General features: G+C 64.7%; 110 protein-coding genes (2 of these 110 cut by a window edge). 51 read left to right on the forward strand and 59 right to left on the reverse strand.

Annotation, left to right across the window (positions count from 1 at the left end; genetic code table 11):
* Both M2342_RS13900 and M2342_RS13905 read left to right on the forward strand, forming a co-directional pair.
* A protein-coding gene (locus M2342_RS13900; RefSeq protein ID WP_264579525.1) for an ABC-F family ATP-binding cassette domain-containing protein crosses the window boundary here: on the forward strand, window positions 1-13 show its 3' end. Its footprint begins 1,865 nt before the window's first position; 13 of the gene's 1,878 nt are visible here — the last part of the coding sequence; the start codon falls outside the window, past its left edge; the stop codon is at window positions 11-13.
* A gap of 16 nt (window positions 14-29) precedes the next feature.
* On the forward strand, window positions 30-911 hold the full coding sequence (locus M2342_RS13905; RefSeq protein ID WP_264579526.1) for an arylamine N-acetyltransferase family protein: 882 nt from the start codon (window positions 30-32) through the stop codon (window positions 909-911).
* Between the two features lie 130 nt (window positions 912-1,041).
* Here the strand turns inward: M2342_RS13905 and M2342_RS13910 are convergent, their stop codons facing one another.
* Window positions 1,042-1,287, reverse strand: a complete 246-nt coding sequence (locus M2342_RS13910; protein ID WP_181560320.1) for a GlsB/YeaQ/YmgE family stress response membrane protein — start codon at window positions 1,285-1,287, stop codon at window positions 1,042-1,044.
* Between the two features lie 172 nt (window positions 1,288-1,459).
* Here M2342_RS13910 and M2342_RS13915 point away from each other — a divergent pair, with 172 nt between their 5' ends.
* The 3 genes from M2342_RS13915 to M2342_RS13925 all read left to right on the forward strand — a co-directional run bounded on the left by M2342_RS13915 (window position 1,460) and on the right by M2342_RS13925 (window position 5,436).
* A complete protein-coding gene (locus tag M2342_RS13915; protein WP_264579527.1) occupies window positions 1,460-2,983 on the forward strand; it encodes a fumarate hydratase in 1,524 nt (507 codons plus the stop codon).
* Between the two features lie 25 nt (window positions 2,984-3,008).
* Window positions 3,009-3,932, forward strand: a complete 924-nt coding sequence (locus tag M2342_RS13920; RefSeq protein WP_264579528.1) for a DMT family transporter — start codon at window positions 3,009-3,011, stop codon at window positions 3,930-3,932.
* 91 nt (window positions 3,933-4,023) lie between these two features.
* The gene (locus M2342_RS13925; RefSeq protein ID WP_264580049.1) at window positions 4,024-5,436 is read left to right on the forward strand and encodes a methyl-accepting chemotaxis protein; all 1,413 of its coding nucleotides are present in this window, start codon (window positions 4,024-4,026) and stop codon (window positions 5,434-5,436) included.
* Between the two features lie 4 nt (window positions 5,437-5,440).
* Here M2342_RS13925 and M2342_RS13930 read toward each other — a convergent pair whose 3' ends face one another.
* Together M2342_RS13930 and M2342_RS13935 are read right to left on the reverse strand one after the other, a co-directional pair.
* Window positions 5,441-6,682 carry a multidrug effflux MFS transporter gene (locus M2342_RS13930; RefSeq protein WP_264579529.1) on the reverse strand — a complete coding sequence of 414 codons (1,242 nt, stop codon included), beginning with the start codon at window positions 6,680-6,682 and terminating at the stop codon, window positions 5,441-5,443.
* A gap of 13 nt (window positions 6,683-6,695) precedes the next feature.
* Entirely contained in the window at window positions 6,696-7,262 is a 567-nt protein-coding gene (locus M2342_RS13935) for a hypothetical protein (RefSeq protein ID WP_264579530.1), read from the reverse strand.
* Window positions 7,263-7,795: 533 nt separating this feature from the next.
* On the opposite strand from M2342_RS13935, the gene M2342_RS13940 reads away from it, so the two are divergent.
* The 4 genes from M2342_RS13940 (at window position 7,796) to M2342_RS13955 (ending at window position 11,159) form a co-directional block, all read left to right on the forward strand.
* Window positions 7,796-9,664: a ribonucleoside-diphosphate reductase subunit alpha gene (locus tag M2342_RS13940; RefSeq protein ID WP_181561483.1), complete on the forward strand. Its 1,869-nt coding sequence runs from the start codon at window positions 7,796-7,798 to the stop codon at window positions 9,662-9,664.
* 261 nt (window positions 9,665-9,925) lie between these two features.
* Window positions 9,926-10,351: an OsmC family protein gene (locus M2342_RS13945; RefSeq protein WP_264571026.1), complete on the forward strand. Its 426-nt coding sequence runs from the start codon at window positions 9,926-9,928 to the stop codon at window positions 10,349-10,351.
* A 109-nt stretch (window positions 10,352-10,460) separates the two neighbouring features.
* Window positions 10,461-10,805: a glycine zipper 2TM domain-containing protein gene (locus tag M2342_RS13950; protein WP_181560327.1), complete on the forward strand. Its 345-nt coding sequence runs from the start codon at window positions 10,461-10,463 to the stop codon at window positions 10,803-10,805.
* Between the two features lie 57 nt (window positions 10,806-10,862).
* Complete coding sequence (locus tag M2342_RS13955; protein ID WP_264579531.1) at window positions 10,863-11,159, forward strand: hypothetical protein; 297 nt, start codon at window positions 10,863-10,865, stop codon at window positions 11,157-11,159.
* A gap of 53 nt (window positions 11,160-11,212) precedes the next feature.
* Here the strand turns inward: M2342_RS13955 and M2342_RS13960 are convergent, their stop codons facing one another.
* A complete protein-coding gene (locus M2342_RS13960) occupies window positions 11,213-11,623 on the reverse strand; it encodes a low affinity iron permease family protein (protein ID WP_264580050.1) in 411 nt (136 codons plus the stop codon).
* Window positions 11,624-11,795: 172 nt separating this feature from the next.
* Between M2342_RS13960 and M2342_RS13965 the strand changes: the two genes are divergently transcribed.
* From M2342_RS13965 to M2342_RS13985, 5 genes are all read left to right on the forward strand, one after another.
* The gene (locus M2342_RS13965) at window positions 11,796-12,119 is read left to right on the forward strand and encodes a hypothetical protein (RefSeq protein WP_264571028.1); all 324 of its coding nucleotides are present in this window, start codon (window positions 11,796-11,798) and stop codon (window positions 12,117-12,119) included.
* A 176-nt stretch (window positions 12,120-12,295) separates the two neighbouring features.
* The gene (gene sucC, locus M2342_RS13970; RefSeq protein WP_181560330.1) at window positions 12,296-13,492 is read left to right on the forward strand and encodes an ADP-forming succinate--CoA ligase subunit beta; all 1,197 of its coding nucleotides are present in this window, start codon (window positions 12,296-12,298) and stop codon (window positions 13,490-13,492) included.
* Window positions 13,492-13,941: a GFA family protein gene (locus M2342_RS13975; protein WP_264579532.1), complete on the forward strand. Its 450-nt coding sequence runs from the start codon at window positions 13,492-13,494 to the stop codon at window positions 13,939-13,941. Before sucC ends, M2342_RS13975 begins: the two co-directional genes overlap by 1 nt.
* A 49-nt stretch (window positions 13,942-13,990) precedes the next feature.
* Window positions 13,991-14,737, forward strand: coding sequence for an electron transfer flavoprotein subunit beta/FixA family protein (locus M2342_RS13980; protein ID WP_264579533.1), 747 nt, complete (start codon window positions 13,991-13,993; stop codon window positions 14,735-14,737).
* Between the two features lie 107 nt (window positions 14,738-14,844).
* Complete coding sequence (locus M2342_RS13985) at window positions 14,845-15,774, forward strand: electron transfer flavoprotein subunit alpha/FixB family protein (RefSeq protein WP_264579534.1); 930 nt, start codon at window positions 14,845-14,847, stop codon at window positions 15,772-15,774.
* Between the two features lie 424 nt (window positions 15,775-16,198).
* Here M2342_RS13985 and surE read toward each other — a convergent pair whose 3' ends face one another.
* Together surE and serS are read right to left on the reverse strand one after the other, a co-directional pair.
* Entirely contained in the window at window positions 16,199-16,972 is a 774-nt protein-coding gene (surE, locus tag M2342_RS13990) for a 5'/3'-nucleotidase SurE (RefSeq protein ID WP_264579535.1), read from the reverse strand.
* Window positions 16,972-18,249: a serine--tRNA ligase gene (gene serS, locus M2342_RS13995; RefSeq protein WP_264579536.1), complete on the reverse strand. Its 1,278-nt coding sequence runs from the start codon at window positions 18,247-18,249 to the stop codon at window positions 16,972-16,974. Before serS ends, surE begins: the two co-directional genes overlap by 1 nt.
* A 262-nt stretch (window positions 18,250-18,511) precedes the next feature.
* On the opposite strand from serS, the gene dksA reads away from it, so the two are divergent.
* Window positions 18,512-18,973 (forward strand): RNA polymerase-binding protein DksA, encoded by a 462-nt coding sequence (dksA, locus tag M2342_RS14000; protein WP_181560338.1) that lies wholly within the window; start codon window positions 18,512-18,514, stop codon window positions 18,971-18,973.
* 833 nt (window positions 18,974-19,806) lie between these two features.
* Here dksA and M2342_RS14005 read toward each other — a convergent pair.
* Window positions 19,807-20,691, reverse strand: a complete 885-nt coding sequence (locus M2342_RS14005) for a neutral zinc metallopeptidase (protein ID WP_264579537.1) — start codon at window positions 20,689-20,691, stop codon at window positions 19,807-19,809.
* 188 nt (window positions 20,692-20,879) lie between these two features.
* Here M2342_RS14005 and M2342_RS14010 point away from each other — a divergent pair, with 188 nt between their 5' ends.
* Complete coding sequence (locus M2342_RS14010; protein WP_264579538.1) at window positions 20,880-22,058, forward strand: patatin-like phospholipase family protein; 1,179 nt, start codon at window positions 20,880-20,882, stop codon at window positions 22,056-22,058.
* Window positions 22,055-22,840, forward strand: coding sequence for a 3-hydroxybutyrate dehydrogenase (locus M2342_RS14015; protein ID WP_181560335.1), 786 nt, complete (start codon window positions 22,055-22,057; stop codon window positions 22,838-22,840). The genes M2342_RS14010 and M2342_RS14015 overlap by 4 nt, the downstream gene beginning before the upstream one ends.
* A gap of 331 nt (window positions 22,841-23,171) precedes the next feature.
* On the opposite strand, the gene M2342_RS14020 is transcribed toward M2342_RS14015, so the two are convergent.
* Complete coding sequence (locus M2342_RS14020; RefSeq protein WP_264579539.1) at window positions 23,172-23,837, reverse strand: DUF1345 domain-containing protein; 666 nt, start codon at window positions 23,835-23,837, stop codon at window positions 23,172-23,174.
* 162 nt (window positions 23,838-23,999) lie between these two features.
* On the opposite strand from M2342_RS14020, the gene M2342_RS14025 reads away from it, so the two are divergent.
* Entirely contained in the window at window positions 24,000-25,058 is a 1,059-nt protein-coding gene (locus M2342_RS14025; RefSeq protein ID WP_264573368.1) for a potassium channel family protein, read from the forward strand.
* A 67-nt stretch (window positions 25,059-25,125) separates the two neighbouring features.
* Window positions 25,126-26,496: a 30S ribosomal protein S12 methylthiotransferase RimO gene (gene rimO, locus M2342_RS14030; protein WP_264579540.1), complete on the forward strand. Its 1,371-nt coding sequence runs from the start codon at window positions 25,126-25,128 to the stop codon at window positions 26,494-26,496.
* 160 nt (window positions 26,497-26,656) lie between these two features.
* On the opposite strand, the gene M2342_RS14035 is transcribed toward rimO, so the two are convergent.
* Window positions 26,657-27,484: a DUF3298 and DUF4163 domain-containing protein gene (locus M2342_RS14035; protein ID WP_264579541.1), complete on the reverse strand. Its 828-nt coding sequence runs from the start codon at window positions 27,482-27,484 to the stop codon at window positions 26,657-26,659.
* Window positions 27,485-27,567: 83 nt separating this feature from the next.
* Between M2342_RS14035 and M2342_RS14040 the strand changes: the two genes are divergently transcribed.
* From M2342_RS14040 to M2342_RS14060, 5 genes are all read left to right on the forward strand, one after another.
* On the forward strand, window positions 27,568-28,968 hold the full coding sequence (locus M2342_RS14040) for a leucyl aminopeptidase family protein (RefSeq protein WP_264579542.1): 1,401 nt from the start codon (window positions 27,568-27,570) through the stop codon (window positions 28,966-28,968).
* A 92-nt stretch (window positions 28,969-29,060) separates the two neighbouring features.
* Window positions 29,061-29,966: a C40 family peptidase gene (locus M2342_RS14045; RefSeq protein WP_264579543.1), complete on the forward strand. Its 906-nt coding sequence runs from the start codon at window positions 29,061-29,063 to the stop codon at window positions 29,964-29,966.
* Window positions 29,963-30,889, forward strand: coding sequence for an N-acetyl-gamma-glutamyl-phosphate reductase (gene argC / locus M2342_RS14050; protein WP_264579544.1), 927 nt, complete (start codon window positions 29,963-29,965; stop codon window positions 30,887-30,889). The genes M2342_RS14045 and argC overlap by 4 nt, the downstream gene beginning before the upstream one ends.
* A 235-nt stretch (window positions 30,890-31,124) precedes the next feature.
* Window positions 31,125-31,655, forward strand: coding sequence for a peptide-methionine (S)-S-oxide reductase MsrA (gene msrA, locus M2342_RS14055; RefSeq protein ID WP_264579545.1), 531 nt, complete (start codon window positions 31,125-31,127; stop codon window positions 31,653-31,655).
* A gap of 98 nt (window positions 31,656-31,753) precedes the next feature.
* On the forward strand, window positions 31,754-31,975 hold the full coding sequence (locus tag M2342_RS14060) for a hypothetical protein (RefSeq protein WP_181560348.1): 222 nt from the start codon (window positions 31,754-31,756) through the stop codon (window positions 31,973-31,975).
* A gap of 47 nt (window positions 31,976-32,022) precedes the next feature.
* On the opposite strand, the gene M2342_RS14065 is transcribed toward M2342_RS14060, so the two are convergent.
* Together M2342_RS14065 and M2342_RS14070 are read right to left on the reverse strand one after the other, a co-directional pair.
* Window positions 32,023-33,813: a glycosyltransferase gene (locus tag M2342_RS14065; RefSeq protein WP_264579546.1), complete on the reverse strand. Its 1,791-nt coding sequence runs from the start codon at window positions 33,811-33,813 to the stop codon at window positions 32,023-32,025.
* Between the two features lie 369 nt (window positions 33,814-34,182).
* On the reverse strand, window positions 34,183-35,139 hold the full coding sequence (locus M2342_RS14070) for an L-threonylcarbamoyladenylate synthase (RefSeq protein WP_264579547.1): 957 nt from the start codon (window positions 35,137-35,139) through the stop codon (window positions 34,183-34,185).
* Between the two features lie 164 nt (window positions 35,140-35,303).
* Between M2342_RS14070 and M2342_RS14075 the strand changes: the two genes are divergently transcribed.
* Entirely contained in the window at window positions 35,304-36,125 is an 822-nt protein-coding gene (locus M2342_RS14075; protein WP_264580051.1) for an ATP-binding protein, read from the forward strand.
* Between the two features lie 132 nt (window positions 36,126-36,257).
* On the opposite strand, the gene M2342_RS14080 is transcribed toward M2342_RS14075, so the two are convergent.
* Window positions 36,258-37,625 (reverse strand): PQQ-dependent sugar dehydrogenase, encoded by a 1,368-nt coding sequence (locus M2342_RS14080; protein ID WP_264573377.1) that lies wholly within the window; start codon window positions 37,623-37,625, stop codon window positions 36,258-36,260.
* 73 nt (window positions 37,626-37,698) lie between these two features.
* Window positions 37,699-37,881: a hypothetical protein gene (locus M2342_RS14085; protein ID WP_264573378.1), complete on the reverse strand. Its 183-nt coding sequence runs from the start codon at window positions 37,879-37,881 to the stop codon at window positions 37,699-37,701.
* A gap of 240 nt (window positions 37,882-38,121) precedes the next feature.
* Here M2342_RS14085 and M2342_RS14090 point away from each other — a divergent pair, with 240 nt between their 5' ends.
* On the forward strand, window positions 38,122-38,316 hold the full coding sequence (locus tag M2342_RS14090) for a hypothetical protein (RefSeq protein WP_264573379.1): 195 nt from the start codon (window positions 38,122-38,124) through the stop codon (window positions 38,314-38,316).
* 101 nt (window positions 38,317-38,417) lie between these two features.
* Here M2342_RS14090 and M2342_RS14095 read toward each other — a convergent pair whose 3' ends face one another.
* The 5 genes from M2342_RS14095 to M2342_RS14115 all read right to left on the reverse strand — a co-directional run bounded on the left by M2342_RS14095 (window position 38,418) and on the right by M2342_RS14115 (window position 44,031).
* Window positions 38,418-40,103 carry a long-chain-fatty-acid--CoA ligase gene (locus M2342_RS14095; protein ID WP_264579548.1) on the reverse strand — a complete coding sequence of 562 codons (1,686 nt, stop codon included), beginning with the start codon at window positions 40,101-40,103 and terminating at the stop codon, window positions 38,418-38,420.
* Window positions 40,104-40,228: 125 nt separating this feature from the next.
* Complete coding sequence (locus M2342_RS14100) at window positions 40,229-40,885, reverse strand: DUF1013 domain-containing protein (protein WP_181561486.1); 657 nt, start codon at window positions 40,883-40,885, stop codon at window positions 40,229-40,231.
* Window positions 40,886-41,052: 167 nt separating this feature from the next.
* On the reverse strand, window positions 41,053-42,111 hold the full coding sequence (locus M2342_RS14105) for a glycosyltransferase family 4 protein (protein ID WP_264579549.1): 1,059 nt from the start codon (window positions 42,109-42,111) through the stop codon (window positions 41,053-41,055).
* Window positions 42,108-42,947, reverse strand: a complete 840-nt coding sequence (locus tag M2342_RS14110) for a UDP-2,3-diacylglucosamine diphosphatase (RefSeq protein WP_264579550.1) — start codon at window positions 42,945-42,947, stop codon at window positions 42,108-42,110. The genes M2342_RS14105 and M2342_RS14110 overlap by 4 nt, the downstream gene beginning before the upstream one ends.
* 103 nt (window positions 42,948-43,050) lie before the next feature.
* On the reverse strand, window positions 43,051-44,031 hold the full coding sequence (locus M2342_RS14115) for an NAD(P)H-quinone oxidoreductase (RefSeq protein ID WP_264580052.1): 981 nt from the start codon (window positions 44,029-44,031) through the stop codon (window positions 43,051-43,053).
* A gap of 190 nt (window positions 44,032-44,221) precedes the next feature.
* On the opposite strand from M2342_RS14115, the gene M2342_RS14120 reads away from it, so the two are divergent.
* The 4 genes from M2342_RS14120 (at window position 44,222) to M2342_RS14135 (ending at window position 48,379) form a co-directional block, all read left to right on the forward strand.
* Window positions 44,222-44,422: a DUF1192 domain-containing protein gene (locus M2342_RS14120; protein ID WP_181560355.1), complete on the forward strand. Its 201-nt coding sequence runs from the start codon at window positions 44,222-44,224 to the stop codon at window positions 44,420-44,422.
* A 143-nt stretch (window positions 44,423-44,565) separates the two neighbouring features.
* Window positions 44,566-46,896 carry an ATP-dependent Clp protease ATP-binding subunit ClpA gene (clpA, locus tag M2342_RS14125; protein ID WP_181560356.1) on the forward strand — a complete coding sequence of 777 codons (2,331 nt, stop codon included), beginning with the start codon at window positions 44,566-44,568 and terminating at the stop codon, window positions 46,894-46,896.
* Window positions 46,897-47,032: 136 nt separating this feature from the next.
* Entirely contained in the window at window positions 47,033-47,698 is a 666-nt protein-coding gene (locus M2342_RS14130; protein ID WP_264579551.1) for an alpha/beta fold hydrolase, read from the forward strand.
* Between the two features lie 51 nt (window positions 47,699-47,749).
* Window positions 47,750-48,379, forward strand: a complete 630-nt coding sequence (locus tag M2342_RS14135) for a glutathione S-transferase family protein (protein ID WP_264579552.1) — start codon at window positions 47,750-47,752, stop codon at window positions 48,377-48,379.
* Between the two features lie 102 nt (window positions 48,380-48,481).
* On the opposite strand, the gene M2342_RS14140 is transcribed toward M2342_RS14135, so the two are convergent.
* The 24 genes from M2342_RS14140 to ubiA form a co-directional block, all read right to left on the reverse strand.
* Window positions 48,482-49,213, reverse strand: coding sequence for a Bax inhibitor-1/YccA family protein (locus M2342_RS14140; RefSeq protein ID WP_264575197.1), 732 nt, complete (start codon window positions 49,211-49,213; stop codon window positions 48,482-48,484).
* Window positions 49,214-49,443: 230 nt separating this feature from the next.
* Window positions 49,444-50,532 carry an OmpA family protein gene (locus tag M2342_RS14145; RefSeq protein ID WP_264573383.1) on the reverse strand — a complete coding sequence of 363 codons (1,089 nt, stop codon included), beginning with the start codon at window positions 50,530-50,532 and terminating at the stop codon, window positions 49,444-49,446.
* A gap of 194 nt (window positions 50,533-50,726) precedes the next feature.
* On the reverse strand, window positions 50,727-51,224 hold the full coding sequence (locus tag M2342_RS14150; protein ID WP_264579553.1) for a DUF2793 domain-containing protein: 498 nt from the start codon (window positions 51,222-51,224) through the stop codon (window positions 50,727-50,729).
* A 50-nt stretch (window positions 51,225-51,274) separates the two neighbouring features.
* Window positions 51,275-53,497, reverse strand: a complete 2,223-nt coding sequence (locus M2342_RS14155; RefSeq protein WP_264579554.1) for a phage tail protein — start codon at window positions 53,495-53,497, stop codon at window positions 51,275-51,277.
* A 3-nt stretch (window positions 53,498-53,500) separates the two neighbouring features.
* The gene (locus tag M2342_RS14160; RefSeq protein WP_264571058.1) at window positions 53,501-53,899 is read right to left on the reverse strand and encodes a peptidoglycan endopeptidase; all 399 of its coding nucleotides are present in this window, start codon (window positions 53,897-53,899) and stop codon (window positions 53,501-53,503) included.
* A 3-nt stretch (window positions 53,900-53,902) separates the two neighbouring features.
* Window positions 53,903-54,718: a DUF2163 domain-containing protein gene (locus tag M2342_RS14165; RefSeq protein WP_264579555.1), complete on the reverse strand. Its 816-nt coding sequence runs from the start codon at window positions 54,716-54,718 to the stop codon at window positions 53,903-53,905.
* Window positions 54,715-57,042, reverse strand: coding sequence for a DUF2460 domain-containing protein (locus M2342_RS14170; protein ID WP_264579556.1), 2,328 nt, complete (start codon window positions 57,040-57,042; stop codon window positions 54,715-54,717). Before M2342_RS14170 ends, M2342_RS14165 begins: the two co-directional genes overlap by 4 nt.
* Before the next feature lie 163 nt (window positions 57,043-57,205).
* Window positions 57,206-57,769 carry a tail tape measure protein gene (locus M2342_RS14175; RefSeq protein ID WP_264579557.1) on the reverse strand — a complete coding sequence of 188 codons (564 nt, stop codon included), beginning with the start codon at window positions 57,767-57,769 and terminating at the stop codon, window positions 57,206-57,208.
* The gene (locus M2342_RS14180) at window positions 57,762-57,971 is read right to left on the reverse strand and encodes a phage tail assembly chaperone (protein WP_264579558.1); all 210 of its coding nucleotides are present in this window, start codon (window positions 57,969-57,971) and stop codon (window positions 57,762-57,764) included. Before M2342_RS14180 ends, M2342_RS14175 begins: the two co-directional genes overlap by 8 nt.
* Window positions 57,968-58,288 (reverse strand): gene transfer agent family protein, encoded by a 321-nt coding sequence (locus M2342_RS14185; protein WP_264579559.1) that lies wholly within the window; start codon window positions 58,286-58,288, stop codon window positions 57,968-57,970. Before M2342_RS14185 ends, M2342_RS14180 begins: the two co-directional genes overlap by 4 nt.
* The gene (locus M2342_RS14190; RefSeq protein ID WP_264579560.1) at window positions 58,285-58,692 is read right to left on the reverse strand and encodes a phage major tail protein, TP901-1 family; all 408 of its coding nucleotides are present in this window, start codon (window positions 58,690-58,692) and stop codon (window positions 58,285-58,287) included. Before M2342_RS14190 ends, M2342_RS14185 begins: the two co-directional genes overlap by 4 nt.
* Before the next feature lie 60 nt (window positions 58,693-58,752).
* A complete protein-coding gene (locus M2342_RS14195) occupies window positions 58,753-59,136 on the reverse strand; it encodes a DUF3168 domain-containing protein (protein ID WP_264579561.1) in 384 nt (127 codons plus the stop codon).
* An 8-nt stretch (window positions 59,137-59,144) separates the two neighbouring features.
* Window positions 59,145-59,684: a head-tail connector protein gene (locus M2342_RS14200; protein WP_264579562.1), complete on the reverse strand. Its 540-nt coding sequence runs from the start codon at window positions 59,682-59,684 to the stop codon at window positions 59,145-59,147.
* 95 nt (window positions 59,685-59,779) lie between these two features.
* A complete protein-coding gene (locus M2342_RS14205; RefSeq protein ID WP_181560371.1) occupies window positions 59,780-60,931 on the reverse strand; it encodes a phage major capsid protein in 1,152 nt (383 codons plus the stop codon).
* A gap of 80 nt (window positions 60,932-61,011) precedes the next feature.
* Window positions 61,012-61,431 carry an HK97 family phage prohead protease gene (locus tag M2342_RS14210; RefSeq protein WP_264579563.1) on the reverse strand — a complete coding sequence of 140 codons (420 nt, stop codon included), beginning with the start codon at window positions 61,429-61,431 and terminating at the stop codon, window positions 61,012-61,014.
* A complete protein-coding gene (locus tag M2342_RS14215) occupies window positions 61,428-62,573 on the reverse strand; it encodes a phage portal protein (protein WP_264579564.1) in 1,146 nt (381 codons plus the stop codon). Before M2342_RS14215 ends, M2342_RS14210 begins: the two co-directional genes overlap by 4 nt.
* 117 nt (window positions 62,574-62,690) lie before the next feature.
* Window positions 62,691-63,398 carry a helix-turn-helix transcriptional regulator gene (locus M2342_RS14220; RefSeq protein WP_264579565.1) on the reverse strand — a complete coding sequence of 236 codons (708 nt, stop codon included), beginning with the start codon at window positions 63,396-63,398 and terminating at the stop codon, window positions 62,691-62,693.
* Window positions 63,399-63,504: 106 nt separating this feature from the next.
* Entirely contained in the window at window positions 63,505-64,848 is a 1,344-nt protein-coding gene (locus tag M2342_RS14225) for a DNA-packaging protein (RefSeq protein ID WP_264579566.1), read from the reverse strand.
* The gene (locus M2342_RS14230) at window positions 64,823-65,362 is read right to left on the reverse strand and encodes a hypothetical protein (RefSeq protein WP_264579567.1); all 540 of its coding nucleotides are present in this window, start codon (window positions 65,360-65,362) and stop codon (window positions 64,823-64,825) included. Before M2342_RS14230 ends, M2342_RS14225 begins: the two co-directional genes overlap by 26 nt.
* Window positions 65,363-65,520: 158 nt before the next feature.
* Entirely contained in the window at window positions 65,521-66,228 is a 708-nt protein-coding gene (gene trmB, locus M2342_RS14235; protein WP_181560376.1) for a tRNA (guanine(46)-N(7))-methyltransferase TrmB, read from the reverse strand.
* Between the two features lie 153 nt (window positions 66,229-66,381).
* Window positions 66,382-67,590, reverse strand: coding sequence for a methionine adenosyltransferase (gene metK / locus M2342_RS14240; protein WP_181560377.1), 1,209 nt, complete (start codon window positions 67,588-67,590; stop codon window positions 66,382-66,384).
* A gap of 88 nt (window positions 67,591-67,678) precedes the next feature.
* Complete coding sequence (lnt, locus tag M2342_RS14245) at window positions 67,679-69,268, reverse strand: apolipoprotein N-acyltransferase (RefSeq protein WP_264579568.1); 1,590 nt, start codon at window positions 69,266-69,268, stop codon at window positions 67,679-67,681.
* Window positions 69,269-69,272: 4 nt separating this feature from the next.
* Complete coding sequence (locus M2342_RS14250; protein ID WP_264579569.1) at window positions 69,273-69,854, reverse strand: YqaA family protein; 582 nt, start codon at window positions 69,852-69,854, stop codon at window positions 69,273-69,275.
* A 55-nt stretch (window positions 69,855-69,909) separates the two neighbouring features.
* Window positions 69,910-70,821, reverse strand: coding sequence for a 4-hydroxybenzoate octaprenyltransferase (gene ubiA / locus M2342_RS14255; RefSeq protein ID WP_264579570.1), 912 nt, complete (start codon window positions 70,819-70,821; stop codon window positions 69,910-69,912).
* 267 nt (window positions 70,822-71,088) lie between these two features.
* On the opposite strand from ubiA, the gene M2342_RS14260 reads away from it, so the two are divergent.
* Together M2342_RS14260 and M2342_RS14265 are read left to right on the forward strand one after the other, a co-directional pair.
* Window positions 71,089-71,850: a 16S rRNA (uracil(1498)-N(3))-methyltransferase gene (locus tag M2342_RS14260; RefSeq protein WP_264579571.1), complete on the forward strand. Its 762-nt coding sequence runs from the start codon at window positions 71,089-71,091 to the stop codon at window positions 71,848-71,850.
* Between the two features lie 64 nt (window positions 71,851-71,914).
* Window positions 71,915-73,288 (forward strand): glutamate--cysteine ligase, encoded by a 1,374-nt coding sequence (locus M2342_RS14265; protein WP_264579572.1) that lies wholly within the window; start codon window positions 71,915-71,917, stop codon window positions 73,286-73,288.
* A gap of 144 nt (window positions 73,289-73,432) precedes the next feature.
* Here the strand turns inward: M2342_RS14265 and sthA are convergent, their stop codons facing one another.
* On the reverse strand, window positions 73,433-74,830 hold the full coding sequence (gene sthA / locus M2342_RS14270) for a Si-specific NAD(P)(+) transhydrogenase (protein ID WP_264571076.1): 1,398 nt from the start codon (window positions 74,828-74,830) through the stop codon (window positions 73,433-73,435).
* A 319-nt stretch (window positions 74,831-75,149) separates the two neighbouring features.
* Here sthA and M2342_RS14275 point away from each other — a divergent pair, with 319 nt between their 5' ends.
* From M2342_RS14275 to M2342_RS14285, 3 genes are all read left to right on the forward strand, one after another.
* A complete protein-coding gene (locus M2342_RS14275; RefSeq protein ID WP_264579573.1) occupies window positions 75,150-76,355 on the forward strand; it encodes a toxic anion resistance protein in 1,206 nt (401 codons plus the stop codon).
* 10 nt (window positions 76,356-76,365) lie between these two features.
* Complete coding sequence (locus M2342_RS14280; protein ID WP_264573406.1) at window positions 76,366-77,079, forward strand: hypothetical protein; 714 nt, start codon at window positions 76,366-76,368, stop codon at window positions 77,077-77,079.
* Window positions 77,080-77,339: 260 nt separating this feature from the next.
* Entirely contained in the window at window positions 77,340-77,522 is a 183-nt protein-coding gene (locus M2342_RS14285; protein WP_181560385.1) for a DUF465 domain-containing protein, read from the forward strand.
* Between the two features lie 38 nt (window positions 77,523-77,560).
* Here M2342_RS14285 and M2342_RS14290 read toward each other — a convergent pair whose 3' ends face one another.
* Window positions 77,561-78,532, reverse strand: a complete 972-nt coding sequence (locus M2342_RS14290) for an ArsR/SmtB family transcription factor (protein WP_264579574.1) — start codon at window positions 78,530-78,532, stop codon at window positions 77,561-77,563.
* A 183-nt stretch (window positions 78,533-78,715) separates the two neighbouring features.
* On the opposite strand from M2342_RS14290, the gene M2342_RS14295 reads away from it, so the two are divergent.
* Window positions 78,716-78,925 carry a circumsporozoite protein gene (locus M2342_RS14295; RefSeq protein ID WP_181560387.1) on the forward strand — a complete coding sequence of 70 codons (210 nt, stop codon included), beginning with the start codon at window positions 78,716-78,718 and terminating at the stop codon, window positions 78,923-78,925.
* A 72-nt stretch (window positions 78,926-78,997) separates the two neighbouring features.
* On the opposite strand, the gene M2342_RS14300 is transcribed toward M2342_RS14295, so the two are convergent.
* A complete protein-coding gene (locus M2342_RS14300; RefSeq protein ID WP_264579575.1) occupies window positions 78,998-79,378 on the reverse strand; it encodes a GtrA family protein in 381 nt (126 codons plus the stop codon).
* 208 nt (window positions 79,379-79,586) lie between these two features.
* Between M2342_RS14300 and M2342_RS14305 the strand changes: the two genes are divergently transcribed.
* On the forward strand, window positions 79,587-81,635 hold the full coding sequence (locus tag M2342_RS14305) for a hypothetical protein (RefSeq protein WP_264579576.1): 2,049 nt from the start codon (window positions 79,587-79,589) through the stop codon (window positions 81,633-81,635).
* On the opposite strand, the gene M2342_RS14310 is transcribed toward M2342_RS14305, so the two are convergent.
* On the reverse strand, window positions 81,594-82,052 hold the full coding sequence (locus tag M2342_RS14310; RefSeq protein ID WP_264579577.1) for a nucleoside deaminase: 459 nt from the start codon (window positions 82,050-82,052) through the stop codon (window positions 81,594-81,596). The two genes, M2342_RS14305 and M2342_RS14310, sit on opposite strands and share 42 nt — an antisense overlap.
* A gap of 159 nt (window positions 82,053-82,211) precedes the next feature.
* Between M2342_RS14310 and rpmB the strand changes: the two genes are divergently transcribed.
* A complete protein-coding gene (gene rpmB / locus M2342_RS14315) occupies window positions 82,212-82,505 on the forward strand; it encodes a 50S ribosomal protein L28 (RefSeq protein WP_181560391.1) in 294 nt (97 codons plus the stop codon).
* 81 nt (window positions 82,506-82,586) lie between these two features.
* Here the strand turns inward: rpmB and M2342_RS14320 are convergent, their stop codons facing one another.
* A complete protein-coding gene (locus M2342_RS14320) occupies window positions 82,587-83,591 on the reverse strand; it encodes an esterase-like activity of phytase family protein (RefSeq protein ID WP_264579578.1) in 1,005 nt (334 codons plus the stop codon).
* Between the two features lie 188 nt (window positions 83,592-83,779).
* Between M2342_RS14320 and M2342_RS14325 the strand changes: the two genes are divergently transcribed.
* Window positions 83,780-84,154 carry a glycine zipper 2TM domain-containing protein gene (locus M2342_RS14325; RefSeq protein ID WP_181560393.1) on the forward strand — a complete coding sequence of 125 codons (375 nt, stop codon included), beginning with the start codon at window positions 83,780-83,782 and terminating at the stop codon, window positions 84,152-84,154.
* Window positions 84,155-84,256: 102 nt separating this feature from the next.
* On the opposite strand, the gene M2342_RS14330 is transcribed toward M2342_RS14325, so the two are convergent.
* Genes M2342_RS14330 through M2342_RS14340 form a run of 3 tightly spaced genes read right to left on the reverse strand, consistent with a single transcriptional unit; the run spans window position 84,257 to window position 86,672 of the window.
* On the reverse strand, window positions 84,257-85,057 hold the full coding sequence (locus tag M2342_RS14330) for a LytR/AlgR family response regulator transcription factor (protein WP_181560394.1): 801 nt from the start codon (window positions 85,055-85,057) through the stop codon (window positions 84,257-84,259).
* Window positions 85,054-86,154, reverse strand: a complete 1,101-nt coding sequence (locus M2342_RS14335; protein WP_264579579.1) for a sensor histidine kinase — start codon at window positions 86,152-86,154, stop codon at window positions 85,054-85,056. The genes M2342_RS14330 and M2342_RS14335 overlap by 4 nt, the downstream gene beginning before the upstream one ends.
* 8 nt (window positions 86,155-86,162) lie before the next feature.
* Window positions 86,163-86,672 carry a winged helix-turn-helix transcriptional regulator gene (locus tag M2342_RS14340; RefSeq protein WP_264579580.1) on the reverse strand — a complete coding sequence of 170 codons (510 nt, stop codon included), beginning with the start codon at window positions 86,670-86,672 and terminating at the stop codon, window positions 86,163-86,165.
* 178 nt (window positions 86,673-86,850) lie between these two features.
* Between M2342_RS14340 and M2342_RS14345 the strand changes: the two genes are divergently transcribed.
* Window positions 86,851-88,947, forward strand: coding sequence for a RelA/SpoT family protein (locus M2342_RS14345; protein WP_181560397.1), 2,097 nt, complete (start codon window positions 86,851-86,853; stop codon window positions 88,945-88,947).
* Between the two features lie 238 nt (window positions 88,948-89,185).
* Window positions 89,186-89,785, forward strand: a complete 600-nt coding sequence (locus tag M2342_RS14350; RefSeq protein WP_264579581.1) for a PEPxxWA-CTERM sorting domain-containing protein — start codon at window positions 89,186-89,188, stop codon at window positions 89,783-89,785.
* 64 nt (window positions 89,786-89,849) lie between these two features.
* Here M2342_RS14350 and M2342_RS14355 read toward each other — a convergent pair whose 3' ends face one another.
* The 5 genes from M2342_RS14355 to M2342_RS14375 all read right to left on the reverse strand — a co-directional run bounded on the left by M2342_RS14355 (window position 89,850) and on the right by M2342_RS14375 (window position 95,417).
* Entirely contained in the window at window positions 89,850-90,578 is a 729-nt protein-coding gene (locus M2342_RS14355; RefSeq protein ID WP_264579582.1) for a DUF2807 domain-containing protein, read from the reverse strand.
* Between the two features lie 183 nt (window positions 90,579-90,761).
* Window positions 90,762-91,292 carry a CarD family transcriptional regulator gene (locus M2342_RS14360; RefSeq protein WP_181560400.1) on the reverse strand — a complete coding sequence of 177 codons (531 nt, stop codon included), beginning with the start codon at window positions 91,290-91,292 and terminating at the stop codon, window positions 90,762-90,764.
* A gap of 391 nt (window positions 91,293-91,683) precedes the next feature.
* Entirely contained in the window at window positions 91,684-92,022 is a 339-nt protein-coding gene (gene fdxA / locus M2342_RS14365; RefSeq protein WP_181560401.1) for a ferredoxin FdxA, read from the reverse strand.
* Window positions 92,023-92,116: 94 nt separating this feature from the next.
* Entirely contained in the window at window positions 92,117-92,401 is a 285-nt protein-coding gene (locus M2342_RS14370) for an RNA-binding S4 domain-containing protein (protein ID WP_264571088.1), read from the reverse strand.
* 52 nt (window positions 92,402-92,453) lie between these two features.
* The gene (locus M2342_RS14375; protein WP_264579583.1) at window positions 92,454-95,417 is read right to left on the reverse strand and encodes a helicase-related protein; all 2,964 of its coding nucleotides are present in this window, start codon (window positions 95,415-95,417) and stop codon (window positions 92,454-92,456) included.
* Window positions 95,418-95,643: 226 nt separating this feature from the next.
* Here M2342_RS14375 and M2342_RS14380 point away from each other — a divergent pair, with 226 nt between their 5' ends.
* The 6 genes from M2342_RS14380 (at window position 95,644) to M2342_RS14405 (ending at window position 103,594) form a co-directional block, all read left to right on the forward strand.
* A complete protein-coding gene (locus M2342_RS14380) occupies window positions 95,644-97,230 on the forward strand; it encodes a M23 family metallopeptidase (RefSeq protein WP_264579584.1) in 1,587 nt (528 codons plus the stop codon).
* A gap of 160 nt (window positions 97,231-97,390) precedes the next feature.
* On the forward strand, window positions 97,391-99,580 hold the full coding sequence (locus M2342_RS14385) for a TonB-dependent receptor (RefSeq protein WP_264579585.1): 2,190 nt from the start codon (window positions 97,391-97,393) through the stop codon (window positions 99,578-99,580).
* Between the two features lie 111 nt (window positions 99,581-99,691).
* Window positions 99,692-100,780, forward strand: a complete 1,089-nt coding sequence (locus tag M2342_RS14390) for a YjgN family protein (RefSeq protein ID WP_264579586.1) — start codon at window positions 99,692-99,694, stop codon at window positions 100,778-100,780.
* A 15-nt stretch (window positions 100,781-100,795) separates the two neighbouring features.
* Entirely contained in the window at window positions 100,796-101,878 is a 1,083-nt protein-coding gene (locus M2342_RS14395; protein WP_264579587.1) for a M48 family metallopeptidase, read from the forward strand.
* A gap of 13 nt (window positions 101,879-101,891) precedes the next feature.
* Entirely contained in the window at window positions 101,892-102,650 is a 759-nt protein-coding gene (locus M2342_RS14400) for an alpha/beta fold hydrolase (RefSeq protein WP_264579588.1), read from the forward strand.
* Between the two features lie 8 nt (window positions 102,651-102,658).
* Window positions 102,659-103,594 (forward strand): hypothetical protein, encoded by a 936-nt coding sequence (locus M2342_RS14405; RefSeq protein WP_264579589.1) that lies wholly within the window; start codon window positions 102,659-102,661, stop codon window positions 103,592-103,594.
* 19 nt (window positions 103,595-103,613) lie between these two features.
* Here M2342_RS14405 and M2342_RS14410 read toward each other — a convergent pair whose 3' ends face one another.
* Entirely contained in the window at window positions 103,614-104,330 is a 717-nt protein-coding gene (locus tag M2342_RS14410) for an SIMPL domain-containing protein (RefSeq protein WP_264580053.1), read from the reverse strand.
* 112 nt (window positions 104,331-104,442) lie between these two features.
* Between M2342_RS14410 and M2342_RS14415 the strand changes: the two genes are divergently transcribed.
* From M2342_RS14415 to M2342_RS14425, 3 genes are all read left to right on the forward strand, one after another.
* A complete protein-coding gene (locus tag M2342_RS14415; RefSeq protein WP_264571096.1) occupies window positions 104,443-104,877 on the forward strand; it encodes a VOC family protein in 435 nt (144 codons plus the stop codon).
* Window positions 104,871-105,602 (forward strand): hydroxyacylglutathione hydrolase, encoded by a 732-nt coding sequence (gene gloB, locus M2342_RS14420; protein ID WP_264579590.1) that lies wholly within the window; start codon window positions 104,871-104,873, stop codon window positions 105,600-105,602. Before M2342_RS14415 ends, gloB begins: the two co-directional genes overlap by 7 nt.
* A gap of 132 nt (window positions 105,603-105,734) precedes the next feature.
* Complete coding sequence (locus M2342_RS14425) at window positions 105,735-106,151, forward strand: DUF6491 family protein (protein WP_264575159.1); 417 nt, start codon at window positions 105,735-105,737, stop codon at window positions 106,149-106,151.
* A 15-nt stretch (window positions 106,152-106,166) separates the two neighbouring features.
* Here M2342_RS14425 and M2342_RS14430 read toward each other — a convergent pair whose 3' ends face one another.
* Window positions 106,167-107,960, reverse strand: a complete 1,794-nt coding sequence (locus M2342_RS14430) for an AMP-dependent synthetase/ligase (protein WP_264579591.1) — start codon at window positions 107,958-107,960, stop codon at window positions 106,167-106,169.
* 219 nt (window positions 107,961-108,179) lie between these two features.
* On the opposite strand from M2342_RS14430, the gene ggt reads away from it, so the two are divergent.
* Window positions 108,180-109,907 (forward strand): gamma-glutamyltransferase, encoded by a 1,728-nt coding sequence (gene ggt / locus M2342_RS14435; RefSeq protein WP_264579592.1) that lies wholly within the window; start codon window positions 108,180-108,182, stop codon window positions 109,905-109,907.
* Window positions 109,908-110,005: 98 nt separating this feature from the next.
* On the opposite strand, the gene M2342_RS14440 is transcribed toward ggt, so the two are convergent.
* Together M2342_RS14440 and M2342_RS14445 are read right to left on the reverse strand one after the other, a co-directional pair.
* Window positions 110,006-111,733 carry a hypothetical protein gene (locus M2342_RS14440; RefSeq protein ID WP_264579593.1) on the reverse strand — a complete coding sequence of 576 codons (1,728 nt, stop codon included), beginning with the start codon at window positions 111,731-111,733 and terminating at the stop codon, window positions 110,006-110,008.
* A gap of 262 nt (window positions 111,734-111,995) precedes the next feature.
* Window positions 111,996-113,364 carry the 3' portion of a hypothetical protein gene (locus M2342_RS14445; RefSeq protein ID WP_264579594.1) on the reverse strand. The gene runs 53 nt beyond the window's last position, so 1,369 of the gene's 1,422 nt are visible here — the last part of the coding sequence; its start codon lies off the right edge, out of view — the gene reads right to left on this strand; it ends in the stop codon at window positions 111,996-111,998.

The following is a 113,364-nucleotide window of genomic DNA, read 5'->3' on the forward strand; positions in this document are numbered from 1 at the left end:
CGACGCGGCCTGACGGGGGCGAGCCTGCCATGACCACCGCCGACCGCCTCGACGCCTATCTGGCCCGCCTCGGCCTTGAGTCGGCGCCGGCGCCCGATGCGGAGGGCCTCGCCGTTCTTCAGGCGGCGCAGCGCCGGCGCATCGCGTTCGAGAATCTGGATGTGCGCCTGGGCCGGCCGATCCTGATCGATGGGGACAGCGTGTTCGACAAGCTCGTCACCCGGCGGCGCGGCGGCTATTGCTTCGAGCAGAACCGGCTGTTTGCCGACATGCTGGGCACGCTTGGCCTGCCGGCCAGACCGCTGCTCGCGCGGGTGTTGCTCGGCGCGGCGCCCGGCGACATCCCGCCGCGCACGCATACGCTGTTGCTGCTTGAGATCGAAGGCCAGCCTTGGGTGGCCGATGCCGGATTTGGCGGCAGTTTCGTGCCGCCCCTGCCCTTGCAGGACGGCGCGGAGGCCACGACGCCGGACGGGGCCAGCCATCGCCTGCGCCGGACCGGCCAGCCCGGCGACGTCCTCGGCGAATGGCTGCTGGAGCGCGCCGGCCCGACGGCCTCCACCGACGGGCGCAGCGCTGAGACCGACGACTGGCAACCGCAATATGCGTTTCACCTCGATCCGGTGGCACGCATCGATCTGGAGCAGTGCAACCACTGGACCTCCACGCGGGCGGCCTCGCGCTTTACGACCCTGCACATTGTCAGCATCGTCCTGCCCGACGGCTTTGCCGCGCTGACCGAGCGGAGTTTCTCGATCGCGCGGGGGTCTAACCGCGAAATCCGAGATATTGCCGCTCCGGAAGAGTATCGGGCAACGCTGGCGGAGGTTTTCGGCCTCACCCTTGCGCCGGATGACGTGGCCGCGCTGCCCCTGTTTGCGCCACTTAACAGTTCGAGCGCGGCCGAATAATCGGCGTTACCTCTTACCGATGACGCGGTGCTCCTGCGGAAGCAGGAGCCCAGGGCCTCGAGGAACAGCGGTTGCGCCCTGGGTTCCTGTTTTCACAGGAACGCAAGGCGGTTCCTAGGCTTGACCGCGCCTAGCTCAATGATCGCACGATGAAGATCAGCAGCATCCCACCGAGCACCGAGCCGATGAAGCCGACCGGACGGAAGTTGCCGCTTTTGCCATCCATCAGCCCCGCGACGAAGCCGCCGATGATGCCACCGCCGATGCCGAGCAGGATCGTGGCGATCCAGCCGAGGTCCACGGCGCCGGGATAGAAGAAGCGCGCGAAGACGCCAACGATGAGGCCGACGACGATATAGCCGATGATCCGGAACATAGATGCATCCTTCCTGCCTGCGGCGTCATGAGCGCGCGCCGCTGAGCGGTTATTGCGCGGATCGGCGCGCGCCGCAACGGCGTCGAGCGCTTGCCTGCGCAGGCCAAAGGCGTATAGCGCCCGGCATCCAAACCGCCTGTCCTTGCCATTTGCCGGGAGTCTCACGCGCGCCATGACCGTGACCATCAAGACCGCCGACCTGATCGAAAGCGTCGCCGATGCGCTTCAGTTCATCAGCTATTATCACCCGATGGATTATATCCGCGCGCTGGGCACCGCCTATGAAGCCGAGCAAGGCCCGGCCGCCAAGGACGCCATTGCGCAGATCCTGACCAACAGCCGCATGTGCGCCGAGGGCCATCGCCCGATCTGCCAGGATACCGGCATCGTCAACGTGTTCGTGAAGTGGGGCATGGATTGCCGCCTCGACGACACCAGCAAGTCGCTGCAGGAGGTCGTCGACGAGGGCGTGCGTCGCGCTTATCTCAACCCCGAGAACAAGCTGCGCGCATCCGTGCTGGCCGACCCCGCCTTCACGCGGCGGAATACCAAGGACAACACGCCCTGCGTGCTGCATGTCGAGATGGTGCCGGGCCATCATGTCCATGTCGATGTCGCGGCCAAGGGCGGCGGCAGCGAGAACAAGTCCAAGTTCAAGATGATGAACCCGGCTGACAATATCGTCGACTGGGTGCTTGAAATGCTGCCGCAAATGGGCGCCGGCTGGTGCCCGCCGGGGATGCTCGGCATCGGCATCGGCGGCACGGCCGAGCATTGCGTCCACCTCGCCAAGAAGGCGCTGATGGAGCAGATCGACATGGCCAGCCTCAAGGCGCGCGGGCCGCAGACGGACATCGAGGCGCTACGCATCGAGATTTTCGACAAGGTGAATGCGCTCGGCATCGGCGCGCAGGGTCTGGGCGGGCTTGCTACGATCCTCGACGTCAAAATCCTCGATGCGCCCTGCCATGCGGCAGGCAAGCCGGTGGCGATGATCCCCAATTGCGCCGCGACCCGCCATGCGCATTTCTCGCTGGATGGCTCCGGCCCCGCCTATCTGGAAGCGCCCAAGCTCGATGAGTGGCCCAAGGTGGACTGGAAGCCGAGCGCGGAAGCGATCCGCGTCGATCTCGATGCGCTCACGCCCGAGATGGTGCAGAGCTGGAAGCAGGGCGACCGCCTGCTGCTCAATGGCAAGATGCTCACCGGCAGGGATGCCGCCCACAAGCGCATTCAGGACATGCTGGCGCGGGGCGAGCAACTGCCGGTCGAGTTCAAGGGCCGCGTGATCTATTATGTCGGCCCGGTCGATCCGGTCGGCGAGGAAGTGGTCGGCCCGGCTGGCCCGACGACCGCGACCCGCATGGACAAGTTCATGCGGATGATGCTCGACCAGGGCCTGCTTGCCTGCGTCGGCAAGGCCGAGCGCGGCCCGGCGGCGACAGACGCGATCCGCGATGCCAAGAGCGCCTATCTGATGGCGGTCGGCGGCGCGGCCTATCTCGTCGCGCGGGCGATCAAGGGCAGCAAGGTGGTCGGCTTCGAGGATCTAGGCATGGAAGCGATCTACGAGTTCGAGGTGCAGGACTTTCCCGTCACCGTCGCGGTGGACAGCGAAGGCAACAACGTCCACCAGCTCGCGCCGCTCGTTTGGCAGGAGAAGATCGCCCGGGAAGGCCTGCTGGAGAAAGCATGAACCTGACCCGGCATAGGGCGCAGCGTTGATTTCTTCGCCGATCTGGCTGCCGGCGACGCTGCTGGCCGGCCTGCTTCAGGCGTGGCGGACGGCCGTGCAGCGGCGCGTCGGGCAGATGATGTCCGTGAATGCCGCTGGCCTTGTGCGCTATCTCTACGGCCTGCCCTTCGCGGCAGCGCTGATGCTGGGCTATCACGCCCTACTGCGGGACGGGCTGTTCCCGGCCTTCTCCAGCGCCACCGTCATCTACAGCGCATTGGGGGGACTGGCGCAGATACTGGCCACCAACCTGCTGCTGATGGCCTTCCATCATCGCAATTTCGTCGTCGGCACCGCATACTCGAAGACGGAAGCTGCGCAGGGCGCCCTGCTCTCCATCCTGCTGCTCGGTGAAACGCTGAGCCTGCTGGCCTGGATCGGCATCGCCATTGGCGTGGTGGGCGTCATGCTGCTCTCCACCGGCGGCAAGCGAATGAGCGCGGGCGATTTTCTGCGCGCCCTCGGCCAGCCCGCCGCGCGCTACGGCATCGCATCCGGCTTCTTCTTCGCCCTCACGGCGATCGCCATTCGGCGCGCGACGATGGATGTGGCCACGCTCGATCCCATCTCCGCAGCGCTCACGGTGCTGGTCATCACCGTTGCCCTGCAGACGGTGATGCAGGGCGGCTACCTGCTGTGGCGCGAGCCGGAACAGGTGCGCAGGGTGTTCGAGACATGGCGCGTCTCGGGTCAGGTCGGCTTTCTCTCCGCACTCGGCTCGGCCTGCTGGTTCACCGGCTTTGCGACGGCACCGGTAGCGCTGGTGCGGATCGTCGGCCAGAGCGAGGTCGTCTTCACGCTCAGCTTTGCGCATTTCTATCTGCGCGAGCGCCTGCGCCGGAGCGAAGTGATCGGCCTGCTGCTGGTGGTGAGCGCGGTGGTGCTGGCGCTGCTCGGCGCCCGAGGTTAGGGCGACGCGCCACTAATACCGCACTGCACAACGTCATTTTAACCGCTTGTTCCTAAACCGCCCGTCGAGCGGGAGACAAAAGCGCGTGAACATGACGAACCGGCTGGAAACGACGATCTTGCATGTCGCCGAGCATACCGGCGCGCTCGGCCTGCGCACGCTCGACCTGCAGGTGGACATTGCCGAGCTGGCCGACCGCGTCACCGATCAGGCATCCATGCTCGAAACGCTCGAAGATGCCGCGATCGCGCTCGGCCATATGGGCGATGACGTAGGCGACAATGCCGATCAGGCCCGCGCGCAGGCCAGCACCGCGCGCAAGGTGGTCGATGATTCGAGCACGCAGCTTGCCTCCGCCTCGCAGAATGTGCTGGATCTGATCGATCAGGTCTCCCGCATTCACGAGCGGCTGGACGGGTTCAATCTCGCCCTTGCCAGCGTGAGCGACACCAGCAAGGTGATCAGCGGCATTGCCGGCCAGACCAACCTGCTCGCGCTCAATGCGGCCATCGAGGCCGCCCGCGCCGGCGACGCCGGACGGGGTTTTGCGGTGGTGGCGGCGGAAGTGAAGAAGCTGGCGCAGGAGACGGCCCTCGCCACGCAGCAGATCGAAGGATCGATCCGCGAATTGCGCAGCGAAGCACAGACCATGCTCGATCGAATCGCTCAGGGCGCGGAAAAGGCCAATGGTGCCCACGCCGCCTCGGGCGAGATCGCCGCGCTGGTCGCGCGGTTGCGGGATCTGATCCTCGGCCTCTCCGGCAATAGCGAGGCGGTGTCGGCCAACATCCACGCGATCCTCGGCTCGGTCGGCGAAATCCGCACCGGCCTCTCCGACCTTGCCGATGCCTCCATCGACAATGCCATCGGGCTTCAGCGGCTGTCCACGCGCGTGATCGACGTGAGCGAGGACACCAACCAGCTGCTCCAGTATCTCGCCGAAAGCGGCGTCGACATCCCGGATTCGCCTTATATCCGCTTTGCGTCCGAAGCGGCGGCGGCCATGGCCTCTGCCGTCGAGGAGGCCATCGCAGCCGGCGAGATCACGGCCGATCTGATCTTCACGGACGATTATGAGCCGCTGGCGGGCAGCAATCCGCCGCTGTTCAGCCATCCTGCCCAGACCCTGATCGCGCGGATCGCGGCAGGCTGGCGGGAGGGTGCGCGGCAGCTGCCGGGCCCGGTTGGCTTCAACTGCCTCGACCGCAACGCCTTTTGCGCGCTTGCTCTGTCCATACAGGGCATGGAGCAACCCTCCGCAGCCCTGGAGCCAGCGAGCGATCAGGGCCAGCAGGGGCAGATGCTCAATGCGCCGCACATGCGCGCGCTGGCGCGGAACACGCGACCGTTCACCGTGCGGACGAGTCGCCGCCCGCTGGCGCAGGGCAGAAGCGGGCTGTTCAAGCAGGTGGTGGCGCCGCTCTCCATTGCGGGCCAGCATTGGGGCGTCATCGAACTGATCTATCAGCCGCCGCTGGCTGCGCCGCTCACCATCGCAGCCTGAAGGCTCAGCCGCGTTGGCGCGGCACCAGATGCCAGGCGCACGCCGTCGCCATGCCGCCGCAAACCATCAGGGCCAGAGCGAGCGAAGCCGGCTCTCCCGCCGTCACGCGCGAAAAGATCGCCACGATCAGGCCGGCCAGCGCCAGTTGGACGAAACCCAGCAAGGCCGAGGCCTGACCGATGCTGTGCGGATGGGTGGACAAGGCGCCCGCCTGCGTCTGCGGCTGCACGATGCCCCAACCCATGGTGTAGAGCATCTGCGGGATGACCAGCGCGACCCATATGTGCGGCCAGGCAGAGACGGCGAGCAGCATGAGCAGCGGCCCAGTCGCCTGGAACAGCACGCCGACCCGCAAGGTGCTATCCACGCCAAGGCGACGAACGAGACGATAAGACAGGAAATTGCCCGCGATGAACCCGGCCGTCGCCAGCGAGAGCATCGCGGCATAGCCGGCGGCCGAGACGCCGAGATAGTCGATGATGACTTGCGGCGCGGCGGAAGAAAACAGCAGGATGCCGCTGTAAGCAAAGGCGTTCGCGATGATGTAGGCCATCAACGCGCGCGACCGGGCAAGGCCTGCGAGGGTGCGGAACAAGGCGCGCAGATCAAAGGGGAGCCGCTCTTCGCGCGCCAGCGTTTCCGGCAATCGCAGGGTCGTTACGATGACCAGCACACCGCCCATCACGGCCAGCGCGACCAACGGCGCACGCCAGCCGCCTGTCGCCACCAGCACGCCGCTGATGAGTGGTGCCAACGCGGGAGTGAACCCCATGATGATGCCGATCAGCGCCAGAGCGCGTGCGGCATCCTCCCGGCCAAGCTGATCGCGGACCATCGTGCGGGCCAACAGCACCGCTGCGGCCGCCCCGACGCCCTGCAGCGCACGGGCGGCAAGCAGCATCGGGAAGCTCTCCGCAAATGCCCCCAACAGGCCCGCCAGCGTAAATAGCAGCAACCCGCCGATAACCACCGGCCGGCGGCCCAGCGCATCCGCGCACATGCCGCCCAGCAGCTGCGCGATAGCGAAGCTGATCACGAACGCGCTCATCGCCGTCGGCATATGAGTGGGGTCCGCCCCGAGGCCGCTCGCAATGGCCGGCAGGGCGGGAGACACGCCCTCGATGGCGGCCGGCAAGGTCGCCGTCAGCGCCGCCAGCAGCAGGACGTGGCCGAGCGGGAGATGCGACGGTGCGGACGCGCCGGGCGCCGCGACCCCGGGCGCCGCCTTGGAAGGATGATCGGTCAAAATGGGGGTCCGTTCAACTGTTGCCGGGGCTGTCCAGCTTGCCGAACCGCGCCTCGAAGCCGGCAGTGTCGCCGCGCGCCAGGAAGCCGGCCTGCTCTACCCAATTGTCGCGCACGATGCGGCCTTTGAACGTGCCCAGATTGGCATCGACCGTTGCAATGTCCGCCGCGTTCCAGGCGGCGATCTGGTCGAAGCGGGTAATCCCGAGTTCTGTCAGCAAAGCGGCCAGCTTCGGCCCGACGCCCTTGAGGAGACGCAGATTGTCCGGCGCACCCACCGCTGCGGGGATGCCGATGGCGTTTGGGGCCGTGTTGACTTGAGCTTGAGCCGGAGCCGGAGCCGGAGCGACCGGAGCAGCAGCAACCGATACCGGGGCCTCTGCGGCAACCTGCGGCTCGTGCTTGCCCTCGAATTTATGCACGACTTCCTCGGCGATGTTGCGTGCCGCTTCCGTCACCGCGCCCACGGCGGTGGCCGAGGTATCGATATGGTCCGCCGCTCCGAATCGTGACCGGAAAACCCACACCAGCAGAATGATGAGCGCGATTGCGCCGATGATCATGATGATGCCTTGGGACATGCCGACAATCCTCTGTGCCTGACTCTTCGCCCGATCCATAAGGCGGCCTCGGCGGATTTGCCAGCATCACGAGGGCGCGCATTCGGTGCACGTCGCCAGGCCCGTCCCGATGGCCGGCCTTTTCCACATCTTTATTTTTCCGGCCCGCTTTCTGCGCTTGCTTTCCGGCAAGCCCGCGCAGGACCGCGCGTCGCTGCACTGCAGCATAAGCAGACATCGCCCAACCGAGTCATTTCGTCGATGAAATGCGGCCCCGCGATCGCCATTATACCTTGCATCCGCAATCATCTGTGGCACTATCAATAGTGTTAGGGGTCCGGGGGCTACGCTATAGATTGTGCTTCGTGATGTTCTGGATAGCGCGCCAAGGCGCGTAACCCGGCGGGAAATCCCGCCGACATCCGAATTTGAGGTCTCTCCGGCCAAGGCTTGACGAAACCGAACGAAGCAAGAACATTGGGGGTTGAATCATGGAGTTTCGGGATTTGCAGGCGGAAGGTTTGGCAGAAGCAACGCTGGCCAGCGAGGGCATCATGGAGACTGTGCGGACAGGCGATGCGCCTGAAAAGGCGCCCAAGAAGGCGGCAGCATCGAACACCATCGACGCCCGCCGCTTCGATGTGGTGACCGATTCCACGCGCGATGCCCTGCTGACGGAGTTCGGCAAGGAGACGCTCAAGGATCGCTATCTGCTGCCCGGCGAATCCTATCAGGATCTGTTCGCGCGCGTCGCGGCGGCTTATGCCGACGATGAGGCGCACGCCCAGCGCATCTACGATTATATCTCCAAGCTGTGGTTCATGCCCGCGACGCCCGTGCTCTCCAATGGCGGCACCGGTCGTGGCCTGCCCATTTCCTGCTATCTCAACAGCGTGGATGACAGCCTGGAGGGCATCGTCAACACCTGGAACGAGAATGTCTGGCTCGCCTCGCGCGGCGGCGGCATCGGCACCTATTGGGGCAGCGTGCGCGGCATCGGCGAGCCGGTCGGCCTCAATGGCAAGACCAGCGGCATCATTCCCTTCGTCCGCGTGATGGATTCGCTCACCCTCGCGATCAGCCAGGGCTCGCTGCGGCGCGGCTCGGCGGCCTGCTATCTGGACGTCTCGCACCCGGAGATCGAGGAGTTCCTCGAAATCCGCAAGCCATCGGGCGACTTCAACCGCAAGGCGCTCAACCTGCATCATGGCGTGCTCATCACCGATGAGTTCATGGAAGCGGTGCGCGAAGGCGCCGAGTTCCAGCTGCGGAGTCCCAAGGACGGCAGCGTGCGCGCCACCGTCGATGCCCGCTCGCTCTTCCAGAAGCTGGTCGAGACGCGGCTGGCGACCGGCGAGCCCTATATCGTCTTCTCGGACACGGTGAACCGCATGATGCCCAAGCATCATCGTGACGTGGGCCTGAAGGTCTCCACCTCCAACCTCTGCTCGGAAATCACCCTGCCGACCGGCAAGGACCAGTTCGGCGAGGATCGCACCGCCGTGTGCTGCCTCTCCTCGCTCAACCTCGAAACCTGGGACGAGTGGAACGGCGACAAGATGTTCATCGAGGACGTCATGCGCTTCCTCGACAATGTGCTGCAGGATTATATCGACCGCGCCCCGGACGAGATGGCCCGCGCCAAATATTCCGCCGGCCGCGAGCGGTCCGTTGGCCTCGGCGTCATGGGCTTCCACAGCTTCCTGCAGGCGCGCGGCATCTCCTTCGAAGGCGCCATGGCCAAGAGCTGGAACCTGCGCATCTTCAAGCATATCAATGCCAAGGCCAACGAGGCCTCGATGGTGCTGGCGCAAGAGCGCGGCCCCTGCCCCGACGCGGCCGATCAGGGCGTGATGGAGCGCTTCTCCTGCAAGATGGCGATCGCCCCCACCGCGTCGATCAGCATCATCTGCGGCGGCACCTCGGCGTGCATCGAGCCGATCCCGGCGAACATCTACACACACAAGACGCTCTCGGGCAGCTTCATCGTCAAGAATCCCTATCTCGAGAAAATCCTCGCGGCGAAGTCCAAGGATTCGACCAATGTCTGGAACTCGATCCTCGAGAAGGGCGGCAGCGTGCAGCATCTCGACTTCCTGACCCAGGAAGAGAAGGACACGTTCAAGACCAGCTTCGAGATCGACCAGCGCTGGCTGCTCGAGCTGGCCGCCGACCGCGCGCCGTTTATCGATCAGGCGCAGTCCTTGAACCTGTTCATCCCGGCCGACGTGGAGAAGTGGGATCTGCTGATGCTCCACTTCCGCGCCTGGGAGCTGGGCGTGAAGTCGCTCTATTATCTGCGCTCCAAGTCCATCCAGCGCGCCGGCTTCGCGGGCGGCGTGGAGGCGGACAACACAGCCGAGCTCAAGAAGATCGAGCTGGGCGAGTCCACCGATTATGACGAGTGCCTCGCCTGCCAATGATCCCCCGGATCATCGGCACGTTCCGGCTCGGCCCTCTCGCCTGCCAGTAAGGAGCGGGCAACGTCCACTCAATCGATCCCATATGGGCCGGAGCGCATGGCGTCTCCGGCCCATATCTTTGGCGGGCGACGCCCCGCCTCCATGCATTGTCGCCAAATCCTCCAGCAAAGATGGTACGATCTGGCACGCCGCCCTTCAGGCAACCGAGCGCGGGGGGCGTTCGTTCAACGATATTGCGCAACGCGTTCAAGGAGACAGCATATGACCACCCGGACAGCATCGGCTCAATATGAAGGCATGGGCAAGGCCGGCAAAGGCCGCCTCACCACCCAATCCGGCGTGCTCAAGGAGCAGCCCTATGGCTTTGGCACGCGGTTCGGCGATGAGCCCGGCACCAATCCCGAGGAGCTGATCGCGGCGGCCCATGCCGGTTGCTTCACCATGGCGCTCTCCTTCGCGCTGGAGCGCGCCGGCTATGCCGACGGGTCGCTCGACACCAAGGCGTCCGTCAAGCTCGAACAGGGCGATGGCGGCTTTACGATCACCCGCTCAGACCTAGTGCTGGAAGCCACCGTCCCCGGCATCGACCCCGATGAGTTTGCGCGGATCGCGGAAGAGGCGAAGAAGACCTGCCCGGTCTCGAAGCTGCTCAATGCCGAGGTGACGCTGGAACATCGCCTGAGCTGATCCGGCACGCGGGCGCACAGCAGGACAGGTTCTGCGAGCCCTCGGAACGACCTCGCCTTCCAGCCGTTATCTCTGCCAACAAGGGCAGGACGATCAGAAAGGCAAGGACATGACTTTCGCAGGATTTCGCACACCGGCCATCGCACTCGCGGCCGCGACCATGACCCTCGCAGGGTGCAGCGATATGGGACTTGGCGGCGGCCCCGGCTATGCCTCCAACAATGATGGCTATGTGCTGGGCGCCAATGACCCGATCTATCGCGACGACCGCGGCGGCTACTATTGCCGCAAGCCGGACGGTACGCGCGGCGCGATCATCGGCGGCCTTGCCGGTGGCGTTCTCGGCAACATCATCGCGCCCGGTGGCAGCAAGACGATCGGCACGATCATCGGCGCTGCGGGTGGCGCCGTGGCGGGCCGAGCGATCGAACGCGGCGAGGTGCGCTGCCGCTAAGGCCTCGCCGGCCAACGCAAACGTGCTTCGCAAAATTTTGCAAATCAGGAGAGCATCATGCTGAAAACATTTTTCTATGGAGCGGTCGCCGCCTTCATCGGCTCGAAGCTCAAGAAGATGAACGATGAGGGACGCCTCGAGCCGTATAAGGATCGCGCGCGCAAGCGCGCTCAGGAGCTCAAGGACAAGCTGGCGGAACATCGCCAGACGTCCGAGACGGATACGGCCCGGCAGGGGATCGGCAAATCGCTGTCGTCCGACAAGGCACAAGCTAGTGCTTCGGCGTCGCCGGACGTTTCGAAGCCCGCAAAGGCCCATCCCTGGCCGGTCGATCCACAGGCCATGCCGAGCTAAGCGCTCAGTCCTCCACATAAAACGGGCGCCCGAATGGCGCCCGTTTTGCTTTGTCAGCGCCGCTCGATCAGCCTGTTGAGCTCCACCTGGCGCTGGGCGATCAATTCCGGCACCGCGTCGATTTCCTTCTCCAAGGCATCCCGCAGGCTGCAAATCTGCGCATCCGTAAGATGCTCGATGCCGATATAGCCATTCTGCGCGGATTCCATGGCGCGTATGAGCTCGTCCAGCTTGACCTGCATGGCGCTCGCATCGCGGTTCTGGGCATTCTGGATCAGGAACACCATGAGGAAGGTCACGATCGTCGTACCGGTGTTGATGACCAGCTGCCACGTGTCCGACCACTGAAAGAGCGGCCCGCTGATCCCCCATATGACGATGATGCTCAAGGCGAGAACGAAGGTGAACGGCTGGCCCGTCCAGCTCGCCATGCGGCTGGCGAAACGGGTGAAAAACATCTCGATCATATTGCGCATTCCAGCAGGGAGGATGCGGCGGATGTGTAACCGGTCGGGGTCGGGCTGGCCAGCACGCAGGCACGCACGGCCAGGTTGCTGCGCCCGCCTGTGCGCCAAGACAGAGCAGCCGAAACGCAGGCTCTAGGCATGAGCCCTCTGGCCGGCTACTCTCCCGCGCATGAAGCTCACCTCCGCCCGCGCGCTTGCCGCCCTCGCCCTGCCCGCAGCCATTTTGTTGAGCAGCTGCGCGACGCCGGAAAGTCGCATTCGCGCAGGGCTCGTGCGCGCTGGCCTCAGCGAGCCGATGGCCGGCTGCATGGCGCGCACCCTCACGGATCGCCTGAGCAATGCGCAGCTTCGCCGGATCGCGACGCTGACCGACGGACGCGGCATCGACCCCAACCGGACGACGGTGAGCGAAATGGTTCGCCACCTTAGCACGCTAGGCGATCCAGAAATTCTGCGGGCGGCTACAGCATCTGCCATTAGCTGCGCGATCTGACGCACAGACCCGACGTCTTCGAGCCAATCCGCCTCGCGAGACCTTGACCGGCGCAGCGCTGGTCTACGCGTAAATATCGTATCCGAGCCGTCGATTTTGCAACTTTGCAAATTACGCGGGCGCCGGCTTGGGCTATGGCGCGGCCAACCTCTTCTCAGGCTCAGGATACTGCACCCATGAACATCCATGAATATCAGGCCAAGGAACTGCTCGCGAAATTCGGCGCCCCTGTCCCCGCCGGCCATGCCGCGCTGACTGTGGCGGAAGCCGTCGAGGCCGCCAAGTCGCTCCCCGGCCCGCTCTATGTGGTGAAGGCGCAGATCCATGCGGGCGGGCGCGGCAAGGGCAAGTTCAAGGAGCTCGGTCCGGATGCTAAGGGTGGCGTGCGGCTGGCCAAGACGATCGAGGAAGTCGAGGCGCATGCCAAGGACATGCTCGGCAACACGCTGGTGACGATCCAGACCGGTGAGGCCGGCAAGCAGGTCAACCGCCTGTACATCACCGATGGCGTCGACATCGAAAAGGAATTCTACCTCGCCCTCCTCGTGGACCGCGCGAGCGGCCGCATCGCAATGGTCGCTTCGACCGAGGGCGGCATGGACATCGAGGAAGTGGCGCACTCCACGCCCGAGAAGATCCACACGATCACCATCGACCCGGCGACCGGCTTCATGCCGCATCATGGCCGCCGCGTGGCTGCCGCGCTGGAGCTTTCCGGTGATCTCGCCAAGCAGGCCAGCAAGGTCGCCGGCGCGCTCTACAAGGCGTTCCTCGGCACCGATGCCAGCCAGATCGAGATCAACCCGCTCGCCATCGCCGGCGGCAAGATCCAGGTGCTCGATGCCAAGGTCGGCTTCGACGGCAATGCCCTGTTCCGCCACCCGGACCTGATGGAATTGCGCGACGAGACCGAGGAAGACCCCGCCGAGCTGGAAGCGAGCAAGTACGACCTCGCCTACATCAAGCTGGATGGCGACATCGGCTGCATGGTCAACGGCGCGGGCCTTGCCATGGCGACGATGGATATCATCAAGCTCAATGGCATGTTCCCGGCCAACTTCCTCGATGTGGGCGGCGGCGCCTCCAAGGAGAAGGTGACAGCGGCGTTCAAGATCATTCTGAGCGACCCGGCGGTGAAAGGCATTCTGGTCAACATCTTCGGCGGCATCATGCGCTGCGATATCATTGCCGAGGGCATCGTCGCGGCGGCCAAGGAAGTGAACCTCTCGGTTCCGCTGGTCGTGCGGCTTGAGGGCACCAACGTAGCGCAGGGCAAGGAAATCCTCGCCAATTCCGGCCTCGCCATCGTGCCGGCCGACGATCTGGGCGATGCTGCCAAGAAGATCGTGGCCGAGGTGAAGGCGCTGGCCTGATGCAGGGCGCGGCAGAGGGCGGTTGCCGCTGTGGCAAGCTGCGCTTCCGGGTGACCGGAGCGCCGCTGTTCACGGCGGCCTGCCACTGCCGCGGCTGCCAGCTGATGACGGCGAGCGCTTTCTCGCTGAGTAGCTGCTATCTCTCCACCGGTTTCGAGGTAATCGCCGGGGAGCCGGTGATCGGTGGATTGCACGGGGCAACCCGGCATTTCTTCTGCGACCATTGCCGGAGCTGGGTGTTCACGCGACCTGAAGGCATGGACGAGATCGTCAACGTGCGCACGACCTTGCTCGACGCGCCGTCGACGGACCCGCCCTTTCTCGAAACCTACACCTCGGAAGCGCTACCCTGGGCGATCACGAAAGCCAGACACAGCTTCGAGACCTTCCCGCCCATGGAGCAGTTCCAACCCCTCATGGCGGAATTCGCCAGTCTCGCGCACGGTTGACGTTAACGTGAACGTCAACTAACATTTGAATGTCTTAAGGAGAGCGCAGATGAAAATCCTCGTCCCCGTAAAACGGGTGCTCGATTACAATCTCAAGCCGCGCGTGAAGGCGGACGGGTCCGGTGTGGACCTCGCCAACGTCAAGCTGAGCATGAACCCCTTCGACGAGATTGCCGTCGAGGAAGCCATTCGCCTGAAGGAAAAGGGCGTCGCGACCGAGATCGTCGCGGTCTCCATCGGCGAGGCGAAGTCGCAGGAGACGCTGCGCACGGCACTGGCCATGGGCGCGGACCGCGCGATCCTGATCACGCATGAGGGCGTGGCCGAGCCGCTGGCGGTGGCCAAGCTCCTGAACGCGATTGTCGATGAGGAGCAGCCGGGGCTGGTGATTCTCGGCAAGCAGGCAATCGACGATGACAGCAACCAGACCGGCCAGATGCTCGCCGCGCTGCTCGGCTGGGCGCAGGGCACCTTCGCCAGCAAGGTCGAGGTCTCGGGCGATACGGCGAACGTGACGCGCGAAGTGGACGGCGGGCTGGAAACGGTGGCGCTCAAGCTGCCGGCCATCGTGACCACCGACCTGCGCTTGAACGAGCCGCGCTATGCCTCGCTGCCCAACATCATGAAGGCCAAGTCCAAGCCGCTCGCGCAGAAGACGCCGGCCGACTACGGTGTGGACATGACGCCGCGGCTGACGACGCTGACGGTGACCGAACCGGCCAAGCGGCAGGCGGGCGTGAAGGTGAACAGCGTGGATGAGCTGGTCGAGAAGCTGAAGGTGCTTGGGGTCGCCTGAGCGACCGATCACTTTTCCGTTCGTGTCGAGCGAAGTCGAGACACGCCACGCACAACGCTTCTCGACTTCGCTCGAAGCGAACGGGATGCGGATGAAGGGACAGGATAATGAAGACACTGGTTCTGGTCGAGCATGACAATGCCACCCTCAAGGATGCGACCCTGCCGGTCGTGACCGCCGCCGCCCAGCTTGGCGAGGTCCATCTGCTCGTCGCGGGCAAGGGCTGCGCCGGGGTGGCGGAGCAGGCCGCCAAGATTGCTGGCGTCGCCAAGGTGCATCTCGCCGATGATGCGGCGCTGGAGCACCATCTCCCCGAGAATGTCGCACCGTTGATCGTGGACCTCATGGGGCATCATGACGCCTTCCTCGCCCCGGCCACGACGACCGGCAAGAACATCGCGCCGCGCGTCGCCGCCTTGCTCGACGTGATGCAGATTTCGGACATCATCGCGGTGGATGGGCCGGACACGTTCACGCGCCCGATCTATGCCGGCAATGCCATCGCGCAGGTGAAGACGAGTGACGCCAAGCTGGTCATCACCGTGCGCGGCACCGCCTTCGACAAGGCGGCGTCCGAGGGCGGCTCGGCCCCGGTGGAGGCCGTGTCCGGCACCGGCGATGCTGGCACCGCGCGCTTCGTGTCCGCCGAGGTTGCGGCCTCGGAGCGGCCCGAGCTGACCAGCGCCAAGGTGATCGTTTCGGGCGGTCGTGGCGTGGGCAGCGGCGAAAATTACAAGGCGCTCATCGAGCCGCTGGCCGACAAGCTCGGCGCCGCCGTCGGCGCCTCGCGGGCGGCGGTGGACGCGGGCTTCGTGCCCAATGATTATCAGGTCGGCCAGACGGGCAAGATCGTGGCGCCGGACGTCTACATCGCCGTCGGCATTTCCGGCGCCATCCAGCACCTTGCCGGCATGAAAGACTCCAAGACAATCATCGCCATCAACAAGGACGAGGATGCGCCGATCTTCCAAGTGGCCGACGTCGGACTGGTGGGCGACCTGTTCCAGATCGTGCCGGAGTTGACGAGCAAGCTCTGAGGCGCGGATTGCATTCGGCGGAATGCGGGCGTCATTGGATGCGCCCGGATTCTGCGGAGCCAAGTCCGGCTGCAATAAACGTTCGTGACGCGGGCGCTCGGGACGTCCCCGGACTTTACTTGGCTTGAAGAACGGAAATTTAGACATCCGTGAGCCCGCGGGGCGCTACGGTAGCCACTCCAATTGCCGACCTGCCCAGCGCGCCTTGGCGCAGTTGAATAAGGGAACAGCGGATCACTGCTCGCGCTACCCTGAGGATGGCGGTCGCGCTTTTAGCTCCGGATAAGGCAGCACGCTGCCGAGCGTGCAATCCCTCCCACCCCCAGGGAGAGGGAAACGCCCGAGGCGAAATTTCTTGCGTTAGCGGATAGATATCGGCTCCGCCTCCTTGAGGCTGCGCCGCGAAGCAAATCCCGCCCCCCCCTTACGCCCCGGCCCCTGCCAGCCCCTCTTCCAGCGCCGTCAACAGATCGTAATGCGTCAGGTCGTAGTGCAGCGGCGTGACCGACACATAACCCTCCGCCACCGCCGCGAGGTCGCTTGCTTCCGGCGCTGAGTCGCTGTGGTGCAGGCCGAACCAGAAATAATCATAACCGCGCGGATCGGTGCCTGGCACGATGCGGGTGCGGTCGATGTCGTAGAAGCCCTGGCGCGCGACCTTGATGCCCTTGATCGCGCTGGCGGGCAGGGCCGGGAAGTTCACGTTAATGAGCGTGCGCTCCAGCGCATCCTGCTTGAGCAGCGCGCGCACCACCCGCTCGCCCCAGGCCTCGGCCGCCTCAAACGGGATGCTGTCGCCCAGCCCCTCGCGCGAGTAGACCTGGCTCAGCGCGATCGAGCGCACGCCGGAGATCGCGCCTTCCATCGCCGCCGAGACGGTGCCGGAATAGGTCACGTCCTCGCCCAGATTGGCGCCGCGATTGACGCCGGAGAGCAGCAGGTCGGGCTTCTGGTCCTTCATCAGATGCCCTACCGCCATCATCACCGCATCGGTGGGTGTGCCGGAGACGCTGTAATGCTTCTCACCATGCTGGCGCAGGCGCAGCGGGCGGGAGAGTGTCAGGCTGTGCCCGGCGCCCGATTGCTCCTCCATCGGCGCGACGATCCAGATGTCGTCGGAAAAGCAGCGGGCGATCTTCTCCAGCACCTTGAGGCCGGGCGCGTTCACGCCATCGTCATTGGTAAGCAGGATGCGCATCAGGCGGGCGCCAGCTTCGTGAGGCCACCGGTATAGGGTAGCAACGCCTCGGGCACGGTCACGCTGCCGTCGGCGTTCTGGTAATTCTCCAGCACCGCCACCAGTGTCCGCCCTACGGCGAGACCCGATCCGTTGAGCGTGTGCAGGAAGCGCGTGCCCTTCTCACCCTCATGCCGGTAGCGCGCATTCATGCGCCGCGCCTGGAAGTCGCCGCAGGTCGAGACGGAGCTGATCTCGCGATAGGTCTGCTGGCTCGGCAGCCAGACTTCCAGATCGAAGGTCTTGGTTGCGGAAAAGCCCATGTCTCCCGCGCAGAGGAGCATCCGGCGATAGGGCAGGCCCAGCGCTTCCAAGATGCCCTCGGCGGATTTGAGCATATGCTCATGCTCCGCCGCCGCCTGATCGGGCGTGCAGATCGCCACCAGCTCGACCTTCTCGAACTGATGCTGACGAATGAACCCACGCGTATCGCGCCCCGCCGATCCCGCCTCCGAGCGGAAGCAGGGCGTGAGCGCCGTGAACCGCATCGGCAGCGCGGCCTCGGTCAAAATCTGCTCGCGCACGAGGTTGGTTAGGCTCACCTCGGCGGTCGGGATCAGCCAGTGGCCGGTGGTGGTGCGGAAGAGGTCTTCGGCGAACTTGGGCAACTGCCCGGTGCCGAACACCGCCTCATCGCGTACCAGCAGCGGCGGATTGACCTCGGTATAGCCATTGGCCTCCGTCTGCCGGTCGAGCATGAACTGCGCCAGCCCCCGGTGGAGCCGCGCCATCTGCCCCCGCAGCGCCGCAAAGCGCGCGCCGGACATGGCAGCCGCGCCCTCGAAATCGAGGCCGAGCGCGGGACCGAAATCGGCATGGTCCTGCGGCGTAAAGTCGAAGCTGCGCGGCGTGCCCCAGCGATGCACTTCCACATTGCCAGTCTCGTCGATGCCATCGGGTACATCGGCGGCGGGGAGATTGGGGATGGCGGCAAGACGGCTCTGCACAGCCTCCGCCAGCGCCTTCTCCTGCGCCTCCAGCTCGGGCAGGCTGGTCTTGAGTGTCGCGACCTCCGCCTTCAGCGCCTCGGCTGTCTCCTTGTCGCCCTTCGCCATCGCCTGGCCGATGGCCTTGCTGGCCTCGTTGCGGCGCGCGAGGCCTTCCTGCACCTGCGTGGCGACGGCGCGCCAGCGCGTGTCCTCGTCGCCGATGGAGGCGGCGACCGGCTCCATACCACGGCGGGCGAGGGCGGCGTCGAAGGCGGCGGGATTGTCCCGAATGGCTTTGATATCATGCATGGCGCACCGCCTATGCCCCGCGCGCCATGGCCGATCAAGCGGCCAGCGATCTCCCAGTGGTGGGGACGCGACCGGCACCGCCGCCCAAGCCTGGCGAGGGCAGCGGTAATCGGCTCGTTCGGCCGCCGATTCACGGCGGATTCGGCCGTTGTTCAGTCATCGTTCAATGCGCGGGAAACAGTGCTTGTTTCACTCTCGGCTGCGCTCTATAGGCGCCGCGAGAGCGCCGGAAATCGGCGACTTGATCGACGCGGAGAAGTGAATGGCCTCGCTTGCAGATTCGTCGGATAAAAACGGCTCGAAAGGCTCGGGGATCGATCTTCCCGAGGGCTATCGGCCTTCCGCAGACGAAGAGTTTATGGGGCCGCTGCAGCTGGAATATTTCCGCCGCAGGTTGCTCGATTGGAAAAAGCAAATTCTCGCCGAGGCAGAGGGCACGCTCGCCACGCTGCAGAGCGAACCGCTGCGCGAGCCCGATCTCAACGATCGCGCCTCCAGCGAGACCGACTGGTCTATCGAACTGCGGACTCGCGATCGGCAGCGCAAGCTCATCTCGAAGATCGACGCCGCGTTGCGCCGCATCGACGATGGCGAGTATGGCTATTGCGAAGTGACCGGTGAGCCCATCTCGCTCGGTCGCCTCGAAGCCCGCCCCATCGCGACAATGACCGTCGAGGCGCAGGAGCGCCACGAACGGCAGGAAAAAGTCTCCCGCGACGATTGATCACACGACTGGCAGCTCTCCTCCCGATAGCTTGCATATCTGCGCGTGCGCGCCGCCGATGAGCGGCGTTCTGGCCGCTTGCCTTCCTGACTGATCAACTAGCGTGGATTGCGCGTGCGCGGTTCAGTGCTTGCGGGCTTGCTGTTCTCTCGCGAGGCTGTCAACGGTGCCGGGCTGCCGCCTTCGCTCGGGGAGGCATCCTTGTGCCCTAACCCGCGCGCTCACACCCGCCTACGGCAGTCAGCCCGCAATGACAGCAGGAGTCTGCTGCATCTATAATCGCGCCAATGTCCAGAAACGAAAAAGCGGAGGAGAGCTGCTTCTAAGCGCTCGATCCTCCGCTTTGTCCCGTCGCCCGTGCCGGTCTTCCCGGCGGCTCCCTCTCCGAAGTAATCTTGTAAGAGCGATGGAGACGGGCCTGCCTAATGCAGTTTTATACAAAAAAAAAGGGCCGACCTCGTGAGAGATCGGCCCCTTGAGTCTTAGGAGAGGATGCCTGAAAGGCAGTTTCTAAATAGCACATCCGTTTTTTGCTGCAAGTGCGAAAAACGAAACTCGCTGATGCAAAAATGTAATTTAGATATACGCCTTTGATTTAAAAGAGAAAAAATTTTCTCGGGAGGGGAAACCTTCTTCATCTCTCTCACCGCTGGGTTTTATCTCGCGCCCGCGAGAGGTGACGGAATCAACCAGGGATCGCCTCAAAGAAGCGAAAAAAATTCAAAGAAACCCGCCATTTTCTGATCATGGATGAGGGCGCCTTGCTCCTAGCTGAACATTGCAATCGAATGCAATGTCGCCCGTATTCGCGAATCACCTGCCCGCTTCGACGATCAGATGTCGCCGCTGAAGGTGTCGCACTGGGCAGGGTCGCCGGAGTCGTAGCCCCGACGCAGCCAAGCCACCCGCTGGGCGCTGGTGCCGTGGGTGAAGCTGTCCGGCACCGGCCGACGCCCGGCGTCCTTTTGGAGCGTGTCATCGCCGATCGCTGCGGCAGCGCGCAGGCCTTCCTCAAGGTCGCCGGTTTCCATCAGACCGGTACGGCGTCCCCACACCCCTGCGTAGCAATCGGCCTGCAGCTCGATGCGGACCTGCAGCGCATTGGCTTGTGCTTCGCCCAGCTGCTGCTGCCTTTTGTTCACATCATCCAGCCGGCCCTCCAGATGCTGGACATGATGCGCGACTTCATGGGCGATCACGTAAGCCTGCGCGAAGTCGCCGGGCGCGCCGAATCGCTGCTGCAGTTCACGGAAAAAATCCGTGTCGAGGTAAATCTTCTCGTCGAGCGGGCAGTAAAACGGTCCCATTGCCGATTGCGCCGCCCCGCAGCCAGATTTTCCGTTTTGGGCATAGAATGAGAGCACGGCGGGCTTGTACGTCTGGCCGCTTTGCCGGAAGAGATCGCCCCAGATGCGCTCGGTGGTGTTGAGCACCTTGAGCGAGAAGCTCTGCATCTGTGTCAGCTCTCCCTCCTGACCCGCAGGAGCGCCCTGCTCGGTCGCCGGCTGGGAGGTATCTCCGCCGGTCAGCAGCCCGCCGCCGCTGAAGCTGATGAAGGCAAACACGGCGAGCGCGATTACCACCCCGCCGCAGCCGAAGCGGCTGCCGATCATCGGCAGCAACATGCCGAGCAGATTGCCGCCTCCGCCGCCGAAACCGCCCCCGCCGCCACGCTGGATCTCGTAGTTGCTGCTTTCCCGTTCGTCGTCGAGCCGCATTCTCGTCCTTCCCCAGCGCCTGCCTGTCCAGACCTTGATGATCTGTTGCGGAAATTCTCCGCTGCGACGGTGAAATGCAGCAGCAAGCGGAACTATCCCAACGCCCCGGCAATTCTGTGGGAATCACGACATCCGGTCCCCCGCTCGGCGCTGGTGGACGGCCGGGGAATGGGATATTGCATCGCACCATGGATATGCCGACTCCGCGTCGCCGCGGCGGCCATGCGCCGCTTCCTTTGCCCGATCAGGTCGCGCTGGTCCTCCAGGGCGGAGGCGCGCTGGGGTCTTATCAGGCCGGCGTGATCGAGCGGCTGGCGGCGCTTGGCATCGGGATCGACTGGGTCGCGGGCATCTCCATCGGCGCCGTCAATGCCGCCATCATCGCCGGCAACACGGCCGATCAATGGGTGGCGCGTCTGACCGAGTTCTGGACTCTCGTCAGCAGCGGCCTGCCGAACATCTGCCTGCCCGAGGACGATCATCTGCGCGAGGGCGCGCATCTCGCCGCCGCCGGCGCCGTGCTGCTCGGGGGCGTACCAGGTTTCTTCCGCCCGCATTTCTTGCAGCCCCTATGGGCACCGCCCGGAACGACGGAAGCGATCAGCTATTACGACACGGCGCCCTTGGGCGAGACGCTGGACCGGCTGGTCGACTGGGACCGGGTCAATCACGGTCCCATGCGGTTTTCCATTGGCGCAGTGGATATCGAGAACGGCAATTTCGTCTATTTCGACAATCAGGACCCGCAATGGCGGGGCCGGATCGATGCCCGCCATGTCATGGCTTCCGGTGCCCTGCCGCCGGGACTCCCGCAGGTGGAGATTGACGGCCGCCATTATTGGGATGGGGGCCTGGTCTCCAATACCCCGCTCAGTCATGTCCTCGAGCACCAGTCCGGTGATCTGCTGATCTTCCAGGTCGATCTCTTCCCGGCAGAAGGGCCGCTGCCGCGCGAAATGAGCGATGTCTGGTCGCGGCAAAAGGATATTCAATATTCCAGCCGCACCCGGCAGGTGACGGACCGCTTCCTGCGTACCCGGCGGGAGCATGAGGCCATCCGCGCGCTGCTGGATCGCTTGCCGCAGGACGTCGCCCAAACATCCGAGGCGCGGCGGCTGGCGGGGATGATCGAGGAAGGATCGGTCAACATCATCCATCTCATCCACCGCCTGCGCGCCTGGCAGAGCGGCGCGCGCGATTTCGAGTTTTCGCGCCGCACGATGCTGGATCACTGGGCGCAGGGCGATGCCGCCGTCGCCGCCGTGCTCTCGCACGGGACCCAGCTTATCGCGGAAAACATCGTCAGTGGCCGCAGCGCAACCTTCGACCTCGCGCTGACCGGTCAGATCAAGGAGAAGCAGGCATGAGTTTGAAGGGCAAGACAGCGCTGATCACCGGCTCCACATCGGGCATCGGCCTTGCTTATGCCAAGTCGCTGGCGGCCGAGGGCGTCAACCTCGTCATCAACGGCTTTGGCGATGCCGATGCCATCGAGAAGGAGCGGCTAGCCCTGGAACAGGCGAGCGGCGCGAAGGCGATCTATTCCGGCCATGATCTCACCAAGCCGGAAGAGATCGAGGCGATGATGGCGCAGGCGGCGGAGGCCTTTGGCGGTGTCGATATTCTCATCAACAATGCCGGCACCCAGCATGTCGCGCCGGTGGAGGAATTCCCGCTCGACAAGTGGAGCCTCATCATCAAGCTCAATCTGGAATCCGCCTTCCACACCACTCGGCTTGCCGTGCCCTATATGAAGCAGCGTAAATGGGGCAGGATCATCCAGACCGCCTCCGCGCACAGCCTCGTCGCCTCGCCGTTCAAGTCGGCTTATGTGACGGCCAAGCACGGCCTTGCCGGCTTCACCAAAACGATCGCGCTGGAACTGGCGACCTTCGGCATCACTGCCAATTGCATCTCGCCCGGCTATGTCTGGACCCCGCTGGTCGAGGGCCAGATTCCGGACACGATGAAAGCGCGCAACATGACGCGCGAGCAGGTCATCAACGATGTGCTGCTCGCCGGCCAGCCGACCAAGGAGTTCGTGACGGTAGAACAGGTCGCCGCCATCGCGATGTTCCTCTGTTCGGATCCTGCGAGCAACATCACCGGTGCGAACATCAGCGTGGATGGCGGCTGGACCGCGGCCTGACAACGCGATCAAGCATAACTTCTAATAGCGTAACTTGTGCTCCTGCGCAGGCAAGAGCCTAGGGCGGCGAGGACATCCGGCTGCGCCCTGGGCTCCTGCCTGCGCAGGAGCACTAATCGCAATTTTAGTTGTGATGGGAGAGCGGGAGGCGCCTAACCCCAAACGTCCTTGGCCCCTCCCTGGGGGAGGGAGGGGCCGTCGGGGACTGTGGGAGAGTATCAGCGCCGTGGGAGAGTAACGCTGATGAGGACTGTATAGCCCCCACTTGTCACGAGACTTTGTCGCAATCGACGGAGTTTGTATCAATGTGTCGCAGCCGCGCGGGGCAGGCTCAGTTGCCGCTGCCGCCCAGCACGTTGATCGTGAAGGCCAGCACGCCCAGATTGAAGACAAAGGCGGCAAGGCAGTGGATCGTCGCCACGCGCCGGACCGAGGTGGAGGTGACCGCCACATCCGAGGTCTGGAACGTCATGCCCAGCGTGAAGCTGAAATAGACGAAATCCCAATAGGTCGGCTCCTTGGTGCCGGGAAAGTCGAAGCCGCGCGCATCCGCGCCGCCCTCGTCATCCGGGTCGCTGTCGCTCCGCACGTAGAACATATGGGCATAATGGAGGGCGTAGACCATGTTGGAGAAGATCCACGCCAGTGCCAGGGTCGCGATGACCAGGGCCATGGCCTCGACGCCGGGATCGTGCCTGTTCTCAAGTTCGGAGAAGATTGCGACGAGCACCACCAGCGAGACCGCGCCGGTTATCCCCAGCAGCAAGGTGCGATTGGCATCGTTCCGCGCAGCCGACTGGCGCATCTGATCCGGCCCGGCGCGCGCCAGCAAAGGCCAGACGGACAGCAGAAAGATGCCGGCCGCGACGTCGAATCCCGCCATCATGGCATGACGCCAGCCCAGAACCGGATGCAGCAGCGGCAGGCTGACAAGCAGGATCGCCGCAAAAGCGAGGAAGCGTATGGGCGCAAGGCGCCGTCCAAGGTCAAGAGCCATCGGTGCGACTATAGCGGGCGAAATTGCCTGCCCAACCTTGTTCTTATCTCCCGGCACCGGCCAGGCTGCGTATTTCGCTCCCTCCACGGGAAGGTGGAGCATCTGACGCCCGCCCCCCACCTCGCCTTGCACCCTGCCCTCCCCGCTGGCACAAGGCCGGAGATGTTCCAGCGCGACGATCCCCGCGTGCCGCCGCGCGCCTTTTTGCGACGGCGCTCGTCCCTGCCGGTCTGGGCGGACCTCGCGTGGCGGGTGGGTGCGATCCTGATCCTCGCGACCTTCGTTCTGATGGTTCACTGGTTCGAGCGGGACGGGCTGCGCGACAATCTCGACGGGGAGGTCAGCTTCGGCGATGTCGTCTACTTTACCGCCGTGACCGTCACCACCGTGGGCTATGGCGACATCGTGCCGGTCACGGACCGGACGCGATTGTTTGAGAGCATTTTCGTCACCCCGGCGCGCATCTTCGTCTGGCTGATCTTTCTTGGCACGGCCTATCAGTTCGTTTTCCGCAATGTTTGGCACAGGTGGCGCATGTCGCAGATCCAGAAGTCCCTCACCAACCACATCATCGTCGCCGGCTTCGGCACGAGCGGTTCCGAGGCGGTGCGGGAACTGGTGGCGCGCGGCACCGACCCACGCTGCATCGTCGTCATCGAGCGCAGCGACGAATCACTGGCGCTGGCCGAGGCGGCTGGTTGCAACATCCTGAAAGGGGATGCGACGCGCGACCAGACGTTGATGGACGTACGCGTGCAGGAAGCGCAGGCCATGATCGTCTCGGCCGGACGCGACGACACTTCGATCCTCGTGACGCTGACGGCTCGCCACCTCGCGCCGGATATCCCGCTGAGTGTCGTCGTGAGGGCGCCGGACAATGAGTCGCTCGCCCGCCAGGCCGGTGCGACGACGGTCATCAATCCGGTCAGTTTCGCCGGATTGCTGCTCGCCGGTTCCTGCCAGGGCGCTCATATCGCCGATTATATGGCCGATCTTGCGGCATCGGGCGGGCGCGTGCAGCTGCGCGAGCGCCGCGTCACGCAGGCCGAGGTGGGCGAACCGCTGAGCGCGATCCAGACCGGCCTGGGCGTGCGGCTCTACCGGGCCGGGCGCGCTTATGGTTTCTGGGAGCCAGAGGCCGCGATGCTCTATGCTGGTGACATGATCATCGAGATCATTCCCAACGACGGCGAAACACCGCCCAGCCCCAGCCCGGCGTAACGGCGCAGATGGACCGCGCGGGACGACTCGCCTTTTGCTTGCCGGCGCCCTATATGCGCGCGCAATCATGGCATTGAAAATTCCCGACGCGCCCAAGGTGGGCATGGTCTCGCTCGGCTGCCCCAAGGCGCTGGTCGATTCAGAACGTATCCTCACCAAGCTGAGGAGCGATGGTTACGCCCTGTCCCCAGACTATGATGGCGCGGACGTGGTGCTGGTGAACACCTGCGGCTTCCTCGACAGCGCCAAGGAGGAAAGCCTCGAGGCAATTGGCGAGGCCATTGCCGAGAACGGTCGCGTGATCGTGACCGGCTGCATGGGCAATGAGGCCGAGCTGATCCGCGCCCGCTTCCCGCAGGTGCTGGCGATCACCGGTGCGCATCAATATGAGGATGTGGTCAATGCGGTGCACGACGCCGCGCCGCCCGTCCCCAATGCTTTTGTCGATCTGGTGCCCGAAGGCGGCCTCAAGCTCACCCCGCGCCATTATGGCTATGTGAAGATCAGCGAGGGCTGCAACCACAGCTGCGCCTTCTGCATCATCCCCGACCTGCGCGGAAAGCTCGCCAGCCGGCGGATCGACGCGGTGCTGCGCGAGGCGGAGAAGCTGGTCGCGGCGGGGACGAAGGAACTGCTGATCATCAGCCAGGATACGTCCGCTTACGGCGTGGACGTGCGGCATGAGGAGCGGTTGTGGAAGGGCGAGCCCGTCCGCACCCATATGACCGACCTTGCCCGCGCACTCGGCGGCCTGCGCACGCCGCAGGGCGAGCAGCCCTGGGTGCGGCTGCATTATGTCTATCCCTATCCGCATGTCGACGCGGTCATCCCGCTGATGGCGGAAGGGTTGCTGACGCCCTATCTCGACATCCCCTTCCAGCACGCCGCGCCCAATGTGCTGCGCGCCATGAAGCGTCCCGCCAACGAGGCCAAGGTGCTGGAGCGCCTGCGCGGCTGGCGGGAAATCTGCCCGGATATCGCGATCCGCTCCAGCTTCGTCGTCGGCTTCCCCGGCGAGACGGAAGCGGACTTCCAGTATCTGCTCGACTGGCTGGAGGAAGCGCAGCTCGACCGCGTCGGCGCCTTCCGCTTCGAGCCGGTGGAAGGGGCGCAGGCCAATGCCCTGCCCGACCATGTGCCGGACGAGATCAAGGAAGAGCGCTTCCAGCGGATCATGGACGCCTGCGCGCGGATTTCAGCAGCGAAGCTGGCGGCCAAGATCGGCCGCACGCTGCCTGTGGTTATTGACGAGGTTGGCGAACCGGATGAGGACGGCAGTGTCGGGGCGACCGGCCGCAGCCAGGCTGACGCGCCGGAGATCGACGGGCACGTCTATTTGCGCGATGTCGATCCGGGGCTTGCGGCGGGTGATTTCGTCTCGGTCGAGATTGAGGATGCGGATGAGCACGACCTGTTTGGCGTGCCGATTTCGGTCTGACCAAGCTTTACAGCCTCTCGTCCGTGTCGAGCCCTTCGACTGCCCGCAGGCGGGCGCTCAGGATAAACTTCAGCCGTTAGGCTGAAGTCGAGACACGGGAAGAGCGGTGCTTGTGTGTCTCGACTTCGCGCGACACGAACGGGAGGTGGGGATTGCGGGCCTACTGCGCCGCCGCGAAGGCCCCCTTCCAGGCCGGTTTCACCGCGCCCAGCACTGCCGCATCCACCGGCACTTCGATCTCGTAGATCCCTTCCGCATAGGGCCCGGCCTCATAAGGCATGATCACGAAGTGGAGGCGGTTGAGCGCGCCACCACCTGACGTCGCGGCAATGATCGTCTGCTTGGTCGGATCGACACACTGATCGAATTCGGGGATTGGGCTGCCCTCCCCGCTGCCGACCGGCTCTCCGCGCCGCTTGGTGCGTTCGGCGTTCAGGGCCGTGCAGAAGCGGTCTTTAACGGCGCGGCCTAGCGCAGCGACGTCGAACAAGGCGCCGGCCTCCAGCGCCTTGTTCCCGGCCTTGTCCCAGTAGAGAACCTTGACCAGTGGCATGCCGTGCGCGCCGCCCGTATAGCTATAGCCTTCGCTGCGCAAAACGAGCAGCGCCGGCACGTCGGCTGCCACGGACCAGTCCTCGGTATAGCTATAGCCACGGAAGGGGTAGCCGGCCTCCTTTGCGGAGGCTTCTTCTCCCCGGATGCCGTCCTCCGTTTCCTTGCGCTGCTTCTCCGCGCTCTCCTGCAGCATGGCATTGAGCGGGGCGATGGCCGCCGCCGCGGCGGGCCAGCTGACGCGAAATTCGGATTCGCCCTTGGTGAACGCCACCGACTTGCCCGCCACCGCGTTGGCCTGCATCGCATTGGCGGGCTCTGCGACGTTCACCGCATTCTCGACCGGCACCTGCATATTGTTGGCGACGGTCTCATTGCCGCAGGCGGCCAGCGCGATGCAAAGGCTGAGCAGAGCGGCGGACTTGATGGGGGCCATGGGGCGATCCTTTCACGATTGGGGCGAGCCTAACGGATCAGCCGGCGCTTGCCGAGGCCCCTCGCGCACTCTAACCCTGCATTATGACGGACCCAGCCGATCTTGTGCGCCCGGACACGAGCCAGACCGCCCATCTCATCCATCTCATCGATGCCGCCAGCCATGAGCAATGGCTCGCCGGACGGACTGAGCGGGAACGCGCCGCGCTCGTGGCGCAGAATTACCAGCCAAAGGCCTATGCCCACGCCATCCTGCCCGGGGAAAAACCCGATGCATGGAGCGTGGTGACATATGTCGCCAATGTCGACTCGCTCTCCAGCTGGTGCCTTGCCAAATTGCCGGGCGTGCTGCCGGCTGGAACCTATCGCTTGGCGGATAGGGAGCCAGGTCCGGCGATATTCGGCTGGATGACGGCGCAATATCGCTTCGAGCGCTACAAGGCGAAGCCGGCGGCCAAGGGGCCGTGCGTGCTGCTCAGCAGCCAGCCCGGCGCCATTGACGGTTCGGCCGCGCAGGCCCGCGCGACCGCACTGGTGCGCGATATGGTCAATACGCCGACGGCCGAAATGGGGCCGGACGAGATCGAGGCGCAGGCGCGTGCGGTCGCCGATCGCCATGGCGCGACCATGACCGTGACGCGGGGCGATGCGCTCGAATCGGGCTATCCGATGATCCACGCCGTCGGTCGCGCGGCGGACCGGGCCAATGCGCCACGGCTGATCGAGCTGGTCTGGGGCCGCGAGGAGCATCCCCACGTCGCGCTGGTCGGCAAGGGCATTACCTTCGATACCGGTGGGCTCGATATCAAGCCGGCCTCCGGAATGCGGCTGATGAAGAAGGACATGGGCGGCGCGGCCCATGCGCTGGCCCTGGCGGATCTGGTGATGGGTGCGGGCCTGCCGGTGCGCTTGCACCTGCTACTGCCGGTCGCCGAGAACGCCATCGCAGGCAATGCCTTCCGCCCCGGCGATGTGCTGCGCAGCCGCAAGGGCCTGACCGTGGAGATCGGCAATACCGATGCGGAGGGACGGCTGGTGCTCGGCGACGCGCTGACGCGGGCCGGCGAAGACAAGCCCGAACTCATTATCGACTTCGCCACGCTGACCGGTGCGGCGCGGGTCGCGCTCGGCCCGGACCTGCCTGCCCTGTTCACCAATGACGATGCGCTGGCGGCCACGCTGGCCAGCTGTGGCAGCGACGTGGATGATCCGCTGTGGCGCCTGCCCCTTTGGGCGCCCTACAACGACCTGTTCAAGAGCGACATTGCGGACCTCTCCAACAGCGGCGAAACCCCGTTTGCGGGGGCCTCGACGGCGGCGCTGTTCCTCCAGCGCTTCGTGCCGGACAAGACCCCGTGGGTGCATTTCGACACCTTTGCATGGCGGCCGACCGCCAAACCGGGCCGCCCCAAGGGCGGCGAAGCGCTCGGTTTGCGCGCGACCTTTGCCATGCTGCAAAAGCGCTACGGACAGTCGGGGGATTGAGCGATCCGGGCGTCTGCGCCGGGGGGCCGGGATGCACCGTTGCGGTCGGGTATCCCTTGACCTTTCGGCCTGTTTTGCCGCAGGGGGCGCCGATGAAACAGACCATCGCCGGGACTAGCGTGGCGTCGTCGCCCGAACGCAAGAGCGTGAAGCTGGACGGGACATCCCGCAGCTACGATCCGCGCGTGCGCGCGATCCGGCCCGATCTGGCCGACGTCGCCCTCGCCGATCTGTATTTCGCGCCGCATTATGCCGCGCCGGTGCCGCGCAGCTGCGTGGTGGCCGCCACGATGCTGCGCGCCGCCCCAGACGCTGCCGCGAGCGCCGTGAGCGAGCTGCTCTATGGCGAGAGCTTTCACATGCTCGATGCCCGCGCCGGCTGGGCCTGGGGCTATTGCGGCCATGATCATTATGTCGGCTATGTGCCGCTGGATGCGCTGGGCGAACCTGTCGACTCCAGCCATCTCGCACACGGCATCACGCCGGTGTTCGCAGCGGCCGATATCAAATCCTCGGTGCAGATGCTGCTGCCCGCCGGTGCCAAACTGGCGGGCACGGCGCAGGGCGATTTTCTCGCCATCGATGCCGGGTTCGTTCATCAGCGGCACGTCCGCACTCTCGCGGATGTCGAGAGCGACTGGGTTGCCGTCGCGGAGCGCCATCTGGGCGCGCCCTATATATGGGGTGGCCGGGGCCTTGGGCTCGATTGCTCGGGGCTGGTGCAAACCGCTCTGGCTGCCTGTGGGATAAACGCGCCGCGCGACACCGACCAGCAGGCCGAGGCCGTCGGCGAGGCGCTGGGCGACAATGCGGCGCTCCGACGAGGCGACATCATCTTCTTCCCCGGTCATGTAGGGCTGATGGTGGATGGCGAGCGCCTGATCCATGCCAATGCCCACGCGATGGCCGTGACCATAGAGCCGCTGGACGATGTCGTCGCGCGGCTCCGCGACACGCATGAGCAGCCGGTGACAGGCCGGCGCAGGATTACGACATGACGAAGATTTTCATTGATGGCGCCGCCGGCACCACCGGCATCCAGATCCGGGACCGACTGGAGGGGCGCAGCGAATTCGATCTCATCACGCTGGGCGATGCCGCCCGCAAGGACGATGACGCGCGCGCCGAAGCGATCAACGCCGCCGATATCGTCATCCTCTGCCTGCCGGATGATGCTGCGCGCCAGTCCGTGCAGATGATCGCCAATGATCGCACGCGGGTGATCGACGCCTCGACGGCGCATCGCGTGGCCGATGGCTGGGTGTATGGCATGCCGGAAGTCTCCGGCCATGATGCGGTCGCGAAAGCCCGCTTTGTGAGCAATCCCGGCTGCTATTCGACCGGCTTCATCGCACTGGTGGCGCCGCTGGTGCAGGCCGGCATCATCCCCGCCGAGACGCAGCTCACATGCAACGCCGCCTCCGGCTATTCCGGCGGCGGCAAGGCTATGATCGCCGAATATGAGGGCGCAGAGGTCCCGCCGAGTGCCTTCCGCACCTATGCGCTCGGCCTTGGCCACAAGCATGTACCCGAAATGCAGGCCCGCTGCGGCTTGGCGCATCGCCCGCTGTTCGCGCCTGCTGTCGTGCCGGTCTATTCCGGCATGATCGTGGACGTGCCGCTGCATAGCGATCTGCTGACCAATGGCACGGATGCCCGCGCCATGCGCGCAGCACTGGCCGAGCATTATGCAGGCTCGCCGATCATCAGCGTGGCGGATGGCTATGAGGCTGCGACGCTCCCCATCGAGCTGCTGCGGGACAAGGACATCATGCGCCTGTTCGTCTTTGCGGACGAAAACAGCGCGCAGATCCGACTGGTCGCGGCGCTCGACAATCTCGGCAAGGGCGCGTCCGGTGCGGCCGTGCAGAACCTCAACCTGATGGCGGGCCTGCCGGAGACGACGGGGCTGCGCCTTTAGGCAACGGCCAGCGGATTTCCGCTCCCGTTCGTGTCGAGCGAAGTCGAGACACTTTGCCACTGTGCTTGACGTGTCTCGACTTCAGCTTGCAGCTGAAGTTTATCCTGAGCGCCCGCCTGCGGGCAGTCGAAGGGCTCGACACGAACGGCAGGTGGACTGGGCGCGCCCCTTTGCACCCCGCCACCGGCTTCCTATCTTTGAGGCAACACACCCCTCCTCGAAAGGACGCCCCCTCATGAGCGCGACTGCAACGCTGGCCGGCGGCTGCTTCTGGTGCACAGAAGCGGTCTATCAAAATCTCGCAGGCGTCGAGTCCGTCGAGAGCGGCTATATCGGTGGCAGCAAACCCAACCCGACTTATGAGGAGGTCTGCTCGGGTAGCACGGGCCACGCCGAGGCGATCCGCATCACTTATGATCCGGCCGTGATCGGTTATGGCGATCTGCTCGATATCTTTTTCGCCACGCATGACCCGACGACGCTGAACCGCCAGGGAAATGACATCGGCACCCAATATCGCTCGGCCATCTTCCCTCATGATGCCGAGCAGGAGGCCGAGGCACGCGCTGCCATGGAACGGGCACAGGCGGACTGGCCCAGCCCTATCGTCACGACGATCGAGCCGCTGGCTACCTGGTATCCGGCCGAGGATTATCACCAGCAATATTGGGATCGGGTCGGCGACCGGAACCCTTATTGCATGGCGGTGATCCCACCCAAGCTGCAGAAGCTGCGCAAGGGCTTCGCCGATCGCCTGAGGACCTGAGCAGCAAGCGGCTGCCATTCCGGCGCAGCAGGCTTGCGCGACGGCGGGAAGCCGCTCAGACAGTGCTCCTGTCCCTGATGGACATTGGAGAGGCTGCCATGGTTCGACCTGCCCTGCTGATCGCCGCGAGCGTGCTTGGACCGCTCGCCTTGCAGGGCTGCGTCGCCCGCACTGCCTACAAGGTAGCCAAGGCGCCGGTCGATGCCGGTGCGAAGATGGCTGACTGGGCAACGGTCAGCGGCGATGAAGCGGATCGGGAACGGGGTCGCGAACTCCGGCGCAAGTGCAAGGCGCGCTACGACCCTTATTATTGCGAATGAGGCAGGAGGGCGGGATTAGCCGCCCTCCCCTGCGATTTCCAAAAAACTCAGCTTTCCCAGACGCGGCTGACGGCCACGCGCGCATCCCGCGGAATGTAGCGCGGGCGAGACGGCCTGGGCGCCGGGCGGGAGGCACGAATGGCCGTCGCCGCCATCAACGGCGCACAGAAGAAGCGCAGGGCCAGCGACACGAAGCCGATAAAGCTGAGGAGCGCGACGCCCGTGCCAAGCAGCCCGATGGCAAACAGGCAGAGCACCGCCACGGCGAGCGACGCACATCCTGCGATCGTCTCGGGCCGGGTCGCTGCAAAGGGCGATTCGTCGGCCAGTCCGGCGAACTTGGGCGTGCGCCGCCAGGCGAGCGGGCGATTAGAGAGGCCGGCAATGCCTGCGACCAGCACGACATAGCTGAGCGATGCGCGGGCGATCTCGCCCCACACCATGGCGCCAGTGTCATAGCAGCCGGACAGGCGATAGCGATGCACGAGCCGCACCCACCATGTCGCCGCACCGATGAGCATCAGCAGACCGGCGATGGACGGCACCTTGACCGGCTCCATGGCGCCGATGGCCAGCCCAACGACCATGGCGAGCATGCCGCCTACGCTGACGACGAGCGCAGCCAGCGTCTGCAGCGGCGCGAGGCAGCGCACGACTTCCAGCAATTTTGTCCAGCCTGGCAGCGGCGCGGCGAAGGGCGCCGGCAGGAACAGGCGCCAGTGACGGCGCAGCTGCTGTACCGGACCCGCTGTCCACCGGAAGCGCTGCTTCTTGTAATCGTCGAAGGTTTCCGGGATCAGCCCGCGCCCGAAGGTCTCGCCGAAATACAGGCCCTCATAGCCGACCTTGCGCAGGCGCACGGAGACTTCCGAATCTTCCGTGAGGCACCATTCCGCCCAGCCGCCGGCTTTCACCAGCGCATCCTTGCGCATCAGGCACATCGTACCGATGGTGAAGGCACCGCCATATTCGCTCACGCCGGGGTAATCGACCTTGTTGACCGGCATATATTCCCAATAGCAGGCGCTCAGATAGTCATTGCCCTCATAGTCACGATAGTCGTGCGGCGTCTGGATATAGCCGAGCTTCGGATCGGCGAAGAACGGCAGCAAGCGCGAGAGGAAGTCGTTGCGGGAATAATAATCGGCGTCGATCACGCCGATGATCTGCGCATCTGAGGCGGTCTGCTCGAGCAGGAAATTGAGCGCGCCGGCCTTGGCGCCGGGCAGCGGATCGACGTGGAAAAAACGGAAGCACTCCTTGCCGAGCTTCGCGTTGAGGCGCGCGCAATGGGCTTCCAAGGGCCTCCAAAGAGCTTCGTCCTTCGTATTATTATCGCAGACCAGCACTTCGAAATTATCATAATCCTGCGCCGCGAGACGGTTCATCGTCTCGATCACGATCTCGGGCGGTTCGGCATAGCAGGCCAGGTGCAGCGAGACCTTGAGATGCGCGACTGCGGGATCGGATGAGGGAATCGCCACCGGCAGGCGCCAGCGCTCATGCGTCAGCACCGCTTCGCGCGCCACGCTGGCGATGAGATTGGCGAGGAAGGCGAACAGCGTCAGCCCGAGCGCGGCGAAGGCCAGCACCATCAGCAATGGCGGCAGGCCGGCTTCGAGAATGAACAGCGTGCCCCACAGGCTCGTCATCACGCTGCCAAGCCCGGCGCCAGTCAGCCAGAGGATGCCCGGCATGCTGAAGCGCACGAGATAATAGCGCGCGATTGCGACCAGCGTGATCGCGGCGAGGAAGATGGGGATGACCGAGCCGATCTGCCAGGTCACCAGCGCCGTGGCGAAAAGCGCGCCGAACGAGGCGCCCAAAAACTCGTGCACTTCCTCGGAAACCGGCCGAGAAATACGATGCGGCGCAGAAACGGCACGAAGTGTCAAAAGTGCAGCCGCAAGTGTAAAAAATGCAACGAAGATCAACGAAGAATCGAGATCAACTCTGGATAAGGCGATCAATTATTCAGTCCTCCGTTTACTGCCGACACACCAACTGGATCTGCCGCGTCCGTGCATAACGCATGGATTTGACAATCGAGCCTTCACGAACTCTTCAAAAACCGCAAACCAGCCAGCGGCAAACCGTGCATGAGCCGCCGCTGCCTGCCACATGTGGGAAATTCGCGAGGCTGGCCAGCGGTCGATCGCCCCTGCCCGCCCCGCATATTTTCGACCGACTCACTGCCTAGGCCGACCTCACGCAGCCGCGCGGCGCAGACGATCGTTGATGGCAAGGCCGAGCCCTTCAGACGGGATCGGTGCCACCGAAATGCGCGACGCCGCGCTTTCGTCTGCTTCGTGCAGGGCGGCGAATAGATGCGCGGCGGCTTCGATTAGATCACCGCTCGGGCTGAGGTTGCGCTGGGATGGTCCCGGACCGAAACCAATGTGGAAGCTGCCCGGCGCAGGGTCCGTGCAGTTGAGCATCAAGGGTTTGGATGGCGCATAATGGCTTTCGAGCTGGCCGGGTGCGGTAATCCCTGCACTGGCTGCCGGTGCGCGCACCGGTCGTCCGGTGATCGCTTCGAGGCGCTCCGGGGTCACGGGGCCGGGCCGCAGCAGGATGATCGCATCGTCGAGCGGCTCGACGATGGTCGATTCCACGCCATCGCTGGCTGGCCCGGCATCAAGGATGAACGGGATACGCCCTCCGAGGCTGGCCAGCACATGGCTGGCACGGGTCGGACTGATCGCGCCGGAGCGATTGGCCGAGGGGGCGGCCAGCGGCACGCCCGCCGCGCCGATGAGCGTGCGCATTGCCGGATGCGATGGCAGCCGCACCGCCAGCGTAGGAAGACCCGCGCTGGCAAGCCCGGCGACGGGACTATCGGGACGGCGCGGCAGGACCATCGTCAGCGCGCCGGGCCAGAATGCCTCGGCCAGCGCCTGCGCCATGGCGTTGAACGACACCAGCTGGCGCGCCATCGCGACATCGCTGACATGGACGATCAGGGGATTGAAGGACGGGCGGCCCTTGGCCTCATAGATGCGCGCCACGGCGAGATCGTTGGTCGCATCAGCAGCGAGACCGTAAACCGTCTCGGTGGGCACGGCGACCGGTTCGCCAGCCATGATCAGCGCGGCGGCTTCCGCCAGCCCGGCGCTGTCATAGGCGCGAATACGCGTTTCGAGGGACCGGGTGGCGCGGGACATGTGCGGCCTATAGCCGCGCCGCGCGACACATTGAAGCGGCATGATAGCGTGGCGGCGACAGGGCGGAGACCGGTGCCGCCGGCCTTCGCGTCTTGACCTCGCGGGAACGGCCCGCCACGGCTCAATCCATGATGACCGAGGGAAATGCCATGTCCACACCGTCCATGGACGATGCGCTCGCGCGGATCGCCGCCGCGCTCGAACGGCTTGCGCCAAATGCCGCCGCCACCCCGGACCTGGAAGCGCATCCGGCCTATCGATGGGATGGGAAGACGCTGGTGCCCATCGAGGGCTTCGAGCCGATCGACTATGCCCTGCTGACCGGCATCGACGCGCAGAAAGAGGCTTGCCTTGAGAATACCCGTCGCCTCGCGCGGGGCCATGCGGCGCACGACATTCTGCTGTGGGGTGCGCGGGGAACGGGCAAGTCGGCCACGGTGGCCGCCTGTGTCGGCCAGGTGCAGAAGGAAGGGCTGCCGCTCGCGATGGTCGAGATCGCCACGGACGATCTGCGCAGCCTCGCAACGCTGTTCTCGCTGCTGCGCGCCGCGCGCCGGCCGATCATCCTCTATATCGACGACCTTGGTTTCGACGGTGACTTCGGCGCCGATGCGCGAGCGCTGCGCTCGCTGCTGCAGGGTGGCGCCAGTGCGCGCGGGAGCCATGTGCGGCTCTATGCGACATCCAACCGGCGCCACATCGTGCCGCGCTCGATGGGCGAGCAGGATGACCCAATCAATCCGCGCGACGTCGTGGACGACCGGATGGCCCTTTCCGATCGGTTCGGCCTGTCGCTCGGCTTCCATGCGCTCGATCAGGATGCCTATGTCGCCATCGTGCGCCGCTACGCCGCCCGTTATGAGCTGGACGTCGATCCACTGGCCGCGATCCAGTGGGCGACCCAGCGCGGTAGCCGCTCAGGCCGGGTCGCCTGGCAATATGTCGTGGAACTGGCGGGGCGGGCGGGCATTACGCTCAACCGCTGAGGATGGTGCCGAGACCACGATGAAAACTGTGCTCCTGCGAAAGCAGGAGCCTAGGGCGGGGTTTTCTCTTCGGCTGCTCCCTGGGCTCCTGCTTTCGCAGGAGCACGAGGCACAATCAATTCTGCAAAAGGCTCAGGAGGCTGGCGCGCGCTCCGGCGTCGGCGCGGCGGCCGGTCTTGCGGAATTGCTCACGCGCCAGATGATCCCGCCGACATCGTCACTGACCAGCACCGATCCATCGGCGGCCACCAGCACGTCGACCGGGCGACCCTGCGCCTGCCCGTCCTTGTTGAGGAAGCCGGTGAGAAGATCGACAAGCTTGCCCTGCGGCCGGCCGCGATCGTCAAAGGCGACATAGGAAACCTTGTAGCCGCTAGGCGGCTTGCGGTTCCAACTGCCATGCAGGGCCACGAAGGCCCCCTGATTGAACGGCGCACCAAGCGCGGACCCCGGCGTGAAGGCCAGGCCCAGTGGCGCCGTGTGCGTGCCCAGACCAAAGGCCGGGCGGCGGGTATATTCGCGCAGATCATCGCGCTGCGGCTGCACGCGCCGGTCGACATAGCCGCCCCAGTAATTCCACGGCCAGCCGTAGAAGGCCGCGAATTCCACATCCGTCATGTAATCCGGCACCAGGTCCGAGCCCAGCATGTCCCGCTCGTTGACGACCGCCCAGAGCGAGCCCGTCCACGGGTTCCACGCCAGATCGGTGGGGTTGCGCAGGCCGCTGGCGAAGATATTCGCCTCGCCCTTGCGCGGATCGATCTCCAGAATGGCGGCGCGATAATCCTCCGCGTCCAACCCGTTCTCGGCGATATTGCTGTTCGAGCCGACGCCGACATAGAGCTTGCCGTCGGGGCTTGCTGCAAGGCTGCGCGTCCAGTGATTATTGGGCGCATTAGCGGGAAGATTGGCGACCTTGCGGCCTTCCACGCTGATCCGCGTTTCGCCCAGCTTGTAGGGGAAGGCCATCAGGCTGTCGGTATTCGCGACGTAGAGCGTCTCGTCGATCAGCGCCATGCCATAGGGCGAGTTCAACCCTTCCAGCAGAACATGCCGCTGCTCGGCAATGCCGTCGCCATTGGTATCGCGCAGCAGCGTGATGCGATTGGCGGACACGCCACCAGCGCCGGCAAAGCCGATCAGCTTGCCCATGATCCAATCCTGGATGCCGCCGGCTTTGCGGGGCGGGCTGTTGGTCTCCGCCACCAGAATGTCGCCATTGGGCAGGCGCAACATCTGGCGTGGGTGATCGAGACCGGCCGCAAAACGCTGCACGACGAGACCACGCGCGGCCACCGGCGCGGCGCCATCGGCCCAGCCGACTGGCTTGGCGATCATGACGGTGGGGAGGATCTGCTTGCGCGCCGGCGTGAACTCGGGCTCGCGCCCTTCGAGCGCGGTTTCCGGCAGGCGCGCGACATCGGGGCGCGACAGATAATAGAACACGCCACCCGCGATGAGGATCAGCGCGGCGAGTGTCAGCAGGATGATCTTTTTCATGGCGACGATCTTACGGCTGCGCCCGCCTTGACGCAACAAGCCGAGCGGCCATGCGCGCCCTTATCTGCGCGGATCAGCCCCGGCCCTTCAGCCAGATCGCGACAGCCACGATCACCCCCAGCGCAAGCCCGGCCAGAATGCCGATCGAGGGCTGCCCGGTCGCGATGCCGACGATCGTACCAAGGAGAATGAGGCCAGCCAGCGGCGCACCGCCGCCCATGGGTGATTTGTCGCCTGAAGAATTCGGATCGGTCATGTCACGCCCATGCCATGTCCCGCGCCGCGATGCCAGCCGAACAAGCCGGCGGTCTTCGTCGTGCCGTAACTGGACAGATTGCTCCCGCGCGGGACTTGGTTAAGCCGTGCTTAGGCAGCGTGGGGCGTCCGGCACGGATAGAGGGCGAAGCTGGCACGGTCCGTGAATGGATACAGCTGGACCAGAATGACTTGATTTTGCGGGGGCAAGGGATTCGAATTTTGAATGCATCTTCCGATCATGGTCGACCGTCGGAGTTACGACGACGCCACCGCATTGATGCGCATTTTCGGCGATCACGCGGGCGTTGAAGCGGCCCAGCGCGCAGATCGCAGCCGCGATGTCGGCAACCACATCCGCTTCTGCCACTGGAGAGAGGTGGAGCGCGTCCTGTTTCTTCTCCAGGTCCAACATTGCGTGGGAACCGTCCATTGACAGCCGCGTTGAGGGAATGATGCGGCTCCCCGCAATTGCCGCTATCATCTCTCCCGGCTCATCCCTCAGTCCCCCCCAACGATGAGCCGGGAGAGAAACCCTCAAACAAGTCCCGCCTTGGCCCGCTCTTCGGCGACCAGTTCCTTGCGCGAGAGCTTGCCGACCAATGTGCGCGGCAGGCTCTCACGAATTTCGACCGCGCAGACGCGCTCATGCTTGCCGAGCTGCGGGTTGAGCCAGTCCTTGAGACGCTCGCCGTCGATGTCGTCCTGCACCTCCGGCCGCAAGGTCACGAACGCCTTGGGCACCTCGCCGCGATAATCATCGGGAATGCCGATCACGAGCGCTTCCCGAACGGCAGGATGGCGATACAGCACGTCTTCCACCTGGCTGGGGAAAACCTTGAATCCGCCGACCGCGATCATGTCCTTGATACGGTCGACCACGCGGAAATAGCCGTCTTCATCGATGGTGCCGACGTCACCGGTGCGCAGGAAGCCATCGACGAAGACCTCCCGATCGGCATCCGGATTCTGCCAATAGCCTTGCATTCTTTGCGGGCCGTCAAAGGCGATCTCACCCGGTTCCCCCGGCGGGGCAAGCCGGGACGGGTCTTCCCGGTCAAGCAGGCGCACGCGCGTGCCGGGAATTGGCTGGCCGATCGAGCCGGTCTTGCCCGGCCCATCATAGGGATTGGCCGAGACGACCCCGCTGCTCTCCGTCAGCCCATAGCCTTCGACCAGCCGCGCGCCGGTGGTCGCCATGAACCGCTCCTTGAGTGGCAGTGGCAGCGGCGCGCCACCGGAAATGCAGACGCGCAGGGAAGAGAGGTCGGCTTTGGCGAGATAGGGACTGTCCAGCAGAGCCTGGAACATGGTCGGCACGCCCGGGAGCGAAGTGACACGAGTCCGCTGGATCGCCGCGATGACCTGAGGCGCATCGAACCGCGGAAGAATGACGATCTCGCCGCCGCGAACGACTGTGCGATTGAGCACCGCAGTGTTGGCGAACACATGGAAGAAGGGCAACGCACCCAAAATGCGGTCCTCAAGGGCATGCCAGGGATCGAGCAGGTCGATCTGCCGCGCATTGGCCGAAAGGTTCTGGTGGGTGAGCATCGCACCCTTGGGCCGCCCGGTGGTGCCACCAGTATATTGCAGCAAGGCAAGGTCACGCAGCGGATCGATCGACGGCAGGCTGGAGGGATCATCGCCCAGCAACGAGCCGAACGAGAGAATGCGCGGATCGGACGGGACATGGTCATCGGCCGACCGCTTGAACAGGCGGTAGAGCAAGGATTTGCCCAGCGGCAGGCCACCGGCGACGGAGCCGACCACCAGCCGGTCGATGCAGGAGCAATCCAGCACGGCGCAGGCATTGCCGAACAGGGGCTTGGCGGAGATGGTCACCAGCAGGGTCGTCCCGCTGTCCTCGGCCTGATGCGCCAGTTCCTCGATCGTATAGAGCGGCGAGAAATTGACCGCGATGGCGCCGGCCATCATCGCGCCATAATAAGCCACGACGTAATGCGGGACATTGGGGAGGTAGAGACCGACCCGGTCACCGGGCTGGACGCCAAGGCCGATCAGCCCGGCCGCGAAACGCCGTGCATTGCGGTAGCACTCGGCATAGCTGAACTTGCGCCCGTAAAAATCAAGCATCGGGCGGCTGCCGTCCTGCTCCACGGCAGATCGCAGCATCTCCGGCAGCGATAGCGGGGCAAAGTCCTGCGCCCACGCAACGGGGTGATCATAATGGTCCTGCCAGGCGGGTTTTTCGCTCTCCATACGGAGAGGCTATGCGATCCCGCGTGGCAAGGCAACGCCATGCCGGGCGACGCTACGTCGCCCGGATGAATGCTTTTGATCACAGTGTAAATTCGACCCCGAACGCCCCGAATCGGGGCGCGAAATCAGTCTTCGCGGGGGCGGCTCGCGAACAAAGCGGCTTCCTCCGCCAGCATCGTTTCAGACGCGCGGCGCTGTGCGTCCTCGCGCTCCTGGCGCAGTTCGGCGATCAGTGCCTCACGGTCGCCATCGAGACGGTTGTCGGTCGGCGCTTCGATGCCGGCCTTCTTGGCCGCCTTGGCCACCAGCGCATCCAGCTCACGCTGCGAGCACAGGCCCAGCGTCACCGGATCCTTGGGCTGGATGTTGCTGATGTTCCAGTGCGTCCGCTCACGGATCGCCTGGATGGTCGTGCGCGTCGTGCCGATCAGCTTGCCGATCGCGCCGTCCGAAACCTCAGGATGGTGGCGCAGAATCCAGGCGATGCCGTCCGGCTTGTCCTGACGCTTGGAAACCGGCGTGTAGCGCGGTCCCTTGGTGCGGCGGACCGGGTCCGGCCCCTTGAGCATCTGCAGCTTGTAATCGGGGTTCTGCTCACCCTTGTGGATTTCCTCCACCGAGATTTCATGCGCACGGACCGGATCACGGCCGGTATATTTCGTGCCGGCGGTATCGTCCGCGATCGCCTGCACCTCGAGGATGTGCAAACCGCAGAATTCCGCAATCTGCTCAAAGCTGAGCGCAGTGTTGTCGACCAGCCAGCTGGCTGTGGCGTGGGGCATGAGCGGCTGTGCCACGGGACAAGTCCTTCTGTGCAAAATAGAAGGGCCACCCCTCACGGGATGGCCTTGATGGTCGCACAGATAAGCTATTCCGGCTGGATCGGCAAGCGTTCGCGCGCGTCGCGGCCCCCGAGGGGGCGAAAGACCGTTCGGCCCTTACAACGGGCTCAGGCCGCGTGTGCCAACGCCGGGGCGTCGAGCCAGTGCAAGCTCTCGAGGAACTGCTCCGCGCTGCGCCGCCAGGTGAAGCCGCGCGCATGCGCCGTGCAGGCCGACGGAGAAAGCTCCAGCGCCTGCGTCACGGCGCGCGCGAGATCCTCGTCCATCGCGCCGGTCTGTGCTGTCAGCACGTCGACCGGGCCGGTGACCGGATAAGCCGCCACCGGCGTGCCGCAGGCGAGCGCCTCGATCATCACCAGCCCAAAGGTGTCGGTGCGACTGGGGAAGACGAAGACATCGGCAGCCCGATAGGCCGAGACAAGCGCCTCTCCGCTCAACATGCCCAGGAAGTGAACGGCGGGATGCCGCGCCTCCAGCGACGCGCGCGCAGGCCCATCGCCCACCACGACCTTGCTGCCGGGCGTATCGAGCGCGAGGAAGGCCTCGATATTCTTCTCCACGGCGACACGGCCGACATGAAGCAATATGGGCCTCGGCAAGCCGGCAAGCGCGGGATGCCCCTCCCCTTGCGGCGAGAATTGCGTGAGATCGACGCCGCGCCCCCAATGATGCGTGTGACGGATGCCGGCGCGATGCAACTCCGCGCGCACGGAGGGCGTCGCCGTGAGCACCGCCTGCGCCGCCCCATGAAACCAGCGGAAATAGGGCCAGAACCAGTCCGCCGACAGGCCCGTGCGCCGCTCGACATAATCAGGGAAATTGGTGTGGAATGCCGTGGTGAACGGGCGGTCATGCCGCAGGCACCAGCGCCGCGCGGCCAGACACAGCGGGCCTTCGGTCGCGAGATGGATCGCATCCGGGCCGAACGCCGCGATCATGCGGGCAATCGCTCCCGGCGCCGGCATTGCCAGCCGAATTTCAGGATAAGTGGGGCAAGGCAGCGTGTGAAAGCGATCGGGCGCGATCACCTCGACCGTGTGCCCCATGGCGATGAGTTCCGCGCGAACCGCCTGAAGCGTTCGCACGACGCCATTGACCTGCGGCGCCCAGGCATCGGTGACGATGAGGATGCGCCGGCCGGCCTTCGCAGGCCCATAACCGCTCAAGCGGCGACCTCCAGATCATCCGCGGCAGCGCTCAGGGTGCGCGCCGCCATCACCTCGGCCCAGTGCAGGATTTCCATCCGCCCATCATGATGCTCGACAAGCGCCGTGCATCCCTCCACCCAGTCGCCATCATTATAATAAGTGATCTCGCCGAACTGGCGGATTTCCGCTGTGTGGATGTGCCCGCAGACGACGCCATCGACACGCCGTCGTCCCGCCTCATGCGCAACGATCTCCTCGAAGCGGGTGATGAACGCCACGGCGTTCTTGACCTTGTGCTTGGCGATCTTGGAGAGCGACCAATAAGGCAGGCCCAGCCAGCGGCGGACCTGATTGACGCGGCGATTGAGCGCCATCAGCGCGGTGTAGGCGGCGTCCCCCACGAAGGCGAGCCAACGATGGGCCAGCATGACCGTATCGAACTCATCGCCATGCAGCACCAGCAGCTTGCGACCGTCGACAGTCGTATGGATCATCTTGCGACGGATCTCGACGCCGCCAAAGCTCATGCCGGTGAACTGGCGGAAAATCTCGTCATGATTGCCGGGGATATAGATGACGCGCGTGCCGCGCCGCGCCCGCTTCATCACGCGCCAGACCACATCGTTATGGGCGGTCGGCCAGTAGACGCGCTTCTTGAGCTGCCAGCCGTCGACGATGTCACCGACCAGATACAGCGTGTCGCTGTCCACATTGTCGAGAAAATCGACAAGCATCTCGGCGTTGCACCCCTTCGTGCCGAGATGGATGTCGCTGATCCAGATCGTGCGGTAGTGGTCGCGCGGATGACCGCTGCGGACAGCCCGCTCCTGCGCGATTGAGCTGATGGCGTTCATGGCATTTCGACCCCCGGGGACACCATTTCCCCGAGCGCGCTCTAGCCGAACAATGTGACAGTTTTTCTGGGAATATGACGGATTTGCGTCACTCGGCTGCTCTTCACCGCACCTTCAGGACAATCTTCCCGAAATGCCCGCCCGCTTCCATCAGTGCATGGGCTTGCGCGGCTTCGCCGAGCGGGAAGACGCGGTCCAGCGCGGGACGCAGCGCGCCCTCCTCCGCCATCGACCAGACCGTGCGGCGGATCTCATCGACGAGCAGGCCCTTGAAGCCCGCGGTCCGCGCCCGCAATGTGGACCCGGTGAGCGTCAGGCGGCGCATCATGATTTTGGGAATGAACAGGTCGGCCTTGGCCCCACCCAGCACCGCAATGGAGACATGCCGCCCGTCCTCCGCCAGGCACTCCAGGTTGCGCGGGAGATAATCGCCGCCAACCATGTCCAGCACCGCCGTCACGCCCTTGCCATCCGTGATGCGCTTTACCGCCTCGACGAAGTCCTCGCTGCGATAATTGATCGCATGGCCAGCGCCCCATTCCAGCGCGGCCCGGCACTTGTCGTCACTGCCACAGGTGACGATCGTCGTGATCTCGAACAGCCGGCATAGCGCCACGGCCATGGTGCCGATGCCGCTCGTCCCGCCATGGATGAGCACGCTGTCGCCGTTCACAATGTAGGCGCGCTCGAAGAGATTGTGCCAGACCGTCATCAGCGTCTCAGGGATTGCAGCCGCTTCTTCCATGGAGAGCGCCGGTGGAATGGCGAGGCATTGGGCATAGTCGGCGCAGGCATATTCGGCATAGCCGCCGCCCGTGACCAGCGAACAGACGCGCTCGCCGATCACGTCAGGGCCTATCCCCTCACCCACCGCAACAATGGTTCCGGCCACTTCGAGCCCGGGCAGCGGGGAGGCGCCGGGCGGAGGCGGATAGCTGCCCTGCCGCTGCAGAACGTCTGGGCGATTGACGCCTGCCGCCGCGACCGCAACGAGCACTTCGCCTTGCGCGGGCACCGGCAGGGGAACCTGAACCTCGGTCAACACATCCGGCCCGCCTGGCTCCCGAATAGCAATGGCGCGCATGGTCTCGGGCAGGTTCGTCACCTTGGCTTGCTCCCCCTGGCTGGCCGTGATCGGCCTTACGTCTAGAGTCCGGCGCGGAAAAGACCAGCCCGGAAAGCACGATAGGCGGATTGAGATCGCCCCTTCGGGCATGCCGAGGCTTCTGCCAACCCCGGTTGACTTGCGCGGACTTTGGCGCAAGCATGTCGCCATGGATTTCGACGACGCCTCACCCCGGGCGCGGCCCGGCGACCTGATTGCACAGCTGATCCGCGAAGATCTGGATCGGCTTTCGGTCGATGAGCTCGATGAACGCATCAGCCTTCTTTCAGCCGAAATCGAGCGCACCCGCGCCAAGAAATCGAGCGCAGTTCACCATAAGGCAAGCGCTGAGGCGCTATTCAAGAAATGAGGAGAGCGGAGGCAGGATCGCCTTCTGGCGCATATCGGCCTCCGGCAAATCGGTGGATGACAGAGCGGCCCTTGAAGGCGGCTCGCGGCGTGCCGACATTGACCCTAACGCGACCCTCTCTCGGGCCGCAGGAGTAGAACGATATGCCCTCTTTCGCGTCCGCCCTCGAAACAACTCTGCACAATGCCCTGGCGCATGCCACGGAGCGCGCGCACGAATATGCGACGCTCGAGCATCTGCTGCTGGCGCTGATTGACGATGAACATGCCGCAAAGGTCATGCAGGCCTGTGGCGTGGATCTTGGTGAGCTTGGCGACACGGTCACCCATTATCTCGATACCGAACTGGAGAGCCTGAAGGTCTCCGGCGGCGTCGACCCCTCTCCCACCAGCGGGTTCCAGCGCGTCGTCCAGCGCGCGATCCTGCACGTCCAATCTTCCGGCAAGGAAGAAGTGACCGGTGCCAATGTGCTGGTGGCTTTGTTCTCCGAGCGGGAGAGCTATGCCGTCTATTTCCTGCAGCAGCAGGACATGAGCCGCCTCGACGCGGTTTCCTATCTCTCGCACGGCGTCGGTAAGGGCGCTGCCTCGCCGGAGCCGGCCAAGCCAGCTCAGGCCGAGGAAGAGAAGAAGCCGGAGGCCAAGAAGAAGGAAGGCGCGCTCGACCAGTTCACCGTCAATCTCAACGAGAAGGCGAAGGAAGGAAAGGTCGATCCGCTGATCGGCCGCGATTCCGAGGTGGATCGGACGATCCAGATCCTGTGCCGGCGTTCCAAGAACAACCCGCTCTATGTGGGTGATCCGGGCGTGGGCAAAACGGCCATTGCCGAGGGTCTGGCGCGCAAGATCGTCAATGGCGAAGTGCCCGACGTGCTCAAGGAAGCGGTGATCTACTCACTCGACATGGGCGCGCTGCTCGCCGGCACGCGCTATCGCGGCGATTTCGAGGAGCGGCTGAAGGCCGTCGTCACCGAACTGGAAAAGATGCCGCACGCGGTGCTCTTCATCGACGAGATCCACACGGTGATCGGCGCCGGCGCGACCTCAGGCGGCGCCATGGATGCCTCGAACCTCCTGAAGCCTGCGCTTTCCGGCGGCGCGATCCGCTGCATCGGCTCGACGACCTACAAGGAGTTCCGCAATCACTTCGAGAAGGACCGCGCGCTGCTGCGTCGCTTCCAGAAGATCGATGTGAACGAGCCGACCGTGGATGATACCGTCAAGATTCTCATGGGCCTGCGCTCGGCCTTCGAGGATCACCACTCGGTCAAATACACGCCCGACGCCATCAAGGCCGCCGTGGAACTGTCCGCGCGGTACATCAACGACCGCAAGCTTCCGGACAAGGCGATCGACGTGATCGACGAAGTCGGCGCGATGCAGATGCTTGTGCCGCCCTCGCGTCGCAAGAAGATGATCACGCCCAAGGAGATCGAGGCCGTGATCGCCACGATGGCGCGCATTCCGCCCAAGACCGTGTCGAGCGACGACAAGAGTGTGCTGGAAACCCTCCAGACGGATCTCAAGCGTGTCGTCTTCGGGCAGGACAAGGCCATCGAGGTGCTCAGCTCCGCGATCAAGCTGTCGCGCGCCGGCCTGCGTGATCCGGACAAGCCAATCGGCAACTACCTCTTCTCCGGCCCCACCGGCGTCGGCAAGACGGAAGTTGCCCGCCAGCTTGCCACGTTGCTCGGCATTCCGCTCCAGCGTTTCGACATGTCGGAATATATGGAGCGGCATTCGGTCAGCCGCCTGATCGGCGCGCCTCCGGGCTATGTCGGCTATGATCAGGGTGGCCTGCTTACCGATGCTATCGACCAGAACCCGCATTGCGTGCTGCTGCTGGACGAGATCGAAAAGGCCCATCCGGACCTGTTCAACATCCTGCTGCAGGTGATGGACAACGGGCGCCTGACCGATCACCACGGCAAGACCGTCGACTTCCGCAACGTGATCCTGATCATGACGACCAATGCCGGCGCGTCCGACATGGCGAAGGAATCGATCGGGTTCGGGGAATCGACGCGCGAGGATGTCCAGGAAGAGGCCGTGAAGAAGCTCTTCACGCCGGAATTCCGCAACCGCCTGGATGCAATCGTGCCCTTTGGCTATCTGCCGTCGGAAGTCGTCGCCCGCGTGGTCGACAAGTTCATCCTGCAGCTCGAGCTTCAGCTGGCCGATCGCGATGTCCACATCACGCTCGACGACGAAGCCCGCAACTGGCTCACCGCTCGCGGTTACGACAAGCTGTACGGTGCCCGTCCGATGGGTCGGCTCATGCAGGAGAAGATCAAGCAGCCTCTTGCCGAGGAACTGCTGTTCGGCAAGCTCGTGCACGGTGGCGAGGTTCATGTCCGCCTCAAGGACGATGCTCTCACCTTCGAGATCACGCCTGCTGCGCCCAAGCGCAGCAAGGGGAGTGCTACGCGCAAAGCAAAGAGCGGCCCTTCCGAGGTCTCAGAACCGAAGAGCTGAACGCCATCGACGGCACAGTTCATATAATCTCGACCGGCCCCGGGCAGTTGCTCGGGGCCGGCTTGTTTTCAGGATATCCGCATCACCATGAGAATGGCCGGGATCGCTCAGGCGTGATCAGGCGTTGAAACCCACCGTGCAGCCGACTGTCATCCTTATTCATGGCTTTGCCGGATTTGCGGTGATGAACCGCCCCTTGGCCGCCATGCTTCGCAGCGCCGGCTATCAGCCCGTCGATCTGAGTTACGACAGTTGGCGGCTGAACCTCGAGGGCATCTGCAAACTGCTCGGCCCACGTCTGGAAGAGATCGATACAGCGGGTGGCTCGGATCAGCCTCTCCACATCGTCTGCCATTCCATGGGTGGTCTGGTCGCCCGTGCGCTCATCAGAGCGCGGCGCCCGGCGCGGCTGGGCCGGGTCGTCATGTTGGGAACTCCTAACGCTGGCAGCGAGATAGCCGACACATTGCACCGTTATGCTCTGCTGCGCCCGATCCTCGGCAGGGCCGCCCCGGCCCTGGTCACGCAGCGCCCCGCAGAGATCACTGCAATGCTGGGTGACATTGATTATCCGGTAGGCATCATCGCCGGCGACCGCCCGATGATGCGCTATGGCGCGTCCCGCCTTCTGCCCGAGCCGAGCGATGGCAAGGTCAGCGTGGCCTCGACCAGATTGAAGGACGCGACGGACCACATCGTCCTCCCGCTCTCCCATATGCTGCTGCCCTATCACCCGACCGCCCACGCCCAGATAAAGCATTTTCTGAGCGAAGGGCGCTTCTCTCGTGAGGCAGGGCTTTGACGGAACTCTAAATTTCGTTCATGATACGTTCCAGTCACTGGGGAGGCGATCATGAGCCAAATTCAATTCTACACCAACCCGATGTCGCGTGGGCAAATTGTCCGCTGGATGCTGGAAGAAGTCGGCGTCCCGTACGAGACCCACCTGCTCGACTACCAGACCGAGATGAAAGGCGCAGCCTATCTGGCCATCAATCCGATGGGAAAGGTGCCCGCCGTGGTGCACGACGGAGCGGTCGTCACCGAATGCGCCGCGATTTGCGCCTGGCTGGCGGATCGCTTTCCCGAAGCAACGCTAGCCCCGCCCGTGGCCGATCGGGCTGATTATTATCGCTGGATGTTCTTTGCGGCGGGACCGCTAGAGGCGGCTGTGACGAACCGTGCACTGGGTTTTGTCGCTGAGCCTGGTCGGGAAAGGACTTTGGGCTATGGCAGCTTCGAGCAGACAATCGAGACCTTGGAAAGCGCGCTCCGGGGCAAGACGTTTATCTGCGGAGAGATGTTCACGGCAGCCGATGTTTATGTCGGATCGCATATCGTCTGGGGGCTGCAGTTCGGCACCATCCCTTCCCGGCCGATTTTCTCGGACTATGTCGCGCGCCTTGAGAGCCGACCCGCCTATGTGCGCGCGAAGGAAATCGACAATGCGCTTATCGCGCAGGCGCAGTCGGGCAAAGCTTAATCCAGACTCAGTTCCGGTGCACTCGCTCGGGCTGGTTTAATAAGAAAAAAGGCCGGGAGGATATCTCCCGGCCCTTCTGGTCAATAAAAGAACCCGACGCGATCAGTCGCGATTGCCCAGGAACTGCAGCAGGAACGTGAACATGTTCACGAAGTCCAGATACAGGCTCAGCGCGCCCATGATGACGGCCTTGCCCATCATGTCGGACCCGGCGACCTGGAAATACAGGCTCTTGAGGCGCTGCGTATCATAGGCAGTCAGGCCGGCAAAGATCAGGACACCAAGGATGCTGATGACCAGCTGAAGCGCCGTCGACTGCACGAAGATATTGATGACCATGGCGACGAGAATACCGATCACGCCCATGATCAGGAACGTGCCGAAACCGGAGAGGTCCTTCTTGGTCGTATAGCCGTACAGGCTCAGGCCCACGAAAGCCGCTGCCGTGGCGAAAAATGTCTGCGCAATCGAGACACCCGTGAACACCAGAAAGATCGACGACATGGAGAGGCCCATGACGACGGCAAACGCCCAATACAGTGCTTGCGCAGTGCTCGTCTGCAGCTTGTTGATGCCGAAGCTCAGCACCATCACGAAGGCCATCGGCGCCAGCATGATTACCCAGCGCAGCGGGGTCACCAGCACCTGAGCCGCGAAGCCGGAGCTTGCAAACAACAGCGCAACGATACCCGTGACCAGCACGCCGCTGGCCATGTAATTGTAGATCGAGAGCATGTAGGAGCGCAGGCCTGCGTCATAAGCAACCTCGCTCGCATGCGTGGAAGCACCACCGTAGCCCGTAGCGGACGACCGGGGATCTGGCCAATTCGCCATTTTATCATCTCCTCTTTCCGGCAACAGCGCCGGACTATCAGCGCACAATATCGGGCTATGCCCTTAGATTTCAAGTGAAACCGGTCCGCGAGGCTTATCATGCCTGCTGTATCGCCCGCTCTCGATGCGCGCCCATAAACGCAAGATGACAGCCCGACGCTCTTTCACACAAAAAAAGGGGCCGGATAAGCCGGCCCCTTCCTTGTTCGTCCCGCCGAAGCGGAGAGTTCTTAGTTGCCCGAACCCGGACCGTAGGTGATTTCCACGCGACGGTTCTGGAGTTCACGCACACCGTCGGCCGTGTCGACCCGCGGACGCGTCTCACCGAAGGCCTGCGTCGAGATGACGCCGTCGGAGATGCCACGCGAGGTGAGGTAGCCACGGACCGAAGCGTTACGACGCTCGGAAAGGCCCATGTTGTAGCGGGGCGAGCCCGAACGGTCAGCGTGACCAGCGAGCATGACCTGCGCACTACCGCAGTTCGCATAAGCCGAAACCGCGTTGTCGAGGATCGAGGCAGCATCCGGCGTAACGTCGGCGCTATCCCACTCGAAGAACACGATGTACGGCCCCGGCTGGCACTGCGCGACCGGCGGAGGCGGCGGAGGCGGAGGCGGCGGGGGAGGCGGCGGCGGGGGCGGCGGGGGAGGCGGCGGCGGAGCCGGCTCTTCACCACCGAAGTTGAACACCAGGCCAGCCAGGATGCTGTGGCTGCGAACCTCAGTTTCCAGCGGCGTGCCGGCGGTGTTGATCAGGTCGATGTTGCTGTGGTTGAAGAAGCGATACTTCAGCGACAGATCGACGTTGTTGCTCACCGGATAACGGACGCCAGCGATTGCCTGCCAGGCGAAGCCCGTGTCGGAATCGCGCGTGTCGGGCAGCGAGATCTTGGACCGCGCAACGCCGACGCCGCCGCCGACGAAGCCCTGCAGGCCATCATCGGGACCGAAGTCGAGCATACCGTTCAGCATGATGCTGTCCACGCGAGCCTGGCCGCCGGGCAGAGCCGTCGTCAGGTTCGAGTAGGTGGTGTTCTTGTTCATCGCCTTCTTGTGCGAATATTCGGCTTCCAGGCGGAACGCGCCGAAGTCGTAACCCACATAACCCGCGGCGTCGTAACCGACCTTGTGCGGGGTGTTGGCCGTGACGCCAGTGGTCGCTGCCACACCGGCAACGGTGCCGGCGTCATACGTGGTGTCAGAGTCCTCGACGATGATCGCGCCAACGTCGCCGCCCAGATACCAGGCGCCGTCCTTGGCGAGCGATGGTGATGCCATCGCGGTCGAAGCGAGCGCTATGGCGAGGCCAAGCTTCCGCATATCATTCCCCTTTCAGGTTGATCGTAAAATGCTGCTCGACGTTTTTAGGAGTGCGCCGCAAAGGTTTCAAGCGCACAATCGCATGATGTTGCCTAAATGCCGCATTGTGATCAGCTAATGTTGGCCCTGCAGGAAATATTGCCTGTCGCGTCCGCATGTTGGGAACCGACAACGTCTTTGTGCTTTATGCGTGGTTACGATGCGATGAGGCCGTGTGCCCTCAGGGTATCAAGCACTGAAATGATCGCCTCTCTCGCCTGCGAATCGACGGGCGCGCCCCCGGATGGATTCGCGATTGCAGGCCGCCTGCTGCCAATCACTTTCTCGCCATCAACATAGAAACCGTCAGTCCGCAGACCTTCTTCCCGCCAGTCGCCGGCCTGGAATCTCACGCCACTTTGCGTATCCCGCTTCCAGCAACGCAAGCCCTCGAACGGCGCGAGGAAGCGCCATCCAGCCGCAGTCCACGCCGCAATCATTCGCTCGCACCCCGCCCACTCGCCCGTTGCGCCACTCCCAACGAGCCAGCACGCACCCAGATCGGGCGCGGCGGGAGGCGCTGACAGGCTTGCACTTTCCACCACTCGCCCGATCGCGATGTCGATGAGCGACAACGCCTCATTATGGGTGAGCTCCTTTTGCGCCTGCCCAGCGGAGAGCAGCGGCAAGCCAAATCGATCGGTCTGAGCCATTGATCGTTATCCTTCTCATGTGGGGAATCGCGCGCGGAGACGCGGATAAGTCAGGGCCAGGGAATGACGAGCGCTCGCCCCGCTCCCCAGCTTCCCAACTGCCTCACTTCGATCTGCATGCCAGCCAAGGCCGCGGCCGCGAGATCGGCCGCAACGTCACTCGCCGCGTAGACGCAGGACGGGAGCGTCGTTTCCCATCGCCGCAATGTCACTCCGTCTGCGACGACACTGACCGCATAAGCCTCCCGCTCCTCCCCGAGGGGCGCATCCACGCCGTCGATCCATGCCGAGCCAAGCCGGCTTCTGCGAACCCAACTGATCTCAACATCACCACCGGCCAAAGTCGTGTGCCGCCCGTGCACCGGCGAAAGAGGCATCAAAGCGCGGCCGTCGATCAAAAGGCTGTCCTGCGCGGGCGTACTGTCCCCGCTGCCGATTGCCCTCAGAGTCAGCGTCGTTCCAACCGCGCTTTGCTCTACCGGGATCGGCGCCAGCCGCTCGCGGTCGATCAGCACGAACCGTTCGCCCGCATCGTGCCCAGTCATGGCCCATTCGGTGCCCATGCGCCCGCGAACGAGCCGCGACAGACGATAATGCCCCGGCCCGAGCGCGTCCGCCTGACCAAATTGCAGCAGTTCCTCTCCAATCTGGCAGATGTTCGCGCCGCCGAGCAGAAGATCGTCCCCCACCCCGGTCAACACATCGCCGGGATCGTCGAGAATGATCTCAATGCTGCTGGAAAGGTCCATCCGCCACGGCGCGCCCGGAGGCAGCGCGCCAACAGTGCGGCCCATCACGGCGCGCGGCGCTGTGCTGCCAATAGGCTCGGCAATCTCCAGGACCGGATCATAGCGAAAGAGGGCTGCGCGCCGCCACCCGGCATTTGTACCGCACGCCGCTGCCGCAAGGACGGGGCTCGTGGAAATCGTAGTCCCGTCACCCGGCAACTCCACAATCGTCAGACTGGTCGGCCCCTGGACGAGGTCAGGCTGACGGACCGGCTCCCCGGAGGCCCCTGCGCCTGCGATGGCCCGCGTGCCGCTCTCAAAAGCCTGCAAGCTGAGCCTGACGGCCATGTCATCCCATTCCGTCGTCTCGACGAGCCACTGCCCCGGCTCGCCCGCGACCGTCACAAGATCGCCCGGACCAAGGTCCAGCGCGCTCCAACCAGTGCCGATATTGACACTTCGGCGCCGCCGGAGCGCATTGCGCAACTTCCGGTCGGCCAGGCGCCGGGCATTGTCCGCGCCCATCGCGGCCGGCAAGTCGATTTCCTCGCTGCGCATCCCCGGCCCCGCCCGCAACGCGGTCTGCAAGCCAAGCTGATAGTCGCGAGCCGGGTCGTGGTGACGGATCGCCAGCCGGGCAGCCACCGTCTCGATCGGTGTGCGGACATGCTGAGGCTCGGCTTGCTTCTCGCCATCGATGCTGCGCACGGCGGTGACCGGATCGATGACATGGCTCGACGGCGTCCCGCTGCTCAGCGCGAGCTCCCCCTCGCGCTCTGTCCATCGCACGTCGTGCAGCGAGACGATGTCGCGCATCGCTTCCTCCACAGCGCCTTCTGCAGCGAAGCCCAGCAGGCGCGCAGGATCGCCCTCACCGGCATGACTGACGGTGCGTCCGGCAAGGTCGGTGGCAATCGCCGGCAGGGCCACTGGTTCGGCATCAGCGATCACTTCGAACGTCAGCGAGGGAATCCGGTTGCCGAAGTCCGCCAGCTGCAGCCCTTCGAACACGACATAAGCGCAGCCACGATAAGCAGGGCATTGCGCCACGCCCACTGCGGACGCCACCAGCGGGTCCACCATCTGGTCCGGTCCGCCCAGATACAGCCGAAATGCCGTGAGCGGCGATTTGAAATCCCCCACTGCACCACGAAGCAGATTGCCGTCCGCCCAGATGCGCCCGATGCCGAGAATAGGCCGTGAGGAAAGGGCAACAGCCAGGCTCGCTGAATAGCTGTAAGTCGTGACGCTTGGGCTGCCCTTGCCTCCACCGCTGGTCGATTTGCTCTCCTGAAGGTCCGTGGCCCAGATCACCGTCCCCGCGACGCGGATCGTTCCGTGGATGCGCGGGATCGCCGCGCCGTAACGGGATGTCTGGACCTGAAGGTCGTTCAGCCGGGGCCCTGTCCGCCCGCTTGGTCGAAAAATCAGGGCGTCGACAGACCGCCCGGCGAGCGCGCCGACCGCGCCGCCAACCGCCGCGCCCACAGCGCCGAACGTTCCGCCAAGGGCACTGCCCACGGCGGTGAGAACCAATGTCGCCATGCGCTACTCCTGAAATTGCCACGCGCCCAGCACCGGCCAGGGCGATGGCCCCGGCATCAGCACCACCTTGCCCAGTCCGGCATGAGCATGGACATGACCGCCCCGCGTCACGATCATCAGATGCAACTGCATCGGACCGCTATCGACCAGCAGCACGGCGCCCTCGGCCATCTCCGGCACCGGTGAGAGGCCGCATGCCGCGAGGTTCCGCACCGCCCTCGCCTGCCCCATGCCCCTCAGCTTATAGGTGGGGAGCGTGGGAACAGGAATTCCGGCCCGCCGCGCCGCAAGCGCAACCAGGCCGACACAATCCACCCCCGTTTCCATGCTGCGCCCGTGCAACCGAAAGGGCACGCCGACCAAAGCCAAGGCCTCGGCCGCCATTCGTTTGCCAACGTCCATCACTCAGCTCCCGGGATAGCGCGTCAGCAGGTCCATGCCGGGCAGATGCGGCTCCCCGCGGAAATTGACGGCATTGCCGAACCGCGCCGCACAAGTCGCGAGGCGCTTGTCGCACCCCTGCGTCAGCAGCGCGCGCGTGCCTGCTGCCACCGGGAACACCGGCGGTTCCGCCAAGAAAACGCCCCCCGCCTCCTGATCGACAATGGTCTGCAGGAGGCCGCAATTGGGCCCCTCCAGCCAGCGCAACGAGCCGAAGGGATACACCCCAGCCAGCAGGCCACCGCACGCAACGCGGTCATCCGCCACGGCACCAACCGCGACGATCTGCTGATGCCGTCGCAAATCGATCCGGCAGTCCGCATCCCCCAGCGTCGCCCGGCAGGTGGCGCTGGTCACCGGCGCGACCGGTCGCTCGAGCGCCGCAGCAAGCGTGGACCGCAGGCTCACCGAATAAGCGCCGCCGCGCCGCTCGATGCTTCCCAGTTCGCCGCGCGCAAGTTCCAGCCAGAGCACCCCCGGTTCGGTCCATTCGGTGAGATGCAGGAGCAGTGTCGCGCCGTCCCAGCGCCCGGCATCGAGATCGACCTCACTGATGGCCGCGCTGCTGATGGCGCCCTGCAAGTCCGTCAGGTCCGGGTCGTTGCCACCCTGCACGATGGCGCTCGGCGTGATCCCGGGTGCTGCCGCATAACGCAGGCCGTGCGCCCGCAGGCCTCGATCATGGCTGGTCAGGCCGATGGTTACGCCATCCCGCCGCTCCAACCGCCAGCAAAAAGCGAGCGCGCAAAGCGGCTTGCTCAGGATCGCCGCAGCGCTCACTCACGCACCTCCATCAGGGGGACGGACGGGACAATGCCCGCCGCAAACGTCTCTCGGTCGATATCCAGCCGGTCTTCGGCAAAGCGCACTGGCACCTCGAAGACAAAGCCCGCCGTCACCGCCGCGCCCTCGGGCGGCGGGTCATCGAACGCGATCTCCCCCATGCCCGGATGAGACCAGCCGGCAAACCGCTCGACCCCATCCACCGCAACCCTGATGCTCCCTGCGACGGGCCGCGTGATCCGCCGTTGCTGGGGATCATTCACCCCGTAATTCTTGCGCAACTGGAAGCTGGTCGTCACGCCATCGCCCGTTCCGATCCACTGATCAAACGGCCCCGGCGCAACGCCGAACGGGCCGGACGCATGATCGAACGGATCGCGGAACCGAAACCCCCGAGCTGCACCGCGTCGAGCCCGAAAAAAGGCGATGAGCGTCGCGATATCCGCCTCGGATCGCACCCCCGGCCCCGCATCGAACTGCAGCCTCGCGTCAGCCCATTGCGTGCTGCGCTGCTCGTGGCCGGACACGCTCTCCACGATCCGCGTCGAGAAAGCCGGCGCCACCTGCGCGCGATTGCCGATGTCGAGCGGAAAGGCGAGGTCGTCGAAATGCTGCACGTCCGCATCTCCTGAAAGCTGGAAATAGGTAAAGCCGTCCCGCGCGACCTGGGGCAGCGCCCAGATGAAGGTGGCGGCATGGCCGCGCGCTCGCGCAGCATCTGCCGCTGCGGCGATCCGGTCCCAGCCGATCTGCGTTGACTCATCGGTGGAGCCAGCCGGCAAAAATCCGGCGAAATAATGCTGCTCATCTGGCGGATAGCCCAGGCGCGCGTCCATCGCGGCGCGCCCTGCGGCTGAGCGGGCGGTTCGGCCCTCGGTCACCCAGTCATAATCTTCGATCTGCAACCGGTCGAAAGCCGGCGCGGCCCAGCCTGTCGGCACGTTCGCGCGTTTGAGCTCCGGCGCCTCAGGGTCCAGCACGCTCGGCAGATAGACAAGCAGAAGAAGCTCGGCGCCCGGCGTCTCCGCGCGCACGGCATCCGCCACGCCCGCCGTCGAAGTGGCCAGCAGAGCGCCAGCCGCATCCAACAAAGCCATCTGCCCGCTGTCGAGCGTATCGCGAACCGTCGGAATTTCCACGGCGGCACTCCCGAACGCAGCGCGGGCGGCATCGTCGTACAGGCAGGGTCGCCCATCCGACATCACCCACCACCAGGGCTCGCCGATCTGGAAACGCACCGCTAGCCCGGCATCCCGCGCGATGCCCGCAAAGGCCCGCGCCACCGCACGCAAATAGTCGTTAGCCGCGGCATTGGCTGGCGAAAGCAGGGCGGAGGGCGGCGTCCACCCTGTCAGCGCGGGCGCTCCGTCCCACGCCCGCTGCTTCCACTCAGGTGGGCAATAGGCATCGAACAGCTCGTAAGAGAGCGACAGGATCAGCCCGAACCCCAGCGCATTGCAGCGCGCCGCGAAATCCTCGTGCCAGCGCCGGCATGGCGTCGCCAGCGCACCGCCCGCCAGCGTCACGCGGAAATCGCTGCCCTCAGGGGCGAGCCGCATATAGTGGCTCATCCCGACATAATGATTGATCGCGCCGCGATAGCCGAGCGCCAGCACCTGCCGCAGCAAGCGCTCGGGCGTCTGGTTGTACGCATCATCATAGCCGCCGGCGATGGACAGCCCATGCTCCGGCAGCATCGGATCGCCCATGGCGATGACCGATCCTGCCCCCTCGCAAATCATCTCGCTGACCTCCACCCAGCCTTCGCGGGCGTCAGGAAAGGTCGTCTCTCCCTCATCATAATCGGTCTGGACGATGGAGATGAACAGGCGGTCGATATCCCGCGCATCCACCGGATCCGCATCGGCGGGCAAGGCAAAGCCTCCGACCAACGCGTCGAAGTCGAGGGTGACGACCGCATCCTCCGGACTGCCTTCCGCATAGTTCCAGAGCCGCACATACCAGGCGCGCGCATTGCCGGCCGCATCCCGCCCCTCAAGCGTCAACGTCGGGCCCTGAATGGCATCGAGCGGCTTGACCCCAGCACTCCGCCAGCGGAACCGCAAGGTGCAGCCACGATAATCCCGTCGCGTCTCATAACGGAGCAGCGGATGGTCCCATACATCAGCCGATTCCCAGATCAGCCCGGCAAGGTCGCCCGAGCCATGGAACACCGCATCGACGCGCAATCCATCATCCCCGACCGTCACGACGGAGGCCGTCATCGGCCGTGGGAAATTGACGGTCCAGAAAGGTGGCGAGAAGCGCTTGACCACGCCGCTCTCCTGATTGCGCCTCTCGGTCGCCAGCCAGTAGGCCATCGGGGTTATCCTTTGTTGATATCGAGAGCAGCCATTTCGGCGGGCGATCCCACCCGCCCCCGCCCGTTTGTGTCGAGCCCTTCGACCGCCCGCAGGCGGGCGCTCAGGGTAAACTTCAGCCTCTCGGCTCAAGTCGAGACACAGTCATGGACGCGAAAAAGGCCTAATCCCCGAGCGCCCCACGCACCGCCCGCGCCACCTGACGCGCACTGCGCGCCAGCGCGCGCGGCGCCTCCTGGCCGCTGCCATTGACGGTGATCGACACGCGCACGTCTCGTCCCCCCTGCCCGCCGATGCCGGGTGAAATCTGGCCGCTGTTCGTGGGCACGAACACCTCCGGCCCGCGCTCGCCGACGAGATAGGCACGCCCTGGCGCCACCGGGCCGCCCGTTGCCCGGCCGGGCAACCCAAGCGCACCGGTGAGGAGGCTCGTTCCCAACCCAATGAGCCCGGAAGAGCCTCCGCCGCCAAGGACGGCCTCGAGGCCGTTACGAACCGCCGCACGGGCAATCTGGTCCATGACGGACAGCGCGATCTTGCCGAGATCTTCAAAGCCGATCCGCCCCGTCCGCACAGCACGCAGCAGCCCCGCCTCGATGGTGCGGCTCGCTCGTTCCGCGCCTGCGCTCAGTAAATCCAGCTCGTCGCGCAGACCGCTCGCATCTTCGCGCAAGCGGGCCATGTCGCTGCCCATCGGCGCGAACAGGCTTTGCATATCCTCATCCATCGGGATGCCTTTCCATCATCTTGGCCAGTCCAGATCGGTCGAACGGCGCGACCTGGGGGCCGCCCAGATCGCGCAACACCGCCAAGGCGTCGGCCAGTTCGGCCGGCGTCGCGCGCCAGAACTCGTCGGGGCGCCAGCCGAGCAACAGCCCGGCCTGCCCGGCCAGGGTGCGCGCGACCTCCGCAAAGCAGACCGACGTCATGCCCCGCCAGCCACGACCTGCCGCATGATTGCCCGAAGCGCCGGCAAGGCCACGCCCACCCCTTGCGCGATCAGCGCGTCGCCCAGATCGGCTCGGGCCATCGCCTCGGGTCGATCCGCAAGGCAGTGCCACAACAGAGCTTCCATCTCGGCGAGGCCGAGCCGCCCGTCCGCCGCGCGCTCGACCAGCGCAAGCAACGGCCCGGTCTCGCGCTCGGCAGCGACCAACGCCGCAAAGGTCGGGCGCACCCTCAGGCAGTGCTCGCTGACCATGAGCGCGGCTTCCCCGCGCGCCTCGTTCGCGACCGCCCCTCTCATAGTGCGCTCACGGCGCCGGAGCTTTCCAGCGCGAGCGTGTAGGTGCGTTCGCCATTATAATCGCCGGCATAGTCCAGCCGCGTGACCAGAAACCGCCCACGCAGCTTCTCGCCGCTCTCGAAGCTCAGTTCATAATCGTCGATGGCACCGACCAGCACATGATTGCGCAGCCGCGTTTCCGCTGCCGACCCGGTAAAAATGCCGGAGCCTGACACACTCACGGAGCGCACCCCTGCGCCCGGCAGAAGGTCGCGCCAGCCGCCGGAATCCTTGGAGGTGACATTCACCGCCTCACCATTGACGGAAAGCTGCGTGGCGCGCAGCCCCGCCACCGTCGCATAGCTCACCGGCGTACTGCCATTGCCGATCTTGAGCAAAAACGCGCTGCCCTTCTCCACTGCCATCGCCTTGATCCTTTCAATATCCGCATCCCGCTCGCATCGAGCGAAGTCGAGGTGCGGGCTTCAGTTCAGCCGCGCCGCCCGCACGGCATAGTCGGTGCTCGCTCGCCACTCGGTGCGGCTGCGCAGGACGCGTGATCTCTCGAACCGCAAGCTGGTGATCCGCCAGTCGCCCAGATCGCCGTCGATCCCCGCGAGCACGGCATCCACGCGCGCCAGTACGGCGGTCACCCGCGCCAGATCATCGCCACGGACGACCAGCTGGATGGGCAAGCGGAGCGTCAGTCCCGTCACATCCCGTGCGCCCCAGCCCGTCGACATCAACTCGCCGACCAGAAGCCAGGGCGGGCTCGCCTTGATCGGCTCGCCATTGCTCACGAGGTTGACCAGCGCCATCAGGTCCGCATCGTTGCGGAGTGCGGCGATCACCGCCCCCCTCACTGCCATCTCGCCGCTCATGCGAGGTGCACCCGTCGCCAGGGCCGCAGCAGGGCGACGACCGATGCCGGCAGGTCTCCCTCCAGCCCGTCGCGTCGCGCATACCGCTCGCCCGCCAGCCGAACGACGGCGTGCTGAAGCGCATCGGGCACATCGTCCGTGGCGAGGGCAAGGCCAGCACGATAGGTCACGCGAACCCGTCCGGCCGATCCCGGATTGAGGATTCGCACCCATCCCACCCCCTGCCCATCGATATCAATGGCATAGGCCGTAACCGGCAGGACGAATGCCGCGCCATCCGCCGGCAGTCCTTCAATGCTGCTGATCGCGCTGACCGGCGCCATCGTCAGCCGGTTCCATGCACCGCTGGCCCCGCGCACTTCGGTCACAGTCCTCTCGATCAGCATCTGGCCGAGATATTGCTCGGCCGCCTCGCTCGCCCCGCGCAGCAGATCGGTGAGCGCAGCATCATCGTCGCTAAGGCTGATGCCCAGATACTGCTTCAGGTCTTCAAGCGGCACCGCGAGCGGCCCACCCTTCTCGATTGTCACGGTCATGATCGCAGCCGTCCTTCAAGCATGAGAAAAAGGCGCCATGCCGGCGGGGAGAGACCGGCATGGCGCCCCTCATCGGTTCGCCGATCAGGGCCTCCTCAGGAGGCGGCGAACTTCATGAGCTTGATCGCCTCGCTGTTGGCGACCGCGCCGCCGATCCGCTTCACTGCGTAGAAGTGGACGAACGGCTTGTTGGTGAAGGGATCGCGCAGAATGCTCGTCTCGCTGCGCTCAGCGATCACATAGCCATTGGCGAAGTTGCCGAAGGCGATGGAAAGGCTGTTGGCGGCGATGTCGGGCATGTCCTCGGCCTCGATCACCGGATACCCAAGCAGCGTCGCAGGCTGACCCGCAATCATGCTCGGCTGCCAGAGGAACGCGCCGTCGCTGGTCTTGAACTTGCGGATCGTCGCCAGCGTCGCGGCATTCATCACGAATACCGCACCCTGCCGATAGGGCGCCCGCAGCGACTGGACGAGGTCGATCAGCCGATCCTGCGGATTGCTGGCCGGGAAGCCGCCCGCTGCCCCGGATGCGACATATTGCAGCGATCCAAACGGACGAACGCTGTCCGCCTGATTGGTGGTGGCATACGTCAGGAAGCCCTTGGGCTTGCTCGTCCCGTCGCCATTGATGAATGCCGCGCCCTCGGCCCGGCCAAATTCGCGGGCGATTTCCTCGGCGAGCCAGCTCTCCACATCGAACTGGGCATCGTCCAGCATCGCCTGGCTGGCCGACGGATTGGCGTAAAGGTCGCCGGAGGGCGGCGCGATTTCCTGGAAGGTGGGGGTCGCCGTCTCGGGCCGCGCTGCCGTCTCGGCAGCCCAGCCGGATACGACGCCGCCGGTCGTCACAAGCTTGCGATATCCCGCCGACCCCGTACGCACCACATTGGCCACCGCACGGATCGGGGAAATCGATTTGAGCGCCGCGTCGATCATCTGGTCGATCTCGCGCGGCACCGCATAGCCACCGCTGCCGCCGCTCGCGCCCGAGAAGCTCTTCAGCTCCACACCGGCCTCGATGCCGCGCCGCAGATAGCGGTCGGTAAAGGCCGCGCGCGCCGGGTCGACATCGCTGCCCTTGGCGCCATCCAGCGGCGGCCGACCGGCCAGCGCCATCGCCCGCTCGGCCTGCTTGCGCAGCGCCTCGTCAAAGGCGTCCATCCGGGCTTCCATGCCGGTCAGCCGGTCTGCCTGCAGGATCGCGTCGAAGCTCTCCTCAAGGCTCTTGGTTTCCACGTCCTGCATTGCGTCATTCTCCTGCGGTCAAAAACAAAAAAAGGGGCCGCAGTCGGCCCCTCGAACATCCAGAAAATCGGCGCGCGCTGTCAGCCAGCCTCCACCGCATGAACCCGCGCCAGCGGCTGCATCGGGTGAGTCACCAGGCTCACCTCAACCAGATCGAGCGCATCCAGCCGGCGGGGTTGATGGCCCTCCGCCGCCACCACGCGATAGCCGAAGGACAATCCCTCAATCCGGCGATCGCGCAACAGCACCTTCGCCTGTTCCGCTATTGGCCCGGCCGCGCTGACCGTACCGATCACCCGCAACCCGCGCGCATCCTCCGCGACATGATCGATCCGGCCGATCACCGCGCCCGCCCGATGCTGCCAGAGCAACGGCAGCACTGTCGCAGCACGGCGGGAGAGGCTGGCCGAGAAGGCGCCCGGCGCAATGATGTCGCCACCCTGATCAATCTTGTCGAAGATCGCCGCATAGCCGGCGAACCGCACGGTCCCGGCGCTCATGCGCGCGTGGCGTCCAGCCCTAGCATCGCGCGCTTTTCCTCGGTCGAGAGGAAATCTGCCCTCTCGATCCGATCCCACAGCAGCATCCTGTCCTCGGCGAGCGCGGGCAAGCGGTTGAGATCGACCTCCAGCACCAGTTCGGGCCAGAAGTCGCGCAGCCCCTGCCCGAGCGCGCCGAGCAGTTTGGCCAGCAGCGGCAGCACGCTTTGCCGCCACAGCGCCTTATTGGCCTCACGATAATTCGAGTAGGTGCTGTCCCCCGGCATCCCGATCAGCACGGGCGGCACGCCGAAGGCCAGCGCGATGTCCCGCGCCGCCGCCGCTTTTAGCGCAACGAAGTCCATATCGTGCGGGGAAAGGCTCATCGACTGCCAGTTCAGCCCGCCCTCCAGCAGCATCGGCCGCCCCGCATTGTCCGCACCCTGAAATGCGCCTTCCAGTTCAGCCTTCAGCCGGGCGAACTGCTCGGGCGCCAGCACGCTGCCATCGCCCGGCGTATAAATGAGCGCGCCGGATGGCCGCGCCGCATTGTCGAGAAGCGCCTTGTTCCACTGCGTCGCCGCATTGTGGATCGCCACCGCACCCGCTGCAGCTTCCAGGCAGCCTAGCCCATAATGATCGTCTGCCGGGTTGATCGCTTTGACATGGATGACCGCAGTCCGCCCTGCCGCATCCTCGCTGACATAGCGCATCTCGCTTTCGCCTGCCCGGTAGCGATAGCCCACCGGCCAACCGGCGCGATCCTGCTCGATTGTCACCCGTTCGGGGCGCAGGGCATAGAGGGTCGCGGGCAGACCATCCGCGCCATGGCCAATCTGTGCGTAACCATTGCCATGCAGCAGCACATGCGCGGCGAGCGTCTCGATGAGACTTTGCCCCGCCACGCGCCGCTGCACGAGCGCCAGAGCCGCTTGCGCATCCCCCTCCTTGGCAGCCACCGCGTGCAACGCCGCGCTTCCCGCCGCCTCCGCCACCAGCCGCACCGCACGCTGCGCCACCGGGTTGGCAATCACTGCCGCCTTGAGCTGCGCCTCATAGCTTTGCGGCCAGTCGCCCGCTCCTGCCCAGCCAAGCCCCAGCCAGGCGCGCGCCAGCGGCGGCCGCGTCGGTGTCGACGCGGCTTTTCGTCCAAACCATTTCACCTGATCGTCTCCTCGCTCGCGCACGAAAAAAGCCGCCAGCGTCGCGGCTGGCGGCTGCAAGATTCACTTATGGATCGCGATGGTGGATGCGGGGCAAACCCCGCGATCGCGCGGAGATCAGGCTGCGATCAAGCCCGACCCCACACCTTTGACGGCGGCAGACGTCCGGTCAGACACCTCCAGCTTCTCGTAAATCCGCCGCATATAGGTATCGACCGTTCCCGGCGATATCTGGAGGATGTCGGCAATCACCGTGTTGCTTTTGCCGCGCGCCACCCAATGCAGGATCTCCTTTTCCCGCGCCGAGAGTTGCCGTTCCCGCCCCGTTTCCTCCGCAAAAAGGCCGCAGATCCGCAAATGCGCCGCTTGCGCCGCAAAATGCAGCTGGGTCATGCGCTCTTCGCTCAGGTCCGCACCCGGCGCGATCCTCCCCAGGCCGACGACGCCATTGCGATTGCCGGGGCCATAGCAGGGCAAGGAGAACCCATCGGTGAAATCGATCTGCCGCATGGCCTCCAGAAACTGGCGCTCCTCTACCGTGAGTTCGGTATTGCCCCACACCTCATGCCACCGAATGGGTACGCCTGCTGCCAGCGCCGCGCGCGGCACGATATCCAGCCGCTGGAAGTCGAACGAGCAATAGAGCGCCACCTCCTTCTTGGAGAAGCCATGTTGCAGCGGCAGGGTCGCCGGCATGTTGGTGCCGATTTTCACCCAATAATAGCTGACCGCGCCGAAACCGTTGCGCGCATAATAACGCGTCATCCCGCGCCACAGCAGCGGGAGGCTGGATGCCTCGGCAATCTTCTCCAAAATGTCGTTCACCCGTGGAAGCTCCTGGGGACAGCTTCATGGGACGATCATGCTGTGCCTGCTTGCAACCAATAGCAAGCACTTCCGTATCGTTCCCGAAACGGGGTGAAGCGACAAGCTAGAGTGATCGCACCCGCGCCTGCGGATTGGTCTTCAAAAGCAGTTCGGTCAGGCACCAGACGAGGGCATCCGCACGGTCAGGCGATCGTCCCGGCCCCTCGTAACGTCCATTGATCAACAAGCCGCACACCTGGTCCTCAAGCATCGCAAAGGGTCGGGCATGGCGGACCCGACCGGCCTCATAGGCGGCGGCAATCGGCTCGGCTCGCGCCACTTTGCCCTGCGCCGCATGAACCAGACGGACCGGCAGGGCCATGTCGGCCCCGCGCAGCACGGTACGCACCATCTCGCCGCCGTTGTTCGCTTCCGCCACGATGCGATCTGCCGCCCAGCGCTCCGCGGCGTGCGCTACAGCCTGTGCCCAGCGTTGCGGGCTCGCCCGCTCGACGCTCGCATCCTCCAGCACGATTGCCGTGCCGGCGTGATCGATTCCTGCGACAATGATGCCGCAAGCGTCGCCCTCCGCACTGGCTGGCGGATCAACGCCGACCGCGACCCGCACCAGATTCCCACGCTCCAGCACGGGGCCCGTTAAACGGCACGTCTCAATGAGCGCCCGCGTCCACAGCGCGCCTTCATGATCGAGCAACAATTCGCCATCCAGCTCCTGTCGCCCCAGCCGCGTGCCTCCGAAATTGCGTTCCATCTCCGCGAGGAAGCTCTGCGGAAGCGCACCTCGATTGTCCTGCGTGCTGCCCCGCGTCACCACCACGCGCGGATCGGCAGCTAGGCGTCGGACCAGTGGCACGGCGCGCGGCGTGGTGGTCGCGACGATGGCCGGTCGATTGCCCAGACGCAGCCCCATCGCCAGATTGTCCCACGCCGCTTCTCCGCGCGGCCACTTCCCGATCTCGTCCGCCCAGGCATGGCTGTGCTGCGGTCCGCGCAACGTTTCCGGGTCCGCAGCGCCGTAGAGCATGGCGCACGCCCCACCCGGCCAGCGCAACTGGCGCTTGGCAGGAAACCATTTCGGTTCAATGCCCTGCGTCGTGATGGCAAGCAGCCCGCTCTCACCTTCCACCATCACAGCTCGCGCTTCATGCAGGCTCGCCCCGACCAAAGCGATGCGCGCGGTGGGGTCGCCCTCGGCCACCATCCGCACCCATTCGGCGCCGGCTCTCGTCTTGCCAAAGCCCCGCCCCGCCATGAGCATCCAGGTGAACCAGTCGCCCCGCGGCGGCAATTGCGCCGGGCGCGCCCGAAAGCGCCAAGCCTGCATCAAGCGCCGCCGTTGGGTGAGTGACAAGTTCCGTAAGAGTTGCTGCCGCCGCGCGGGCGTCAGTCTGGCCAGGCGATCGATCATCGACAGCCTGTCGTCATTCACCTGCCGGCTCCCCAGCATTCTCCTCTCCGTCGTCCTCCGCGAGGAACCGCTCGCAAATGGCCTCCAGTTCGGCATCCAGCGCGTCCACATCTTCCGGGTCATCGCCTGCGCCAATTGCCGCCTCGGTTTCGCGCCGCCAGGATTCCACCTCCTGCCGATGGGCTGTCAGCAGTCGCACGGCCACTGTCAGTGGATAGCTGTGGATCGTCCGCACCTGCTTGACCGCCTTGGTTTCGCCATCGATAACCGTTTCGGTTCGCATCGTCCCATCGATGGATTGGCGCATCAGATGCAATTCGAGGTCGGAATAGCCCTGCTCCAACGCCTCTTTCCAGGCTCGGGCGAATTCCGGGTCGCGCCCCTTGAGCGCATAGGCCGTGCATCGGTGCATAGAGGCCGCCTGCGCCGCTGCACTGACATTGGATGTCTCGGCGAGCGCCGCAAGAAACTGGCGGCGGCGCTGAATCGTCCAGCGCGGGCGCCGGGGACGCGACATGCGCGGTCGCGGCGCACCAATCGGGCGTTGCGTCATGAACACCATCCTGTTGAGAGAAGCCTTCGCAATGCGCCACGGGACGAGCAGGCCGGCTCTATATGAGCGGCCCGTCCAAGCGATTCGAATTGCGATGATGCCTTCTTCTAACCAGAGAGCGTCACGATGTCAACAATAAATAACCTAAATGGTTATTTTTACTTCCGGCGATACCGGAAGTACCAGACCTCATGCCCTTGCCTGCGAGCCTTGGCCTCATAGCGGGTTTCGGGCCAGCCGCCCGGACGGTTGAGGAAATCGCGCGGGCTATCGCACAGCCAGTCGAAGTCCTCGCGGTCCCGCATCACCATCAGCGCCCAGCGCAGGTAGATCGGATGATCGGTCCCGAACCGGAACTCGCCGCCCGGTTTCAGCTTGGCGGCGATCATGTCGACCGGCCCCTTGTTCATCATCCGCCGCTTGGCATGGCGCGCCTTTGGCCATGGGTCTGGGTGGAGCAGATACACGAAGCTGAGCGCCCCATCGGGGATGCGCGCCAGCACTTCGAGCGCATTGCCCATATGCAGCCGGACATTGCCCAGATGCTGGTCCCGCACATGCCCCAAGGCGCCGACCACGCCATTAAGGAAAGGCTCGCAGCCGATGAAGCCATGGTCCGGCAGCATATCGGCGCGGTAGGCCAGATGCTCGCCGCTGCCGAAGCCGATCTCGAAATGCAGCGGCCGCTCGCCAAAGGCGGTCGGGCCGAACAAGCGCTCGGCGGTGATCTCGCCCTCCTCGGGCACGCTGATCGCCGGCAGCAGCTCATCGACCAGGGCCTGCTGCCCCTGCCGCAGCTTATGGCCGGATTGGCGGCCATAGAGACGGTTGAGCGTGGTGGGATCGCCTGATTTATGCGCAGTCATGCGCGTGCGCCTAGATCATTTTGTCGCCGGAGGAAACGGGGGACGGCGCGCGCGGTCCCTACTTTCATCCGCCCGCGCAGCACCTACGAAAAACGGCGCGAAGCAAGCCTCGCGCCGTTCCCTATCTCTTGGAACGCAAAGGAGCGCCGTGGCTCAGCCCAGCGCGGCCTTGAGGTCCTCGACCAGATCGGTCTTCTCCCAGGGGAAGAAGTCGCCTTCCGCCTTGCGGCCGAAATGGCCATAGGCCGCGGTCTTGCGATAGATCGGCTTGTTGAGCCCCAGATGCGTGCGGATGCCGCGCGGGGTCAGGCCGCCCAGCTTCTCGATCTTGCCGATCGCCGCCTCGATCTTGTCGTCGCCCACCGTGCCGGTGCCGTGCGTATCGACATAGAGCGAGAGCGGCTTGGACACGCCGATGGCATAAGCCAGCTGGATCGTGCACTTGCTGGCAAGGCCCGCCGCCACGATGTTCTTGGCGAGATAACGCGTGATGTAGGCCGCCGAACGGTCAACCTTCGTCGGGTCCTTGCCGGAGAACGCGCCGCCGCCATGCGGAGCCGCGCCACCATAGGTGTCCACGATGATCTTGCGGCCGGTCAGGCCAGCGTCGCCGTCCGGCCCGCCGATCTCGAAGCTGCCGGTCGGGTTGATGTGATACTCGGTCTCGTCGCTCAGCAGCGCGGCGGGCAACACGTCGGCGACCACCTTCTTTACATAGGCCTTGAGCTCGGCTTCCTTTTCGCCGGCATCATAGCCCTTGGCATGCTGGGTGGAGACGACGATGGCAGTGCAGGCGACCGGCTTGCCATTCTCGAAGCGCAGCGTGACCTGGCTCTTGGTGTCCGGTTCCAGGAAGGGCGCGGCGCCTGAGTGGCGGTCGGCGGCCATGCGCTCGAGGATCTTGTGGCTGTAATCCAGCGTCGCCGGCATCAGGTCCGGCGTCTCGTTGCAGGCATAGCCGAACATGATGCCCTGGTCGCCGGCGCCTTCATCCTTGTTGCCGCTCGCGTCCACGCCCTGCGCGATGTGCTCGCTCTGGCCGTGGAGATTATTCTCGAAGCGCAGCGTCTCCCAGTGGAAGCCCTCCTGCTCATAGCCGATGTCCTTGACCGTCTGGCGGACCGTGCGTTCGATTTCCTCCAGCGCGCCCGGCGCCCACTGGCCATTTTCGTACACGCCCTTGCAGCGGATTTCGCCGGCAAGCACCACCAACTGCGTCGTCGTCAGCGTCTCGCAGGCGATACGCGCTTCGGGGTCTTTGGAGAGAAACAGGTCGACGATCGAATCGCTGATCTGGTCGGAAACCTTGTCCGGGTGCCCTTCGGAAACGGATTCAGACGTGAAGAGATAGCTGGAACGCATGGGAGATCGTGACCTTTCTTCTAGCGGCTCTCGTGGCGGAAGTTCGGGGCCGCAGTTCATATAAAGAAATGTTTATGTTGCGCGCTCCTTAGCGAGTGCGCCGTGCGATAGCAACGCCGCTGACGAGCAGCAGCACGGCCAGGCCGACCGGCAGCAGGTTGCCCAGCCGTGCGAACAAGGTGGGCGGAAGCGGCGCCGGCAGGGGCGCCTCAAAAGCACCCGCCTGCTGGAAGGGGACGGACCGGACGACACGCCCGGCGGGGTCGACCAACGCCGAAATGCCGGTGGGGGTCGAGCGGATCACCGACAGCCCCTCCTCGATCGCCCGCAGCCGAGCCTGCGCCAGATGCTGCGGCGGCCCCCAGCTGCCAAACCACGCATCATTGGACGGGTTGAACAGGAAATCGGGACGATTGGCCCGGTCGATCACCTGCCCGGAGAAGATGATCTCGTAGCAGATCTGTACCGCCATCCGCAGCTTGCCGCGCGCCTGCGCGCCATCCGGCGTCGCAGGCAGATCGAGCGTGCGCGGCCCCGGTCCGGGCCAGAAGTCGACGCTGCCCGGCACGAGCCGGGAGAGACCGATCGCCTCCAGCACCGGCCGCATGGGAAGATATTCGCCATAAGGAACGAGATGCGCCTTGTCATAGCGCCCGTGCAGGTCCCCGCGCGCGTCGAGCACCCACAGACTGTTATTGGCGCCCTCCAGAACCTGCGTATCCACCACGCCGCCCTGCTCGTGGAAATGATATTTGTCTCCGCCGAGCATCAGCAGATCGTCCATCCCCAGTAGCGAGGCGATCCGCCCGCGCCAGCGTGGTTCCATATCCAGCACCGCTGGTACGGCTGCCTCCGGCCAGAAGATCAACGCAGGCTTGCCGGACCGCAGCATGGTCAGCTCGCCCAAACGGCGGAAGTTCAGGATTTCAAGATTGGCGTCGTACTTCTCGTTCTGATTGATATTGGGCTGCACCACATGGATGTTGGCAAGGGCGCCAGACTGGCCCTTTGCGCCAATATAGCTCGCCCGCAGCAGCCCCAGCCCAGCCACCAGCGCCAGACCGACGATCATGAGACCTGCCGGCCGCCATTGCCGGTGCGCCAGCCACCAAAGCGCCGCCGCTGCGAGCATGGCGACCAGACCAAGACCATAAGTGCCGATGGCGATGGCCGTCTGCTCCACGCCGGTGCCCAGCCAGATCACCCCGAGCGAGTTCCAGGCAAAGCCGGTGAACAGGCTCGCGCGCAGATATTCGGTCAGCAGCCAGGCGGTGGCGAGGAACAGGGCGAAGACCTGCGGCCGGCCCCGCCCGAGCGTCCAGCCGATCATGGCGGCCATCGCGGGATAAACCGCCAGATACACCGAGAGCAAACCCACCGCTGGATAGCCCAGCCAGGCCGGCATGGAATCCTGAAAGGTGAAGGCATGCGCAATCCAGTTGAGCCCGAGCATGAAATGCCCGAGGCCGAACAGATAGCCGATCTGCCCTGCGCTCTTGCGGTCCGGCGCCACCCAGATCAGTTGCATCACCAGCGCGAGCATGATGAGCGTCACCGGCCACAGCCCGAGCGGCGCGAAGCCAGTGGCTGAGATCAGCCCGGCAAGCAGGGCCGTCACCCCCGGCCTGCGCGCAACGAAGGCCGCAGCGATCCGGTAAGGCGCGGGGGAGATTGTCACGCCATCACACCAGATACTTGACCAGCACGAACCCGCCGACGCCCAAAGCGCCGACAATCGCCGTGATCAGCCCGAAGTTCCGGTCGATAAAGGCCTTCATCGGCTCTCCGAACTTCCACAGCAGACCCGCGACCAGAAAGAAGCGCGCAGCCCGCGAAATGATGCTCGCGATCACCAGCACATAAAGGGGCATCCCGGTGGCGCCCGCCGCAATGGTGATCACCTTGAAAGGCAGCGGCGTGAAGCCGGCCAACAGCACGATCAACCAGCCTTGCTCGTTAAAGCGTTCCGCGAAGTGCTGAAACTCCGCCGTCAGACCATAAAAATCGAGGATCGCCCGCCCGATCGTATCGAACAGGAACATGCCGATGACATAACCGAGCAATGCGCCCAGCACGGACGCCACAGTGCAGATCAACGCGTATTGAAAGGCCTTGTGGGGCTTGGAGAGGCACATTGGCCCCAGCAGCACGTCCGGCGGAATCGGGAAGAAGCTGCTTTCCATGAAGCTGATGCCGAACAGCCAGCGCGGCGCGGTGCGATGCCCGGCCTTCTCGAGAGTCCATTCATAGATGCGACGCAGCATTGGCGCTCCCCGGCGGTGTCAGGCTGCCTGCGCCTGCCCGCCCCCGCTGCGTTCGTCAAGCACTGCCCACCGCAAGGCAGGCGGCGAACATTAGCAAACCGGCGAAGCGGTTGGAGCGAAACTTGATGAGCGGGTCCTTGCCATCCTCGCGCAAGGTCCAGACCTGCCAGCCGAATTGCACCGCCAAAGGCGCCAGGGCCATGAGGGAGAGCCAGCTCGGCACCACCTGCCAGAGCGCGCCGCCCCACAGGAGCAGGGACAGGACAAAGCAAAGCCCCACGCCCGCCCGCACATGCCGCCCCATCGCCAGGGCGCTGGAGCGGATGCCGACCAGCGCGTCATCCTCCTTGTCCTGCAGGGCATAGATGGTGTCATAGGCAATCACCCAAAAGAAGGCGCCGCCATAGAGCAACAGGCCAGCCGCGTTCATGCCCCCGCTGATCTCCACCCAGCCCACCAGCGCAGCCCAGGTGAACACCAGCCCCAGCCAAGCCTGCGGCCACCAGGTGATGCGCTTCATGAACGGATAGGCCGCGACCAGCGCAAGGCTCGCCAGCGCGACGACCTGCGCCTGCCAGCGCAATTGCAGCAGCACGATCAACCCGATGAAGCACAGGATGAGCAACCACGCCCAGCCGGCCTTGAGCGACACAGCGCCACTGGCGATGGGCCGATTGGCGGTCCGCGCCACCTTCGCGTCGAGGTCGCGGTCCACGATATCATTGTAGACACAGCCAGCGCCCCGCATCGCGATGCTGCCAATCAGGAACCAGAGCAGCATCGTCCAGCGCTCGGGCACCCCGCCGGCAAGCGCGATCGCCCAGGCGCCGGGCCAGAACAGCAGCCACCAGCCGATCGGCCGGTCGAACCGCGCCAGCAGCGCATAGGGCCGTGCCGCAGCCGGGAGCAGGCGCAAGAGACCCTGCGCTTCGGTATCCGGCACATATTGCGGCTCGCTGCGCTCCATCGCCTTGCTAGTCCCTGTTGCCTTGATGGTCGCCCCACCCCTGCGCCAGGAGCGACCATCCGATCAACCCCTCGTCGAGCCGGACCTACTCTTCCGCCACCTCCTGGCGGCCTCTGCCCACGTGCCTTGAGCGGCCACCGTTCGTTTCGAGCGAAGTCGAGACACACCCCTCGACCTACGCCATGCTGTCGAGGGTCTCGACTTCGCTCGACACGAACGGAATTGAGGCGTTGCCGAGTCAACGGACGATGCACTAGGGCAATGCTCATGCCCGCCACCCCTGCCTGGCCACCCAAATCTACGCCGCGCCTGTTCGTCGAGACGGCGCTCGGCGAGCAGGTTGCCGTGCCGGTCAAGGGCAACAGCGCTCATTATCTGATTTCAGTGATGCGCCTCCGCGAGGGCGACACCGTCCTTCTCTTCGATGGCCGCTCGGGCGAATGGAGCGCCACCGCCGAGCAGGTCCGCAAGCGCGATCTCGTCCTGCGCTGCGCGGCGCAGACGCGGTCGCCAGAGAGCGTGCCGGACTTCTGGCTCTGTGTCGCACCGATCAAGAAGGGCCGGATCGATCTGGTCGCCGAAAAGGCCTGCGAACTGGGCGTCGCGCGTCTCGTCCCGGTACGCACCGAGCGCAGCATCGTCGACAAGGTCAACGGCGAGCGGTTGAATGCCCATCTGGTGGAGGCCGCAGAGCAATGCGGCCGCACCGCGCTGCCCGAGCTTTCCGACCTCACCACCCTCCCCGTCCTGCTCGCCGATTGGCCGGCTGACCGCACCCTCTTCTTCGCCGACGAGACGGGTGGCGAGCCGATGACCACGAGCTTTGCGGCGAACAGCGGCCCGGCCGCCCTGCTCATCGGGCCGGAAGGCGGCTTTACCGAGAAGGAGCGCGCTCTCATCCGCGCGCATGCAGCCACCCGCCCCATCTCCCTTGGCCCGCGAATCCTCCGCGCCGAGACAGCCGCCATCGCCGCCACGGCCTGCTGGATGGCGCTCAACGGCGACTGGACAAGTTTCGAATCGAAATGAATTTGCGCGGGCGCGGCAAACCTCTTATGGGCGCGCCGATGCAGGGCGAGGACCGGATCAGGCAATGAGTACACGCAAGGAAACGGCGGGCGAAGATCCGATCATCGAGTCTCGCAGCCAGCTCATCAGCCTGTTCCAGGATGGCGAAAAGCCTGCAGATCGCTGGAAAATCGGCACCGAGCACGAGAAGTTCGTCTACCGCCTCGCAGACCACCGCGCGCCCTCTTATGATGAGCCCGGCGGCATTCGCGATCTGCTCGATGGCCTGCGCGCGTTTGGTTGGGAACCGGTCGAGGAAGGCGGCAAGGTCATCGCGCTCTCGGGCAGCGATGGCACGATCAGCCTTGAGCCAGCCGGCCAGCTCGAACTCTCCGGCGCCCCGCTCGACAATCTCCACCAGACCTGCGCCGAAACCGGACGGCATCTGGAACAGGTCAAGGCCGTCGGCGACAAGCTTGGCCTGGGATTCCTCGGCCTTGGCATGTGGCCGGACAAGACGCGCGCTGAACTGCCGATCATGCCCAAGGGTCGCTATGGCATCATGCTGCAGCACATGCCGCGTGTCGGCAGCATGGGCCTGGACATGATGCTGCGCACCTGCACGATTCAGGTCAATCTGGATTATTCCAGCGAAGCGCGCATGGTGAAGATGTTCCGCACCAGCCTCGCGCTCCAGCCACTGGCGACGGCCCTGTTCGCCAATTCGCCGTTCACGGAGGGCAAGCCCAACGGCTACCTCTCCTATCGCAGCCACATCTGGTCGGACACCGATCCGCACCGCACCGGCATGCTGCCCTTCGTGTTTGAGGATGGCTTCGGTTACGAGCGCTACGCCGACTACGCACTCGACGTGCCGATGTACTTTGTGTTCCGCGACGGCAAATATATCGACGCCGCCGGCCAGAGCTTCCGCGACTTCCTCGATGGCAAGCTGCCCGCCCTCCCCGGCGAGCGCCCGACCATTGGCGACTGGGAGGATCACCTCTCCACCGCCTTCCCGGAAGTGCGCATGAAGAGCTTCCTCGAAATGCGCGGCGCCGATGGCGGCCCGTGGAACCGCATCTGCGCCCTGCCCGCCCTGTGGGTCGGCCTGCTTTATGATGACGGCGCGCTCGACGCAGCCTGGGATCTGGTCAAGGACTGGACGATGGAGGAGCGCGAAACCCTCCGCACCGAAGTCCCCCGCCTCGCCCTTGGCGCGCCCGTCCCTGGCGGCCGCACGCTTCAGGACATCGCCGCCGACGTCCTCACCATCGCCCGCGCCGGCCTCACCGCCCGCGCCCGCCTCAACAGCATCGGCGAAAATGAAGGCGGCTACCTCTCCGCGCTGGACGAAGTCGTCGCCACCGGCCGCACCCACGCCGAACGCCTGCTGGATCGCTACAACGGCGCATGGGGCGGCGACATCACGAAGGTCTACGGCGAAGAGAGTTTTTGAGAGGCGAACTGCCTCAACATTAAACGCTGCAAATCACTCGTCATTCCCGCGAACGCGGGAATCCAGATCGGCGTTGGGTCTAAGCGATAGCGCGCAACTGGATTCCCGCGTTCGCGGGAATGACGAAGTGAAGAACCGAACCCCTCACCCCTCCCGCGGCATCCGGTTCCATGCATCCAGCGCCGCAATCTTGTAGGCCTCCGCCAGCGTCGGATAATTGAACGTGTTCTCGATAAAATAATCGATCGTGCCTTTGAGGTTCAGCACCGCCTGGCCGATGTGGATCAGCTCCGTCGCGCCCTCGCCGATGATGTGCACGCCAAGCAGCCGCCGCGTCTTGAGCGAGAAGATCATCTTCATCAGCCCTGAATCCAGCCCCATGATGTGCCCGCGCGAGGTTTCGCGAAAGCGCGCGATCCCGCATTCATAGGGGATCTTCTTGGCCTTCACGTCCTGCTCGCTCATGCCGACCGTGGAAATCTCCGGCACCGCGTAGATCCCATAAGGGAAATAGGCCGGCGCCGGCGGCATCGGCAGATCGAAGGCATGGCACGCCGCGATCCGCCCCTGCTCCATCGAGGTCGAGGCAAGGCTGGGAAAGCCGATCACGTCGCCCGCCGCGTAAATGTGCGGCACCTCGGTCTGGAAGGTCTTGGGATCCACCTTCAGCCGGCCGCGATTGTCCACCGCCAGTCCGCAATGCTCCAGCCCGAGCGTATGCGTCGCGCCCACCCGCCCGGCCGCGAACAGCATCATCTCGGAGCGGATCGCGCGCCCGTCTTCCAGCGTGGTGACGACGGCTCCGCTCGCATCCTTCGCCACATTGGTGACCTTGGCGCCCAGCCGGATGGTCATGCCCCGGTCGCGCAGCTGATGGATGAATTCCTCGATGATCTCCCGGTCGATGAAGTCCAGGAATGTCTCGCGCGGCTCGATGAGCGTCACCGCTACATCCAACGCAGAGAAGATCGTCGCATATTCGATGCCGATGACGCCCGCACCAATCACCACCAGCGAGCGCGGCACGCGCGGCGCCTCGATCAGCACGTCACTGTCCAGCACGATGTCGTCGTCGAAGGGGATATTATCCGGCCGGAATGGCGCAGTGCCGACCGCAATCAGGATGCGCTCGCCACGCACCCGCAATTCGCTTTCGTCTGGCGCGGTGACCAGCAAGGTGTGCGGATCGGTAAAACGAGCAAACCCCTCCAGCGTGCGCACGCCATTGCGCTGGAACTGGTGCTCCAGCACGTCCACCTCATGCTCCAGCGTCTTGTCGATCCGGTGATCGAGATCGCTGCCGCCAATGTCCTTCTTCACCCGGTAGGAGCGGCCGTAGAAGCCGCGCTCGCGCCAGCCGGTCAGATTGAGCACGGTCTCCCGCAGGGTCTTGGAAGGAATGGTGCCGGTGTGCACGGACACGCCGCCAACACGCTTGCGCCCTTCCACCACCAGCACCGATTTACCGAGCTTGGCGGCCTGCACCGCTGCCCGGCGCCCGGCCGGCCCACTGCCGATCACGACGAGATCATAAACATCCATAATGGCGCCCCCCGCTGCCTGACAGGCTGCTTGCCTGTCCACCCGCCTTCCAAGGGACATCCTCTCGAAGCGATGATGGTGGTGCATTTCCCCCGCCTTTGCAATGTTCTCTCCAAGGCGGCCGGGCCTAACCTCAAATGGCTTAGATTTGATTTACCATCGCTCCCTCCCGGCATCTCCTCGTGAGCGCCGTGGCCGCTCAGTGCAATCGACGCGCAGGCCCCCGGGGACTTACTTCTCCGCCCCATCCCCCCTATACTGAAGACCGGCCTTGAACCGGCGGTGTTATATCGCAATATTACACCCCAAGGAGACCCAGATGGCGACCAGCGCGACGACGACCCAGGACAAGCTCGATCTCACCCCACCCGAGGTGGTGCCCAATGTGACGGCTGAACGCGCTGCCGGCCTCGTGCCGCTGGAAGATGAGAAGAAGAGCAAGCTCGACGAAAAGGTCGATGCCTTTGTCGAGGAACTGGCCGCGCTCGACTCCAATTCCCCCGAGTTCGGCGCCAAGGTCGATCAGATCACCAACATGGGCCGCAAGGAGATTGCGGAAGCTGCCGGCCACTCCAACCGCTTCCTCGACCGCCCGGTGCGCGCCATGGACGCGGACAGCAATGTCGGCACCGACCTTGCCGAGCTGCGCCGTGTCATCGAGGATCTCGATCCCGGCAAGCGCGGCAATCTGCTCGCGCCGCGCAAGCTGTTCGGCATCATTCCGTTCGGCAACAAGATGCGCAACTATTTCGACAGCTACAAGTCGAGCCAGACGCACATCAACTCAATCCTCGGCAGCCTCGCCAGCGGCAAGGACACGCTGATCAAGGACAATGCCGCCATCGATGTCGAGCGGCAGAACATGTGGGCGACCATGGGCCGGCTGGAGCAGATGATCCACATCGCCAAGGCTATGGACGCACGGCTCGAGCAAAAAGCCTTCGAGCTGGAGGCGACTGATCCGGCCAAGAGCAAGGCCATCAAGGAGAGCGCGCTGTTCTACGTGCGCCAGCGCACCCAGGACCTGCTGACTCAAATGGCAGTCACCGTGCAGGGCTATCTGGCGCTGGATCTGGTCAAGAAGAACAATGTCGAGCTGGTGAAGGGCGTGGACCGTGCGAGCACGACCACCGTCTCTGCCTTGCGCACGGCGGTCACCGTGGCGCAGGCGCTGGCCGGGCAGAAGCTGGTCCTCGATCAGATCACCGCGCTTAACACGACCACGGCCAACCTCATCGATTCGACGGGCGAACTGCTCAAGACCCAGTCGGCGCAAATCCATGAGCAGGCGGCCAGCAGCACAATCCCGCTGGAGACGCTGCAGCGCGCCTTCCAGAATATCTACGACACCATGGACAATATCGACACCTTCAAGCTGAAAGCGCTGGAGAATATGAAGACGACGGTGAACACGCTGAGCACTGAAGTCGAGAAGTCGAAAGGCTATATAGCGCGCGCGGAGGGTCAGGCCCGCGCGCAGGCAGCAGTGACCAGCGGCCAGTCTCCGCTGACGGCGATCGAGTAACACGGCCGCCATGCCCAGCGAAGTCGACGAGATCGTCCAGCGCGCCAATGAGCTGATTGCGCGGACCAGCGAGCGCTACCGCCATACCGGTCGCAAGATCGCCCGGATGCAGCGCGACTGGACGCGGCGGCTCAAGCGCATGATCCTCGCGGTTGCTGCCGTGCTGGTGGGCGCGGCGATTGCCGGGTTCGTGCTGGGTGGCATCGGCACCACGGGCGTTCTGCTGGTCATGGGCCTGCTCATCGCCTGCCTCGCTTTCGCGTTCATCTCCACCGAGCCCCGCGTCATGGAGCCGGAACGGCTCGCGCAGGCGGACCTCAAGACGCTTCCGCAAAAGACCGAGATCTGGCTCGACAATCAGCGTCGCGCGCTCCCGGCGCCCGCCATCCCCATCGTCAACGCCATCGGCAACCGGCTGGAGACCCTGGCACCTCAGCTCGCCAAGCTCGACCCCCGCGAGCCTGCCGCCGTCGAGGTCCGGCGCCTGCTCAGCGACCATCTGCCGGAGCTGGTTACCGGCTATCAGTCGATTCCCGAACCGCTGCGTCATGTCCCTCGCAACGGCCGCGTGCCGGACGCGCAACTGGTCGAGGGCCTCTCCGTCATCGAGCAGGAGATCGCGCATGTGACGGCCCAGCTCGCCGATGGCGATCTCGACAAGCTCGCGGTTCATAACCGCTATCTTGAGCTTAAATATCAGGAAGCCCGCCAACTCGGCGAATAACGCCGGTCGCTCCGCGACACGCCCGCTATGAGGCGGTTTTTGCGACAGAAAAAGCCTGTTCAGACTTGAACAGCCGTCTCGGCTTGCTACATTGGATGTGCGGGCCGGGCCCCTCTGGCGAGCAACGACGTTCCCCCTGCGTCAGCTCGTGATGTCGGACCGCATCGGGTGACACCGGTGCGACGTCTGGCACCCCCATGCAGACAAGATCATCGCCCGGTTGTCACCCGAGTTTTGGAAACCTTCCAACGGAGTGGCATATGTCCAAGCATATCTTCAGTCTCCTTGATCGGCACCAGAAGCTCGATGAAGCCCTGCGTTTTGAGCAGCGGCAGCGCGCGCCGGATTTCGGAAAGCTGCAGCGACTCAAGCGCCTCAAGCTGGCGGTCAAGGACCGGCTGGCCTTGATGGCGCGCCGGCGCCACCTCGTGCCGAGCGACTGATCTCCCTCGTTGCGCAATGCAGTCGCGGCGCCCGGCGTTTATGCGCGTCGGGCGTCCTTTTTTTGAGCCAGCGGCACGCGCTGGCTCTGGCCGAGCCACAGCTTCACGGTCAACTCACCGCCCGCCAGCGTATCCACCTGCTCCAGCGCCACGCCCGCTGCGGCAAACCACGCCCTGATCTGCTCGTCGGAAAAGCCCAGCCGGCTATGGGCGTCGCGCGTTCGCAACTCCTCCCGCTCATGTGGCGCGAAATCGACGATGAGCAGGCGCCCGCCCGGCCGCAAGGTGCGCGCGATCTCGGCGATGACCCGCTCGGGCGCCTGCGCATAATGCAGCACCTGATGTAAAATCGCCGTGTCGGCCGATCCATCCTCGATGGGCAAGGCACTGAAATCGCCGGCCAGAAAATGCACCCGATCGGCGATGTCGCGCGGCAGCTTTCCGCGCGCCAGCCGCAGCATTTCGGCACTGCGATCGATCGCCAGCACCTGCTCGGACTGCGCGGCGAACAGCGTCGCGATCCGCCCCGTCCCCGTTCCCACATCAAGCAAGCGGCCAAGCTTGTGCGTCTTGAGCATCGCCAGCATGGCCGCTTCCACATCGGCCTCCGGCACATAGAGCGAGCGCTGGGCGTCCCATTCCTCGGCATGGCTCGCGAAATAATCCTCGGCCGCGCGCGCCCGCTCGGCCCGAACGGCCGTAAGGCGCGCCTGATCCGCTTCGATCCACAGCCGCTCGCTTGCTGAGGGTGCCGCCGCGTCGAGCAGGGCCAGCAATGCCGGCGTCTCCTGTCCCCCGCACAGGCGCAGGAACACCCAACTGCCTTCCTTCCGGCGTTCCGCCAGCCCGGCTTCGACCAATATGCGGACATGCCGGGAAACGCGGGGTTGGCTCTGCCCGACGACGAGCGCAACTTCGCCCACCGCCAGTTCCATCTCACGCAGAAGATGCACGATCCGCAGCCTCGTGGGATCGGCAAGAGCGCGGAAAAGATCGAGTTGTCCCAGCATCGCCCGGCTGTCTGCGGCATCCGCGGAGGCAGTTCAAGCCATAGCTTTCATCGCTGGTTAATGGGCATCATTACCAAGGGATTGCGCTGGCGCTCACAAATCGATACGAATCGCTCCGCAGGCAAAGGGGGGGGACCCCTTCCACAGCTTCTGCTCGGTTTGAATTCATCAAGGGGTTTGCCCATGACCAAGACTATTGCCATCTCGCTTGTTCTGGCTGCTTCGCTCGGCCTCGCCGCGTGCTCCAAGTCCGAGACCAACGAAGCCGTCAACAACACCGTGAACATGTCCAACGACGTGGAAAACGCTGCCGACAACACCATGAACGCCGCGGGCAACGCGATGGACAACATGGCGAACGGTGCCAGCAACGTCGCCAACAACGCGATGTAATCCACGGCTTTGCCGTAAGAATTCGAAAAGGGCTGCCGGCGATCCGGCGGCCCTTTTTATTGCGCGCTCGCCTTAGCGGAACACCCATTGGCGGTTGAGCGTGAAGACCAGCACCGGCGTGACCACGCCCATCAAGGGGATCGGCGACCAGAGCGGCAGCATCAGCCGTTCCACGCACAGCCAGACCCAGAAGGCGTTGAGCGCCAGGCTCAGCAGCGAAACGATCCCAAAGCGCACCGCCTGCGCCACCGGACGATCCCGGCTGCCATGCCCCCGAAATGTGAAGCGGCCGTGCAGCACATAGCCCGTAGCTACCGCCACCAGATAGCCGCAGACATTCGCGAGCTGCGGGTGGACGCCCAGCAATTGCGCCAGAACCCAGTAGACGCCAGCCTGCAGCGCCGTGACGAAGCCGCCGGTCAGCGCATAGCGCACGATTTGTCCACCGATCATCAGCTACACGCACTTTGAGCCGACCGGCGTTTCGATTCACTCATGTGTGATTTGCCCCGTTGCGCTTTTGATGCACATGGCTAAGCCCTAGTCCGTGAACTCGGCAGCGGCAATGGTCGCGGTTCCCCAATGGGGAAGACCGCAGGCGTATCGGGACGAGAAGACCGCCCTGCCCGTTCCTGCACATATGGCTATCGGGCGCTGAACCATGCGGATTGACAGTTCTGCCACTCAAAGCGGGTGGACATCGCGCGCGAGCCGGCTGTGGCGGGCTGTAGACGGGTTCGCGCAGCGTGAATGGCGCTGGCTGATCGTCATCGCCTGGCTGGTCATCGCGGCCTATTTCCTCAATCGCTCCGCCGACGCCATCCGCTTCCTCTCCCTTGGCGATACCGACGACAATATGCGGTATCTTCAGGTGAGGGACTGGCTCGCCGGGCAGAGTTGGTGGGATTTGCGGCAGCACCGCATGGCCCCGCCCGATGGCGCCAATATCCACTGGAGCCGGCTGGTCGATCTGCCCATCGCCGCCCTCATCCTCTTCTTCAGCCTGTTCACCGATCGCGCGCGCGCCGAGGAACTGGCGGTTGGCGTCGAGCCACTGCTCCCATTGCTGCTCTTGATGCTCGCCCTCGCCTTCATCGCCCGGCGCTTGTCGGATCGTGGCCAGGGCCAAGGCTGGTTCATCGCGATGCTGCTGCCGCTGGGCGCGGGCATGGGCCTCTCCATGTTCATGCCCCTGCGCGTCGATCATCATGGCTGGCAGTTGGCGCTGACCGCGACCGCCCTGGCCGGCCTTGTCGATCGCAAATGGACGCGCGGCGGTGTCGTCACCGGCGTCGCCAGCGCTCTCTCCGTGGTCATCGGCATGGAAATGCTGGTATATCTCGTCGGGGCCGGCGCGCTCATTGCCTTGCGGTGGATTTTCAAGGAAGGCGCTGCCCGCCGCGTCCGCCCCTATGCGCTCGGCCTCGGCGGCACGACGGCGCTCGGCTACGCGCTGTTCGCCAGCAACGCCAATCGCGCGCCGGTGTGCGATGCCATCTCACCGGTCTGGGCCAGCGTACTCGTGCTGACGGCGGGCGTTCTTTATGGCCTCACCCTCCTGCCCCTCCGCGGCTGGCTGCAGCGCCTGGGCGCCGCGGCCCTTGGGGGAGCGGCCGTTCTCGCTTTTGCATGGCTGAGCTGGCCCAATTGCGTGACGGACCTCTACGGCATCTCGCCGGAACTCCAGAAGAGCTGGCTGGTCTACATCCGCGAGGCCAAGCCGATCTATGTGCAAGCACAATCAAGCTGGGTGCCGATGATCAGCCTGCCGGTGATCGGGCTGCTGTGCGGCCTGATCGGTTGCTGGGCCGCCCGCCGCGATTCGGAGCGAATGTGGGCCTGGGCCACGGTCACGCTGATGATCGCCTTCGCCATCGCGCTGACTTTCTGGCAGATCCGCGCCGGCCCTGCCGCGCAGCTTCTGGCCATTCCCCCGGTCGCCTGGGCCGGCTGGGCGATCATCGTCACCCTGCTCACCGGCTCGTGGCTCCGGCGATTGCTGGCCGTGCCGGCCGCGCTCGTCCTCATCTGGGCGAGCAGCGTCTATTTCCTCTATCCCATCGTTTCAAAGGCCTTTGCCCAGGCGCCCAAGCCAGAAAACCAGGCGAACACCGCGGCCTCGATTCGCAACCAGGCGTCCCCCTCGGCGAAGAACGCCTCAGCCAACAGCGCCAGCGCCGCACCGGCGTCCAATCTGTCCGCGGTCTCAAAACCCGCCACGAAGCCGCTCACCGGCGCGCATCGACCGGAAGTGCGCTGCCGCACCCAGCCTGCGCTGCAACCGCTCGACCAGATCGCGCCTGCGACGATCTTCACCCTCGTCGATCTGGGGCCGCGCCTCATCGCGATTACGCACCACACGGTCATTGCCGGCCCCTATCACCGCAATCAGGAAGCCATTCTCGACGTGCACCACGCCTTCGATGGGTCGCCCGAGACATTTCGCAAGATCGCGCAGAAGCGCGGCGCGACCTATCTGCTCTATTGTCCCGGCTTCCCGGAAGGGACGATCTACCAGCGCCGCAGTCCCAAGGGCTTCTATGCACGGCTGGCGCGTGGCGAGACATTCCCCTTCCTGACGCCGGTCACCGTCAAGGCGGCGAGCGAGCTGCCCTACCGGCTTTACCGGATCACGCCGCTGGAGACGCAGGCGTCTTCCGCAACCGCGTCACCGCCGCACGGAGAAAAAGTCCCGCAAAAGGCGCGCTGAGCTGTCCTCGCCGATGCCGGGGAAGATCTCCGGGCGGTGATGGCATTGCGGCTGCGCAAAGACCCGCGCGCCATGTTCGACGCCGCCGCCCTTGGGATCGGCCGCGCCATAATAGAGCCGGGCGATCCGCGCATGAGCAATGGCGCCCGCGCACATCGGGCAGGGTTCGAGCGTCACCCACAGGTCGCAATCGCCAAGCCGGTCCTGCCCGAGATGCGCGCAGGCAGCGCGGATCGCGACGATCTCGGCATGGGCCGTGGGATCGTGATCGCGCCGGTTGCGATTCTCCCCCTGCGCGATCACCAGGCCGTTCCGCGTCACCACAGCACCGATCGGCACTTCGCCCGCCTGCGTCGCCTGCCTGGCGCATTCCAGCGCCAGACGCATCGGCTCGGGCAGGGGAAAAGCGCTCGACATGATCGCAGCTAGTGGCTCATCCGCCCTTCCCTGTCGAGGCCAGTCCTGCTAGGTCGCGCGCAAGGACAGGGTCGTTTTGCGGGAAACCGCCTTGACGATTCGTCCCCCGCCTTGTATCGGCGCCGCTTTCCGAACGACCAAGTATCAGGATCGATTGACATGTCGCGCATCTGCGAACTGACCGGCCGGGGCCGCCAAGTGGGCCACAATGTGTCCCACGCCAATAACAAGACCAAGCGCGTGTTTCTGCCCAACCTGCAGAATGTGACGCTCATCTCCGACACGCTGGAGCGTGGCGTGAAGCTGCGGGTTTCGACCCACGGCCTGCGCTCGGTCGAGCATAACGGTGGTCTGGACAACTGGCTGCTCAAGACCTCTGACGAAAAGCTCTCGCTGCGCGTGCGTCGCCTGAAGCGTGAGATCGTCAAGAAGGTAGCCGTCAAGGCTGCCTGAACGCGCTGGCCGATTCATTCGGCCAGACACAGAGATTGAAAGGGGCGGCCTCAGCGGGCCGCCTTTTTCTGTGCCTGCAATTCAGGGTCGCAGCCCCTGCCCGATCCAGTCGGACGGCAAGGCGAAGCGCAGCAGCAAGGTGCGCTGCAGGGCAAAGCGGTTATTGTCGGAAACGACCCACAGGATCGGCTGACCCGCCTCCCAGCCCAGCGCCAGCCCCTCGAAATTATCCGCCAGCCCGGGCGGCTCCAGCCGGGCCACGACCGAGCCGGAAAGCTCGGCGCCAACCTTGAATGCTGGCAACCGAACAAGGCTCAGCCGGGCCGTAAAGCCGTGTGCCAGCGTCAGCCGCCGATTGAGGACCAGCAGCTGGTCTCCGCCAAGCCACAGCGCATCCGTCGGCCGGTAACCCGCCGGGGCATGATAGCGAAGCCGCAGCGGCGGTGGCGTCTCCCGCGCAACCGGGTCACCTTGCCACAGCAGCGCCTCGAACGCGCCGGAGCGATCCTGCGCCATCTCGGCAATGGCGAGAAACTGGCCATCGCCCAGCCGCACCAGCGATTCGATGCTGCCCGTCGAGGGCCAATGTCTGATTTCCGCAGGGGCGACGCAGGCTTCGACACGGCGAAACCGGGGCGCATAGCGGCAGATTCGCTGAAGATGCTCGAACCCCACCCAGGAGCGCCCCGACACCGGGTCATGCGCGAGGCTCTCCGAATCCATCTTCCAGCGCGGCCAGTCCTGCTCGACCGCCCAGCGCGGCAGGGACTGGACCTTGCCAACGCCCGGCCGCCCCGGCCGCATGATCTCAAACAATTCCCCCGAATCGCTCAGCCCGGTCAGATTGCCGTCAGCGCGCACCATCAGCGCAGAAATGCCGCCGAAGACCTCACGCGGGCTGGTCAGGGACCAGGCGCCCGTCAGGCGGAGCGGCCCGAAGGCCGTGGCATCGGCTGCGGCCGACGTCAGCGCCAGTGGCTCGGCCTCGATGAGCAGCAGCCCGCTCTCAAGACCCGGAGAAAGCGCCGGGTGGCGGCCATTCATCAACAGAATGAAGAGGGCGAGAATGAGCAGGATGCGCCGCATGGCCTTGCTCCTAGCGCCCCCTCGGGCAGCGCGCCAGCCGGGCGACAGCAGAGCGACAAAGCTGAACCTTGGCTAAAATGTCCATTCAGCTTTGGCTCAACGGATGGGGTCTAAACAGAGATCATGACGGACAAGGCGTGGCCACCGTGCCGCAAGATGCCCGCCAAAGGATTTCAAGGAGCAAGACCATGACTGCACGCAAGTTCCTCAGCATCACGGCGGCCGCCACCATGGTCGCAACGTCCTTCGGCGTCACGGCTCCGGCCATGGCTCGCGACCATTATCGCGACTATCGCGGCGATTATGGCCGGGACTATCGCTACAACGACCGCGACTATCGTGATTACCGCGATGCCCGTTATTCGGATCGTCGCAACTATCGCTACGACAACCGCTGCCGGGACAATGGCACGGGCGGCACGATCATCGGCGCCCTCGCCGGTGGCCTGCTCGGCCATGAGGTTGCCGGTCGCCGGGGTGACAAGACCGCAGGCGTGATCATCGGCGGCGCCGTGGGCGCGATTGCCGGCCGCGCGATCGACAAGGCCGACAGCCGCTGCTGAGCGGCGTGACAGCCAAGCTTCTGCCTCCCAGGCAAATGGAAAGGCCGGCCCCGCAAGGGACCGGCCTTTCTTTTCGATCTCGTCACCTGACTGGTGGCGCTCTTAATGCACGAAGCGCGCGACCACGTCGCGATAGGAGCGGCTCACCTTCACCTGGCTGCCGGATTCGAGGATCAGGAAGCACTCGCCATTGGTATGCGGCTTGACCTGACGAACCTGCGACAGGTTGACGATGGTCGAGCGATGGATGCGCTGGAAATTGCGCGGGTCCAGCCGCTTTTCGAGGTCCTTCATCGTCTCCCGAAGAATCAGCGAGTTATCCGCGGTATAGATGCACATATAATCGCCGGCCGCGTCGATCCGCTCGATGGTGTCGACATCGATGCGGAAGATCTGCCCGCGATCCTTGATGTTGATGAGCTTCTCATAGCGGCTCGATGAGGGTGCCTCATTGTCCGCGGGCATTTCGGACACCGCGTCCGGAGCCACCTCGGCCAGCACTTCGCGCAGGCGGCCCGCTTCCTCCACCTGCTTCTTCTCATGCAGGCGGGTCCGGGCACGGTCGAGCGCATCGGCAAGACGCTGCTCCTCCACCGGCTTCATCAGATAATCGATCGCCTTGGCCTCAAAGGCTCGCAGCGCGTGATCGGAATAAGCCGTCACGAAGATGAAGAGCGGCGGTTCGACCTCCATCACCCCCTGGACCACGGAGAAGCCGTCAAAGCCGGGCATCTGGATATCGAGAAAGACGAGATCGGGCTTGTGTGTCTTGATCGCGCGGATCGCTTCGCGACCGTTGGTGCACGTCTCCACGATCTCAACGTCGGGATGAGCCTCCAGGCGGAGCTTCAGCCCCTGAATGGCGAGGCTTTCATCGTCGACGAGAATGGTGCGTATGGTCATGCGGCTACCCTTGATGGTTCGGCGGTAATGAACGGCATCTCGATGATGACGCTGTAGCCCCCCTCGGGTGGTGAACGCGTTTCCATATTCTGGCGTTCCCCGAACGCCTGAACCAATCGGTCACGAATGTTGGCAAGGCCCACACCCGTACCCTTCGTCATGCGCTGATCGCTCCCATTCAAGCCGGGACCGGTGTCCGAAACGACGATCCGCACGTTTTCGCCGACAGGCTGCGCTGTGACCACGATATCCGCGCCCTCCTCCTGGGGGGTTACGGCATATTTAATGGCGTTCTCGACCAAAGGTTGCAGCAGCAGCGAAGGAAGTCGCGCGGAGGCGACCGCCGGATGAATGTCGAAGATCGGGCGCAGACGATCCTCGAAGCGCATCTTCTCGATCTCGAGATACAGCTTGAGCGTCTCTACTTCCTGCTCCAGCGTCACCTGCGCGGTCGGCTCGTTGATGAGCGTGTAGCGCAGGAAAGCCGAGAGGCGGGAGAGCATCGCGTTGGCCCGCTCCGTCTGCTTGAGGAGCACCAGCGTGGAAATACTGTTGAGCGTGTTGAACAGGAAATGCGGATTGAGCTGGTAGCGCAGCATGGCAAGCTGGGCGCTGCTCGCCTGGCTCTCCAGCAACTGCAACTGGTCGGCCTGCTCTTCCACGGTGATGTAGAAATTGATCGCATAATAGAGCGCCGACCACGCCCCCAGCAGCGTGAAATTGAGGTAAAAAGCTCCCAGGAACAGCTTGAGGCTGGAACCATCGCCCGACTGGTTGAGCGTGGTGAACACCCAGGCATCGATAAAGGCGGATGTTCCGCCCGCGACGATCGCGATGACGATCGAGGCGGTCCAGGTGACGATCGGCGTCTGCCGCAGCAGGAAGCGATAGCCCACCGCCATCAGCAGCGTCAGCGAATAGCCGGTGATCGTCGAGATGAGCACCGGCACCAGAAAAGACAGCGGCTGGCCATTGGCGATGCCGGAGACGGCGCGCAGCAGGAACGCGCCGGTCCATCCGACCGCCTGCAAGGTCCAGAACGCCTTGTTCTTATCCTCAAAGAACGGCCGACGGCGGATGACGAGCACGGAGGTCATCGGCGGGCTCAACGCGCGGCGCCCACCGCGCGCAAGGGCGCGGCTGTGCAATCCGGCTCCTCGTCGGCCGCGGCCGGCGCCTCGATCCAGCACAGATCCTGATAGTCGAGCAGCCGGCCATCGGCGGCCTGCAAGCGCACCTCTCGGACTGGCTGCCGGTCCCGGCTATCCGCCAGAATCCGGCGTGCCGGCGGCACCGGTTCCCAGCGCTCCCCCCACTGGCGCAGCGCAATCATCACCGGCATCAAGGCTTTGCCTTTCTCGGTAAGGCCGTAAGCCACACGGCGCTTGTCATTGGCGACCGGCTCACGGGTGAGGATGCCCCTCGCAACCAGCTTGCCCAGCCGATTGGACAGGATGTTGCGGGCGATGCCGAGCGCGCATTGGAAATCCTCGAAATAGACGATGCCGCTGAAGCAGGCGCGCAGGATCATGAACGACCACCGCTCGCCCATCGTTTCGAGCGCGGCCGGCAGGGCGCAGCCCTCAAATGCATCAAGACCCTTGCGTTCAGCCATGGCCAGCGACGCTAGCGCATTCGGCGCGCCGCGCCAAATGGCGAGTGCGCCCGACTGTGCCTTCGTCGCACGGATCGGGCGGAGCGTGGCGTTGAGGGGACAACTTCCCCCTCGCCGACCGCTGCCGCGCGAGTTTTTTGTTGCGCTGCACGGGGTCCGCCCACCATGTTGCGCGACGATGTTGCGTCAATATGAACTGGTCGAGAGGGTCAAAGGCTATGACCCGGATGCCGATGAGGCCCTGATCAACCGCGCCTATGTGTTTTCGGTCGCCAAGCATGGCACGCAAAAACGCGCCAGTGGCGATCCCTACTTCAGTCATCCGATTGAAGTGGCAGGCATTCTGACCGATCTGTTCCTGGACGATAAAACCATCGTCACCGCCCTGCTGCACGATACGATCGAGGATACGCTCACCACCACGGCGGAGATCGAGCGCCTGTTCGGGCAGGACGTTGCCCGGCTGGTCGATGGCGTGACCAAGCTCAGCAAGATCGAGGCGCAGAGCGAAAGCCAGCGGGCCGCCGAGAATCTGCGCAAGTTCCTGCTCGCCATGTCGGACGATATTCGCGTGCTGCTCGTCAAGCTGGCCGACCGGCTGCACAATATGCGCACGCTGCACTTCATCAAGAACGAAGAAAAGCGCCGCCGCATCGCCCGCGAGACGATGGATATCTACGCGCCGCTCGCCGAGCGCATCGGCATGTACGAGTTCATGCGCGAGATGCAGCTCCTTGCCTTTCAGCAGCTTGAGCCCGATGCCTATGACAGCGTCACCAAGCGTCTCGCCCTGCTCAAGGAAGGCGGTGAAAGCAAGGTCGCCCGCATCTCGACGCAGCTGCAAAATATGCTCACCTCGGCGGGCATGCACGTCACGGTCTCCGGCCGGGAAAAGCATCCCTACTCGATCTGGCGCAAGACGCAGGAGCGCCACATCAGCTTCGAGCAGCTGACCGACATCATGGCATTCCGCGTCGTCACCGACAGCACGGACGATTGCTATCGCGCCCTGGGCCTGATCCATCAGCGCTTCAAGATGGTGCCCGGACGGTTCAAGGATTACATCTCCACGCCCAAGCGCAACGGCTATCAGTCGCTGCACACCACCGTGATCCACGAGGAGAATGCCCGCATCGAGGTGCAGATTCGCTCGGAGCGGATGCATCAGGATAGCGAGTTCGGCCTTGCCGCCCACTGGGCCTACAAGCAGTCCGGCGCGCGGCCCGACGGGCAGGCCGGCTGGCTGCGCGATCTCGTCGAAATCCTTGAACAAAGCCACGATGCGGAGGAGTTGCTCGAGCACACCCGCATGGCGATGTATCAGGACCGGATCTTCGCCTTCACCCCCAAGGGAGAGCTGCAACAGCTCCCCAAGGGATCGACGCCGGTCGATTTTGCCTATGCCGTCCACACCACGCTCGGCAATCAGACCGTCGGCGCGAAGATCAATGGGCGCGTCATGCCGCTGCGCACGCAGCTTGAGAATGGCGACCAGGTCGAGATCCTCAAGTCCGATGCGCAGGAGCCGCAGCCCGGCTGGCTCAGCTTCGCGATCACCGGCAAGGCCCGCGCAGCGATCCGCCGGTTCATCCGCCAGAAGCAGCGCACCGAGACGATCGCACTGGGCGAGAAGCTCTACGAGGAGATCGTGCTACGCCTGCCGGTAGAGATTGGCGACAAGGCGGAGAAAGCGGCGATCAAGCGGCTCAAGCTGGAAGACAAGGCCGCGCTGATGATCGCCATCGCAACCAACCGCATCTCGGACGAGGAGGTGATGAACGCCCTCGTGCCCGGCAGTGCGGAGGACGCACCCGGCGCGGCGCGGCGGCGCAAGAAGCAGGCGCAGGCCGTTTCGATCATTGGCCTGACCCCGGGCATCGCCTTCACCCTTTCAGAATGCTGTCATCCCGTTCCGGGCGACCGCATCGTCGGCCTGCGGCGGCCGGGCGAACCGATCGAGGTGCATACCATCGATTGCCTCGTGCTGGAGACCGGTCAGGATGCCGATTGGGTGGACCTCAGCTGGGACAGCGAAGCCAAGGGCGGCACGGCGCGGCTTTCGGTCATCCTTAAAAACCAGCCCGGCGCTCTGGCGACGGTGGCCAACATCTTCGCGGTCAACAAGGCCAATATCCTCAACCTGCAACTGGTGAACCGCGAAGGCCCGTTCCACACCGATCTCATCGATCTCGAGGTGGAAGATGCGAGCCACGTCGCCCGAATTCTCTCGGCGTTGCGGGCGGTGGACGCCGTGGTGCAGGCGGATCGGATCTAGCGGCGGCGGGCGGCAGCGCCTTGCAAACGATCATCCCGCTTCTCCACGCGCGTTAATCCTTGCTGCAAAACAGTGCCAATGTCGGACAGCGCCCGGAGGGGCCAGGAAACTATCCTCAACGACCTCGCCCCTTTTTGCTGGCGCCTCTACATGCTCGGTCATCAGGAAGCCTCCGGTGGGACGAAGGCAGGCCTGCCAAGGAAACGAGCCGAGAACGCTCAGTCGGGAAGTTCGATACATGCGTAAGATCCTCATCGCGTCGCTGGTGACCTGTGCTACTTTTGCCGTTCAGCCGGCTCAGGCAGCGCTTGTCAGTTCTGCCGCCAGTTGCTCCGCATCGGACATTGGCCTCACGGCGAGTTCGAGCTTCAGCTGTGTCGGCTTTTACAACGGCAATCTGGCCAGTCAGGCGACCACGGGAGATCAGACGTCCGCGCTGGCCCTGCTTGGTCTGACGCTTCCCAACGCGTTTTCCAGCGCCGTGGAGAAGGTCTCCGGTTCGCCCTGGATCTCGACCACCACCCTGAATTTCGACACGATGATGTACGGCACGACCTATATCGGCGTGCACTTCGGCAACATTCCCAATCCGTCGGGCAAGGGTCAGCCGCTCGCCAACAACATCACCGCATTCTATAAGTTCGATGCTGGCACCGACGGCATCGACCTGCTCAATCTCCAGTTCGCCAGCGGCTCGAACGCGACCATCTACAAGACAGGCGCAGCGCCGGTCCCGGCTCCCGTGCCGGAGCCCGCCACCTGGGCACTGATGGTCGCCGGTCTCGGCCTGGCAGGCATGCTGATGCGCCGCCGCGCCGCGAAGGTTCAGTTCGCCTGATCAACCTGACCACCAGAATTGCATAAGGACAGGGCGTCGGGTTTCCGGCGCCCTTTCTTTTACCTCAAGGCGCAGGGCGTCCGCAGCGCACCAGCCCACTCCCGACCTGGCGCACGGTACAGGCAGGGCGCCCCTCCACCACCGCGCTGCCGGTTCCCACCAGCATCACTTTGGCGGTTCGCTCGGCAAAGGTTTCGGCCGTCGCGGCGCCATCCACCGCGAGGTCAAGGTCCACGGCCCGCAGGTCGCTCGCATCGAGTGTGCCGCTGCCGGAGAGGCCGATCTGCACCTTGCGCGCTCGCCCGGACAGGAGCGTGCTGCCCGCCCCGCCCTGTACGAGCTTGAGATCGTCAATCTCGATTCCCCTCACCTCGATGCGACCGCTGCCGACGAGATTCACATCGGCAGCCGCCTTGTTGAGGCCCTTCACGCGCAGCAGACCGGAGCCCGCGAGTTGCACCCGGCGCAAGCTCGGCGCTGTGAGAGCGAGCCGCGCTGTGCCCCGGTCGCTCTGCGCCCCGGAAGCGCCAGCCACGGGCGCGCGGAGGCGCACCGTTAGCGTGCGTGCAGATACCGTCAGTTGCAGGGCATCCAGCATGCCGCGATCTCCCTCGCCCCGCGCGGACGCCCCGCGCCCGGTTTCAAGGGAGACTTCCAATGGCCCCTCGACACGGATGCTATCAAAGTCGGTCACGATATAGGTGCGGTTCGCTGCATGGGCCGCTGACAGTCCGCCAGCGGCAACCAAGAGCATCAGCAGCGGGATCGCCCGGCGCGCGGCACCTGATGTCATGACGGTCATCCCCCGAAGCTATTTATGAGCGCGAGCATAGCAGATGTATCGCCCCAAGTCGCCCACACGAGCCCCCATCGTGACGAGGTGACTATGGACGATGCCCCTGGCGTGGACGCGCCCCAACAAAAAACGGCGCCCGTAAGGAGCGCCGTCTCTTGGTCTCTAAGGAAGAAGCCTCGATTACTCGACGCGTTCCTTGGCATATTTCGGGGCAGCCTCATTGAGGATCTGGAGGATCTTCTTCAGAGCCGTTGCCTCGTCCACCTCTTCCATCGCCGCGAGTTCACGCGCCAGACGGCTGGAGGCGGCTTCGAAGATCTGACGCTCGGAATAGCTCTGCTCGGGCTGATCGTCCGCCCGGAACAGGTCGCGCGTCACTTCCGCGATCGACACTAGATCACCGGAATTGATCTTCGCTTCATATTCCTGTGCGCGGCGCGACCACATCGTCCGCTTCACCTTCGGCTTGCCCTTGAGGGTTTCGAGTGCCTCGCCCAGTGTCTTGTCCGAGGAGAGCTTGCGCATCCCCACGCTTTCGGCCTTGTTCGTCGGGACGCGGAGGGTCATCCGCTCCTTCTCGAAACGCAGCACATAAAGCTCGAGGTCGATCCCGGCGATCTTCTGACTTTGCAGCTCGATCACCCGGCCGACGCCGTGCTTCGGATAGACAACATAGTCGCCGACATCAAAAGACAGCGCTTTTGCAGCCATTCTTGCGAACCTTTCTTCTATCTGTTTGTATTCTTGGCTGAGTTACGCGGCACGTTGAGAATGCAGATTTGCGAGAATGCAGATGTGCAGGTGCCAGCCACAGGCCATGCGCGAATACTCCTGAGTGACGAGGGGTGTCACTTCCCGGCGGGTTTAACAGATTCGCAACAAAATTACCAGCCTAACCGGAGGTAATCTGATATTTTGCGGCATATCGCACGCCGACACACTATGGATGGCGTGTCGCGCTGGTCAGGAGAGTTCATCTGGCCCAACCGTAGCGGGCTCGCTCCGAACCCGCCCTTAGTCCTTCGCGAGCCAATAGGTCGGCATCGCGAGGCACCACATCCGCCCGCAATTGCAGGCGAATACAGTCAGTTGTGCGTAAGGCTCAGCCGCCTTCGCCCGGCTCGGGCGAGAAATATTTGTCGAACTTGCCGTCCTCACCCTTATGCTCTTCGGCATCCGCGGGGGGTTCGCGCTTGGTCGTGATATTGGGCCATTCGGCGGAATATTTGGTGTTCACCTCAAGCCACTGCTCAAGACCGCTCTCGGTATCGGGCAGGATCGCCTCAGCCGGGCATTCCGGCTCGCACACGCCGCAGTCGATGCACTCGTTGGGATTGATGACGAGCATGTTCTCGCCCTCGTAGAAGCAATCCACCGGGCATACTTCCACGCAGTCCATATATTTGCAGCGAATGCACGCGTCGGTCACGACATAGGTCATGGCTGGCTTTCCTAGCTTGGTTTTCGCTGATCGCGATATGCGCGCGCCGCCACAGGGTCAACAGGCAAGGGCAAGGATTGCGCGTAGCTTAACTTTATCGGGGCATCACCGTCGTATCCGGGTCGGCACCGGGCGTAATCGCGCTGTAGCAAAGCTGGGCCTCTGGGGCCGGGCCACGCCGCTCCGGCAAATGTTCCACGCGGATCACGCGAATGACATTGCCCTGCGGCAAGGTGAGCAGGTCACCCACCCGCACCGGCGCGTGCGCCCGCTCGATCCGGCGGCCATTGATGCGCACGATGCCACGCTCCGCGAGCGCCTGCGCGCTAGAACGACTGGGGGACAGGCGCACGAACCAGAGGAATTTGTCGAGGCGCAAACTCGGTCCATGGCCGGTCGATGCGCCCTCATCCCGCTGCCTCGCCAGAAAGTCAGTCCTCTCGGCCGAACAAGGCGCCAAGACCGGCCAAGGCCTTGCCCGTGGCGACGATCGGCCGCTCGCGACCACCGCCGTCACGGTCCGGTCGGGGACCACGATCCGGCCTCGGGCCGCGATCGGGACGATTGTCGCGATCCGGGCGCTTGTCCCGTTCACGCCGCGGGCCACCCTCACCCGCCTTGCCGCGCCGATCCGGGCGGTTGCGCGGGCCATCGCCGGCCGCTTGGGACTGGCCATCCTGATCCTGCCGCCCCTGCTGGGCCGGACGACGATTGCCGCCGCGATTGCGCGGACCCTCGAATTTCGGACGCGGCTTGGGCCGGCCACGGAACTGCCAGTTGGGCGCGCCTTCCGCCGCATCGGGCACCGGGCGGAAACCCGCCTGCCGCATCAGCTCCAGGAAGCTCGCTTCATTCAGGCCAATGGAGACGATCGTTGGATCATCAGCGCCATAGGGCTTGCCGGCCGCAATCGCCTCATGCGCCCCGCGTGCAAGCCGTTCGGCCATATCGATGCGCAGCCAGGCCTCGCCCAGCTTGCGGAACCCGGCAATGCGCGCGCCAATCTCGTCGATCGGCACGACAGGCTTGGCGACCTTGGCAGGTGCGGGCGCCTCAGTAACTGCCGGCGTTTCGGATGCGGGAGCCTCGACTGGTGCCGGCGCTTCAGCGGACGCTTCGACCTCAACCGGCGCTGCGACCTCGTTGGATTCCACCGGCTCGCTCGGCGCACTCGCCTTGCGCTCTTCGCCGCCACCGCTCTGCAGCAACACCGCGCCCGGCGCGGGCAGTGCCACCAGCGATTTGCCGGATTTCAGCGAGAGCAGCACCATGCGCCATTGGGCCGCCGCCGGCTTCATCAGGCCGGGATGATACAAATCCATGACGCCGATCACGACCCCGGCCTTGCGCAAATGGGTGCGGTCTTCCTTGGCGACCTGCCCCAGCGCTTCATCCAGCGTGTTGCGCGGCACGATGCCCCCGGCGTCCGCCAGTTGCGCGAGCACGGCGCGCACGGTGGCGGGGAGTTCGGCCTCCGTGGAGCCGGCCTCCATCTTCAGCAGCGCCGGAATGTGGCGCTCGAATTGATTCTTGAGCCAGAGCGCCAGCCGATCGCGCACGCCCTGCTGAATTTCCGGGACGAGGCTGGAGAGCCCCGCATCCAGCGTCATTTCAGGCGCGAGCAGACGCTGCCCTGCCTTCAATGTCGCGACCGGGTGCCCGTTCCAGATGATCTGCGCATCACCGCCGGGAGGGCTGGCGAGAGTGAACGCTTTATCGTCCACCGCCAGCAATGCCTGAGCCATCTCGTTCAAATGCGCACCCAGTCTCCGTTCGGCAGCGGCCAGCAGCAGCCGCTTCTCATTCGCTCTCGCCAACGGATCGACGATGAAGCGGAAGCCCCGCATCGTGCCGATCCTGTGACCATCGACTGTTACATTGCCTGCGCCGTCGACGTCCACTGACAAAAACGCCTTGGCATCACCGCCGCGCCGAAGCAAGGCAGAGGCGCGCCGATCGACGAAACGCTGCTTCAATGCGCCGTGCAACGCATCGGAAAGCCGCTCTTCCAGCGCCCGCGCGCGCGCCGCCATCTCGACAGGCTGGGCCAGCCAGTCGTCCCGCTGCGCGACATAGGCCCAGATTCGCACCGCCCCGATCCGCCCGGCCAGCGCATCGACATCGCCCTGCACATTGTCCAGCCTGGCGAGTTGCGCCGCGAACCAGTCCTGCGGAATATGGCCGCTGCCCTGGCTCAGCCACGTCCACAGGCGGTGAATGGTGCGCGCATGGTGCTCGATGCCGAGCTTCTGGAAATCCGGCACGGAACAGGCCGCCCAGAGCCGCGCGACCTGCCCCCGGCCCCGCGCCCGTGCGCGCACGTCCGGCAGGTCGGCGAGATATTGCAGCACCGCCAGGTCAATCGCTTCGGGCGCCGCGCGCAGGCCCGCGCGCTCCGGACGATCCAGCAGCGCCTCGATCAGCGTATCGATATCGTCCATCGGCAGGTCCGCTTCCCGCCAAAAAATCTGCTCAATGGGATCGAAGCGATGCTCCTCGATCCGCTCCACCTCCTCGGCGGAAAAAGCCGGCTCGCCGTCCGCCGCGCCGACATCGCCGAATGTCCCGTCCCGCTGGTGACGCCCGGCGCGCCCGGCAATCTGCGCCATTTCAGACACGGTCAGGCGGCGCGTCCGCCGTCCGTCAAACTTGCGGAGCGACGCGAAGGCGACATGATCGACGTTAAGATTGAGCCCCATGCCGATGGCGTCCGTAGCCACCAGATAATCGACCTCCCCGGCCTCGAACATCGCGACCTGCGCATTGCGCGTCGCAGGGCTGAGCGCCCCCATCACGATCGCCGCGCCCCCGCGATGCCGGCGCAGCATTTCAGCCACGCGGTACACCTCCTCGACGGAGAAGGCGACGACGGCGCAGCGGCGCGGCAGGCGGGAGAGCTTCTGCGGCCCGCTGTAGCGCAGGGTGGAGAAGCGCGGCCGCGTCACGATTTCCGCCTTGGGCAGCAGCGTGCGCACCAAGGGCGCCATGCTTGCCGAGCCGAGGAGCATCGTTTCCTCGCGTCCACGGGCATTCAGCATCCGGTCGGTGAAGATGTGGCCGCGCTCGGGGTCCGCGGCGAGCTGGATCTCATCCACGGCCACGAACGCGAAATCGGAGAAGGCGCCGAAGCCACCGCGAACCGGCATCGCCTCGGCAGTCGCCAGCACATAGCGGGCGCCGGGCGGCGCGATTCGCTCCTCGCCGGTCAGCAGCGCGACCTGATCGGCGCCCTTGATTCGCACCACGCGCTCGTAAACCTCACGCGCCAGCAAGCGGAGCGGAAACCCCATGAGCCCGCTCGAATGGCCGCACATCCGCTCAATCGCCAGATGGGTCTTGCCCGTGTTGGTCGGTCCCAGGACCGCCTTGAGAGCTGCAGGCTCGTAGCTCGACATGATTGGCTGACACATGGAGCGCGCCGTGGCTCACGGCAAGGCTCAATCCAGACCCCGCATGAATTAGGGATGGTTCCGCAATCAGCCGACGATTGCGCACAACTCGCCGCAAGCTATGGGTCGATATTGTGTCTTTATTTGACTTTAACCCCCTGCCTTTACAAACAAAGCGCGACGTTTGGCAGTCGCGACAGCGTGGCAGAAGCCGTCAGGGGCGCATCAATTCGTGTTTCAGAAGATCGAGCTTAGCCCCACGCAGGGCGCCGGCACCGGTACGCTTTGGCTTAACAGCCCGGCGAAGGTGCTCGCACCGCTCCGCTCTGGAGACTGGCGCGAGCGGGTGCAGGACTGGGCGCATCGCGTCGATCTCGCGCCAGATCTTGGCCAGAACATCGGCAGCCGGACCTGGTGGCGCGGCTTCATTACGTGCTTTTCGCTGTGCGGCATCATGGTCATGTCCGCGCCCGGCGTCCTGACCGTTCCCGGCGCACAACCCGCGCCGCTCTCGACCGAGCAGTTGGACCAGTATCGCTCGCAGATGATCAGCGCCTCGGCGCTCGGGGCCGATACAGGCAAGCGCATGGGACCGACCGATCTGGTCGCGCCGTTGCGCGAGACGCCCGAGCGCCCGCAGATCGAGCTGGATGCCGCCGTCGGCACTGGCGACAGCTTCGCCCACACCCTCTCGCGCGCCGGCATCAGCAGCAATGATGCCAGCGCGGCGATGGCGCTGATCCGGCAGGCCGTCGATCCCGCCACGATCGCGCCCGGCACCCGCGTGCGCATCGTGCTCGGCCGGCGCGCCAACCGCAATGTCGCACGCCCGCTGGATCATCTGTCCCTCCGCGCGAAGCTCGAGCTGGCGCTGGAGATCACCCGGCAGGATGGCGCGCTGACGCTGCGCCGCATTCCCATCATTGTGGACAACACGCCACTGCGCATTCGCGGCCAGGTGGGTGACAGCCTCTACCGCTCCGCCCGCGCAGCCGGTGCCGATCCGTCGACGATCCAGGCCTATCTCAAGGTGCTGTCGGCGCAGGTCAATGTCGGCAACGGCCTGCGGGCTGGCGATACGTTCGATATCATCGTCGCCCATCGCCGCGCCGCGACCGGTGAAAGTGAGACCGGAGAGCTGCTGTTCGCGGGCCTCCATCGGCAGCGAGGCAAGGACATCAACCTGCTGCGCTGGACGCAGGCCGGGCGCGCGCAGTGGTTCGAAGCATCCGGCGTCGGTGAGCAGCGCGGTGTTCTCGCCCGTCCGGTAAGCGGGCGGCAGAGTTCCGGCTATGGCATGCGCAGGCACCCGATCCTCGGCTATAGCCGGATGCACGCCGGTCTCGACTTCGCCGCCAGCACCGGCACACCCATTTATGCGGTGAGCGACGGCCGGGTGACCTATTCCGGTTGGCACGGCGGCCATGGCAAGTACGTCAAGATTGAGCATGGTGGCAGCCTTGGTTCTGGCTACGGCCATATGAGCCGCATCGCCGTCGCCGCTGGTCAGCGCGTCAAGCGCGGGCAGGTCATCGGTTATGTCGGCTCGACCGGCCTCTCCACCGGACCGCACCTGCACTACGAACTCTATCGCAATGGGCGCACGATCAATCCGGCGAGCGTGAAGTTCACGGAGACAGCGCAACTGGCCGGCGCCGAACTGCGCGCCTTCAAGGGCCGCCTTGCCGAACTCAAGCGCCTGCGCGCCGGCCTTCCTGAGCCTGCGAAGACGGAGCCGACGGAAATGGCAGCGAGCAATGCCTCAAGCGCTGCTGCGTCCGCTCAGTCGGCAGGCGGCGGGTCCAGCCGCACGCGATAAGCGCGATCCGCTCGGTCGCGAGCGACGCCGTTCCTCTCGGATGCCACGCCTTCGGCGCGCCTGACGCGCCCCGCCCTACTGCCGCGTCAAAATTCGCACGAAGCGAACGCCGACGACATTTCGCTTGCGCAGCATTTTCTCACTCGTTACGTTATATCATATGAACACCAATCTCCGTCCGCGCCTCGCGCATACCGCCGCCTTCTCCGCCCTTCTCTCCAGCGCCGCGCTGTTTGCAGCTCCCGCTCTGGCGCAGCGCCAGCCGCCGCCGGATACCGGCGAAGCGCATGGCCATGACGATCGGCCGGAAAACATCGTCGTCACCGCGATCATCCCGCGCTCGCATATCGATGTGCTGGGTGGCACATCCGTCCTCACCGGCGAGGAGCTGGCCCGCGACATCCGCCCGAGCCTGGGCGAGACGCTGGCCCGGCAGCCGGGCGTTTCTTCCACATCCTTCGGTCCTGGCGCCTCTCGCCCGATCCTGCGCGGCTTCTCGGGCGACCGCATCCGCCTGCTCACCGATGGGATCGGCAGCTTCGACGCGTCCGCCACCTCGGTGGACCATGCCGTCGCAATCAATCCGCTGCTCGCCGACCGGATCGAGGTGCTGCACGGCCCTGCCGCGTTGCTCTATGGCTCGTCCGCGGTCGGCGGCGTCGTCAATGTGATAGACACGCGCATTCCTACGCATCTGCCCGAGGGCGGCTTCGATCTGGCCGCCACCGGCACATTCGGCAGCGCCGCCCGCGAGAAATCGCTCGCCGGCAAGACCGACATTGCACTGGGGGGTGGCTTTGTGTTCCATGCCGATGGCAGCTGGATCGAAACCGGCGATCTGCGCAGTGGCGGCTATGTGCTGGGCGCCGAGCCGCGCGCCGAAGCGCTGGAGAGCGATGAAGCGGACATTCGCGACCTCGCCGGGCTGCGCGGGCGCATCCCCAATTCCGCCATCGAAGGCTGGAGCTACACCGGCGGCCTCAACTACATCGATTCCGGCGGGTCCATCGGCTTCTCGGTCGGCCGCTCGCAATTCACCTATGGTCTGCCGATCCGCTACGTGACGCATGAGGATCATGAGGACGAAGGCGCGATCGAGGGCGAAGAAGGCGAGCACGAGCACGGCGCCGAGGAAGTCAAAATCCAGATGAAACAGACCCGCGCCGATCTGCGCGCGCAAGTGAATGTAGGCGGCGGATTGCTCGACCAGATCCGCCTGCGCGCAGGCTGGGCCGATTACGAACATGCCGAAATGTCGCTCGATGGGCAGGACATCCACACCCGCTTCTTCACCCAGGGCCTCGAAACCCGGCTCGATCTCGTTCAGGCGCGGCGCGGCGGATGGGAAGGCGCGATCGGCGGCCAGATGCTGCTGCGCAAGAGCCACATCGAAGGCGAGGAGAAGTTCCTGCCGGCCATCGACAGCGAGACCTGGGGCCTGTTCACCCTGCAGGCGCTCGATCTCGGCAAGGTGCGGCTGGAGGCCGGCGCGCGGTTCGAGCACAACCGCATCGAGGCGGCGCAGGACAGCGACCTTGGCTCGCCGGACTATCGCCGCAACTTCGACACGGTGTCGGGATCGCTCGGCGCCAGCTATGCCATCGCGACTGACTGGCGGGTCGGCGTCAACCTCTCGCGGGTCGAGCGGGCGCCCACGGCGGATGAACTCTTCGCGCGCGGCAACCATGCCGGCACGCAGGCTTTTGAGCTTGGCAACCCCAACTTCGGCACCGAGCGCGGCTGGGGCGTCGAGGGCACCCTGCACGGGCGGGGCCAGGACTTCCACCTCACCGTCTCGGGCTTCTACAACAAGTTCGATCGGTTCATTTACGATTCCATCGTCGATGACAGCGCCTGCCTCGCGGCCAGCGGCGCGACCTCGCTCGAATTCCCCTGCTTTGCCTATCTGCAATCCGGCGCGGAATATTATGGCGCGGAGATCCAGGCGGACTGGACGGCGGCGACATTCGGCCGCACCGAATTGCGCCTGGATGGTCTGGCCGACTTCACGCGCGCGACCCTCGACAGCGGCGAGCCCGTCCCGCGCATCCCGCCGCTGCGGCTGCTTGGCGGTGCCACGCTCGATGCCGGCGAATGGTCTGTGCGCGGCGAGATCGAACATGCCTTCAAGCAGGACCGGGTGAGCGCGCGCGAGACCGTTACGCCCGCCTACACCTTCGTCAACGCCGGGCTGACCTGGAAGCCCGCCATCGCGAACCAGCAGGTTTCCTTCTCCCTGCAAGCCAACAACATCTTCGATGTCGAGGCGCGGCGCCATGCCAGCCTGCTCAAGGATTACGCCCCGCTCGCCGGGCGGGACATACGCCTCACGGTCTCCCTCGCCCTGTGAGTGCCGGGCGGGGCGCCCCTCTCCGCGCCCCGCCCTTTTTTCTCCGTTACTTGACAGGTCAGCCGCATCCGGTGTCTGGTCGCCCGCGCAATAGCCGGGGGACCATTGCCAATGAACGACCAGACCGACCGTGCATTCGGGTTTGAAGGGAGCTGGCGGGAATACGCCCCGATTGCCTTCACCAATCTGCTGCTGACCATCGTGACCCTGGGCGTCTATCGCTTTTGGGCGACGACGCGGACGCGCCGTTATCTGTGGAGCCGCACCCGCTTCATCGACGAGCGGCTGGAATGGACCGGCACCGGCGTGGAACTGCTCATCGGCTTCCTGATCGTGCTGGTGCTCTTCGGCATCCCCTTCCTGTTTCTCAACTTTGGCATGCAGGCGATGGTGTTGCGCGGACAGGCACCGCTCGCCGGCGTGCTGGGCCTCGCGTCGTTCATGGTGATCTTCTATCTCGCCGGCGTGGCACGCATGCGGATGCTGCGCTATCGCCTCAGCCGCACCTGGTGGCACGGCATTCGCGGCGGCAGCAATGACAAGGGCTGGGCCTATGGCTGGTCCTACGTCTGGCGCAACATCGTCGCGTGGATGGTGATCGGCCTGCTCATTCCCTGGTCTATGACCTCGCTATGGAACGACCGCTGGAACGCGATGAGCTTTGGCCCCCATCCCTTCCGCGCGGCGGCAATGCCCGGACAAATCTTCCGCCGGTTCCTGCTGTTCTACCTGCTGCCGTTCATCATCTTTGCCGTCATGGCCGTACTCATCTTTGCAGGTGGTGGCGCTGCGATGCGTGGCGGTTTCGATCCCGAGACGCAGGCCCAACCCGGCCTCGCCTTCGTGCTCGCGATGATCCTGATGGTGCTGCTGATCTATACGATCATCGGCTTTTTTGCGCTGGCCTATTACGCCAAATTCTTCCGCGTGGCCGTGAGCAGCCTGTCACTTTCGACGCTCGATTTCCACTTCTCGGCCCGCACCAAGGACTGGTTCAAGCTCATCCTTGGCGACATCGCGCTGGTGGTGCTGACGCTCGGCATCGGCCTCGTCTTCCTCTCCTATCGGCACTGGAAGTTCTTCATCGTCCATCTCGATGCCAGCGGCGAGATCAGCCTCTCATCCCTCACCCAGTCGAGCACGAATGCGCCGGGTCAGGGCGAGGGCCTTGCCGATGCGTTCGACATCGGCGCCATCTAGCTCCATAGCGCGCGCATGACCCAGGCCGGCCCGGACGAGACCATCTGGCATTATGATGGCACCAGCGCGACGCGCCATCATCCGGTTCTGGAATGGACAGCAGAGACGTTCACGCTCCGCTGGGGTCTGAACAAAAGCGGCCCGCACCGCTGGGGCGATCTGGTGCCGGTCGATGGCAGCGGCGGGCGCTCCATTTATGGCCTGCGCGGACAGCACGGCTGGCGGCTCGGCTTCACCGGCGCGCCACCGCAGGACTTCGCGATCCACCTGCCCCTCCCCGCGCGTTATGGCCGCTGGATCGACCGGGTCGGCCTGTGGCGGGCGCTGGCGCTCTTCGCCGTGATCGCGGCGGGCGTCGTCTACGCCGTTCTCCGCGCGCCCGACTGGATCGCGCCGCATGTTCCGCTCAGCTGGGAGCAACGGCTCGGCGATGCGATGATCGGCGATTTCGGCGGTCGCCTGTGCCAGACGCCCCAAAGCCGCGCCGCGCTCGACAAGCTCCAGCGCAAGCTCGGGGAAGATGTACCCATCCGCCGCATCGGCATCGCCAATGTAAAGATGGTCAATGCGGTCGCCCTGCCCGGCGGCCACATCCTGCTGTTCGACCAGCTCATTCAGGATGCCCAGTCGCCCGATGAAGTGGCTGGCATCCTCGCCCATGAGATCGGCCATGTCCGCAACCGCGACACGATGACAGCGCTGATCCGCCAGTTTGGCCTCAGCATCGTGCTGGGCGGGTTCGGCGGTGACCTCGGCAACACCGCCAACGGCCTGCTGTCCCTGAGTTATGGTCGCGATGCCGAGCGGGCGGCGGACAGCTACTCCATCCGCGCCTTGCAGAAGGCCGACATATCGCCCCTGCCCACCGCCGCTTTCTTCAAGCGCCTCGGGGGAGGCGACGGCGAGGAGCAGATCGAGCGCGCCGCCAATCTCATGGCGTCGCACCCCATCTCTACCGAACGGCGCAAGGCGTTCGAGGCCTCGGCGCGCAAGGGCCACCGCTATGAGGCCGCACTGACCCCGGCAGAATGGCGCGCCATCGTGAATGCCTGCAAGGATGACAAGGACGTCGCACCTGCCAGCCGCTTCCCTTTCTGATAAGGGCAGGGTCATGACTGACGACACCACCAGCGCACCGCCCGCCTTCCTGCCTAACGCCGCGGGCCTGCGCCTCGCCTACCGCCACCGGCCCGGCACAGGGCCGACGATCGTCTTCCTCCCCGGCTACATGTCGGACATGATGGGCAGCAAGGCGCTTGCGCTGGATGACTGGGCCGCCGCACAGGGCCGCGCCATGCTGCGACTGGATTATGCCGGCTGCGGAGAAAGCGAAGGCCGGTTCGAGGACGGCACGCTCGCCAGCTGGCGCGACGATGCCCGCGCCGTGATCGAACATTGCATCCCTACCGGGCCGATCATTCTCGTCGGCTCCTCCATGGGCGGCTGGCTGGCGCTGCTGCTCGCCCGCGACTTGGGCGCGCGCGTCGCCGGTCTCGTCGGCATCGCGGCGGCGCCTGATTTTACCGACTGGGGTTTTGGCGACGCGCAGAAGGCGACCCTCCAGCGCGAGGGCAAGCTGGTTGAACCCACGCCCTATGGCGACCAGCCCTATGTGACCACGCGCGCCTTCTGGGAATCGGGTGAGGCGCTGCGGTTGCTCGATGGTGAAATCGCGATCGAGTGTCCCATCCGCCTGCTGCAAGGACAGGCCGATGCCGACGTCCCCTGGCAGATCGCTGTGCGGATCGCGCAGCAGGTTCGTTCAGCCGATGTGCAGACGCTGCTCGTCAAGGATGGCGATCATCGCCTCTCGCGCCCGCAGGACATCGCCCTGCTGATCGCGACTGTCGCGCGCCTCGTGGAGTCCTGACCCTGCCTATGCTCGTTGCCGCCGCGCTTTCCCTCGCCCAGCTCGCCCAAGCGAGCGTGCCCCAGCATGATCCCGAAATCGAGGCCCTGCTGCGGCGACGAGACGAGATGCGCCGCGCCGAGGCCGAGCAGCGAGAGCAGCGCCCCTGGATCGAGCAGGTGCCAACGGAACGCGCCGGCAATGACAGCACGGAACTGGCCGCCGTCGTCCCGCCCGCCATTGCCCCCCGCCTCGCCACCTGTCTGGAGCGCGCCAACGCAAACCCCTCCGAGGGCATTGCCGATGCGGAGACCTGGGCAAAGGCCGATGGCGGTGCCTATGCCGCGCAATGCCGGGGCTATGCGCTCGGGCAGGCCGGGCGCTGGAGTGATGCGGCAAAGGCTTTCGAGGATGGCGCGGCCTTCAAGGGCCTCGACGCGGCGACGCAGGCGCGATTGTGGTCGCAGGCCGGCAACGCGGCGCTGATCGCAGGCGAGACGACGCGCGCGCTGCGGGCGCTGGATGCGGCACTCTCGCGCCCCTTGCCCAAGACGCTCGCGACCGGAGAAATCTATCTGGATCGCGCCCGCGCCCGCGTGGCCGCCAACGATCTGCCCGGCGCCCGTACCGACCTCGATCAGGCGATCGTGCTGGCCGCCGCCGATCCGCTCGCATGGCTGCTCTCGGCCACGCTGGCCCGGCGCAAGGACGACCTGCCCTTGGCTCGCCTGCATATCGACGAAGCCGCCAGCCGCGCCCGCAACGATGCCGCCATTGCGCTGGAACAGGGCATCATTCTGGCGCTCTCAGGCAATGATGCCGGCGCCCGCGCCGCCTTCAGCCGCAGCAAGGAACTGGCTGCGCGCGATAGCGATATTGCCCGACAGGCCGCCGATTATCTCGCCCAGCTGAACGGCGATCCGGCCGCCGCCGCTGCTACGACAGGGACCGAAACCGGGCGGTGAAGCGTGCGTGCGGCCGACCTCAATCGAGGTAGAAGTCCACCGTCGTCACGACCCGCACCTTCTTGAACGGCGTGTCGGCCGCGCCATAGCCGCCGGATGTCTCGCCATCACGCGGCTCGATGGAGAAATAGCCCTGTGTCGCGCTCTTGATGCCACCCACGCCAGTGCCGCTATCCTTGGCGAACTGTTCTGCGGAGGAGCGCGCATCCTTGGTCGCGGCAGCGACCATCTCCGGCTTGATATCGTTGAGCTTGGTGAAGCTGTAGCTCATCGCCGAACCTTCCTGCAGCGTCACCCCGCGCCGCACGAGATCGAACTGGTTGGCGACCGCCTTCTGGGCCCGCTCGATATCGGTCGTGCGCAATTGCATCCGCTGGGTGATCGTGATGTTGGGAACGCCATTGTTGATGAACTGGCTGACGCCGGCCCCGGTCGCGGTCAGCGCATTGTCCGGGAAGCCGAGGCTCTTGAAATAGCCGCGCAGTTCGGCCGTATTGCCCTCGATATCGGCCCGCACGCTGGCAAGGTCAGTGCCGGTCGCGGAATAGGCGATGGTCCAAGTCGCGAGATCGGCAGTCACATTCCGCTCGGCAAGGCCCCGCACCGTGACAGACCGGTCGGCTGAGTGGGCACGCCGCAGGCCATCCCCGAGCAGATAGCCACCGGTGATCATGCCGCCCGCAAGCACCACCGCACCTGCCAAAGCGACCTTGTTCATGTCCTGCAGCCAAACCATTGTGCGCATTCCTCTCTTTTCCCGCGACCGCGAGACGCCTATTTGAGAGGTGACCAATCTCACTCTTGTGCTGAACCGTTGCTGACGCGGGACCAAAGGAAAGAGCTGCACCATGCCCAAATATCTCCACACTATGATCCGCGTGACCGACATCGACGCAACCTTGCGTTTCTTCGAGTTGCTCGGCCTCAAGGAAGTCCGTCGCTTCGACAATGAGAAGGGCCGCTTCACGCTCGTCTTCGTCGCCGCGCCGGGCGATGAGGATGCGCAGGTGGAACTGACCTACAACTGGCCGCCGGAAGACGGCAGCGCCGGCGAAAGCTATGGCGGCGGGCGTAATTTCGGCCACTTGGCCTATCGGGTCGAGAATATCTACGAGACCTGCCAGCGCCTCATGGACAATGGCGTGACCATCAACCGCCCGCCCCGGGACGGCCATATGGCATTTGTCCGCACGCCCGATGGCATTTCCATCGAACTGCTGCAGGATGGCCATCTCGAGCCAGCCGAACCCTGGGCATCGATGCCGAACACGGGTGAATGGTGAGCACGCTCGAAATCCTGCGCGTTCCGGTTCTGTCGGACAATTATGTCTGGCTGGTTCATGACAAGCCGAGCGGGGAGACGCTGGTCGTCGATCCCTCGGTGGCCGAGCCGGTGCTGGCGGCTGCGCAGGCGCGTGGCTGGTCCATCACCCAGATCTGGAACACGCACTGGCATGGCGATCATATCGGCGGGAATGCGGGCATCGTAGCAGCGACCGGCGCCACCGTCACGGCGCCCGCCGCCGAACTGGCGAAAATCCCCCATGTCGATCGCCCGGCCCGCGAAGGCGACCGGGTGCGGCTGGGCGACCATGAAGCGGTGGTGATGGAAGTGCCGGCCCACACCGCCGGCCACATCGCTTATCACTTTGCCGGGGATGCCATGATCTTCGTGGGGGATACGATGTTCGCCATGGGCTGCGGCCGGCTGTTCGAGGGCACGCCCGCGCAGATGTACGCCAACATGCGACGCTTCGAGGCCCTGCCCGACGACACCCAGGTCTATTGCGCGCACGAATATACGCTCTCCAACGGCAAGTTCGCCCTTCAGGCAGAACCGCAGAATGAGGCCATCGCGGATCGCCTCGCGCAGGTCGAAGCTGCCCGCGCGCGCGACGAGGCCACCGTTCCCACAACGATCGCGCTGGAACGCGCCACCAACCCCTTCATGCGCGCCCAAAGCGTGGAGGAACTGGCCAGCCGGCGCGCGGCCAAGGACAGGGGCTAGGCAATAGAGGCCACGGCGCTCTGTCCTGGCCTGCGCAACCAAGGGCCCGCACATTCGTATCCGTCATACAAGATGCGAGACAGCCGGAAATCTGCTAGTTTCGCGAGACAGACGGACGCGAGAGGAGCGGAGATGATGAACAGATTGTGTCTCTCATTGGCGGTCCTGCCGCTGGCCGCCTGCGCGACGGCGGGTCCCGCTCCCGAACCGAGGCTCAGCGAACGCGAAACGCAGGAGTTGGAGCGTCTGCTGGAGGGCAAGACGGCGGGCGAGCCCGTCTCCTGCGTGACCTCATTCGACAGCAGCCGCCTGCGGTCCATCGGCGATAACACCCTGGTCTATGTCGTGAGCAAGGATCAGGTCTATCTCAACCGTCTGCAGGGGAGCTGCACCGGCATCTCGCGCGGCGACACGCTGGTCATGAACCGCATGAGTTCGTCGCAATACTGCCGGGGCGACATCGCCCGCGTGGTGAACCTGCCTTCGGGCGCGATGACCGGCAGCTGTGCACTGGGCGACTTCATTCCCTATCGCACGCCCGGCAAGTAACACGCCGGGCAGCCGTCACGCCTTGTAAAGCGCGTCCAGCCGCGCCTGATAGCGTGCGCGGATCACGTGGCGGCGGATTGATTGCTTGGGCGTCAGCATCTCGTTGTCGATCGTGAACGGCTCGTCCGCCAACGCAAAGCGCCGCACCTTCTCGATCACGGACAGGTCGATATTGACGCGATCGACCGCGGCCCTGATCGCCCCGTGCAACGCCAGGTCCTCACGCAAGGCCTCAAGATCGGCCGGCTTGCCCTGCGCCTGTGCCCATGCCTTGAGCCAGTCCGGATCGGGCACGATCAGCGCGACGATGTGCGGGCGCCGGTCGCCATGCACCATCACCTGCCCGATTTCCGGCTGCAGGGTCAACATGCCCTCCAGCTTGGCCGGGGCGACATTGTCGCCCTTGTCATTCACGATCAGGTCCTTCTTGCGGTCCGTGATCATCAACCGCCCGGCATCGTCGAACCGGCCGATATCACCGGTGTGCAGCCAGCCATCCTGGATGGCCCGCGCGGTTTCCGCCGGGTTGTTCCAATAGCCCTTCATTACCAGCTCGCCGCGCACGAGGATTTCGCCATCCTCGGCAATGCGCACCTCCACATGCTTGAGCGGCGGCCCCACCGTGTCCATCCGCAGCCCGACCGAGGGACGATTGCAGCTCACGACCGGTCCTGACTCCGTCTGGCCATAGCCTTGCAGCAAGGTGAGGCCGAACGACTGGAAAAAGGTGCCCACCTCGGGGTTGAGCGGCGCACCGCCAGAAACCAGTGCCTTCATCCTGCCGCCGAACCGAGCCTGGATTTTGGGATTGATCGTCCGGTTGAGCACGGCCTCGAGCGGCTTGTCCCACAAGGGCAGCGTGCCGCCCCTTTCCGCCCGCTTGGCGCCCAGCCGCAGCGTCTGCTCCAGCAGGAGCGCGGGCACCTTGCCCTGCTTCTCCACCGCCTTGGTGACGCGGGTTTTCAGCAGCTCGAACAAGCGCGGCACGACCACCATGATGGTCGGTCGGGTTTCGGCAATATTGCTCGCCAGCTTTTCCAGGCTCTCGGCATAATAGATCTGCCCGCCCAGACCGATCGGCAGAAACTGCCCGCCCGAATGCTCATAGGCATGGCTGATCGGCAGGAAGGAGAGGAACACCTCATCATCCCAGCCGAAATCACCGGCAATGATGTCGACACAGCCCTCCACATTGCAAAGGATTGCGCCGTGATGCTGGATCACCCCGCGCGGTGCCCCGCCGGTTCCGCTGGTGTAGATCAGGCAGGCGATATCATCGCGCGTGGCCGTCTGCTCGGCGGCGCAGGCGACAGGATCGGCCGGATGCTCGGCGATGAGCGTCGCCCAGTCGCAGATCTGCACAGCCGAGTTCTGCATCGACTTGATCGGCTCGATGCTGATCGCGAATTCGATCCGCGAGCGCATAACGGCGGGCAGCAGGGCAGAGCCGATTTTTGCGGTCGAGAAAATCACCGCCCGCGCGCCGCTATTGCCGATGATGTGCTCATGATCGCGCGTGGTGTTGGTGGTGTAGGTCGGCACGGTGATGGCGCCCGCCGCCATGATCGCCAGGTCGGCAATGCAGAATTCCGGTCGGTTCTCACAGACCAGCATCACCCGGTCGCCCGGCGCGACGCCCAGCGCCTTGAGCGCCTTTGCCATTGAGGCGACCCGGCGGGCGGTCTCCATCCAGCTGATCGGTTGCCATTGCTCGCCCTGCTTGGCCCACAGGAACGGCCGCTCGCCGCGCTCCACGGCGCGCGTAAAAAACATGGCGGTCAGGCTTGGAAAATATTCGAGGGCCTGCAAGCAACGCTCTCCTTGAACCGGCTGCTCCGACAGCGAGCGCCTTTACATCCCATATAGCGCGCCGTTCCGCGAGGGCCACCCTGCCCGCGCGCCCGATCGTGCATCGGCGGCAGCGCCGGCAAGATACGCACATCATCCCCTTGCTTCGGGATCGTGCGCGCCCCACTGTGCCGCGACTGCAGCGCAGCGTCGTCGATCACAACCAAGCGGGCTTGCCATATGTTCCATTTCCGTGCCGCCATCGGCTTCCTTTCCGCGCTGGCCCTGACGGCCTGTGCGACGACCATGCCGCCCCGCTCGAGCACAGCGCCGCGTCCTGCTTCGCCGGTAGCCCAGAATTTCGTCGTGGCCTCCAATCCGCTGGCAGCGGAAGCCGGCATGAAGATCCTGCGCCAGGGCGGGAGCGCAGTCGATGCGGCCATTGCCGTGCAGGCGATGCTCTCGCTTGTCGAGCCCCAGAGCTCGGGCATGGGCGGCGGCGCATTCATGACCTTCTTCGATGGCGGCACGGGCAAGGTAGTCGTCTATGACGGTCGGGAAACGGCGCCCGCCGGTGCCGCGCCGGACATGTTCCTCGGTGCCGATGGCAAGCCCATCCCCTTTCGCGACGCGCTGGTGAGCGGCCGGGCGACCGGCGTGCCGGGTGCGGTGCGGATGCTGGCCCTGGCTCATGACGAGCATGGCAGCCTGCCCTGGAAATCTCTCTTCGGCGATGCGGAGCGGACGGCACGCACCGGCTTCACTATCACGCCGCGCCTGGCCAAGTTCCTGGAAGGGAATTTTCCCCAGATGCAGGTGGCCGATGCGCGGCGTTATTTTTCTGCCCCGGACGGATCGATCAAGAAGGCCGGCGATCAGCTCGCCAATCCCGCTTATGCCGATTTTCTGCAGCGTCTCGCGGCGCAAGGGCCAGCCGCGCTCTATGCCGGCGATACCGCGCAACGGATCGTGACGCGGGTCGCCGCGGGGCCGCTCGGCAGCAGCATGACGCTGGCTGATCTGGCGGCCTACCGTCCGATTAAGCGTGAGGCCGTGTGCAATCCCTATCGGGTCTATGTCGTCTGCGTGCCGCCGCCGCCATCCAGCGGCGTCGCCTTCCTGCAATTGCTCTCCTTGTTGGAACGGACCGACATCGACAAGCGCGGGCCAGCCGACCCGCAGGCATGGTTCCTGTTCGCCGAGGCGAGCCGGCTGATGTACGCCGATCGCGACCGTTATGTCGGCGATCCGGCGTTCACTGCCGTTCCCGTCGCCGGGCTCCTCGATAGCGCCTATGTCGACAGCCGGGCAAAGCTGATCGGCGCTACCGCGGGGCCGCCGCCCTCGGCCGGTGTGCCGCCCGGCGCGCAGATCGCTGGCATCGACGACACCCATGAGCCCGGCGGCACCTCCCATTTCATCGTGGGCGATGCGCGCGGCAATGTCGTCTCGATCACGACGACCGTCGAATCCATCTTCGGCACGGGTCGTATGGTCGATGGCTTCTTTCTCAATAATCAGCTGACCGATTTTTCCTTCACGCCGCAGGATGCGGACGGAAGGCCGGCAGCCAACGCCGTCGCACCCGGCAAGCGCCCCCGATCCTCGATGATCCCGTTGGTGATGGTCGATCGAGCCGGCCATTTTGCTGGCGCTATTGGCTCGGCGGGCGGCAACGCCATTCTCGCTTATGTCGGCAAGTCGCTGGTCGCTGCGGTGGATTGGGGCCTCCCCATGCAGGAAGCCCTCGCCCTCCCCAACCTTATCGCGCGCGGCTCTGCCTTTCAGGGTGAAGTGAGCAAGTTCTCTCCGGAGACGCTGGCAGGCCTGAAGGCCCGCGGCATCGACCTGCGACCCGGACAAGGCGAAGACAGCGGTGTTCACGCCGTCATCATCCGCAATGGCGTGGTGGACGGCGGTTATGACCCACGCAGAGAGGGGCGGGTCTTGGTGGAAGCGTCCAACTGATGGAACGACGTCACACATGATGACGGCGGCGGCGCCGTGCATTCGCCTCAGGCGCACATGAGAAAGCGGGCCGCGCTGAGCGCGACCCACTTTCTTGATCAGCGCGTGATGTAGGAGCGGCGGAACAGTTCTACCGCATTCTCCTTATTGGCCATGCTCAAGGGTTGGCCGACATAATCCCGCTGTCCCCAGCTTCCCCATTTGCCGCTCCCGCCATAATCAGAGAACATCACCATAAGGTCGCCCACCTCGTTGCGCCATTTGGTCAGGTAGGTCGTGTACAGTTTGCTCATGCGCGGATCGCGCTGCAACGCGGTCATTTTCTCCAGAGATGGCGAACCGAGCACATGCTGGCCGGCCTCATAGGTAATTGTCCGCAATCCGAATGTGGTTGCGACCTCTTTGACTTTTTTGGACTCGGCGATGCGGTCGGCCACTTGGTCGCTGAGCGAGGCGAAGACGGCATCGACGTCTGCGGGGGTATCGAATGCGGTGGCCGAAAGATTCGCCGCAAAATAAGGCGCAATCGCGACCGCATCGACCTTCTTCGCTGTGTCGCCGAAGCTCAAGACGAAGTTCGCATTCCATGCGCCCGTCTGAATCGCCGCGACACGAACGATCCGATGCATCTGGCCAGCAAAGACAGAGGACCAAATGTCCATCACCTGACCGGTCTTCTGAGCATAGCGCGATAGCATCGCCATGTGATCATTGGTCGAGAGGCCCGCCGCCTTCCCTTCATTCAAGGCCTGAGTGGTCACCGGGTAAACGTAGTTCCACACCTCGTTGGAGACCTCCACATAGGCCTTCAACGATGGATCGAGCCGGGTACGAACGAGTTCGGCAAATTTGCGAACATACTCATCGTCAGCATTCCAGGGAACGCAGAACCACGGATCGGCCTTCAATTCGTTGGCTAGCTGGATCATATACTCCAGCGCCACGCCGTCCGGGCCGTTAACGACTTCATCTCCCAGCTTGGTTCTTGTCTCCCAGCGCACGGGAAGATTGCCTTCAACCCCGCCATAGGACCATTTCATGAAGCGCAAGACGCCGTATCGTTTCACCTCGGCAAGGTAAGTGGGGTCGAACGTGGCGTTGGGATCGGCATCGACCTCCCGGCAGTCCGCGTTGCGAATGGGATCGGACGGGTTGATGTTCGCGAAACGCAACCAGGTTCCAGCCCCCCCCTTGGGTACGAAGGTAAATGTCAGAGATTTTCCGGATACCCGAGCATTCTTTACAGGTTCGCCCCCGACGCTGACGCTGCCGGTGCCTTGCCAACGACAGATGATGTCGACGCTCTCACCCCACAGGCTCCGCGTGGGCAGCGCCAGTGCACGAATGCCGGCTTCGCCCGCACGCAAGTCTACGAGCCGCTTGTTGGAATCCAAGCGATCCTGCGGCATGTCTGTCCATACGCCCTGCGCGGTGACCAGACGCCAGCCATCGAGCAGGTTCATAAACGACCTGTTTCCGACGTAGGTGGTCAGCGGAGTGAGGTTTATGCCGAGCTTCATGGTTGGCACACCCGACACCGCCGACCCGGTTCCAACAGTGGTCGCAGAACCGGGCGTGGATATCGTCGTGGTCGATGAACCCGACGGCTTGGTGCCCGAGGACGTCGACGGGAGCGACGCAAGGGTCAGAACCGAGAGAACATCGGCCCATTTCACCAGATTGAGGCCTTTCAGCTTGATTGACGCCGTATAGAGAAGAAACGCGCTGGCCGTGCTGGCAGCCACTGCCGCCGTGCCCATCATCACTGTCGAACTCAGTGCCATCGCACCGATCAACCTGAGTTTCGTTTTACGCACCCGGTTCATACGCTTCAACTTCCTGCCAACCCCGTAGGGATTCATTGCGTCCCGAAGCGAACCTAGGAGAGAGCCAAAAAGCTTCGATTGCCAAGTGTGGTTAAATTCCTGCTTACCACCCCGCTGAACGCATCGCGTTACCGATCCGCTATATTGCTCTGTGATTGTCTGCAGCCCGCCGTTCTACGCCGGTTGACCGATCTTTCGGTTTTGCCAAGAGCAAAGCTACCAACAGGTTTCCATCTGCGGCGATCAGCGGCACACCATGCTGCTAGGCGCGCGACAACGCCTTTGATGGCGGGTGAATGTCGCGGGATGGCTCGCCTCCCGGCTGAGCATCGCGCAGGCCTCTCCGGGACCTTTTGTCCAAGCGCAGACCGGCGATCGCTCCCGCAACCAGCCATGTAATCGGCTGGATGGACGAATTCGGGATCAAGTCCAGTACATTGTACATGTGGACCGCCACCAGCGCGAGACTGGCTGTCGGCACCGCGCTGCGGCGCAAACGGAAAGCGCGCCAGAAGGGATAGGACAGCAAACCGAAGAATAGCACATAGCCGACCCAGCCCAGCATGCCGATGACGATGATCCATGTGCCATCGGTCACCGCGACATCGAGCGTGCCCCCCCAATGCGCGACCACGATCACACGATTTCGACCAAATGTCCCCCATCCGAACAATGGCCGCTGCTCCGCTCTGTCGAGCAACAGTTCTTCATTCCTCAGTCGGAAATCGAAGGAGTCCGCCCGCTCGGCGCTCAACGAGGCAGCGGTCTGTACGATGTCCTGCAACGGCAGCAGATTGGCGCCGCGCAGGGCGGGATAGGTCACGACCATCATGGCCAACCCGGCGATTGCGATCAGGAACATGCGCCGCTTGAGCAGCAGCAACATCGGGGCCAGCAGGGCGACCAGGACGACTGCGCCGACGGATTTGTTCAGGATCAGGATGCCCGCCAGATAAGCCGCGATGAGGGACATCGGGAGTCCGAACAACTTCATTCGCATCTTCATCAGGCCGAGTGCGGCCAGAAGTGCCATGCCGAGCAGCGTGGACACCAGCAGGCCATGGCCGAGGAACACCATCGAGCGAAAGCCGCCGAACCGCATCTGTTGCAGGAAATATTCGGCGTCTTCGATGCCATAGACCCATCGCTGCAAAAACGGACTGAGCCTGACTTCGAGCATGATTGGGATGGAATAGGCCAGTGCGCCGATCACCAGCGCGAGCAGGATCTGCCGATGGCCACGCTCATTGCCGAGCAGACCGGCGCCGAGCACGAACGGCGCCAGCGTGATCATATGGCCGACCGACATGGACAGGCCTTCTCTAAAACCGAGCGCCGGGAAGGCCATGCTCCCGATCATGTAGAAATCGCGGTTGGTCAGAGCCGTGGCAAAGGGCGTGAGGACGAAGCCCAGCATCAGCAAGTTCAGCGCCTTGCTGCGCGGCCATTTGAACTCACCCCTCCGCGCGGTGGCCAGCGCAAGGACGAACGCTGCGAGGCTCGGGATGGTGGACTTGTCGAAGGCCGGAATGCCCGGAAGGTCGAACGCAACCCCGCGCGGCAGCAGCAGATAGCCCGCGAGCAACGTCCAGATCGTCGCCCGTCCGGCCGACATGGTCATGTAAAGGACC

Origin of the sequence: Sphingobium sp. B8D3A (assembly GCF_025961995.1) — a bacterium.
Classification (GTDB): domain Bacteria; phylum Pseudomonadota; class Alphaproteobacteria; order Sphingomonadales; family Sphingomonadaceae; genus Sphingobium.

Coding starts and splice junctions, on each gene's coding strand:
- M2342_RS13905 (WP_264579526.1), top strand. CDS start 30: ATGACCACCGCCGACCGCCTCGACGCCTATCTGGCCCGCCTCGGCCTT.
- M2342_RS13910 (WP_181560320.1), bottom strand. CDS start 1,287: ATGTTCCGGATCATCGGCTATATCGTCGTCGGCCTCATCGTTGGCGTC.
- M2342_RS13915 (WP_264579527.1), top strand. CDS start 1,460: ATGACCGTGACCATCAAGACCGCCGACCTGATCGAAAGCGTCGCCGAT.
- M2342_RS13925 (WP_264580049.1), top strand. CDS start 4,024: ATGACGAACCGGCTGGAAACGACGATCTTGCATGTCGCCGAGCATACC.
- M2342_RS13935 (WP_264579530.1), bottom strand. CDS start 7,262: ATGTCCCAAGGCATCATCATGATCATCGGCGCAATCGCGCTCATCATT.
- M2342_RS13940 (WP_181561483.1), top strand. CDS start 7,796: ATGGAGACTGTGCGGACAGGCGATGCGCCTGAAAAGGCGCCCAAGAAG.
- M2342_RS13945 (WP_264571026.1), top strand. CDS start 9,926: ATGACCACCCGGACAGCATCGGCTCAATATGAAGGCATGGGCAAGGCC.
- M2342_RS13950 (WP_181560327.1), top strand. CDS start 10,461: ATGACTTTCGCAGGATTTCGCACACCGGCCATCGCACTCGCGGCCGCG.
- M2342_RS13955 (WP_264579531.1), top strand. CDS start 10,863: ATGCTGAAAACATTTTTCTATGGAGCGGTCGCCGCCTTCATCGGCTCG.
- M2342_RS13965 (WP_264571028.1), top strand. CDS start 11,796: ATGAAGCTCACCTCCGCCCGCGCGCTTGCCGCCCTCGCCCTGCCCGCA.
- sucC (WP_181560330.1), top strand. CDS start 12,296: ATGAACATCCATGAATATCAGGCCAAGGAACTGCTCGCGAAATTCGGC.
- M2342_RS13975 (WP_264579532.1), top strand. CDS start 13,492: ATGCAGGGCGCGGCAGAGGGCGGTTGCCGCTGTGGCAAGCTGCGCTTC.
- M2342_RS13980 (WP_264579533.1), top strand. CDS start 13,991: ATGAAAATCCTCGTCCCCGTAAAACGGGTGCTCGATTACAATCTCAAG.
- M2342_RS13985 (WP_264579534.1), top strand. CDS start 14,845: ATGAAGACACTGGTTCTGGTCGAGCATGACAATGCCACCCTCAAGGAT.
- surE (WP_264579535.1), bottom strand. CDS start 16,972: ATGCGCATCCTGCTTACCAATGACGATGGCGTGAACGCGCCCGGCCTC.
- serS (WP_264579536.1), bottom strand. CDS start 18,249: ATGCATGATATCAAAGCCATTCGGGACAATCCCGCCGCCTTCGACGCC.
- dksA (WP_181560338.1), top strand. CDS start 18,512: ATGGCCTCGCTTGCAGATTCGTCGGATAAAAACGGCTCGAAAGGCTCG.
- M2342_RS14005 (WP_264579537.1), bottom strand. CDS start 20,691: ATGCGGCTCGACGACGAACGGGAAAGCAGCAACTACGAGATCCAGCGT.
- M2342_RS14010 (WP_264579538.1), top strand. CDS start 20,880: ATGGATATGCCGACTCCGCGTCGCCGCGGCGGCCATGCGCCGCTTCCT.
- M2342_RS14015 (WP_181560335.1), top strand. CDS start 22,055: ATGAGTTTGAAGGGCAAGACAGCGCTGATCACCGGCTCCACATCGGGC.
- M2342_RS14020 (WP_264579539.1), bottom strand. CDS start 23,837: ATGGCTCTTGACCTTGGACGGCGCCTTGCGCCCATACGCTTCCTCGCT.
- M2342_RS14025 (WP_264573368.1), top strand. CDS start 24,000: ATGTTCCAGCGCGACGATCCCCGCGTGCCGCCGCGCGCCTTTTTGCGA.
- rimO (WP_264579540.1), top strand. CDS start 25,126: ATGGCATTGAAAATTCCCGACGCGCCCAAGGTGGGCATGGTCTCGCTC.
- M2342_RS14035 (WP_264579541.1), bottom strand. CDS start 27,484: ATGGCCCCCATCAAGTCCGCCGCTCTGCTCAGCCTTTGCATCGCGCTG.
- M2342_RS14040 (WP_264579542.1), top strand. CDS start 27,568: ATGACGGACCCAGCCGATCTTGTGCGCCCGGACACGAGCCAGACCGCC.
- M2342_RS14045 (WP_264579543.1), top strand. CDS start 29,061: ATGAAACAGACCATCGCCGGGACTAGCGTGGCGTCGTCGCCCGAACGC.
- argC (WP_264579544.1), top strand. CDS start 29,963: ATGACGAAGATTTTCATTGATGGCGCCGCCGGCACCACCGGCATCCAG.
- msrA (WP_264579545.1), top strand. CDS start 31,125: ATGAGCGCGACTGCAACGCTGGCCGGCGGCTGCTTCTGGTGCACAGAA.
- M2342_RS14060 (WP_181560348.1), top strand. CDS start 31,754: ATGGTTCGACCTGCCCTGCTGATCGCCGCGAGCGTGCTTGGACCGCTC.
- M2342_RS14070 (WP_264579547.1), bottom strand. CDS start 35,139: ATGTCCCGCGCCACCCGGTCCCTCGAAACGCGTATTCGCGCCTATGAC.
- M2342_RS14075 (WP_264580051.1), top strand. CDS start 35,304: ATGGACGATGCGCTCGCGCGGATCGCCGCCGCGCTCGAACGGCTTGCG.
- M2342_RS14080 (WP_264573377.1), bottom strand. CDS start 37,625: ATGAAAAAGATCATCCTGCTGACACTCGCCGCGCTGATCCTCATCGCG.
- M2342_RS14085 (WP_264573378.1), bottom strand. CDS start 37,881: ATGACCGATCCGAATTCTTCAGGCGACAAATCACCCATGGGCGGCGGT.
- M2342_RS14090 (WP_264573379.1), top strand. CDS start 38,122: ATGGTCGACCGTCGGAGTTACGACGACGCCACCGCATTGATGCGCATT.
- M2342_RS14095 (WP_264579548.1), bottom strand. CDS start 40,103: ATGGAGAGCGAAAAACCCGCCTGGCAGGACCATTATGATCACCCCGTT.
- M2342_RS14100 (WP_181561486.1), bottom strand. CDS start 40,885: ATGCCCCACGCCACAGCCAGCTGGCTGGTCGACAACACTGCGCTCAGC.
- M2342_RS14110 (WP_264579550.1), bottom strand. CDS start 42,947: ATGAACGCCATCAGCTCAATCGCGCAGGAGCGGGCTGTCCGCAGCGGT.
- M2342_RS14115 (WP_264580052.1), bottom strand. CDS start 44,031: ATGCGCGCCATTGCTATTCGGGAGCCAGGCGGGCCGGATGTGTTGACC.
- M2342_RS14120 (WP_181560355.1), top strand. CDS start 44,222: ATGGATTTCGACGACGCCTCACCCCGGGCGCGGCCCGGCGACCTGATT.
- clpA (WP_181560356.1), top strand. CDS start 44,566: ATGCCCTCTTTCGCGTCCGCCCTCGAAACAACTCTGCACAATGCCCTG.
- M2342_RS14135 (WP_264579552.1), top strand. CDS start 47,750: ATGAGCCAAATTCAATTCTACACCAACCCGATGTCGCGTGGGCAAATT.
- M2342_RS14140 (WP_264575197.1), bottom strand. CDS start 49,213: ATGGCGAATTGGCCAGATCCCCGGTCGTCCGCTACGGGCTACGGTGGT.
- M2342_RS14145 (WP_264573383.1), bottom strand. CDS start 50,532: ATGCGGAAGCTTGGCCTCGCCATAGCGCTCGCTTCGACCGCGATGGCA.
- M2342_RS14150 (WP_264579553.1), bottom strand. CDS start 51,224: ATGGCTCAGACCGATCGATTTGGCTTGCCGCTGCTCTCCGCTGGGCAG.
- M2342_RS14155 (WP_264579554.1), bottom strand. CDS start 53,497: ATGGCGACATTGGTTCTCACCGCCGTGGGCAGTGCCCTTGGCGGAACG.
- M2342_RS14160 (WP_264571058.1), bottom strand. CDS start 53,899: ATGGACGTTGGCAAACGAATGGCGGCCGAGGCCTTGGCTTTGGTCGGC.
- M2342_RS14170 (WP_264579556.1), bottom strand. CDS start 57,042: ATGGCCTACTGGCTGGCGACCGAGAGGCGCAATCAGGAGAGCGGCGTG.
- M2342_RS14175 (WP_264579557.1), bottom strand. CDS start 57,769: ATGGATGAGGATATGCAAAGCCTGTTCGCGCCGATGGGCAGCGACATG.
- M2342_RS14180 (WP_264579558.1), bottom strand. CDS start 57,971: ATGACGTCGGTCTGCTTTGCGGAGGTCGCGCGCACCCTGGCCGGGCAG.
- M2342_RS14185 (WP_264579559.1), bottom strand. CDS start 58,288: ATGAGAGGGGCGGTCGCGAACGAGGCGCGCGGGGAAGCCGCGCTCATG.
- M2342_RS14190 (WP_264579560.1), bottom strand. CDS start 58,692: ATGGCAGTGGAGAAGGGCAGCGCGTTTTTGCTCAAGATCGGCAATGGC.
- M2342_RS14195 (WP_264579561.1), bottom strand. CDS start 59,136: ATGGCAGTGAGGGGGGCGGTGATCGCCGCACTCCGCAACGATGCGGAC.
- M2342_RS14200 (WP_264579562.1), bottom strand. CDS start 59,684: ATGACCGTGACAATCGAGAAGGGTGGGCCGCTCGCGGTGCCGCTTGAA.
- M2342_RS14205 (WP_181560371.1), bottom strand. CDS start 60,931: ATGCAGGACGTGGAAACCAAGAGCCTTGAGGAGAGCTTCGACGCGATC.
- M2342_RS14210 (WP_264579563.1), bottom strand. CDS start 61,431: ATGAGCGCCGGGACCGTGCGGTTCGCCGGCTATGCGGCGATCTTCGAC.
- M2342_RS14225 (WP_264579566.1), bottom strand. CDS start 64,848: ATGCTGGGGAGCCGGCAGGTGAATGACGACAGGCTGTCGATGATCGAT.
- M2342_RS14230 (WP_264579567.1), bottom strand. CDS start 65,362: ATGACGCAACGCCCGATTGGTGCGCCGCGACCGCGCATGTCGCGTCCC.
- trmB (WP_181560376.1), bottom strand. CDS start 66,228: ATGACTGCGCATAAATCAGGCGATCCCACCACGCTCAACCGTCTCTAT.
- metK (WP_181560377.1), bottom strand. CDS start 67,590: ATGCGTTCCAGCTATCTCTTCACGTCTGAATCCGTTTCCGAAGGGCAC.
- M2342_RS14250 (WP_264579569.1), bottom strand. CDS start 69,854: ATGCTGCGTCGCATCTATGAATGGACTCTCGAGAAGGCCGGGCATCGC.
- ubiA (WP_264579570.1), bottom strand. CDS start 70,821: ATGGAGCGCAGCGAGCCGCAATATGTGCCGGATACCGAAGCGCAGGGT.
- M2342_RS14260 (WP_264579571.1), top strand. CDS start 71,089: ATGCCCGCCACCCCTGCCTGGCCACCCAAATCTACGCCGCGCCTGTTC.
- M2342_RS14265 (WP_264579572.1), top strand. CDS start 71,915: ATGAGTACACGCAAGGAAACGGCGGGCGAAGATCCGATCATCGAGTCT.
- sthA (WP_264571076.1), bottom strand. CDS start 74,830: ATGGATGTTTATGATCTCGTCGTGATCGGCAGTGGGCCGGCCGGGCGC.
- M2342_RS14275 (WP_264579573.1), top strand. CDS start 75,150: ATGGCGACCAGCGCGACGACGACCCAGGACAAGCTCGATCTCACCCCA.
- M2342_RS14280 (WP_264573406.1), top strand. CDS start 76,366: ATGCCCAGCGAAGTCGACGAGATCGTCCAGCGCGCCAATGAGCTGATT.
- M2342_RS14285 (WP_181560385.1), top strand. CDS start 77,340: ATGTCCAAGCATATCTTCAGTCTCCTTGATCGGCACCAGAAGCTCGAT.
- M2342_RS14290 (WP_264579574.1), bottom strand. CDS start 78,532: ATGCTGGGACAACTCGATCTTTTCCGCGCTCTTGCCGATCCCACGAGG.
- M2342_RS14295 (WP_181560387.1), top strand. CDS start 78,716: ATGACCAAGACTATTGCCATCTCGCTTGTTCTGGCTGCTTCGCTCGGC.
- M2342_RS14300 (WP_264579575.1), bottom strand. CDS start 79,378: ATGATCGGTGGACAAATCGTGCGCTATGCGCTGACCGGCGGCTTCGTC.
- M2342_RS14305 (WP_264579576.1), top strand. CDS start 79,587: ATGCGGATTGACAGTTCTGCCACTCAAAGCGGGTGGACATCGCGCGCG.
- M2342_RS14310 (WP_264579577.1), bottom strand. CDS start 82,052: ATGTCGAGCGCTTTTCCCCTGCCCGAGCCGATGCGTCTGGCGCTGGAA.
- rpmB (WP_181560391.1), top strand. CDS start 82,212: ATGTCGCGCATCTGCGAACTGACCGGCCGGGGCCGCCAAGTGGGCCAC.
- M2342_RS14320 (WP_264579578.1), bottom strand. CDS start 83,591: ATGCGGCGCATCCTGCTCATTCTCGCCCTCTTCATTCTGTTGATGAAT.
- M2342_RS14325 (WP_181560393.1), top strand. CDS start 83,780: ATGACTGCACGCAAGTTCCTCAGCATCACGGCGGCCGCCACCATGGTC.
- M2342_RS14330 (WP_181560394.1), bottom strand. CDS start 85,057: ATGACCATACGCACCATTCTCGTCGACGATGAAAGCCTCGCCATTCAG.
- M2342_RS14335 (WP_264579579.1), bottom strand. CDS start 86,154: ATGACCTCCGTGCTCGTCATCCGCCGTCGGCCGTTCTTTGAGGATAAG.
- M2342_RS14340 (WP_264579580.1), bottom strand. CDS start 86,672: ATGGCTGAACGCAAGGGTCTTGATGCATTTGAGGGCTGCGCCCTGCCG.
- M2342_RS14345 (WP_181560397.1), top strand. CDS start 86,851: ATGTTGCGTCAATATGAACTGGTCGAGAGGGTCAAAGGCTATGACCCG.
- M2342_RS14350 (WP_264579581.1), top strand. CDS start 89,186: ATGCGTAAGATCCTCATCGCGTCGCTGGTGACCTGTGCTACTTTTGCC.
- M2342_RS14355 (WP_264579582.1), bottom strand. CDS start 90,578: ATGACATCAGGTGCCGCGCGCCGGGCGATCCCGCTGCTGATGCTCTTG.
- M2342_RS14360 (WP_181560400.1), bottom strand. CDS start 91,292: ATGGCTGCAAAAGCGCTGTCTTTTGATGTCGGCGACTATGTTGTCTAT.
- fdxA (WP_181560401.1), bottom strand. CDS start 92,022: ATGACCTATGTCGTGACCGACGCGTGCATTCGCTGCAAATATATGGAC.
- M2342_RS14375 (WP_264579583.1), bottom strand. CDS start 95,417: ATGTCGAGCTACGAGCCTGCAGCTCTCAAGGCGGTCCTGGGACCGACC.
- M2342_RS14385 (WP_264579585.1), top strand. CDS start 97,391: ATGAACACCAATCTCCGTCCGCGCCTCGCGCATACCGCCGCCTTCTCC.
- M2342_RS14390 (WP_264579586.1), top strand. CDS start 99,692: ATGAACGACCAGACCGACCGTGCATTCGGGTTTGAAGGGAGCTGGCGG.
- M2342_RS14395 (WP_264579587.1), top strand. CDS start 100,796: ATGACCCAGGCCGGCCCGGACGAGACCATCTGGCATTATGATGGCACC.
- M2342_RS14400 (WP_264579588.1), top strand. CDS start 101,892: ATGACTGACGACACCACCAGCGCACCGCCCGCCTTCCTGCCTAACGCC.
- M2342_RS14405 (WP_264579589.1), top strand. CDS start 102,659: ATGCTCGTTGCCGCCGCGCTTTCCCTCGCCCAGCTCGCCCAAGCGAGC.
- M2342_RS14410 (WP_264580053.1), bottom strand. CDS start 104,330: ATGGTTTGGCTGCAGGACATGAACAAGGTCGCTTTGGCAGGTGCGGTG.
- M2342_RS14415 (WP_264571096.1), top strand. CDS start 104,443: ATGCCCAAATATCTCCACACTATGATCCGCGTGACCGACATCGACGCA.
- gloB (WP_264579590.1), top strand. CDS start 104,871: ATGGTGAGCACGCTCGAAATCCTGCGCGTTCCGGTTCTGTCGGACAAT.
- M2342_RS14425 (WP_264575159.1), top strand. CDS start 105,735: ATGATGAACAGATTGTGTCTCTCATTGGCGGTCCTGCCGCTGGCCGCC.
- ggt (WP_264579592.1), top strand. CDS start 108,180: ATGTTCCATTTCCGTGCCGCCATCGGCTTCCTTTCCGCGCTGGCCCTG.
- M2342_RS14440 (WP_264579593.1), bottom strand. CDS start 111,733: ATGAACCGGGTGCGTAAAACGAAACTCAGGTTGATCGGTGCGATGGCA.